This is a genomic window from Ectothiorhodospira shaposhnikovii, from assembly GCF_047222355.1.
GTDB lineage: Bacteria > Pseudomonadota > Gammaproteobacteria > Ectothiorhodospirales > Ectothiorhodospiraceae > Ectothiorhodospira.
On sequence record NZ_CP178333.1, the window covers coordinates 983,871 to 1,096,484 of the forward strand.

Genomic DNA, 112,614 nt, shown 5'->3' on the forward strand with positions numbered 1-112,614 from the left:
GGGCAGCATCTGACCATGCCCGGCCAGGCGCGTCCGGATCTCGTCAAGGGGGGTACCGGCTCGGGCGGTGAGGACCAGTTCCCCCGGTTCATGGTCGATGATGCCGCGATGGCCGCCGATCTCCAGCGGCGCGGCATTGACCGGGCGACCGTAGAAGCCTTTGCTGCCGCCGCCGCGGATGTCCACCGGACTGCCGTCGGCATGGGCCTGGCGTAGTCGCGTCTGTAGTGCTTCAGTCTGATCCTGATCGGTCGTCATCCCCGTTTTTATCCTTTCTGCGGGCGGTGTTCAGGGTGGTCAGGTTTCGCCGCGGGTGGATCTGCAGGATGCTGAGCTTGGCGTCCCGAGATTGATGGCCGTAGGTGGCCCCCGTATCCAGATAATAGATGTTGCCGCAAAGACGTGCCTCCGGGACGGGGGTATGGCCGAAGATCACCAGGTCGATGCCCGGCACCGACGGGATCGTCTCGCCCTTGAGGAGTCGATTGATGCGTTTTCTGGACCACAGGGCGTAGTCCCGCAGCTTCTGTTCGTCTTCCAGGCGTTGGCTGAAGCGTTGCCAGGGCATGTCCGGCGGGATGTCGGCATGCACGATGCCGACCAAGCCCTGATCGGTGTCCACTTCGATGGCGAAGGGGAGTTGTTGCAGGGTCTGCTGGAAGCGCTCCTGCTGTTCCCGAGAGATGGAGACCCACCATTCGCCGCCATTGAGGCTCAGCCAACTGCAGGCCAGGTCCTTGTCGACGGCGGAATCCAGCAGCAGTTGTTCATGATTGCCCTGAACCGCGTGGAACCAGGGGGCGGCGAGGAATTCCAGGGCCCGGTGGGACTCGGGTCCGCGATCGATCAGGTCGCCCACGGAGATCATGCGGTCCCGGTCCGGCTCGAAGCGGAGATTGTCCAGGGCCTGTTCCAGGGCCGAGAACATGCCATGCAGGTCGCCCACCACGAAATCCCGGCCGCGGGTATTTTTTTCCAGTCGCAAAAAGGCGTTGCTCATGTCCTTGAAAACCCGTTCCAGTGGCCGGGCAGGCCCAACGCGGGGTTGGTGCCTCCGGGTACGCAGGTTATGATGATCAACCCTGTCCTGGCTCTCGCCAAGTTTCTTTATGCCAGATCCTTTCTCTCATAGCACGCTTCCCTGTTTTCTGGATTTCGAGGCGTCATCGCTCAGCGAACAGAGCTACCCGATCCAGGTGGCCTGGTCCGATGGCGTGGGACAGGTGGAGTGCTGGCTGATCCGTCCCGCCGAGGAGTGGAGTGACTGGTGCGAGAGGGCGGAGGAGATGCACGGCATCACCCGTGAATCCATCGAGGACGAGGGTCGGGACATCGACTGGGTATGCCGGCGCATGAATCAGGCCCTGGCCGGCAAGGTGGTCTTTACCGACGGAGTCCATCTGGACCGTTTCTGGCTGCGACGCCTGTTCGTCAGCGGCAACGCCATGCCCCGTTTTCGGCTGGGGGACCTGTTCAAGCTGCTGGAGCCCCGGTTGCCGCCCCCGGAATACCGACCGCCGGATCTGCTGCGCAACCTGATGGACAAAGCCTGGAAGCTGACACCGGGCTTTGCCCATCAGGCGGATAGCGACGTCAAATACATGCTGAATCTGTGGCGGCTGGTGCGCCATGGATCAAAATTGCCGGGAGAACCAGATGCCGGCGCCGCGACGTCCGCCGGACTCCGCCTGGAGGGTCACCCGTCCGGTGGCATCCACGAACACGTCCAGGGCGGCGGTGGCGGTTACTGACTCCTCCTCGCGCAGAGTGGCGCTGCGCCGGATGTCGCCCCGGGCGGTTTCATCGCCATCCACCCGGGCGTAGTCCACGCCCAGGCGCAGCTGCAGCGGATCGAACCGGAACGCGGATTCCAGGCCCGCTCCCCACTCATTCCAGACCAGACGGGTGCTTTGCCCGGCATCGTTCGCGTCCGCCTCGTGGTAGGTGAAACGGCCCAGGGCGCTGAGGGTGGCCGGGCCGGCCTGCAGCATTCGCCAGCGTCCCGAAGTGCCCAGATACCAGCCGGTGAGATCCATGCCGCGGGTGCTGGGGCTGCCGCTCTGGGTCAGGCTCAGATAACCGCCGTGGAGCCCCATCCAGAACCCATCCAGAAATTGTTCGTGCAGGCGCAGACCCAGCCGGTTCATGCGGGTTTCCACCGTGTCGCCCTCTATTTTCCAGTCACTGATCTGCCGCTGCAGATAGACTTCCAGTTCCGGTCCGCCGGTCTGCGCCGGTAGGCTCAGGGGCAGGGCCAGCAGGGCAATGAACAGGATCGGACGCATCGGATCACCTCGGGGTGGACATTGGGGCGGCAGGATCCCGACGGCGATGCTGCCGCCAGGCGATCAGGCCCAGCAGGGCCAGGGCGGGCAGGTAGAACCATTCGGGAGCCGGCCGGCTGGCGGGTACCATCACTTCGGTGATCTGCCAGCCGGGTTCCAGTCCCAGGCGTTCCGCCGGGCTGCCGAAGGAGACGAAACTGATACTCACTTGATCACCGAAGGCCATGATGCCCAGGCCGGCCTGGCGCAGGCGCTGGGTTGCCGGGGCCGGTTCGCCCAGCGGCAGCATCACGGCCCGGGTCACTTCCCGACCGTCCAGATCCATGCCTTCCACCCGTAGCCGCAGTTGTCCCCCGCCCGCGGTGGCCTCGGCCACCGCCTGGATCTCGGCGGCGGGCAGGTGGTCATAGCGGGGGTGGATGCGATCCATGAGCAGGTTGGGGGCGAACATCACCAGGGCCGCCGCCAGCAGGAGTACGGATTCGTGCAAGCGGCTGCGGGTCAGGAACCAGCCCTGGGTGGCGGCGGCAAACATCAGGATGCCGATGAGCGCGCCCATGAAGGTGATCAGAAGCTGCCAGAGACTGTCCACGCCGATGAGCAGGAGTTGGGTGTTGAACACGAACAAAAAGGGCAGGGTCACGGTCCGCAGGCTGTAGATGAAGGCCTGCACCCCGGTACGGATCGGGTCGGCGCGGGAGACCGCGGCGGCGGCGAAGGAGGCCAGGCCCACCGGCGGGGTGACGTCGGCCATGATGCCGAAATAGAACACGAACAGGTGGGCGGCGATCAGCGGGATCAGCAGGCCGTGCATGGAGCCCAGTTCCACGATCACCGGGGCCATCAGGGTGGCGACGATGATGTAATTGGCGGTGGTGGGCAGACCCAGGCCCAGCACCAGGCAGATGACGGCGGTGAGCAGCAGCATGAGCATCAGGTTGCCGCCGGAAAGGAATTCCACCAGGTCGGTCATGGCCAGGCCGATGCCGGTCATGGCCACGGTGCCGACGATGATCCCGGCGGCGGCGGTGGCCACACCGATGCCCACCATGTTGCGGGCGCCCTGCACCATGCCGTCGGCCAGGTCCTTGAAACCCCGCAGGAAGGCATTGTCCTGTCGGCGCCCGAACAGCACCATCAGCGGCCGCTGGGTCACCATGATGAAGATCATGAATACCACCGCCCAGAACGCCGACAGGCCGGGGGAGAGCCGTTCCACCACCAGACACCACACCAGCACCACCACCGGCAGCAGGTAGTGCAGTCCCGCCTGCAGGGTGGGTCCGGGATCCGGCAGTTCCAGATGTCCCTCGTCCACCATGGGGGGCTCCGGTACCCGGCAGGCGATCCAGAGCAGACCCAGGTAGGCGGCCATCACCAGCGTGCCGATCACCCATGTGGAAGCGTCGCCGGTCACGGTCTTGATCCAGCCCAGGCCGTAGTAGGTGACGCCGGCCAGGATGAACAGCCCCGAGACGGTCAGGCCGAAACCGAGCAGGCGGCGCTGCCAGGTGCTTTCATGGCGCCTGGGCAGTCCTTCCATGCCGGCCTTCATGGCTTCCAGGTGAACGATGTAGAACAGGGCGATGTAAGCGATCACCGCCGGCAGGAAGGCGTGCTTGACCACCTCCACGTAGGGGATGCCCACGTATTCCACCATGAGAAAGGCGGCGGCCCCCATGACCGGCGGCATGAGCTGTCCGTTGACCGAACTGCTCACTTCCACCGCCCCGGCCTTGTGGGCGGGGAAGCCCACCCGTTTCATGAGGGGCACGGTGAAGGTGCCGGTGGTGACCACGTTGGCGATGGAAGAACCGGACACCACGCCGGTCATGCCGGAGGCCACCACGGCGGCCTTGGCCGGGCCACCCCGCAGGTGGCCCAGCAGGGCGAAGGCCACGCGAATGAAATAGCCGCCGGCACCGGCTTTTTCCAGCAGGGCACCGAACAGCACAAACAGGAAGACGAAGCTGGTGGAGACCCCCAGGGCAATGCCGAAGACCCCTTCGTTGGAAAGCCATTGCTGGGACATGGCGCGGGCGAAGGACGCCCCCCGGTGGGCGATCATGTCGGGCATCCAGGGGCCGGCGAAGGTGTAGAGCAGGAATACCAGGGCAATGATCATCAGGGCCGGCCCCAGCACCCGGCGGGTGGCTTCCAGCAGCAAAGCCATGCCGCAGCCGGCGATGGCCAGGTCCAGGGGAGTGGGTGCGCCGGGGCGCTGTGCCAGTTCCTGGTGGAACAGGAACAGGTAGGCGGCGCAGAAGGCGGCGATGCCCCCCAGTAGCCAGTCGGCCACCGGCACGCGCTCGGCCGGGGCGGGGCGCAGGGACGGCCAGGCGGCCAGCAGGACGGCGCCGCCGGTGGCGGCGAAGACCCAGGCCCTGGGGATGTCCTGGATGAACTGGTACAGGGCCAGGCCGAACAGGCCGGCGGCCAGCAGCAGGAAGAAGATGCCCGCCAGGGGGCGATGCCTGGCCATGGGGCTGACGGCGGGGAAGGCGATGAAGGCGAGGAAGACGGCGAAGGCCAGGTGGATGGACCGGGCCTGGGTTTCGGAGACGACGAAAATGTCGAACCAGAAGGGCAGGGGTGAGGCGATCCAGATCTGGAACAGCGACCAGGCCAGGGCGGTGACATAGAGCAGCGCCCGGACCGGTGGTCCGGGTTTGCGACCGCCGGTTTCCACCTGACCGGCCAGGTCGATGCTGGAAGTGTCCGGGTTGTTCACGGGTATTTTGTCCGGTCAGCGCCTGAAATAGCCCCTCTCCCCTTGCGGGAGAGGGGTTGGGGTGAGGGGAGCGTCTTGGCGGGGAGAAGGGGGGATAGGGAAGGTCTCAGTCCATCAGCCCCGCTTCCCGGTAATACCGCCTGGCCCCCTCATGCAGCGGCGCCGACAGGCCTTGACTCACCATGGCCTCTTTCTCCAGTACGCCGAAGGCCGGGTGCATGCCCTTGAAGGTGTCGAAGTTTTCAAACACCGCCCGGGTCACATGATAGATGGCAGACTCCGAACTGCGGGTGGAGGAGACCAGGGTGGCGCCCACGCCGAAGGTCTCCACGTCCTCGTCCTGCCCCGGATACATCCCCGCCGGGATGGTGGCGCTGAAGTAGTAGGGGGTGTCCTCCACCAGACGATCAATCACCTCGCCACTGACCGGCACCAGGCGGGCGTTGCAGGTGACGATGGGCTCCTGGATGGCCGCCGACGGGTGACCCACCGTGAACAGCACCACGTCGATCCGGTTGTCGCACAAGGCCTGTCCCTGCTCCCGGGACGGCAGTTCCGAGGCGAGGGCGAAATCCTGCATCGTCCAGCCGTAATGCTGCATCAGCATTTCCACCGTGCCCCGCTGCCCGGACCCCGGATTACCCACATTGACCCGCTTGCCCTTGATGTCTTCGAAATGCCGGATATCGCTGTCCGCCCGCACCAGCACCGTGAATGGCTCCGGGTGCAGGGACATGACGGCCCGCAGGCTCTCGTCCGGCCCGGCTTCCTCGAAACGCTCGGAACCATGATAGGCATGGTACTGCCAGTCCGACTGCACCACCCCAAGGTCCATCTCGCCGGCACGGATGGAGTTGAGGTTGAACACCGAACCACCAGTGCTCTGGGCTCGGCAGCGCAGGCCATGGCTGTCCTGGTCCCGGTTGACCAGCCGGCAGATGTGCTGGCCGGTGGGATAATAGACACCGGTGACGCCGCCGGTGCCGATGGTGATGAAACGCTGGTCGGCCGCGGCGGGCAGGGCCGCGAGGCCGGCCAGTACCGCGGTCAAGGCCATTCCTGTCATGTGCTTGCGCATGGGTTTTTCTCCTGAAGGCAGCTGTGAACCTGACTCCTGTTCATGGGTTTTTTGCGTGCGTGGAAAGGCAAAATCCAGTAACATTCAAGCCTTTTTCGAACGCCTGATCAATCGCTTTGCGGGGAGTAACCCGAAATGTTTTCCAGCAACATGAGTATCGCCGGCTATGACGATGAGCTTTGGCAGGCCATCGAGTCCGAGTCCCGTCGTCAGGAAGAGCATATCGAGCTGATCGCCTCGGAGAACTATGCCAGCCCCCGGGTGATGCAGGCCCAGGGCTCGGTACTCACCAACAAGTATGCCGAAGGATACCCCGGCAAGCGCTACTATGGTGGCTGTGAATACGTGGATACGGCCGAACAGCTGGCCATCGACCGCGCCAAGACCCTGTTCGGTGCCGACTACGTCAACGTCCAGCCCCATTCCGGCTCCCAGGCCAATGCCGCCGTCTACATGGCCCTGCTCAACCCCGGTGATACGGTGCTGGGCATGAGCCTGGCCCATGGCGGCCATCTTACCCACGGCGCCAAGGTCAACTTCTCCGGCAAGATCTACCATTCGGTGCTCTACGGCATCGACGATCAGGGCTACATCGACTACGACCAGGTGGAAGCCCTGGCGGTGGAACACAAGCCGAAGATGATCGTGGCCGGTTTCTCCGCCTATTCCCGGGTGGTGGACTGGCAACGCTTCCGTGACATCGCCGACACCGTGGGTGCCTACCTGATGGTGGACATGGCCCACGTGGCCGGTCTGGTGGCCGGCGGGGTCTATCCCAATCCGGTGCAGATCGCCGATGTGACCACTTCCACCACCCACAAGACCCTGCGCGGTCCCCGCGGCGGCATCATCCTGGCCCGGAGCAATCCGGAGCTGGAAAAGAAATTCAATTCCCTGGTCTTCCCCGGCACTCAGGGTGGTCCGCTGATGCACGCCATCGCCGGCAAGGCCGTGGCCTTCAAGGAAGCCCTGGAGCCCGGCTTCAAGGCCTATCAGCAGCAGGTGGTGGCCAATGCCCGCGTGATGGCGGCCGAGCTCATGGCCCGGGGCTACAAGGTGGTTTCCGGCGGTACCGACAACCACCTGTTCCTGGTGGACCTGATCGACAAGGGCATGACCGGCAAGGACGCGGACGCGGCACTGGGTCGGGCCAACATCACCGTGAACAAGAACTCGGTGCCCAACGATCCCCAGTCCCCCTTCGTCACCAGCGGTCTGCGCATCGGCACCCCGGCCATCACCACCCGCGGCTTCAAGGAGGCCGAGTGCAAGGCGCTGGCCCAGTGGATCTGCGACGTGCTGGACGATCTGGACAACCAGGCCGTGATCGACCAGGTCAAGGCCCGGGTGCTGGATGTCTGCGCCCGTTTCCCGGTGTATGGTCGCTGAGGCCGCATCGGGGCAGCCCGGGATGATGTCACCATGAAATGCCCTTTCTGCGGCGCCCCCGATACCCGCGTGGTGGATTCCCGCCTCGCGGGCGAGGGGGATCAGGTCCGGCGGCGCCGGGAGTGCGTCTCCTGCGGCGAACGCTTCACCACCTTCGAAGGGGCGGAGCTGAATTTGCCGCGGGTGATCAAGCGCGACGGTAGCCGAGAGCCCTTTGCCGAAGCCAAGTTGCGGGCGGGCATGATGCATGCGCTGGAAAAGCGCCCGGTGGCCACGGACCAGATCGAGGCCGCGGTGGCACGGATCAAGCATCAGGCCCTGAGTCAGGGGGAGCGGGAGATTCCGGCCAAGCGTATCGGCGACTGGGTGATGGAAGCCCTCAAGGAACTGGACCAGGTGGCCTACATCCGTTTTGCCTCGGTCTATCTGAGTTTTGCCGATGTCCAGGCGTTCCGCGAGATGGTGGAGCGCCTGGAGCGGGAACCGCCACCGGACGGCGGTGGTTCGACCGCCTGACCGATGGTCATGGCGCCGTTTACCAGCCGGGATCATCGGCTCATGGGGCGGGCCCTGCAACTGGCTCGCCGCGGGCTTTACACCACCGATCCCAATCCCCGGGTGGGGTGTGTGGTGGCCCGGGATGGTCATGTGCTGGGGGAGGGCTTTCATGTGCGGGCCGGCGAACCCCATGCGGAGGTCCTGGCCCTGGCCCATGCCGGCGAGGCGGCCCGGGGCGCCACGGCCTATGTGACCCTGGAACCTTGCAGCCATCATGGCCGAACCCCGCCGTGTGTGGATGCTTTGCTCCGGGCCGGCGTGGGGCGGGTGGTGGCGGCTATGACCGACCCCAACCCCCTGGTGGCCGGTCGGGGACTGGAACGGCTGCGGGAGGCGGGCGTGGCGGTGGCCGTGGGCCTGATGGAATCGGAGGCACGCGCCCTCAACCCCGGCTTCGTCAGCCGGATGGAGCGGGGGCGACCCTGGGTCCGGGTCAAGCTGGCGGCCAGTCTGGACGGTCGTACCGCCATGGCCTCCGGCGAGAGCCGCTGGATCACCGGCGAGGCGGCGCGGCGGGATGTACAGTTTCTGCGGGCCCGTGCCTCCGCCATCCTGACCGGGATGGGTACGGTACGGGCCGATGATCCCCGCCTGGATGTCCGCCTGTCGGCCGAGGCCCTGGACGTGGACGGACCGGTGCGCCAGCCCTTGCGGGTGGTGCTGGACCGGGAGGGCCGGCTGACCGCCGCCGCCCGCCTGTTTCAGACCGAGGGTCCGGTGCTGGTCTTGACCGACCCCGAGGCGCTGGCCCGTCAAACCCGGGATCTGGCCGATGTCAACGCCCGGGTCGAGGCCGTGACCGTCTCCCGGGGGCACCTGGATCTGCCCGCCGTGATGAACGTGCTGGCCCGGCATCAGGTCAATGAACTGCATGTGGAGGCCGGGCCGGTCTTGTGCGGTGCCCTGCTCGGGGCCGGTCTGGTGGATGAACTGGTGATCTACCTGGCACCCCATCTGATGGGCGCCACGGCACGGGGGCTGTTCGACCTGCCCCTGGGGCGAATGGCGGATCGCGTGGCACTGGACGTCAGCGACATGCGGGCCGTGGGCAGGGACTGGCGAATCACGGCCCGTGTCGTCGGTCCGGGCGCGGGGGACGAGGGTCGCTGATCGACCCACCCCGGCGCAATCGACAATCATCAACCCGAGATCCCGACATGTTCACAGGTATCATTCAGGCCGTCGGCACCCTGTCCGCTGTTGAGGCCCGGGGCGGAGACAGCCGCCTGACCCTGGGTACCGGCAAGTTGGACCTGTCCGATGTGAGACTGGGCGACAGCATTGCCGTCAACGGTGTGTGTCTGACCGCCGTGGCCCTGCCCGGCGACGGCTTCGTCGCCGACGTCTCCCGCGAGACCCTGTCCAGAACCTCTCTGGGGAATCTCTCGCACGGTGACCCGGTGAACCTGGAGAAGGCGCTGACTCTGTCCACGCCCCTGGGCGGCCATCTGGTCAGCGGCCATGTGGATGGCCTGGGCCGGATTACCGCCATCGAGCCCGATGGCCGCTCCTGGCGCTATCATGTGCAGGTGCCGGACGAACTGGCCCGTTACATCGCGCCCAAGGGATCGGTGTGCATCGACGGCACCAGCCTGACCGTGAATACGGTGGATGGGGCACGGTTCAGCGTCAATATCGTCCCCCACACCCAGCAGGAGACCATCATCCGGACCTATCGGGTGGGTACCGGGGTGAACATCGAGGTGGACGTGATTGCCCGTTACCTGGAGCGTCTGCTGCTGGGAGACGGGGCCGCCCGCTCCGGCAGTGCCATCAGCGAGGCCTTTCTGGCCGAGCACGGCTTTCTGAAATAAGCTCGGTGCCTGTGCACGATGTGATCTCGAATCAGGGGGGGATGACCCATGATGGAATGGCTGGATGATACCCTGCTGCAGGCGGGGAACTGGGTGCGTGGCCATGTGGGCCAGATTGCACTGGCCTTCGTGGCCACGGTGCTGGTGATCTACGGCAACGATATCAATCGCGTGGTGAAGATGATCCTGCGCGCCTATCATCGTCTGGTCCGTCTGCTGGGCTTCGTCCTCATGTGTGCCTTCGGCTACGGCGCCCTGACCGTCTTCCTCACCCCCATGCTGGCCGATGCCATGCTCATGGTGGACACCCGATGGCTGGCCCCCATGGTGGTGGGTGCCTTCCTATTGCTGGGCTTTCTGGCCGAGCGCAAGCATCAGATGTGATCCGACCCGGTCGGATTTCCACTCCAAACCCCAGCCGGCGATTGCCCATGTCATTCAATACCACGGAAGAAATCATCGAAGACCTGCGTCAGGGTCGGATGGTGATCATCGTCGATGACGAGGACCGGGAAAACGAGGGCGATCTGCTCATGATCGCCTCCCTGACCCGGCCCGAAGACATCAATTTCATGGCCCGCTTCGGGCGTGGCCTTATCTGCTTGACCCTGACCCGGGAACGCTGTCGTCAGCTCAAGCTGCCGCTGATGGTGGGGGATACCAACGACAAGCATGCCACCAACTTCACCGTCTCCATCGAGGCGGCGGAAGGGGTGACCACCGGGATTTCCGCCTACGATCGCGCCCATACGGTGCGTACCGCGGTGGCGCCCAATGCGCGCCCCGAGGACCTGGTCCAGCCCGGACACATCTTTCCCCTCATGGCGCAGCCGGGTGGGGTGCTGGTGCGGGCCGGACATACCGAGGCCGGCTGTGACTATGCCCGCCTGGCGGGGTTCGAGCCGGCGGCGGTGATCGTCGAGATCCTCAACGAGGACGGCTCCATGGCCCGGCGCCCGGACCTGGAGCGCTTTGCCGCCGAGCATGACCTGAAGATGGGGACCATCGAGGACCTGATCCGTTACCGCATCGAGAACGAGCGCAGCGTGGAGCGGGTGGCGGAAAGCCCGTTTCCCACCGAGTTCGGCGAGTTTCGCCTCATCGCCTATGAGGATACGGTGGACAAGGCCCTGCACTTTGCCCTGGTCAAGGGCGAGGTGGACGGTGAGACACCCACCCTGGTGCGTGTCCATCTGGGAGGTGGCCTGTGCGATACCCTGGCCTATCGCGGCCCCAACTGCGGCTGGCCGTTGCGGGCGGCGCTGGCTCGCATCGAGGCGGAAGGGGCCGGGGTGGCGGTGGTCATTCACAAGCCGGAAAGTCCCCGGGAAATGGTCCGTCGCCTGCGGGAGATGGCCCTGCGCAGCCGCCAGCCCAGCCCGCCGGTCCAGGATGAGCAGGAACCGGCCGAGCTGCGCACCCACGGCATCGGCGCCCAGATTCTCAAGGACCTGGGCATCAGCAAGATGCGCCTGCTGTCCTCCCCCAAACGCTTCCATGGGCTCGGTGGTTTCGGGCTCGAAGTGGTCGAATACGTCAACGACTAAGTCAAGAGTGATCCCATGCATTCAGCCATCCAGACCCATGAAGGGACCTTCACCGACCTCTCCGACGTGCGCGTCGGCCTGGTCTTGTCCCGCTTCAACGCCTTCATCGTCGAGCGCCTGCTGGAAGGGGCCGAGGACGCCCTGCTGCGTCACGGCGTGCCGGCCGCGAACCTGACCGTGGCCCGGGTGCCCGGTGCCTACGAACTGCCCCTGGCGGTCAAGGTGATGGCCGATTCCGGCAAGTACGACGCCATCATCGCCCTGGGCTGCGTGATCCGCGGTTCCACCCCCCATTTCGACTATGTGGCGGGCGAGGCCACCAAGGGCCTGGCTCAGATTCAGCTTGAATACAGTCTGCCCATCTCCTTCGGCGTGCTGACCACGGACACCATCGAGCAGGCCATCGAGCGCGCCGGCACCAAGGCCGGCAACAAGGGCGCCGATGCCGCCCTGGGCGCCTTGGAAATGGTCAGCCTGATCAGGTCGCTTCGAGCATGAACCAGCCCCATTCCATGGACCATCGCCGCCTGACCCACGCCCGGCGCCATGCCCGGCGTCTGGTCATGCAGGCCCTGTATCAGTGGCAGTTGACCGGCTACCACCCCAAGGACATCCTGGCCCAGTTCAAGGAAGATCCCGAGATGGAAAAGGCGGACTGGGAATACTTCCGCATGATCCTGTTGGGGGTGACCGAACAGGTGAAGGCCGTCGACGCTCTGGTGGAACCCCATCTGGACCGCCCCATGGAACAGGTGGACCCGGTGGAGCGGGCCATCCTGCGTCTGTCCGCCTATGAACTGCAGCATTGCCCCGAGGTGCCCTACAAGGTGGCCATCAGCGAGGCGGTGGCCCTGGCCAAGAAGTTCGGCGCGGAGCAGGGACACCGCTTCGTCAACGGGGTCATCGACAAGGTGGCGGCCCAGGTGTCGATCCGCTAGTGCCTGCCCGTGAAGGAATTTGACCTGATCCGTCGTCATTTCACCCAGGCTCCCGGGGATCCGGACGTGATCCTGGGGGTGGGGGATGACGCGGCCCTGTTGCGGGTGCCGCCGGGTCATGAGCTGGTGGTATCGGTGGATACCCTGATTCGGGGCGTTCACTTTCCCGCGCAGACGCCCCCGTCCGCCGTGGGCCACAAGGCCCTGGCGGTGAACCTGAGCGATCTGGCCGCCATGGGCGCCATGCCCCGCTGGATCACCTTGGCCCTGACCCTGCCGGATCAGGACCCGGACTGGCTCGGAGCCTTTGCCCGGGGCCTGCTGGACCTGGCCCGGCAGCACGGGGTGGAACTGGTGGGCGGGGATACCACCCGTGGTCCCTTGTCCATCACGGTGCAGATCATGGGGGTGGCGCCGGTGGGGGCCGCCCTGCGACGTCGGGGTGCCCGCCCGGGAGATCGCATCATGGTCACGGGCACGCCGGGGGATGCGGCGCTGGCGTTGCAGCGGATGCTGGCCGGGCAGGCCCTGGATCCCGACGATCCGCTGCGCCGGCGCCTGGATCGGCCCACGCCCCGGGTGGCGGCCGGATTGGCCCTGCGCGGTCTGGCCTCGGCCTGCATCGACATCTCCGACGGGCTGTGTCAGGACCTGGGTCATGTCCTGACGGCCTCCGGGGTCGGGGCGACCCTGCGCACATCCGACCTGCCCCTGTCGGCCGCCTTTCTGGCCCACATGCCCGCCGAGGGGATTGACTGGTCCCTGCCCCTGGCGGGAGGCGATGACTACGAACTCCTGTTCACGGTACCTCCCGAGAGGGTGCCCCGGGTCCATGAGCGTCTGGCGGGCACGGGCTGCCCGGTGACCGAGATCGGTGAGATCGAGGCCGAATCGGGGCTACGGGTGCTGGATCCGGCCGGTGACCGGCTGTCGCTGGATCGGGGCGGCTATGACCATTTTCAGATCGCGGAGTCCTCATGAGCCCATCCAAGCCCGCCCCCATCCCCCCGCGCCGGGTTCTCACGGACCCGGTGCATTTTCTGGCCTTCGGCTTCGGCAGCGGCCTGTCGCCCAAGGCCCCGGGCACGGCGGGCACGGTGGCCGCCATACCCCTGTATCTACTGTTGTCCGGCCTGCCGCTGTGGGGCTACCTGCTGGCCACCCTGATCGTGATCGGCGTCGGTGTCTGGCTCTGCGGCGAGAGCTCACGGCGTCTTGGGGTCCATGACCATCCCGGCATCGTCTGGGATGAGTTCGCCGGTTTTTTGGTCACCATGATCGCCGCGCCGGCGGGCTGGATCTGGGTGCTGGTGGGTTTCGTACTGTTCCGGATCTTCGACGTGCTCAAGCCCTGGCCCATCGGGTGGCTTGACCGGCGGGTGGAAGGCGGTTTTGGCATCATGGTGGATGACCTGTTGGCGGGGGTCTATGCTCTGGTGGTGCTGCAGCTACTGGCCTTTGCCTTCACCGCCCCATGAGAACCCGCCATCTCCCCCGGCTGACCCTGCTTTCGGTGCTCCTGGCCGCTCCCGCCGCCGCCGTGGACATTCATTTGATGGGGGTCTTTTCCGATCGCGCCGTGATGGCCCTGGACGGGCAGCGTCAGGTGTTGCGGGTGGGGGAGACGTCCGAAGCCGGGGTGCGCCTGATCAGCACCGACAGTCGCAGCGGGACCGTGCTCATCGAACTGGAGGGGCGTCAGCGTCAGATCGGCATCGACGGCCGCGTCGGCGGGGAATTCCAACCTCGGGCCATCAGCCAGGCGCGGATCTATCGGGGCAGTTCGGGCGGCTTCACCACGCCCGGCGCCATCAACGGCCATGCCGTCACCTTTCTGGTGGACACCGGCGCCTCGGCCATTGCCCTGAGTGCCGTGGAAGCCCGTCGTCTGGGGCTCGACTACACCCGGGGGGCTCAGGTTCGGGTGCAGACGGCCTCGGGCACCGAATGGGCGCACCGCATTCATCTGGACCGGGTGCGGGTGGGCGGGATCGAACAGCGCAATGTCCCGGCCTTCGTGCTGCCGGGAAATCAGCCCGGCATGGCCCTGCTGGGCATGAGTTTTCTGGACCAGGTGGACATGCGTAACGAAGGTGGGGCGCTGATACTGGAACAACGCTTCTGACCCAGTGCTTGTTCAGCGGTTCACCCATCGCTCATGCACCGCCAGCAAGGCGGGGATCACCACCAGGACCAGCACCGTGGCCACCGCCAGACCGAAGACGATGGATACCGCCATGGGGATCAGGAACTGGGCCTGCACCGAACGCTCGAACAACAGCGGCACCAGTCCCGCGATGGTGGTGAACGAGGTCAGAAGCACCGCACGCAGGCGCTGGCAGGAGGCCTCCACGATGGCCGCGTCCTGGGCCAGGCCTTCCTCGCGCAGGGACTGATAGAAACTCACCAGGATGATGGAGTTGTTCACCACGATACCGGTCAGGCCGAACAGCCCGAACAGGGACAGGATGGTCATTTCCATGCCCAGGAGCCAGTGCCCGGCCAGGGCGCCCAGCAGGCCGAAGGGGATGATGGCCATGACCACCAGCGGCCAGCCGTAGGATCCGAACACCCAGGCCAGGGTGAGATAGATCAGCGCCAGGGCAAAGATCAGACCCATGCGCATGTCCGCCAGGGTTTCCGCCTGGTCCGCTGCCCGGCCTTCGAAGGACCACGTCACCCCATGACGTTCGGCCAGCGCGGGAAGTACGTCGGCCGCCAGCTGTTCGCGGACCCGGCCGGCATTGTTCACCGCCCGGTCCACTTCGGCGGATACGGAAATGGCCAGCCGGCCATCGGCCCGGCGCAGGGTTTCGAAGCCCTGGCGCGGCTGGAACTCGGCCACCGTGTCCAGGGGGGCCATGCCCCCGCCCGGCAGGATCACCGTGAAGCGCTCCAGGGTGACGCCGTGGTGACGCTCGTCGTCGGGCAGGATCACGCGCACCTCCACTTCTTCCAGACCCTCTTGAAAGATCTGTGCCAACGCCCCGTCGAAGGCGTGACGCAGCTGACGACCGAGGGATTCCGTGGTCAGTCCCAGGGCCAGGCCCTCGGGTCGGAGCCGGTAGATGAGCTGCTCCCGGCCATAGGGCATGTTGTCTTCCACCGCAAACACGCCGGGAAAGTCGTTGAGTGTCTCGGCCAGTTCCAGCCCGGCCGCCTTGAGCCGTTCCGGGTCCGCCCCGGTCAGGCGGATATCCACGTCCCTTCCCGGCGGGCCGGCCTGGCGTTCCGTGATGCTGAACAGCTCGATCCCCGGTGGCATCTGGATGCGTGACTGCCATTCCCGGATGAATCGGGTATTGCGCACGTCCCGCTGGTCCGGGGAGACCAGTTCCACCAGGATGGCGCCGAACTGGTCTCCCCGGGGCGCCTGTACCGGCCCGCCGGTGTCCAGGCCCCGGCCCAGGGAGACCACCACGTTGCGGATCAGGTTGCCGCCCAACTCGGATTCGGTGTCATGGAGGGTGGACTCCACATGTTCCAGGAACCGTTCCACCCGTTCCGGCGGGGTCCCGGCGACGAAGTGGGCGGCGGCCGTGACCACGGTGCCTTCGGGAGCGGGAAAGAAGGTGAAACCGATGCGACCACCCACCAGCAGGCCCATGGCCAGGATCAGGACCGCCACCGCGCCCGCCAGGGTGATGCCGGCATGTTCCACCGAATGGGTGACCAGTCGCCGGAAGGGGCCTTCCCGGAAGGCATCGAAGCGCTTGTCGAAGCGGTCGCGGAACGAGCCGGGGCGGGGTGGCCTGACCTTTTCCAGGCTGTTCTTGAGGTGAAAGGGCAGCACCAGGAAGCTGATCAGCAGGGTGGCCAGGATGACACAGATCACCACCAGGGGGATGTCGAAGAGGATGTTGCCGATGATGCCGCCGATGAGCATCAGCGGCAGGAAGGCGGCCACGGTGGTGAGCGAGGCGGAGATCACCGGGGCAATCATGCGCTGGGCACCGCGCTGGGCCGCCTGGGCCGCGTTCATGCCCCGTTGGTACTGGGTGTAGGCATGTTCACTGACCACGATGGCATTGTCGACGATGATGCCCAGGGACATGATGAAGCCGAACAGGGACATCATGTTGATGCTGCCGCCCAGGGCCCAGAGGGCGAGGAAGGCGGCGGTGAACGAGACGGGGATGCTCAGGGCCACCCGCAGGGCCAGGCGGCCGTTGAGGAACAGGAACAGGATCGCCAGTACCAGGATCAGACCGCCGGCCCCGTTCTTGAGCAGCAGGCCGATGCGTTCCACCAGGGGTTCGTAGAACTGGTCATAGACATGGATCTGTACTCCCGGCGGTAGCGTCTCTTTTGCCTCGTCCAGCCAGCCCAGCAGGATGCCGGAGGCGTCCAGGGCATCATCCCGTTCCGCCCGTTGCAGGGACATTTCCACCGCGGGTTCGCCCTGATAGCGCACCAGCACCTGATTGTCCCGGATCCTGCGCTCGATCCGGGCCACATCCCCCAGCAGGATCAGGCCCCCTTCGGCGTCGCTGCGCAGGGGCAGGCGGGCAAAGGCTATTTCCTCCCGACCCTGTTCCAGGCTGCGCAGCTGCCGGGCGCTGTCGTCCCGGCCCACCATCCCCGCGGGCAGATCAAGGGAGAGACCGGCGATCCGCTCGCCCACCTGACCCAGGGTCATGCCCAGATCCAGCAGTCGGGCGGTGGGAATCTGGATCGCCATCTCCTCTTCCGGCAGGCCGGAAAAGTCGATGCGGGCAATCCCCTGGTCCAGCAACTGACGCTCGAACTCCCGTACCAGGGGGCGCAGTTCACGCAGATCGGGCCCGCTGACGAGTAGCCGGGCGATGGGCTCGTAGCGGATGATGCGGTTGACAATGGGTGTCTCGGCGGCCTCCGGCAGGTTGCGTTGCTGGGCCACCACGTCCTTGACCTGGTCCGTGGCCAGGGTCATGTCGGTGCCGGCCTGGAACTCCAGAGTGATGGAGGCGATGCCCAGGGCCGAGGTGGAGGTGAGGCTGCGCAGACCGTCCACGGTGCGCAGTTCCTGTTCCAGGGGAATGGTGATGCCGGTTTCCACGTCTTCCGCGCTGGCGCCGGTCCAGGCCACCTGCACGGTGACGAAATCCAGGGCGAAGTTGGGGAAGAACTGGGTGTTGAGCTTGAGCAGCGCCCAGGAGCCGGACAGCAGCATCAGGGCCACCAGCAGGTTGGCCGCCACCGGATGCCGCAGGAAGAAGGGGATCACACCACGGGAACGGGCCATGGATCAGTCTGCCTCCGCGCTGACCCGCAGGCCGTCGATGGCATTGGGCAGCCGGGTGGTGATGATCCGGTCACCCGCTCGCAGGGCCTCGCCGGATACCAGGATGCGTTCGCGACCGTCCTCGTCCACCCATTCGCCCACCCGTCTCACTGCAAGGCCCTGCATGCGTCCGTCTTCCAGGCGGTAGATGCGATCCAGCCCGTACAGGGCCTCGAAGGGCAGGGCCACCACGTGCTCTCTTGGTGGCAGGGAGAGGCGCAGGCTGACGAAGCGTCCCAGGGGGACGTCCCGGGTATCCGAGACGATCCGGAACAGCCCTTCCACGCCGGCACTGCCGGCCCCGGTTTCACCGGCCAGACGGCTCAGTTCAAGGGTCAGGGGCAGGCCATCCACCCGGGCCTGGGCAACGGGCGGGGATGCCATGTCGAGGGCCTGGCGCACCGCCGGCAGATGGACGGCGGGGATGGGGGCGCGCACCTCCAGGGCCTGGGTATCGAACAGGGTCACCAGGGCGTCGCCCACCCGCACCCGGTCCCCGGGGGCGACATTGACGCGGGCGATGCGGCCGTCGAAGGGGGCGCGGACATGGCTGCGCTCCAGATCCAGAGCGGCCTGGGCCAGCTGGGCCTCGGCCCGACGGATGCGTGCCCGCAGCTGTTCCCGGCGAGCGTCGTAATCATCCAGGGCCAGCTGCCGGTTGGCCACGGCCAGGGCCTGCTGCTCCCGGTTTCGCTGGGCCTCTTCCAGGGTGGCGGGGGAACCCAGGTTGCGATTGAGCAGATCCTGGGCCCGGTTCACGGCCCGTTCCGCCAGCGCCAGCAGGGTGCGTTCCCGGTCCAATGCCTCCCGATCCCGGGCGTGGCTTCGTTCCAGGGCCCGCAGCTGTGCCCGCAGGTCATCCAGATCCGCCTGCCGTTGCCGGACCAGCAGTTCCAGTTCCCGGTCGTCCAGGATCACCAGGGTGTCTCCGGCTTGGACCTGGCGACCTTCCTCCACCGGCACCCGGGCCACGTCCGCTTCCACCGCGGCGCGCAGGCCGGCCGCCCGGGGCGAGGTGACATGGCCGTGGAGCGTGACCTGGGGAGGAAGGGTCCGGGGCGTGATCTCTTCGGCCGTCACCCGCCACACCCGCTCCGCCACCTGCCGGGGCGGTTCGGAAGGCCGGGTGATCAGCAGCAGGACGAACCCGCCGATACCGATGGCCAGCAGGATCAGGGGCAGCAAGCGCTTGATGCGGGGAGGCAGGGGCATGGGCGGTCGAGGGCTGAGGTGAACCGGCATTGTAGCCGGGTTGAGGAGGTAATTCAGTGTTTGCTTATTTTTGGGTCTTTGGGCCGGACGTTACCGGGTTCGGGGAAAGAACACCGGCATGCCTTCCACCTCGCCGGTGACCAGGGCCTGTCCGTAGAGGCGTTCCAGGGCGTTGGGCACCAGCATCTCCCGGGTGGTTCCCCAGCAGGCCTCGCCGCCGGGGTACATGAGCAGCAGGTGATCGCAGTAGCGGGCGGCCAGGTTGACGTCGTGCAGGGTGAGGACGGCGCTGCGTCCCTCGGCCACGGCACGGCGGACGATGTCCAGTACCGCCACCTGATGGTGCAGATCCAGATGGTTGGTGGGCTCGTCCAGCAGGAAGATGCGCGGGTCCTGGGTGAGGGCGGTGGCAATGGCCAGGCGCTGGCGCTCGCCGCCGGAGAGGGTGGCGATGAGACGGGTTTCCATACCGGCCAGATCCACCTGCCGCAGGGCCTTGAGGGCCGCCTGATGGTCTTCGGCCGACTCCATCTCCCAGGGACGCAGGTAGGGATGACGGCCGATCAGGGCCGTTTCCAGCACCGTGGCCGGAAACCCGTCCTGATGATCCTGGAAGACCATGCCCAGCAGGCGGGCGACGCGGCGGCGGGGCAGTTGCCCCAGGGGCTGGCCCTGGAGCCGGATGGTGCCCCGGCGGGGCGGTCGCAGACCGGCCAGGGTATGCAACAGGGTGCTCTTGCCGGCCCCGTTGGGGCCCAGGATGCCCCAGCACTGACCGGCCCGGATGTCCAGGTTCAGGGGGGCGCCGTCGCCCCGGCCGGGGATGTCCACCACCAGGTCCATGAGGGTCAGCAGGGGCGCGGGGGCTGGCTGAAGAAGTCGGGAGTCGCTCATCTCAACGGCTGCGGTAGAGCAGGTACAGGAACACCGGGACGCCCAGCATGGCGGTGATCACGCCCACCGGCAACTGCTGGGGGGCGATCAGGGTCCGCGCCAGGGTGTCCGCCAGGGTGAGCAGGATGCCGCCGGCCAGGGCCGAGGCCGGCAGGATCAGGCGCTGGTCATTGCCCAGCACCAGACGCAGCATGTGCGGCACGATCAGACCCACGAAACCCACGCTGCCCGCCATGGTGACCGCCGTTGCCGTGACCAGGGCCGCCACCCCGTAGAGGGTCCATTCCAGGGGGCGCACGGCAACACCCAGGGCTGCCGCCTGCAGCGGTCCCCGGGCCAGTACGTTGAGACTGCGCCCCAGGGGCATGGCCACCAGCACGACGACCACCAGCACGATCCAGGCCGGCCAGGGGCTGTGGGCATGGGACAGATCCCCCATCAGCCAGTAGAGCATCCCCGGTAGTTCGGTGGTGGGGCTGATCGCCAGCAGGAAGCTGATGAAGGCACCCCAGCCCGCCGCCACCACCACCCCGGTCAGCAGCAGACGGGTGGGTGTCCAGCTCCCGGTGCCGTGGGCCAGGCCGAAGACGATGAGGGTGGACAACAGGGCGCCGGCAAAGGCCGCCCCCGATACCATGGCCATGCCCAGGCCCGCCAGCATGGACAGCAACGCCCCCACCGCCGCGCCGCCGGACAGCCCCAGCACATAGGGGTCCGCCAGGGGGTTGCGCAGCAGTACCTGCATCAGCGCCCCGGCCACCGCCAGCAGGCCGCCGGTGGCAAAGGCCGCCAGGGCGCGGGGCAGGCGCAGTTCCAGGATCAGGGTCCGGTGCAGCGGCTCGCCGCCGCCGGTGAGCACGGCCAGGGTCTCGGTGGGCGTCAGCGGCACGCTGCCCAGGGCCACGGCGATGCCCAGGGACAGGCCGGCGGCCCCCAGCAGGATCGGCAGCACCAGGGCCGGTCGGCTCACTCGGAGGTCTCCGGGCGCCGGTCGCGGGCGGTTTCCAGGGCCTCGCAGACCCATCGGGTGCCTTCCAGAATGCGCGGCGTGGCCCGTTGCAGCAGGGACGGGGGGATGAAGAACAGATTGTCCCGGGCGGTGGCGGTCAGGGTCGGCCAGCGGCGCCACTCCTCGATCCAGTGCGGGCTGTCCTCGCCCATGCCGCCCCCCAGGATCGCTTCCGGATCGGCGGCCAGCACCACTTCCCGATCCAGTCGCGGGACCAGGGCTTCCAGGTCACCGAACAGATTGTGGCCGCCGCAGATTTCGATGGCGCGGGAGACCAGGTGCCGGTCGTTGAGGGTCATGAGGGGGCGGTCCCAGATCTGGTAGAACACCGTCACCCTGGGCCGGTCGCCGTATTGTGCTTCCAACGCCCGCAGATCCCGGCGAAAGTCCTCGGCCGCTGCCCGTCCCTGGGGTGCCCGCCCGGCCAGGGTGCCCAGGCGTTCCAGGGCCAGGGCCAGCTGTTCGAAATCCTGGGGGTCGTTGTAGTAGATGGGAATCCCCAGCCGGGCCAGGCGCTCCACCTGGGCCTGGACGTTGCCGCTGCTCCAGGCCACCACCAGATCCGGTTTCAGGGCCAGGATGGATTCCATGTCCAGTTGCTTGTAGCTGCCGATCCTGGGGATGTCCGCTGCCGCCGCCGGGTAGTCGCTGAAACTCACCGTGCCCACGATCCGGTTGCCGGCATCCACGGCAAACAAAAGCTCGGTGATGTGGGGGGCCAGGCTGATGATGCGCTCGGCCGGCGCGGCGAGGGACACCGTCTGCTGTCGGTCATCGATGACCTGGACCGGCGTCGTCGCGGCGGGGTCGGCCGTGGCCGTGGTCAGCCAGGCGGTGAGGCATAAAATGCCGGATATCATCGGTAAACGGGCTTTTTTTGCGCGCATCGTCGCCTTTCTTGCTGATTGCCGATAGTGGGTGATCAAGTCTTGAAGGCAGGCATCATAGCAGTTGCCGGCGGTCAATCCTGCCGGAAAAAAACCCATTGGCGGTAGCCAATCATGATCCTGTTGCGTATTATCCTGCCTCGCTTCAGGTGCCGGATGCGTGACACACATCCGGTGAAACGGGAAGCCGGTGCGACCATGGCCCAAGGCCATGGACAATGCCGGCGCTGCCCCCGCAACGGTAGGCGAGGTGGGGGGTCCATGGTGTTTCCAGGATCCCCGGCAGGGCGATACAACCACTGCGCGCAAGCGTGGGAAGGTGCCCTGACCAGGTCGTACATGACCCGCCCGCGAGCCCGGAGACCGGCCTGATGCGCTTACGCGGCATTGCGGAGGGCTTTGCGCGGCTCGATATCTTCGGGTTCCCCGGTAGGGAAGTGCCGTTCGTGGTCGTGTGCCAGGACGGGTTTCCCGCGCCCCTGGCTCTCCAGCATGCCGTCCTGATTCAAGACCGCATGGCGCGCGGGCGGCGCGCCGGAGAGTATCCCCATGCACAAGAAGTCCCTGCTGTCGGCAGCGATCCTGCTGGCCCTTCCCCATGCCCTGTCTGCCCAGGAAATGATCGCCCGGCTCGATCCCATCCTGGTGACCCCTACCCGCACGGCCCAGACCGTGGATCAGACCCTGGCGTCGGTGACCGTGATCGAGCGTGAAGAGATCGAGCGGTTGCAGCCGAAGGCGTTCGCGGATCTGTTGGCGGCCCGGGCCGGCATTGCCCTGTCTCAAAATGGTCCCTTCGGCAAGACCACCGGCCTGTTCCTGCGCGGCGCCGCTTCGGATCACACCCTGTTGCTGATCGACGGCGTGCGCATGGGCTCCGCCACCCTGGGCAGTGCCTCCTGGCAGTTTCTGCCCCCGGCGGAGATCGAGCGGGTGGAGATCGTTCGCGGACCCAGAACCAGTCTCTATGGTTCCGATGCCATCGGCGGCGTGATCCAGATCTTTACCCGCGAAGGTGACGGCCCGGCCCGGGTGCGGGCGCACATGGGGGCCGGTTCCTTCAATACCCGGGAATACGGACTTGGGGTTTCCGGCAGCCAGGACCGGACCCGCTACAGCCTCTCCGGCAGTCACTTCGGCACCGATGGCATCGATGTTCAGCGGGGGGTGGGGGATTCCGGTCGGGACGGATTCCACAACAGCAGTGTCTCCGGACGTTTGTCCCACCAGGCTACCGAGGGTCTGGAGCTGTTCGGTTCTTTTCATCACGCCCTTGGGGAGACCGATTATGACTTCGGTGACCCGGCTCGGGACTGGATTGATTTCGTCCATCATGCCTCCCGGATCGGCGTCCGGGGGCAGCTCCACGAGGTTTGGTTCAGTGAACTGAGCGTCAGCCACAGCCGGGATGAGAACGAAACCTTCCAGAATGGGGTGGCCTCGTCACGGATCGATACGACGCGATATCTGTTCGCCTGGCAGAACGACCTCCTGCTGGGGGATCACCTGTTCACGGCAGGGGTGGACTACCAGGACGACAAAGTGAGTGGTTCCACCAATTATGACGAGACCCGGCGGGACAACTGGGGTGTATACGCCCAGCTCCAGCTGGACCTGGGGCGTCATGCCCTGACCGGCAGTCTGCGGCAGGATGACAACGAGGCCTTCGGCAAGGAAACTACCGGGCAGCTGGCCTGGGGCTACCGGATCACCGATGCCTGGCGGGTCCGTGCCAGCGGCGGCACGGCCTTCAAGGCGCCCACCTTCAACGACCTGTACTGGCCCGGTAGTGGCAATCCGGACCTGGCACCGGAATCCTCCGAAACCTATGAACTGGGGCTGCGTCATCAATCCGGTGGTTTTCATGCGGATCTGGCGGTGTTCCAGTCTGACATCGACGATCTGATCGAGTGGGCGCCGGTGCCCGGCAGCTTTTTCTGGCAGCCGCAGAACGTGGAAAAGGCGCGTATCCGTGGCCTGGAACTGGAGACGGGGATGCGTCATGCCCACTGGTCGGCCACCCTGTCCCTGACCTTGCTGGATCATGAGAACCGCCATACCGGTCATGAGCTGCGGCGTCGCCCCAACGAGATCGCGCGTCTGGATCTGGACCGGCAATGGCAGGACTGGTCTTTCGGGACCACCCTCATTGCCGAGGGACGGCGCTACAATGATGCCGCCAACACCGACCGCATCGCCGGTCACGAGTTGGTGCATCTGCGGGCCGCTTATCAGGTGAATCCGGCCTGGACGGTGCGGGCGACCCTGAACAACGTGTTCGACCGTGACTATGCCACAGCCCGTGATAACGCCATTGATTATGAACAGCCGGGTCGGGCATTTTATCTGACCCTCAACTACCAGCAATGAGGGGCCTGCCCGCCCCGCAACGACCATGAACACCCGCCACTGCCCAGCCCTGTTGATCACGGCCCCGTCGTCCGGGCAGGGCAAGACCACGGTCACCGCCGCCCTGGCCCGGTATCACCGCAACCAGGGGCGGCGGGTGCGGGTGTTCAAAGGCGGACCGGATTTTCTCGACCCCATGATTCACCACCAGGCCTGCGGTCACGAGGTCCATTCCATCGACATGTGGATGACCGGCGAGGCCGACGCCCGCCAGCGTCTTTTTGAGGCGGCGGGGGACGCGGACCTGATCCTGGTGGAAGGGGTGATGGGCCTGTTCGATGGTCGCCCTTCCACGGCGGATATTGCCCGAACCCTGGGAATTCCCGTGCTGGCCTCCATCAGCGGTGCCGCCATGGCCCAGACCTTCGGGGCCATCGCCCACGGGTTGTCCACATTCCGGCCCGACGTGCCGTTTGCCGGGGTCTTTGCCAATCGGGTGAGCAGTGAGGGCCACTATCGGATGCTGCTGGAAGACCTGCCGCCGGGGCTGACGGCCCTGGGCTATCTGCCCAAGGCGCCGGACGCGGCCCTGCCCAGCCGGCATCTGGGGCTGGTCCAGGCCGAGGAAATCCAGGATCTGGATCAGCGCCTGGAGGCTGCCGCCGGCCGTCTGGTGTGGACGGTGGGTGGATTGCCGCCCCCGGTGTCCTTCGCGCCGGTGGACCGAAGCCCGTCCCCCAGGCTGCTGGCGGGACGGCGCATCGCGGTGGCCCGGGATGCGGCCTTTGCCTTCATTTATCCGGCCAATCTGGAGGTGCTTGCCAAACTGGGCGCGGAGCTGTGCTTTTTCTCGCCGGTGGCGGGGGAAAGATTGCCCGAGGCCGACGGGGTCTATCTGCCGGGCGGCTATCCGGAGTTGCATCTGCCCGCACTGGCGGCCAATGAGCGGCTGAAACAGGACCTGCTTTCCCACGTCAGCGCCGGGCGCCCGATACTGGCCGAGTGCGGCGGCATGCTGTATCTGCTGGAGCGATTGTCGGATGTGGCGGGGCAGGGGGCGGACATGGCCGGTCTGCTGCCGGGGGAGGCACGGATGCAGGGTCGGCTGGCCGGACTGGGACCCCAGGAAGTCGTGTTGCCGGAAGGCACGTTGCGGGGACATACCTTCCATCATTCCGCCATGACGGCGAGGATCGAGCCGCTGACCCATGCCCGCAGCCCCAACGGGCGAGCCACGGCGGAGCCGGTGTATCGCCTCGGTCCCGTCACGGCCAGCTATGTCCATCTGTATTTCCCCTCCAACCCGGAGGCGATCGGCCACCTGCTGGGCGGACACCGGCCATGCTGACCCTGGTCCTGCTGCTGTCCGCGCTGCTGCTGGACCGGCTCCTGGGTGAGCCTCCCCGCTGGCATCCCCTGGTGGGTTTCGGTGCCCTGGTGGATGCCGCCGAACGCCGTTTCCATCGGGATGACCGGCGCCGGGGTGCCTGGCTGGTGGCGATGCTGGTGATCCCGTTCGTATTGCTGGCCCTGCTGGTGTCCCTGCCGCCCTGGGGCTGGGTGGCCGAACTGGTCCTGCTCTATCTGGCCATCGGCTGGCGCAGCCTGGGCGAACACGGCAAGGGTATCGCCGACGCCCTGACCCAGGGGCATCTTGACCAGGCCCGCGAGCGGGTCGCCTTTCTGGTCAGCCGGGATACCCGAACCCTGGATGCGCAGGACATCAGCAAGGCCACCCTGGAATCCGTGCTGGAAAACGGTAACGATGCCCTGTTTGCGCCGGTGTTCTGGTTTCTGGTGGCCGGAGCGCCCGGGGTGGTGGCCTACCGGCTGGTGAACACCCTGGATGCCATGTGGGGGTATCGCACCGATCGCTATGGTCGCTTTGGCTGGGCGGCGGCCCGGCTGGACGATGTGATGAATTGGATCCCGGCGCGCCTGACCGCTCTGGCCTATGCCCTGGCGGGCCATACCCGGGTCGCCCTTGACTGCTGGCGACGGCAGGGACGGGTTTGGAAAAGCCCCAATGCCGGCCCGGTGATGGCTGCCGGCGCCGGGGCGCTGGGCATCCGTCTGGGCGGGGCGGCGGTCTACCACGGCCGGCTGGAGCCGCGTCCGGATCTGGGGGCGGGGCAGGCGGCCCGGCCCGAGGACATCCAGCGGGCACTGGATCTCATCCGACGGGGGATGGGGATCTGGCTGGCGTGCTTCATGTTATTGATACTGATCGGCCATCTTCTCCCTATCACGGGCTTTTTGTCATGAACATGAGTACTCCGGTGACCTTGCCCCACGGCGGCCGCCTGCGTCAGGCGGCGCGGGAAGAGGGTATCCCCCTGAGCCGCTGGCTGGATCTGTCCACCGGCATCAATCCGGTGGGCTGGCCGGTGCCCGATGGGATGCCGGCGTCGGTCTGGTCCCGTCTGCCGGAGGAGGCCGATGGGCTGGAACAGGCCGCGGCCGCCTATTACGGTACGGATGCCCTGTTGCCGGTGGCCGGTTCCCAGGCGGCGATCCAGGCCCTGCCAGGCCTGCTGCCGCCGGGGCGACGGGTGGGGATGCTGCATCCCAGCTATGCCGAGCATGCCCATGCCTGGCGCCTGGCGGGACACCAGGTGATCCCGCTGGCCGTGGAGGAGATCGAATCCCGTCTGGACGGACTGGATGTGCTGCTGCTGGTCCATCCCAACAACCCCACCGGCGACACCTTCGCACCGTCCCGGCTGCAGGCCTGGCTGGCTGATCTGGCGGTCCGGAGTGGCTGGCTGGTGGTGGATGAGGCCTTCATGGACGCCACCCCGGACCTGGGTCTGGCCCCGCTTTGTCCCCGGCCCGGCCTGGTGGTCCTGCGCTCACTGGGCAAGTTCTTTGGTCTGGCCGGGGCGCGGGTGGGGTTCGTCCTGGCGGAGGCGCCCCTGCTGGCCCGTCTGTCCGCCCGCCTGGGACCCTGGTGCCTGAGCGGTCCCTCGCGCTGGGTGGCCACCCGGGCGCTGGAAGACCGGGACTGGCAGATCCGGACCCGGGCCTTACTGGCCGCCTCCGGGCTGCGTCTGCAAGCTTGCCTGAGCGCGCACGGGCTGGTGCCTGACGGCGGGACCGATGTGTTCCAGTGGGTGCGTACCCCCCACGCCAGGCAGATCCATCAGGGGCTGCGCCGGGAAGCCATTCTTACCCGGTTGTTCACCGATCCCTTGAGTCTACGCTTTGGTCTGCCGGCCGATGAGGCCCAATGGCAGCGTCTGGAGGTTGCGCTGGCCTGGGTGGTGGGCAGGGTGGATGCCGGGCATGAGCGAGGTATTGACCTATGAAAGAACTGATCCTGGGCGGTGTCCGTTCCGGCAAAAGCGCCCTGGCCGAGCGTCTGGCCCTGGAGAGCGGTCTGCCGGTGACCTATGTGGCCACCGCTCGACCCGGTGACGACGAGGAAATGCATGCGCGCATCCGCCACCACCGTGAGCGCCGTCCGTCGGACTGGACGCTGGTGGAGAGCGGGGCCGATCTGGCGGCGACACTGGTCCGCCATGCCCGTCCCGGGCATTGTTTGCTGGTGGACTGCCTCACCCTCTGGCTGACCCATTTGTTATGGGATGAGGAGTCACAGACCTGCGCCCGTGAACAGGAGGACTTTCTGGTGGTGCTGCCCCGTCTGCCCGGCCGTGTGATCATGGTCAGCAATGAGACCAGCATGGGCATCGTGCCCCTGGGAGAACTGACCCGACGTTTCTGCGATGATGCCGGACGCCTGCATCAGGCGGTGGCCGCCCGTGCGGATCGCGTCGTCCTGACCGTGGCCGGCTTGCCACATATCCTGAAAGGAGAACCCCTTTGAATCACGAAACCCCCTGGTTGCAGGTCCCCGCCGCACCGATCGATGAAACCGCCCGCCGCGCCGCGGAAGATCGACAGACTCAGCTCACCAAACCCCTGGGTTCCCTGGGCCGCCTGGAAACCCTGGCCACCCGACTGGCCGGGATGCAGGGTACCGACAAGCCGCGGGTGGATCAGGTGCGGATCAGCATCTTCGCCGGTGATCACGGCGTGGCGGCCGAAGGGATTTCCCGCTTTCCCCAGTCCGTCACCGCCGAGATGGTCAGGAATTTTGCCCGCGGCGGGGCCGGGATCAGTGTCCTGGCGCGCTCCATCGGTGCGACACTGGAAGTGATCAATCTGGGAACCGTGGTGGAACTGGAGCCCATGTCCGAGGTGCTGGATGTGCGTCTGGGACCGGGGACCGCCAATTTTGTCGAAGGCCCCGCCATGGATGCCCATCAGTTGGCCAAAGCCATGAATGCCGGCCGTCACAGTGCCGAACGGGCACGCCTGGCCGGTGCCCAGCTCTATCTGGCCGGAGAGATGGGCATCGGCAACACCACGGCGGCGGCGGCCGTGTCCTGCGGGCTTTTGGAGCGTGACCCGGAGGTGCTGGCGGGACCCGGCACCGGGCTCAATCAGGAAGGTGTCCGGCACAAGGTCGAGGTGTTGCGTCGCGCCCTGCATTTGCATGGCGCGGAGAACCTGTCGGACCCGGTGGAATGCCTGCGTCGGGTCGGGGGGTTCGAGATTGCCGCCATGAGTGGCGCGTATCTGGCCTGCGCGCAGATGGGCATGCCCATCCTGGTGGATGGTTTCATCAGTTCCGCCGCGGCCCTGGCCACGGTGCGTATCTGTCCCGGTGCCCGGGACTGGATGCTGTTTGCCCATGCTTCCGCCGAGCCGGGTCATCGCCTGCTGGTGGGGGCGCTGGCGGCGGATCCCGTCCTGGATCTGGGCATGCGCCTGGGTGAGGCCAGCGGTGCCGCTACGGCGGTGCCCCTGCTGCGTCTGGCCTGCGACATCCATTGTCACATGGCCACCTTCGCCGAGGCCCAGGTGACGGAGGCGCACTGAAGGTGCCCTTGCCATCCATGCAGATTGATCTGATGCGCCACGGCCAGACCACGGGGGGCTTTGCCTTCCGTGGCAGCCTGGATGATGAGCTCACCGACCAGGGGCGCGCCCACATGCAGGCGGGGTACGAGCGCCATGGTCCCTGGGATCGGATCATCACTTCGCCCCTGCGCCGCTGTGCGGCCCCGGCCCGGGACTGGGCCGGGGCCGATGCCCTGCCCCTGGCCCTGGAGCCGGATCTGCGGGAGATGCATTTCGGTACCTGGGAGGGGCGCACGGCGGCGGAACTGATGGAAACGGAACCGGATGCCCTGGGCCGATTCTGGGAAGACCCGCTCAACCACATCCCTCCCGGTGCCGAACCCCTGGTGGATTTCCGGGATCGGGTACTGGCGGCCTGGCGACAGGTGTGTGAAAGCGCGATGGGCGAGCGGGTGTTGGTGGTGACCCATGGCGGCGTGATCCGTCTGATCCTGCTGCATGTGCAGCAGCGCCCCCTGTCGGATCTGCTGCGTCTGGAGGTGCCCCACGCTTGTCTCTATCGCATCACTTCGCCCGGCAGGGCAGGGCGGGGCGCCCGGGTCATGGCCCTGGGTAACGAACATGGCCCAATCCGGGAGGGGGCGGCATGAAACCCTTTCTCGTGGCCCTGCGTTTTCTGACCCGATTTCCCGTGAGCTGGAACTCGCCCACCGATGAGGAGGTGGGCCGCTCCATGCTGTACTACCCCCTGGTGGGCCTGCTCATGGGGCTACCCCTGGCCGCGCTGGCGTGGGCGCTGGGGGAGGGCGTGCTGGCGGCGGCGCTGATCGTCACCGCCTGGGTGCTGTTGACCGGGCTCTTGCACATGGATGGTTTGGCGGATACCGCCGATGCCTGGATCGGTGGTCTGGGGGACCGGGAGCGGACCCTGGAGATCATGAAGGATCCCCGCTGCGGTCCCGCCGGTGTCACGGCCCTGATCCTGCTGGTGCTGGTGAAGTTTGCCGCCGTGTTCGAACTGCTGGCCCTGACGGGGGGCTGGATGGCCCTGATCCTGGCGCCCCTGCTGGGACGAGCCGCTATCCTGCCGCTGTTCCTGCTGACCGAGTATGTCCGTTCCGCCGGCATGGCCACGTTGCTGGCCCGGCATCTGCCGCGTCGGGGGGCGTGGCTGGTCACTGCGGGGGTGGCGCTGGCCGTCGTCATCCTGGGCGGCATGGCCGGCGTCTGGGCCCTGGCGGGCGCGGCACTGGTCTTCCTGCTCGGTCGGGCCTGGATGGTGCATCGCCTCGGCGGTACCACCGGGGATACGGCCGGGGGACTGATCGAGCTGGTGGAGGCCGGGGTACTGCTCGCCGTCGTGCTGGCCTTGCAATGAGAGGCGCCCTGATTGCAGGCAGCGGGTGAAGCCCCGCAAGTCGTCTGCTACTCTATGCCGCTTCCAATACATCCAAGCCAGAGTGACTCCATGAAAGTTCGCACCCGATTCGCTCCCAGTCCGACCGGTTATCTCCACATCGGCGGTGCCCGCACGGCGTTGTTTTCCTGGCTCTATGCCCGCAAGCACGGTGGCGATTTCGTCCTGCGCATCGAGGATACGGATCTGGCGCGTTCCAATGCGGAATCGGTGAATGCAATCCTGGAAGGCATGAACTGGCTGGGCCTGGAATACGATGAAGGCCCGTTCTACCAGACCCAGCGTTTTGACCGCTACAAAGAGGTGATCCAGCAATTGCTGGATACCGGTCACGCGTATTACTGCTACTGCACCAAGGAAGAGCTGGATGCCATGCGCGATCAGCAGATGGCGATGAAGGTCAAGCCGCGCTACGACGGCCGCTGCCGCCTGCGGGGCGAGCCCCGGGAAGGTGTCAGTCCTGTCATCCGCTTCCGTAACCCCGCCGAAGGCATTACCGTGGTGGACGACATGGTGCGTGGCCGCGTCACCTTCCAGAATACCGAACTGGATGATCTGATCATCGCCCGTTCCGACGGCACCCCCACCTACAATCTCACCGTGGTGGTGGACGACTGGGACATGCAGATCACCCACGTGATCCGTGGCGATGATCACCTGAACAACACCCCTCGCCAGATCAACATCCTCAAGGCCCTGGGCGTGGAACCGCCCCGCTATGCCCATCTGCCCATGATCCTCGGTCCCGACGGCACCAAGCTGTCCAAGCGCCATGGGGCGGTGAGCGTGATGCAGTACCGGGATGACGGCTATCTGCCCCAGGCGCTGCTCAACTATCTGGTGCGACTGGGTTGGTCCCATGGCGATCAGGAAATCTTCAGCCTGGACGAACTGATCGAGTTGTTCGACATCGCCGACGTGAATCATTCCGCCTCGGCCATCAATCCGGAAAAGCTCCTGTGGCTGAACCAGCACTACATCAAGACCCAGACCTCCGACTACGTGGCCCGGCAGTTGTCCTGGCACATGGGCCAGCGGGACGTGGATCCTTCCACGCCGCCGCCCCTGCGTGACGTGGTGGAGATCCTGCGTGACCGCGCCAAGACCCTGGTGGAGATGGCCGACCAGAGCGTGTACTTCTTCAAGGAGTTCGATGAGTACGATGAAAAGGCAGCGCAGAAGAACCTGACGCCTGATGCCCTGCCGGTGCTGCAGGCCCTGCATGCCGCGCTGGATGCCTTGGGGGAGTGGAGCGCGGAGCAGATCCACGAATCCGTGACTGGTGTTTCAGAAAGGTTACAAGTAAAATTGGGCAAGGTCGCTCAGCCGCTGCGTGTGGCGGTGACCGGCGGCTCGGTTTCGCCGTCCATTGATCAGACCCTGATGCTGATCGGACGGGAGCGAACCCTGTCGAGGATTCAGAAAGCTGCTGAATGGATCGCGTCGAAAAAAGTTTAAAAAAACTGTTGACAGCATCCTGAAGGATCCGTATAGTACGCAGCTTCTGAGGGACATGACCAACACGGCAACAGCGAAACGGTCATGAAGCTTTCGGGGCCATAGCTCAGCTGGGAGAGCGCTTGCATGGCATGCAAGAGGTCGGCGGTTCGATCCCGCCTGGCTCCACCAAATTTCCGCTTCGGCGGGCCGGGTAGTGATTCGGCATGCATCGAATAGGTCAATACTCGATGGTTGTTGGGGCACTGCTTACGTTGGCAGGCATGGTCGTCGGTTTCGGTGCGTTGTTTTACGGAACCGATGAGCTTGCAAAGTATTTTCTGTCTCTGGTGCCTTTGGGTGTTCTGATGGTATTCACCGGGTTGGTCACGGTGGTTCTGACAGAGCAGAGACACGAAAAGCGCCAATAAGAAGTTTAGCTGTAAGGCAGGCAGAGTAAAATAAAAGCTTTTTATTTTCCGCTGATCTGCTATAATGCTGTTTTCCTAGTCCCCATCGTCTAGAGGCCTAGGACACCGCCCTTTCACGGCGGCGACCGGGGTTCGAATCCCCGTGGGGACGCCATACAAAGGCAAGGTTTCATCCTGATGGATGTTGATCCTGCCAAGGCAGTCAAACAAAAAGACCCCTTTAAAGGGGTCTTTTTGCGTCTGCGTGTCTGAAAAATCCTACCGTCCTTCTTTGATTCTCTTCAGCGGGATCCGTGGACTGCGGGGTTTCTGCTACAGTCTTGGTAAGCAATGATGCTTTTCCTGCGTGGCCGTGGTGCCAAGGACCCTTGCATGGCCTTGCCGACAGACAGGCATACCCTGCCTCTGACATCTGCCGTGTCCGCGGTATCTTCCTCCGTTGGCAACGCAGCCGAAGGGTTGCGGTTTGAGTCTCCCGTTGCCGAACTGCTGGTGGACGGTAATGGATTGATCCTGCAGGGCAATGCAGTGGCCCTGGATTTGTTGTGGGGGGATGATGCCAAGGAACGGTTGGTCCCGGCACTGAATCTGGCGGATTTCCAGTTACCCCGGGAAGGCTGCCCTTCGATCACGGATCTCGTTGTCCGGGCCGGCAACATCGGCAGTGTGCTGGAAGAGGGTCTGCTGTTCAGAAGCGGGCAGGGGCGTGTGTTCCATGCTGATGTCCATGTGGCCAAAAATGGCCGTAAGCCCTCCGGCATGTCCCCATGCTTTGCCGTCACCCTGGCAGAACGGCCCGTGCGGCACGTCCATGCATTGATCGACAGTCCTTTGATGGACTATTTCTACAGTCTGCACTTTGTTGCCTTGGGCATGCTCTCCCCCAAGGATTATCGCTGGACCGCCGTCAACCAGCGCCTGGTCGAAATGTTGGGCCATTCCCGGGATCAGCTGTTGGGAATGACCTGGCAGTCCGTTTCCCTCAGTGAGGGCCTTGAAGACGAGGCCCGCGAGTTTTCCCGTCTGGTATCGGGGAGCATTGATCAATTTGAATGCAACAAGGCCTTCGTGCGCGCCGACGGCAAGGTCATTGCGGCCTCCGTGTGTGTGCGCGCCGTGCGTCATGCCGACGGTGGCCCCAGCGCCTATTTCGTTGTTCTGCGGGGTGTCGGGCAAGACGAAGGTGATCGGTTTGCCCGGCAACAGCATGTGCAATTACAGGACATGATGATTCGTGTGAATCAGGCCATTGTCCGCCACCATGATCGCAAGGCGCTGATTCATGCGGTGTGCGAAATCCTGGTGAGCCGGGGTGGTTTCAGTGCGGCGTGGATCGGGCTGTGGGAAGCCGGGGATGCCCGTAAATTGCGCCTGTTTGCCCGTGCCGGTGATGACGTGGGTGATATCGAGCCTCAGCAATGTTCAATGCGATGGCTAACGGCGAATGCAAGCGATGATGTGTCGGGTCATGCGCCACATATCGTGATCGATACCTTAAGCGCCGAAAATGCCGGGTTGCATGATGCCGGGGAAGCCCTGGCCGCGGGGATGCGGTCATTGGCCAGGTTTGCCGTGACCCCATCGGGAAAAATGAGTGGAACACTGAATCTTTTCAGCGCCCAGTCACGAGCCTTTTCCGGTAGGACGGTGTCCCTGTTGCGGGAGATGGTGCGGGACCTCTCGGTGGCATTGGAACGCCTGCAGGCCATGGAGTTGCTCAAGTCGGTCAACCGGGTGGTGGAGTCCGGTGTGGTGATACTCTGCCGCTGGCTGGCCGATCCGGGATGGCCGGTGGATTACATTTCCGCCAATGTGTCACGCTGGGGGTATTCGGCGGCGGAGATGATGTCGGGTGAAAAGCGGTTCATCGATCTGGTTCATCCGGATGATCGTGAGCGCCTGATCGCCGAGCTGGGACGATATATACGACACAATCGCAAGCAGTTTCGTCAGCAGTATCGGATTGTCACCAGCACGGGCAAGACCCTCTGGATCGAGGATCATACGGTTGTTGAATATGATGCGCACGGCAATATGCTGCACTTTGAGGGTGCGCTGGCGGATATTTCGGATCGCAAGCGACACGAGCAGCGCGAGGCGGGAAGGAATCGGGTACTTTCCCTGCTGGCCGGTGGCGCCGAACTGCCCGTGATACTGGACTCCCTGGCCCGGAGTGTGGAGCTTGAGGATCCCGAGATCCTGTGCCTCATTTCCTTGATGGACGAGACGCAACAGCGCATGGTGCCGGCCGCGGCACCCAGCCTGGATGCGGATTTTCAGCGGGCGGTTTCAGATCATTTCGGTAACGGGATTGTCGGGCCGCCGGCCTGCGGGTCGGCAGGTCGGCGACAGATCCTCATCTCGACCGACATTCACTCGGACCCCCGGTGGGCCGATCTCAAGGCGCCGGCCATGGAGCGCGGGCTCGCCTCCTGCTGGTCGGTTCCGATCCCGTCATCACAAGGGGGGCTGCTGGGTCATGTCAGCCTGTTTCGGCGCCGGATTCATAGCCCGTCTGAAAGTGAAATCCGTTCGATCCGAGAATTTGCCAATCTTGCCGCCATTGCCATCGAACGCACAGGAAACCTGCAAACTCTGGAGGAAAATGCCGAGCGCTGGCGTTTTGCCCTGGAGGCGGCCGGTGATGCTGTGTTTGACTGGAACGTGCAGGCCGATACCCTGATCCAGTCCCGGCGCTGTGGAGAGATTCTGGGGTACAGTGAGGATGAGTTTGTGTGTTCCCGGGCTGAGGAGTGGTTCCGGCATGTGCATCCGGATGACCGTCATCATGTGCGGGAGCATCTGCGGCGACATCTGGATGGCAGCTCGGCTCACTACGAGACCGAGCATCGCGTGCATGGCAAGGAAGGTGGTTGGCGTTGGATCCTGGCCCGCGGACTGGTGGTGAGACGTGATCCCAAGGGGAACCCCCTGCGCATGGTGGGGACCATTTCCGACATCACCGACCGCAAGCGCATGGAGCAGGAACTCAGGGAGATGGCGACCACCGATCACCTCACCGGGCTTTCCAATCGGCGTCATTTTCTCGAACGGATGCGGGAGGAGATCCTGCGAATGGACCGCAATCCCGATCACCGGGCCGCCGTCATGATGCTGGACCTGGATCATTTCAAACATGTGAACGATACCCATGGCCACTCCACCGGCGACACGGTGCTCAGGCATTTTGCGTCACTGGTTCGCTATTGTCTGCGCAAGAGCGATTTTGCCGGGCGCATGGGGGGAGAGGAGTTCGCGGTCCTGTTGCCGGATACCGATCTGCAGGCCGCGAGGGCCCTGGCTGAACGCCTCAGAAAGCGCATTGCCCGCATCCCCGTGCGCACGGATGAGCTGGAAATCCCGATCACGGTGAGCATCGGCATTACCAGTCTGGCAGGGTGTGACATCCTACCGGACCATGTCCTGCAACGGGCCGACGAGGCCTTGTACCGGGCCAAGAATGCCGGTCGCAACCGTGTGGAAGTGAAGCCTCCATCCCCCTTGCCCAAGGGGGCCTGAGCCTGGGGGGGCGAAAAATACGAGATTTCGGGATAGAATGCCCCGTCCTCTAATTTAAGGATGTTCAGAGTTCATCAGCGTGAATAGCAAACCCAATATCGTCCTATCTTCGCAGGATTACGACAGGCTGGACAGCCTGCTGGCGTCGATTTCGGAAACTGCCTTTCCGGGTAAGGCGGCCTTGCAGGCCGAACTGGACCGTGCCGAGGTGGTCGATCCAGAGCAGATTCCGCCGACGGTGGTGACCATGAATTCCACCGTGCGTTTCGTCATGGACAGTACCGGCGAGAGCTTCTGCATGACGCTGGTCTACCCCAAGGACAGCACCGGGCAGGCGGACAAGGTGTCCATCCTGGCCCCGGTGGGTAGCGCGTTGCTGGGACTGTCCGTCGGCGATCAGATCGAATGGCCCCGGCCGGGAGGTGGGGTCATCAGGGTCCGTATCGATGAAATCCTCTATCAGCCTGAAAGCGCCGGAGATTTCCATCGCTGAAGCTCTGATTTTCTAGTTCCGTGCCGCGCTTGCCCCGTGCGGGCGCAAACGGCTCTCTTCAAACACCAACTGCACGCCGTGCTCCGTCCCCTGGTCGAGCCCGGCTGTGCTGGAGAAATAAAATATGGCGGCAGGTCTCGACGAAAAGCTGGAACCCATTTATCAGGAAGTCTTGCGCAGAAACCCGGGGGAAACGGAGTTCCATCAGGCGGTTCGTGAAGTGCTGGAATCCCTCGGTCCGGTCCTGGTGAAGTATCCGGAATTTGCCGATCGCAAGATCATCCAGCTGATCTGTGAGCCCGAGCGGCAGATCATCTTCCGGGTACCGTGGCAGGATGACAAGGGTGTTACCCAGATCAACCGTGCCTTCCGGGTACAGTTCAACAGCGCCCTGGGACCCTACAAGGGCGGTATTCGCTTCCACCCTTCCGTCTACCTGGGCATCATCAAGTTCCTGGGCTTTGAGCAGATCTTCAAGAATGCCCTCACCGGCATGCCCATCGGCGGCGGCAAGGGCGGCAGCGACTTCGATCCCAAGGGACGTTCCGACGGCGAGATCATGCGTTTTTGCCAGAGCATGATGACCGAGCTGTACCGCCATCTGGGTGAGTACACCGACGTGCCGGCCGGCGACATCGGTGTGGGCCAGCGCGAAATCGGCTACTTGTTCGGTCAGTACAAGCGCATCACCAACCGCTATGAATCCGGCGTGTTTACCGGCAAGGGCCTGAACTGGGGCGGCAGCCGTGCCCGCAAGGAAGCCACCGGCTACGGCACCGTCTTCTTCACCGAGGAAATGCTCAAGGTTCGTTCCGATTCCTTCGACGGCAAGACCTGCGTGGTGTCCGGTTCCGGTAACGTGGCCATCTACGCCATGGAGAAGGCCATGTCCCTGGGTGCCAAGGTCATCGCCTGTTCCGATTCCAACGGCGTGATCGTGGACAAGGACGGTATCGATCTGGATCTGGTCAAGCAGATCAAGGAAGTGGAGCGTCGCCGCATCAGTGCCTACGCTGAAGAGAAGAAGAGCGCCAAATATCTGGAAAACGGCAATATCTGGAGTGTGCCCTGCCAGGTGGCGCTGCCCTGCGCCACCCAGAACGAGCTCAACGGTACCGATGCCAAGACCCTGATCAAGAACGGGGTCATCGCCGTGGCGGAAGGTGCCAACATGCCTTCCACCCCGGAGGCCATCCGCTTCTTCACCGAGGCCGGTGTCGCTTTTGGTCCCGGCAAGGCCGCCAATGCGGGCGGCGTGGCCACCAGCGCCCTGGAAATGCAGCAGAACGCCAGCCGCGATTCCTGGACCTTCGAGCACACCGAAGAGCGTCTGCGTGAAATCATGGTGGACATCCATCGCAACTGCCACCAGACCTCCGAAGAGTTCGGTGCCCCCGGCAACTACGTGGTGGGTGCCAACATCGCCGGCTTCGTGAAGGTGGCCGGTGCCATGGTGGCCATGGGCGTCATCTGATCCGTTCGTCCTGATCGGGCCGCAAGACCCCGGCCCCGGGTTCCCCGCGTGGGAACCCGGGGCTTTTTTTCATCATTTTGCGCGGCGCTTAGATGCGTCTGAATGCACAGCACAGGACCTGCTGGCTGATGACGTCCGCCAGCAGTTTCATGTCCAGGGCACGCACATCGTGGATCTCCACGGTCGCGAGTACGGTCTCGTTCAGGCCTTCCACCAGATCGGGATCAATCGCTTCCCGAACGGCCTGGTGGAGCCGGTCCGGCCGGTAGTCCGTATGGGCCTCCCGGGGACGGAGGGCCACATAGGCAATGCCGGATTCCACCAGATCCTGGAAAAAGTGGGAACCATAGGACAAATCCGGAATCACGCCGCCGCCCAGTTCGGCGACCTCGATCAGGACCGCCATACGACTGATATCGGCAAAACGGATCGGCACGCCCAGTTCCGGCGTGCTGGTGCCCCAGCGTCCCGGGCCGATCAGCAGGGTAGGCTGGTCATCCCGATCCGACATGCGCCGGTTGAGTTGTCCCACCAGACGGGCCACGGTGTATTTTTGTTGCAGAGTCAGGGCGCTGTAGCGTTCACCATCCACGCGGATGATGCGTGCGATGGGTTGATCCAGACTGCCGCCCATGAAGTGCCCCTGGCTGCGGAACAGGATCGCGTCGTCATCGACGGTAGCGGGGATCCGGACCTGGTGGTTGCCGCCCTGGGTCTGCAGGGGGCGGCACTGCACCAGATTGAATGAAGGGCTGCCGTCCGCTCCCAGATGAACGGTGAATTCCACATCCACCGGATAGGCATACACCGACTCCAGTGTTTGTAAAAGCCCCTGAATCATGGGCACGAAGGATGTCTTCTCCAGTAACGGCCGGAAGGTCAGTCGCCACATCGGTGGTCCACCCAGGCTTCGGGATTGCTCGCTGGCTTCCCGGTCCGGTTCCCCGCACCATTGCAGCACATGATCCATGTCCGCCTCGACCAGATCCCGCAAGGGGCGACTGAGTAGTTCATTGTCCAGCACGTCCAGGGTGTCCACCTTGTGCTGGCAGAAACGACCATCGTCGGCATGGGCAAAGGGCCGCTTGAGCGGGTGATCCAGGGCAATGATGCAGGCATGGTCGCTATCGTTGCGATCCACGGCCCGCGTACCCAGCCCCATGACCAGGCGTACCATGCCCGCCGCCGGGTCCATGTCCCGGTCCCAGGCAAAGATGTTGCGGGAAACACCGACGCCGGCGGCATCCGGCAGGTAATGACGGCCATGGTAACGGCCGTTGACCCGCTGCAGCAGCAGGGCCATGGGCTCCTCCAGGTCGGCAAGGCCCCGCTGGCTGCGGTAGACCAGGGCGTCTTCGCTCATGGCGCTGGCAAAGACCCGGCAGATGGCCTGTTCCAGGGCTTCGAGCCGTTCCTCCGGGGTGCCCTGGTTGACGCAGAAGACGCTGTCGTATTTGCCGGCGAAGGCATTGCCGAAGCCATCCTCCAGCAGGCTGCTGGAACGCACCAGGATGGGATACTGGCCGAAGTAGTCCAGCATCCTGGCCAGCTCCTCGCGGATTTCATCGGGCAGGCGACCATGGAGCATGCGCTCGTGCAGGGCCTGGCCCTCGCTGTAATAGCCGTCCGGCGTGCGCTGACGCATGATCCTGGGCCACCAGCCGTTGTGTACCAGAAAGGAGTAGTAGACATCGGTACCCAGAAAGAAGGAATCATGGGGCTCCAGGCTCCGTTCCCAGGTATCCGGGTCTTCCCGCCGCAGGATTTGCCGTGCCAGGAGCATCCCCACTGCCTTGCCGCCGATATGACCGCTGCCGATCATGCGGGCACGGATGGCCATGAGATCCTCCAGGTGGAAATACCGGTGGGCCATGTCGAGGATGCGTTCGTCCCGACCCAGCATCACGCGGCACAGTCGTTCCACCTGGGCGGCCCGTCCGGCCTCGTCACCGGAGGTTTGCAGTTGTGCCGCGGCTTCCAGAAACAGGGCATTCCAGTAGTCCAGATGACGTTGCGGTTCCTGTACATGATCCCGCTCCAGGGCGGTCTGTACCCGGGTGGCATCGCTGCTGTCGATCACGGGGGAAAATCGGTCGTCCCGCCAGCGATGGGGCAGGAACATGGTGGGCGAGTGGCGCTTCCAGACCTTGACCGGCTGGACATGACATTCCTCGCGGGTGCGGCGCACATCGATCAGGACCTGGGTCGTCCGCCGGATGCGGGCCACGGTGTGATGGGAATGGCGATGGCGCAGAAGACCGAAGTAGGCCACCGTGTCCAACTCATACAGATAGGGGCAGACCACCTGGAAGAAGTTGCCCACCATCAGGTCCGTGGCCCAGGCGGAGAGCAGGTCGGAGAGACAGTCAAAGACATAGAATGCCCCCCTGCCATGGTCGGTGATCAACTGGTAGACGTGACAGGTAAAAGCCTCGAAGCCGCACAGGGCATCCAGCTGCACGATATGGACATCGGGCCCGGCCTCCACCAGGGGGGCATGGCGACCGAAGCGCAGGTAGATGATGGCACGCCGGCGTTCCCGGGCCGCGGCAAGAAAGGGATCGATGAAGCGCCGGTAGTCATCCATGTGGTCCACGCGCCAGACCACGTTGTCGCCGATGCGAAGGCTGTCGATCACGGCGTCCAGACCGTCCAGTCCGGTGGAAACCCTGTTGTCCCGATTCATCATGTCCTCTCCTGTTGATTGCCCTGCCAATGACCTGTGTCACACCGGTAAAGCCACTTGCCGCCCTGTGCCTATTCACCCGTTGCAGATCGCCTAGTATCATGGCTGGCTACGCCATCTGGCTCGGGTCGGATACACCGTTGTGTTTACCCGGCTGCCGGAATGCATGGCAATCAATTCTACAGGGGATCAGAAATGGCATTGATAGACTGTCCTGAATGCGGACGTCAGGTCTCGGACAAGGCGCCCACCTGCCCGGGTTGCGGTGCGCCCATTGCCCTGGAATCCGCCGAATCCACATCCTGGCAGGATACCGTCCAGGAGTCGGTCCAGCCCACCCCGGCACAGCAAGAGCCGGAGGTGGACGAGGAATGGCTGCGTGGCGAGCAGGAATACCTGGCCTTTACCGACCGGGTTCAGCGCCATCGCATCATGTCGGTGCTGCTTTTCTTCGGTGGCCTGAGTCTGGGTATGGGCATGAAGAGCTTCATGGGGACCAGTGGTGATGAAGGTCGCGCACTGGTCTTCTATATCGCTGATATCATGGTCTATGCGGGTATCATCTGGCTGTTCTACAACGAAGCCAGAAACCTCTGGTACCACCGCAAGCTGGGCGGTTGAAGAAAACCGCCCGGGGCAGCGTTTCTGCCGCACTGGTCCCGGCCCGGGATGGCCGGCAGGCCTTTTTCCCCGTTTTCCACGTCTCGTTTTCTCGGCGGGATTCTTGATGATCGCGTCGAAGGCATTTCCGAGGAGGCCACTGCGTGAATTCCACTTGCAATAACGACTGCCCCATGCCGCCCGATGGCGAAGGCAGTGTCCAGGTCGCCATGGACCCGAACCTGGACATCGGTTCGGCGCGCGTGTTTGCCATCTACGGCAAGGGCGGCATCGGCAAGAGCACCACGTCTTCCAATCTGTCGGCCGCCTTTTCCCGGCTGGGCAAGCGGGTGCTGCAGATTGGTTGTGATCCCAAGCACGACTCCACCTTCACGCTCACCAAGCGCATGGTGCCCACGGTCATCGACGTACTGGAGTCGGTGAACTTCCACGAGGAAGAGCTGCGTCCCGAGGACTTCGTCTTTGAAGGCTATAACGGCGTCATGTGCGTGGAGGCGGGCGGTCCCCCCGCGGGTACCGGCTGTGGTGGTTACGTGGTGGGACAGACGGTGAAACTGCTCAAGCAGCATCATCTGCTGGAGGACACCGACGTGGTGGTGTTCGACGTGCTGGGCGACGTGGTCTGCGGCGGCTTTGCCGCACCGCTCCAGCATGCCCACCAGGCATTGATCGTGACGGCCAACGACTTTGATTCCATCTTTGCCCTGAACCGCATCGCCGCCGCCATCGAGGCCAAGGCCAAGAACTATCAGGTGCGCATCGGTGGCGTCATCGCCAACCGCAGCGTGAACACCGACGAGATCGATCGTTTCAACGAAGCGGTGGGTCTCAAGCGTCTGGCCCATTTTCCGTTGCTGGACGTGATCCGGCGCAGTCGCCTGAAGAAGTCCACCGTGTTCGAAATGCCTCCCGAGGATGAACTCAAGATTGCCCAGGATGAATACATGCGCCTGGCGCAGTCCCTGCTGGACGGTGTGGAATCACAGCGGGCCAAGCCGATGAAGGATCGTGAAATCTTCGATTTCCTGGGATTTGACTGATGAGTGCTAACGTATCCGTTCAATCCACCTACGGGGAGTCCTGGTGATGAGCAAGGGTGTATCCGGTGCTTTCATGGGGCTGCTCGGTCGGTTCGGCACCAAGATCCTGCCGTTTGCCGATGCGGCCACCAAGGAGTTGCCGCTGCCGCGGCTGTTACGTCTGGCCCTGTTCCAGGTGGCCGTGGCCATGTCCATGGTGCTGCTCACCGGGACCCTGAACCGGGTCATGGTGGTGGAGCAGGGGGTCTCTGCCTGGATCGTGGCCTTGATGGTGTCGTTGCCCCTGTTGTTCGCGCCCTTGCGGGCGCTGATGGGGCATCGATCAGACAATCACCGCTCCGCTTTCGGCTGGCGGCGGGTGCCCTATCTGTGGATGGGGACACTGTTGCAGTTCAGCGGCCTGGCCATCATGCCCTTTGCCCTGCTGGTACTGGCGGACGGCAGCGGACCGGCCTTCCTGGGGCCGCTGTCGGCCGCCATCGCCTTCCTGCTGGTGGGGGCGGGCATGCATATGACCCAGACCGCCGGTCTGGCCCTGGCCACGGACCTGGCGGCTCCCGAGCAGCGTCCCCGTGTCGTGGCATTGCTGTACGTGGTGCTGCTGCTGGGCATGGTGCTGGCGTCCTCCGTCTTCGGTTTCCTGTTGACCGATTACACGCCGGGGCGTCTGATCGAAGTGCTGCAGGGCGTGGCCGTGCTGACCATCCTGCTGAACCTGGCGGCCCTGTGGAAGCAGGAGGCCATCAATCAGCAGCGGGCCAAGGCCAGGCATGAGCCCGGTGTTCCCTTCATGGAGGCTTGGCGATCCTTCAGCGGCATCGGGCATATTCGCCGCCTGCTGGTGGTGATCGCCCTGGGAACCGCCGGGTTCAACATGCAGGACATCCTGCTGGAACCCTACGGCGGCGAGATCCTGGGCATGTCGGTGGCGGCCACCACCACCCTGACTGCCACATGGGCCACCGGCATGCTGATCGCGTTTGCACTGGCGGCAAGGTTGCTGACCCGCGGCGCCAATTGCTACAGGATTGCCACCGTGGGGGCCGCAGTCGGCGTTCTGGCCTTCATCGTGGTCGTGATCGCCGTACCGATGGACTCCACCATTGTGTTCCGTGTCGGTGCCTTCCTGATCGGCTTTGGCGGCGGGTTGTTTGCAGTCTCCACCCTGCTGGCCATGATGGGGTTTGCCCGCAATGAGCAAAGCGGCATGGCGGTGGGTGCCTGGGGGGCGGTGCAGGCCACCGCCGCCGGTGGCGCCATCTTCCTGGGAGGGGCCATCCGCGATCTGGTCGGCTGGATCACGGGCAACGGCTGGCTGGGAGAGACCCTGGCGGCGCCGGCCACCGGATACCTGGCGGTCTACTATCTGGAGATCGCCTTGCTGCTGGCCGTGCTGGTGGTGATGATTCCTCTGCTGCGTGCCAAGGAAGAGCCGCCTGCCACCGGTCCACAGGGTAAGTTCGGTATGACTGATTTCCCGACTGTCTGAGGCCGGTTTGAAACCTTTATCCTCCTCTTCCCGTTCCGGTTTATGAACGGGGAGAGGAGGGGAGGCGAAAAACTTGACCCCGGTCAACGGCAGCGTCGCATTTGCTCCGAAACTCTGTTCTCCCCCGTTGACATGGAAATGTGTCAGCGTAGACTTACAACCAGACTCAAGGCAGGGGATTGAAGCCCGAATTCAGGGCTACGAAGCGAATACCGCTGCTGGAGTCGATGAATTCGAGTAGTCACAGCAAACCCTATGGAGGGTCTTTGAATGTCCGACGAATACGTGCAGAGCATTTCCGGTCTTACCGAAGAGCAGGCCAAGGAATTCCACGAGCAGTTCAAGACCACCTTCACCGTGTTCATGGCGCTTGCCGCTGCTGCCCACTTCCTCGTCTACGTGTGGAGACCGTTCTACTAAGAACGGTAACACCGCACGGTGATTCCGTGTGGCTTTGACTGAGTTTCAGTTCGAAAAAATTGACAGGGTGATTTCAATGAGCGAATACAGAGCAAAGCGGCCGAGCAACCCCTCCGACGATTGGAAGCTGTGGCTGGTGGTTAACCCCGGCACCTGGCTGATGCCGATCCTGATGGCTGTTCTGGTGGTTGCCCTGGCTGTGCACGCCTTCGTGTATGCCAATGACAACTACAACCCGCTGCGCAGCGACGTGACCACTGTGCAGGCTGAGGAAGTTGCCTGATAAGCCGACCACGGCTTTTCAGTGTGATTGTAGAAACGGCCGGCGAGTATTCGCCGGCCGTTTTTTTTCTGTCATATCGCTTTTAAAAGCTAAAGCAACCAGGCTCCGTGGGATGCATCTCATGATTGACCTGGTATAGCCCCCTTTATCAATGCTCAGCAGGCCTGGCAGAGGTTTTCAGGGGCTTGTAAGGGCATTTTCTTGCGCCTTTTGATGTGTGGGATTCGTGAGCTTGAAACTGTTCTGACGCCCTTTAAGACGCCTTTTTGAGAAACTGATCTGCGTCAGTAAAAGGTCCGTCGATCGCATTGTCGGTGCATGCCGGCGTTTGAGTGCGGATTTTTTAACTTCATGTTTTTAAAAGGGTAATGGTGGTTTTTTTAGGGCTTTTCGAAGGCTGTCGGGGTGTGGTGGGTCGCCTTGACATTTATGTCTGTCAACGTAGACTTACAACCATGCCGCAGCGGTATCCGAAGGTGCTTACTCTTCTTCGGTCAGCAAGGCAGAATATAAAACCCGATCAGGGAGACTTCAGTCGAAGTGTCTTGAGAAAAGTAAAGTAAAGAAAAGGACATGGAGACTGGGTGATTCAAGAGCACTTTGAGACAACCTTAACCGTTAGAATAAGCGGTGGTTGCAAACATCCTGGTCATCCATGATGGCCAAGGTTATAAACCAAGAGGGCAATATCAATGAGTGAATACAGACCGAGCAAGCCGAGCAATCCCAAAGACGATTGGAAGCTGTGGCTGGTGGTCAATCCCGGCACCTGGCTGATGCCGATCCTGATGGCTGTTCTCGTCGTGGCTCTGGCTGTGCACGCTTTCGTGTATGCCAATGACAACTACAACCCGCTGACCTTCGACGCCAGCGCTGTTGAAGCTTCTGAGTAACGAAAGGGGAATAGACCATGAATGACAGCATCTCCGGCCTGAGCGAAGAGCAAGCCAAGGAATTCCACGAGCAGTTCAAGACCACCTTCACCGTGTTCATGGTGATTGCTGCTGCTGCTCACTTCCTGGTGTTCCTGTGGAGACCCTTCTACTAAGAAGGTCTTGGCAGTTGCAGTATCAGCAGTGCAGGTAGAGGTGGCTTGAAAATACCCAAAAAGTATGTCGCATCGTGACTTTGCAGAGGCCGATGCCATACGGGCTTTCAGGCCCCTCTACCTTCCTTGTTTTCAGTACACATCCTTCTTCGTCTCTCTTTATCGCCTGTTGGCTTCTTGCCGCCCGCCTTTTGACCTTGACTTCCCCTATTGCCCGGGCGGATAAAAGGTCCTGTGTTCAGGTTCGCACTGCTGAACCCTTTCACGCTCCATGAATAGCAGGGTTCGCAGCAGTGCCTGCTCATCCGACTGGGAAAGATCATAAAATCTTCCGCCAACCAGCCTTGTGCCGGTTTCCTTGTCGTCGGAAGCAAAGCGGATCTGAATGCCACACTGGACAAGCTCGATGTCCGAAAAAGCGAGTTTGCTGAGGGTTAACAGATCCCTGGCGTGAATAGGGGTCTTGAGCGGGAACATGGCGCGCAGTCCTCCCAGCGATATATCCACCAGGTTGCCGGTGAACTGGCGTCCGTCCCTGTCCACCAGGGTGACGGGCGTGCCGGGTGAGTCATCAACGGGGGCACGGAAGTGGGCGCGTTTCTGCTCGCTGTCCAGTTCGGTGGGCATGGAGACCACATGGAAGGCTTCGCCATCGTGCTCTCCGGAGTGAAGCGCTTCGGCGCGAAAGTGCAGGCAGGACGCGTTGAGTACTGCATACATATGGATTTGCTGCCCTGCAGCCATGCGCAGATTGCCCTGATAAGGGGTCAGCTCGCTCAGGAAAAGCCATCCCCGTGACGGATCCATCCGGTTCAGGGTGCCATGGAAAAACTCCTGATCCTGGCCGAAGCGTATGCTGATGGAGGCGCGACGCGCTTCCAGGTCCCTGAGTAGAGCATTGATGCGCTCCTGCCGAGGGATATGTTCTCGCCGTGAGCCCGGCGGGGGACTGTGGGTGGTCGCCGATGTCTGATTGATGGGCTGATTCATGGGCCGGACCCTCCGCGCTCTATGACACCTCCAGGTATATGCTTTTTCTGGAGCCTATACTGAGGCTAGCACAGTCTGGGAAAGAATCAGCCCTTTCGTGCGCACGCAAGGGGGGCGGATGCCTGAGAGAGGTCAGGCCTTGGTGATGGTGCGGGACTTTCCCCCGGCGGAGGTGGGTTGCCCGCGGGGGCCGTACAACTCGGTGCGGGGGTCCTCGCCTCGCAGGATGTGCAGCGCCTGTTCCACATGGCGCCGCTTGGTTTCCACTACGCCGCCGTTGGCAAGATTCAGCTGACGGCAACGGGCCATGAGGTCCACCAGTCGATCCCATATCGGCGCCAGGACGCCCTCGGCATCCCAGTCGCGCAGGCAGCGGGCCATGCCCTGGGCATTGTTCTCATACCCCTCCCGCTTGAGCAGGGCACCCTGATCACGGGTCAGTTGCTCCAGTCGCTCAACCTGTTGCTGCTTTTGAGCGATGGCCAGGTTAAGGGTTTCCAGGTCCCGGGTGCTCAGGGCCTGTCCTTCCAGTTGCAGGGCATGTTCCAGGGCAGAGGCTTCCCGCACCGAATGGGTCAGGATCTGATCCAGTTGCTCCGGAAACGAGCGCATGTTCATGGCTAGAACAGGTCTTCAGTCTTCAGGATTTTGCTGGCCACGGACTCTGCGTTGATCTCATAGCGCCCTTCCTGGATGGCCTGACGGATAGCCGTCACCTTTTCCTGATCGACGGAGGGTTGTGCCCTGGCGTTCTGCTCCAGCGTGCTCAGGCGCCGGGCGGTTTCGGTCAGGGTGACCTTGTCGCCCACCGGACCGGAAAATCCCGTGCCACCGCCCGAGCGCGCGCCTTTGGCCACGTCGGAGGCACCACGGCTCTCCCCGGCGCTGCGCGGCTGAGTCTGGGTTAAATTCTTGATGTCGATGGACATATTGCGTTCCTCGCGTGCACTGAACGGCCACTTCTTAGAAATCGTATCGGCCGATTCGCGGGTTTCTTTAGGGGCAGTAGGGGCAGTCAGTGCAATTTGACTCACATATTAACACCCACCACCCCGGCTGACAGCACTCGACCTTCCACAATGCGCCGGGAGGACAGATTGCGAACCTGAACCCGGTCGCCATAGGCGCCGTCCGCGAGCGCCTGTCCCTCCATGCGCACGGAGATGGCGGTGTTTTGTGCCACCAGCATGACTTTCTGTCCTCGCTGCACCAGCCGCTGAGGTTCCACCATCTGGGGACTCAGGGCCGTACCGGCGGGCAGGGCCCGTCTGAGGACCATGTTGGTGACCGCCGTGGGTTCCGTGAGATACCCGCCGTGCATGCTGCCCAGGTCACGCAGTTCGAGCCGGATGTCACCCTCGGAGATCAGGGTGCCCCGGGGCAGGGCTCTTTCCAGAACCACGACCTCGCCACGGACGACAATCTGCATGGGTACGAAAAGGCTCCAGGGCGATGGAGTGGTGCAGCGAACGCCCACGGTGGTATGACCGGTCATCCTGGTGCCCGGCGGCAGAAAGGTTTCCAGTGGTCCATCGCAGGCCCTGAGTCGCAGACGCGGGTCCAGTGAACCCCGGTTGATACGTACGTCCACATACTCGCCGTGGTGGGCGCGTGCCTGTTGACCGAGAAATGTGCCGGCGGCCGTCAAAATGCTGTCGTGCGACTGCGTTTCGACCGCCATGAGATTGATGGGGGCGCAGATCAGCAAACTCGTGAAAAGACTCAGGCTGATCCCGTGGCGGCGCTTCCGGAAGTTGAAAAACATCGTGCTGCTACCTCGCTGGATGGTTCATCACCCATACCCGGGGGTATTTCAAGAAGCGCCGGATCTGTGGCGCATGATGTCCCTGGGGAGATAGTGTGCAAGATGAGGGCCAGAAAATTTTCAAGAAATCTTCGCCGTGGCCGATCATACTTCTGGATGAGAGGGTATGATCTGCAAACACCCGCGGGAGAGCCTGATGAGCAGCTTGCTGGATGACGTCGATCGTCGGACCCAGATGGTGGGGCAGAATCGTCTGGAACTGCTCCTCTTCACCCTGGGTAGCCGTCAGTTATTTGCCATCAATGTCTTCAAGGTGCGCGAGGTCATCACCTGTCCCGCCTTGAACCGGCTTCCCAGTGCCCACTCCATCATCCGCGGCGTGGCCACGTTGCGAGGCAAGACCGTGTCCGTGGTCGATCTGGCGCAAGCACTGGGCATGCCCCCCATTCCCTCCAGAGAGGGCGGTTCATTTGTCATTCTTACCGAGTTCAACCGTTCCGTACAGGGGCTTCTGGTGGCGTCGGTGGATCGCATCATCAATCTCAACTGGGATCAGATTCATCCACCTCCCCGGGGCACGCACAAGGACAGTTTCCTGACGGCCGTGACCCAGGTCGATAATCGTCTGGTGGAGATCATCGACGTGGAAAAGGTGCTGGAGATGATCACCGGTCCGGCAAGGGACGTCAGTGACTCGCTGCTGTCCAACATTCAGGAAGGGGGGAGGGTGCGTCGAGCCTTGGTCGCCGACGATTCGGCAGTGGCGCGCAGGCAGATCGTGCGTGCCCTGACCCAGATGGGCGTGGAATCCGTGGTGGTGAACGACGGCAGGCAGGCGCTGGACAAGTTACTGGAACTGGCTGCCCAAGGTCCCATCGAGCAGCAGATCGGGTTGGTAATCTCGGATATCGAGATGCCTGAGATGGATGGTTACACGCTGTCCTCCACCATCCGCAAGGAGCCGGCCCTGTCCCGTCTGCATGTGGTGCTGCATTCCTCCCTGAGTGGAACCTTCAACGAAACCCTGGTCCGCAGGGCGGGAGCAGACCGTTTTCTGCCCAAGTTCAGTCCGGATGAGCTGGCGGAGGTCGTGCTGGGATACCTTCAGGGGGATGATGCCGCTCAATGAGAACGTCACGGTCGGCAGGATCATGCCGCCCGGCGGTCATTGCGTGCCCCTTGAACGGTGGTTCGGCATACCCCCTTCGGGGGATCCCGAAGGTATACTGTGTACCATCCATATGCCGTTCGATGGTTTGTGTTCTATAACGAAAGATTGATCCATAACAGGAAACCACCTTGTCAGGCCCTATCGAATCTCAGGATTACGAGGATTTCAGGCTGTTTCTGGAGAAGTCCTGTGGACTGGTCCTGGGGGAAAACAAGCACTACCTGGTGAACAGCCGCCTGTCGCGGCTCATGGGCGAGTTCTCGGTTTCTTCCGTGAGCGAGCTGCTCAGGCAGCTCAAGCTGGGGCGGAATCCCGGGCTGCGAGAGCGGGTGATCGAGGCCATGACCACCAACGAAACCTACTGGTTTCGGGACGTGTTTCCCTTTGAGATCCTCAAGAACCAGATCTATCCGGAACTGGCAAAGCAGAAGGGGGCGGGATACGCCCCGCGCATCTGGTCTGCCGCCTGCTCATCCGGACAGGAAGCCTATTCCATCAGCATGGGGTTCAGTGAATACCAGCAATCCCGCCCCGGCAGCCTGCGGGATGTGCAGATCCTGGGCACGGACATCTCCGGCGCGGTGCTCAAGGAAGCGCGAGAGGCCAGCTACGATTCCCTGGCCGTCGCCCGCGGCCTGTCCCTTGAGCGACGCCAACGTTTCTTCGTGCAGAATGGCGATCGCTGGTCTCTCCGGCCCGACATCAAGGCCCGCGCCACCTTCCGTGAATTCAATCTCATGGACAGCTACACCCTGCTGGGGCGTTTTGATGTGGTGTTCTGTCGCAATGTCTTGATCTACTTCTCCATTGACTCCAAGAAGCTGATTCTCAAGCGTATCTCCCAGATTCTCAATCCGGGTGGTTATCTTTTCCTGGGGGCCTCCGAGTCCATGGCCAATTATTCCGACGCCTTTGAAATGGTGCGTTGCAATCCGGGCGTTGTATATCGCCTGCGCTGAAAGCACAGGCGTCAATAACCCGACCCGCTCCATGGGCCGGGACCTTGCGAACGGCGGTATCTTGCCGTGGCAGCCTCTCCGATTCCGGGTGCCTTTCCCTTAAGTCTCTAAAATAACGAGACTTTCTTTTATGGCACGTTGATTGCATTTTCGACCTTCAGGAACATTTCTTGAGGTCGAGTCCATGCCACTTTCCATAGACAGGGCCATTGGTATCCACGGCGATGCGCTGCAGGTGCGCTCAAAGCGCCTGGAGTTGCTCGCCTCCAACATCGCCAATTCCGACACCCCCAACTACAAGGCACGGGACCTGGATTTTCGTCAGGTGCTCAGTCGTGCGCATCAGCCCGATGCCCTGGGCCTGCGCCTTACCCACGCCGCCCATATTGCCACTGATGCCTCGGGTCAGGCTCTGGGTGAGCCGCTCTATCGGGTGCCCACCCAGCCATCCCTGGATGGCAACACGGTGGATCCTCAGTTGGAGCAGGCGGCCTTTGCCGAAAATACCGTGCAGTATCAGGCCAGCCTGGATTTTCTCAGCAAGAAATTCAGCGGCCTGCGCACGGCCCTCAAAGGCGAATAGGCCGGGAGATTAAGTCATGAGCAACATGTTCAAGATCTTCGACGTCTCCGGTTCGGCGCTGAGCGCCCAGTCGGTACGTTTGAATACCATCGCCAGCAACATGGCCAATGCCCAGGTGGCCAGCACCACCCCCGAGCAGGCCTACCGCTCCAAGCAGCCGGTGTTCCAGACCGTGATGGACCAGTTCGGCGGCAGTGCGTCCACTTCTCCGGTACGGGTGGCCGGCATCGTCGAGAGCCAGGCCGAGCCCTTCGTGAAATATGAGCCTCATCATCCGCTGGCCAATGAACAAGGGTATGTCTACATGCCCAACGTCAATCTGGTGGACGAGATGGCCAACATGATTTCCGCGTCCCGTAGCTACGAGAACAACGTGGAAGTGATGAATACCACCAAGCAATTGCTATTGCGAACTCTGCAACTGGGCCAGTCATAGGAGGGATGAACCATGAGCGTCATTGATGCCAACACCCTGGCCAGTCTGGGCCTGACCTCGGCCGCCGGACAGAAAAAGGAATCCAGCCGGGACGAATTGGGACAGGCGGATTTCTTCAAGCTGATGATCACCCAGTTGCAGAACCAGGACCCCTTCGAACCCATGGAAAGTGGTGATTTTCTGGGCCAGATCGCCCAGTTCGGCACGGTCAACGGAATTGGTGAGCTGCAGAAATCCTTTGACGGCATTGCCCAGGCCATGCAGGCCAATCAGACCCTGCAGGCCGCCGCCCTGGTGGATCGCGAGGTGCTGATTCCGGTGGATCTGGCGGTGCTGGGTGAGGAGGGCGGTATCCGCGGCGGGGTGGATCTGAAAGCCTCCGCCAATGATTTGACGGTGAACGTCTACAACGAGGCGGGTGTACTGGTGCGTCGCATCCCCATGGGTGGGCAGGGGAGTGGCATGAAATCCTTTGTCTGGGACGGCATCACCACGGACGGCGAGCGGGCACCACCGGGGGTGTATGAGTTTCGTGCCGAGGCCCAACTCGACGGCCAGACCAGCCAGCCCCAGACCCTGCTCAATGCACGGGTGGACAGTGTGCGTACCGGGCAGGCCGGCGGGGGAGTCACGCTGATCGTGGAAGGTTTCGGTGAGATCGACCTGGCCACGGTCCGGCAGATCGGTTGAGACGCGTCTTTTAGAAACAAGCCAATAAACTGAGGGTTACACCATGCCATCATTCAATATCGGTCTGACCGGTCTGAACGCGGCCTCATCGGATCTGCAGGTGACGGGGCATAACATCGCCAACTCCTCCACGGCGGGTTTCAAGCGCTCCCGTGCCGAGTTCGCGGATGTGTTTGCGCTGTCCTATACCGGGGTCTCGAAGACCGCCACCGGGAGCGGCGTGAATCTGGCGTCCGTGACCCAGCAGTTCACCCAGGGTGACCTGAACTTTACGGACAATAACCTGGATCTGGCCATCAATGGTCAGGGCTTTTTCATCCTGGACCGCGGCGGCATCACTGAATACACCCGCGCCGGACAGTTCCAGGTGGATCGGGAAGGCTTCATGGTCAATGCCGCCGGGCAGCGCCTGATGGGGTATCCGCCCGACGGCGGAAACCTGCTGCAGCCGATCCGGCTCACGACGGGTGACGCCGCACCGCGTCCGACCACGACCATTGATGCCTTGATGAACCTCAGCTCCGAGGCCGATCCCCTCGGTGGTGTTCAACATGTCAACCTGAGAGGGGAGGTGACGCCACAGGAACTGTTGAATGTCCTGACCGTGCCGGGCGGACTCAACGATATTGACGACATCACGATTGCATTGAATGCCGCGGGCGAAGTGGAAATTCAGAACAATACGGGCCAGGAACTGAGATTTGGTTCACCCAGCAATGTCGTGGTACCGGGTGACGGCACTGCCACGCAGCTGGATGCTTCGGTTTTGCAGCCGGGACAGCGTCTGACGTGGAATTTCGATGGGGATCTCGGTACGGGTCGCACCAGCGAGCTGCCGGCGACAGTGACGGCAAATTATCTTGAGGCGGCGATCAGCGGCCTTATTCCCGGTGTGACGGCGGTGGCGCAAGCGGACGGATCCATCAACGTCACCAACAACACCAGCAATCCCGTGACGATCAACTTCCCCGGCGGGGAATTCAGTCTTGGCACTTCGGATTCGGGGTCCATCACGGCCGCCGACATTGACGACATGGAGCCCGGTCAATTCATTACCCTGACATCGGCCGGTGAAGTCCAGGCGATAGACCCCCAGGATCCGGATACCTTCAACTATTCAACTTCACTGACCGTCTATGATTCGCTGGGGTCTGCCCGGACGGTGTCCCTGTTCGTGCAGCGCCAGCCTCCACCCGAGGAAAAGACCTGGGACGTGGCCGCCTACATGGATATCGGCGGAGAGCAGGTCAAGGTGGGCGAGAGCAAGCTGGCATTCAAGAACGACGGCACACTGGACAAAACCGCCACCCAGCCGTTGGTTCTCAGTGCTTCCGGATTGCCCAACGGTGCAGCGGACCTGAACATCGAAGTGGACTTCGGCCAGACCACCCAGTATGGCAACAAATTCAGCGTCGCCGCGTTGAGGCAGGACGGTTATGCCGCCGGCCAGCTGGTGAGCGTGGACGTGGACACGGACGGTACCGTGTTTGCCCGCTATTCCAACGGCGCGAATCGTCCGCTGGGGCAGGTGGCGCTGGCCAACTTCGACAACCCCCAGGGGCTGCAGCCTGTGGGCGGGACCAACTGGGTGGTGTCGTCCAGCTCCGGCGAGCCCCTGCTGGGGCGTGGTGGCGAGTCCAATTTCGGACTGATCCAGGGCGGCGCCTATGAGGCGGCCAACGTCAACATCGCCGATCAGCTGGTCAAGCTCATCACCGCCCAGCGCAACTTCCAGGCCAATGCCCAGGTGATCAGCACCGCCGACACCCTGACGCAGACCATCATCAACATCCGTTAACGGAGGTAACGACTGATGGACCGCATGCTCTACATCGCCATGACCGGCGCTCGGGAGGCCGCGCACTCCCAGCAGGTCAACACCCACAACCTGGCCAATGCCAACACCACCGGGTTTCGCAAGAGCCTGGAGGTGTTCACCAACCATCCCCTGCGGGGGCCGGTGTTCGACAGCCGGGACTATGCCCAGCTTCAGGCCGTGGAGGCGGACTTCACCCACGGTCCGCAGGTTGCCACCGGCCGGGATCTGGACGTGGCGGTGCAGGGTGACGGCTGGATTGCGGTCCAGGCCCTGGACGGTACCGAGGCCTACACCCGGGCAGGCAATTTCAAGGTGAACAACGTGGGCCTGCTCACCACCGGTGATGACCTGCCGGTACTGGGCGAGGACGGTCCCATCGCCATCCCGCCCTTCGAGACCATTCTCGTCGGCGGTGACGGCACCATCAGCATCCGCCCCCTCGGCCAGGAGGCCAACGTCCTGGCCGAAGTGGGACGAGTGAAGTTGGTCAATCCGCCCCTGGAGGCACTGGCGCGGGGCGAGGACGGCCTGTTTCGTCGGGGAGACGGCCAGGTGGAGCCGGCCGATGCCGCCGTTTCACTGACCTCCGGGATGCTCGAAGGCAGCAACGTCAACACCGTGGAAGCCATGGTCAACATGATCGAGCTGGCACGGAATTACGAAACCTACGTGAAGCTCATGAAGACCGCCGAAGATCTGGATCGCAGCAGCGCCCAGCTGTTGCGCATGTCCTGATCGGCCGGCCATGCCTAGCAGGAGGACAAGATCATGAATCAAGCACTCTGGATTGCCAAGACCGGGCTGGATGCCCAGCAGACCCGCATGTCGGTGGTCTCCAACAACCTGGCCAACGTGAATACCACGGGCTTCAAGAAGGGGCGCGCCTCGTTCGAGGATCTGATCTACCAGACCGTGCGCCAGCCGGGTGCCCAGGCGGCGCAGAACAATCAGCTGCCCACCGGTCTGATGACCGGGGTAGGGGTGCGCACCGTGGCCACCGACAAGATCTTCACCCAGGGCAACCATATCCAGACCGACAATGCCCTGGACATCTCCGTTCAGGGGCGGGGGTTCTTCGAGATCCTGACTCCCGAGGGCAACATCGCCTATACCCGGGACGGCAGCTTCCAGCTCAATGCCGATGGTCAGGTGGTCATGTCCAACGGCTTTGAGCTGCAGCCGGGCATCTTCATTCCGGAAGGCGCCACCAGCATCACCGTCAGCCAGGACGGTATCGTCAGCGTCACCCTGGCCGGTCAGGAAAATGCCCCGGTGGAAGTGGGCAACATCCAGCTGGCCGACTTCATCAATCCCGCCGGCCTGCAGCCCATCGGCCAGAACCTGTTCATCGAAACCGCCGCCAGCGGCGCGCCCCAGCAGGGCAATCCCGGCCAGGACGGTCTGGGCCGTCTGATGCAAGGCTCCCTGGAGAGTTCCAACGTGAACATCGCCGAGGAGCTGGTGAACATGATCGAGACCCAGCGGGCCTACGAGATCAATTCCAAGGCCATTTCCACCTCCGACCAGATGATGCAGTACATCAACAACAATCTGTGATCCCGGCCCGATTCATGACCGAAGGTAGCCCATCATGAACACCCGAAACCTGAAAACTCCAATGCGGCCGCCGCTTGCCCTTGCGGGCCTGCCCCTGGCATGTCTTCTGGTGGTCATGAGCGGCTGCGCCACGGTGAAGCCGGTGGAGCGGGGCGACAATCCCAACTTCGCCACCGTCATGCCGCCCATGCCCATACCGCCGGAACACAACAACGGCGCCATCTTCCAGCCCACGGCGGTGCAGGGCCTGTTTGCCGACTACAAGGCTCGCCAGGTGGGGGATGTCCTCACGGTGCTGTTGGCGGAAAGGACCCAGGCCAGCAAGTCGGCCAGTACCTCCACCAGCAAGGAGTCCAGTGTGAGCATGGCCAACCCCACCATCCTGGGGCGGCCGGTCACCCACAACGGGCGTCCCCTGCTCAACACCGAGATCAGTGGCAACCGGGATTTCGACGGCCAGGGCAATGCTTCCCAGAGCAACCGGCTGGACGGCTCCATCACCGTGATGGTGTCGGAGGTGCTGCCCAACGGCAACCTGGTGGTACAGGGAGAGAAGTGGCTGAAGATCAACCAGGGCGAGGAGTACATCCGGCTAAGGGGAATCGTCCGACCCGTGGACATCCGCGCCGACAACACCATCCTTTCCACCCAGGTGGCCTCTGCCCAGGTGGCCTATGGGGGGCGGGGTGCCCTGGCCGACAGCAACCGCCAGGGCTGGTTGAGCCGATTCTTCAACAGCCCCGTGTGGCCTTTCTAGGAGTGCCGCGCCATGTCTAACAACATACGTACAGTACTGATCGTCTGGGCCGTGACACTGCTGGTGCTGTCCCTGATCCTCCCCTCCGGCGCGGGCGCGGCGGAGCGTGTCAAGGACATGGCCTCGGTGGCCGGCGTCCGAAGCAACCAACTGGTGGGTTACGGCCTTGTCGTGGGTCTGGACGGCACCGGCGACCAGACCACCCAGGCACCGTTCACGGTGCAAAGCCTCAAGAACATGCTGGGTCAGCTGGGTGTCACCGTGCCACCCAACGTCAATCCCCAGTTGCGCAACGTGGCGGCGGTGATGATCCATGCCGACCTGCCGCCCTTTGCCAAGCAGGGCCAGACCATCGACGTCACGGTATCTTCCATCGGCAACGCCGGCAGCCTGCGGGGCGGCACCCTGCTCATGACCCCGCTCAAGGGGGCGGACGGCCAGACCTATGCCATTGCCCAGGGCAATCTGATCGTGGGCGGCTTCGGCGTGGCCGGCGCCGATGGCTCCCGGGTCAGCGTGAATGTCCCCAGCGTGGGCCGCATTCCCAATGGTGCCACGGTGGAGCGCGAGGTGCCCTCGGCCTTTGCCCAGGGTGATCACGTCACCCTGAATCTGCACCGCCACGACTTCACCACCGCCAATCGCCTGAGTGATGCCATCAATGATGCCATGGGACCCGGAACCGCCCGGCCGATGGACGGTTCCTCGGTACGGGTCAGCGCGCCGCGGGATCCGGGGCAGCGAGTGTCCTTCATCTCGGTGCTGGAAAACCTGCGGGTCCAGCCCGGTGAGCCGCCGGCCAAGGTGATCGTCAACTCCCGCACCGGCACGGTGGTGATCGGCAGCAATGTACGGGTGATGCCGGCGGCGGTGTCGCACGGCAGCATGACGGTGACCATCACCGAGCGCGCCCAGGTCTCCCAGCCCGCCCCCTTCGGGCAGGGCGAGACGGTGGTGACGCCGCAAACGGATATCGAGGTGACGGAAGAAGACGGCCGCATGTTCCTGTTCAATCCCGGCGTGACCCTGGACGAAATCGTCCGGGCCGTGAATCAGGTAGGCGCGGCTCCCGGTGATCTGGTCTCCATCCTGGAAGCCCTGCGCGAGGCCGGCGCCCTGCGCGCCGAGCTGATCGTCATCTGACGGGGGGAGCGCACATGACCAGCCACATCGCCGACAGTTACCACTACACCGACATGCACGGTCTGGCGGAACTGCGTGCCCGTACCCAGTCCGGGTCCGCGGAGGCGTCGGACGAGGTGGCGCGTCAGTTCGAGGCCCTGTTCATCCAGCAGATGCTCAAGAGCATGCGGGCCGCCATGCCCACGGATGGTGGGCTCACCGGCGAGCACACCCGTTTCTTCCAGGGCATGTTCGATCAGCAGATCGCCCTGGACATGGCCCGGGGCAACGGCATCGGTCTGCGGGAGCAGGTCATGCGTGAGCTGACGGGCATCGGCGCCGATGCCGGGTCGATGTCGACGGGAGCACTGAACATGCCCGTGCACCGGATCCCGGTGGTGCGCTCGGCAATCGAAGCAGCCGCGATGACGGGTGCCTCGAAGGCATCCGAGGCAGCGACGGTGAAGGATGCCGCGAGGGCCTCGAAGGTGACGAGGGCCGCCCGGGCGGGTGATGGCACGGCGGCCGAAGGTCCCTGGTCTCCGGGGTCTCCACGGGAGTTCATCCGGGATCTCTGGCCCCATGCCCAGCAGGCCGCCAGGGCTCTGGGAGTGGCCCCGGAGGTGCTGGTGGCCCAGTCCGCCCTGGAGACCGGCTGGGGGCGCCACGTCATCCGGCATGGTGATGGCCGCAGCAGTCACAATCTGTTCGGCATCAAGGCCGATCGCCGCTGGGAGGGAGAGCGGGCCCATGTGCAGACCCTGGAGTATGTGAATGATGTCCCCGAATTGCAGCGGGCGGCCTTTCGCTCCTACGGCAGCCTGGCGGAAAGCTTTGCCGATTACGTGAACTTCCTGCAGACCAATCCCCGCTATCGCCAGGCCCTGGAAGTGGCGGGGGATGCGGAGGCCTATGTCAGGGGCCTGCAGGCGGCCGGTTATGCCACCGACCCGGCCTATGCCGACAAGATTCTCAATATCCTGGAACGCGGCACCTTGAGTGACACCCTGGCGGCACTCAAGTCCGGCACCTTGCCGCCGACAATCTGACGGAGGGAAGCACCATGTCCATGTATTACATCGAGTATCAGGCGGAGCGGTTCGCCGGGAGGCTGTCATGACCAGCGGACTGTTCAACATTGCGACCTCGGCACTCAACACGGCCCAGCGGGCGCTGGACACCACGGGGCATAACATCGCCAACGTCAACACGGAGGGTTACAGTCGCCAGCGCGCGGAAGTGGCCACCCGGCCGGCTCAGTTTTCGGGGGGGGGATACATCGGCAAGGGCGTGCAGGGTACGACCATCCGCCGCATGTATGACGAATTCATCCAGACTCAGCTACGCAACACCACTTCCACCAGTCGCTACTACGACACGCTTTATGACTCCCTGAGCCGGGTGGACAATCTGGTGGCGGATCCCTCCGCGGGTTTGGCCCCTGCCTTGCAGGGTTTCTTTTCCGCGGTGCAGGGGGTGGCGAACGACCCCACTTCCAGCGCCAACCGCACCGTGCTGCTCGCGGAAGCGGAATCGCTGGTGGATCGGTTCAATTTTCTGCATCAGCGATTCCAGGATCAGCAGTTCATCGTCGATGGCCAGATCGGCGATTCGGTCCAGGAAATCAACAGTATCACCGACGCCCTTGCCCGCTTGAACGCCCAGATCGTCAGTGCCCAGGGCCGGGGACAGCCGCCCAACGATCTCCTGGACAAGCGGGATCAGCTGATCCTGGAGCTGTCGGGTTATGTGGATGTGACCACGGTCGAGCAGGACGATGGGGCGATGAATGTCTTCATCGGGCGTGGGCAGGGAGTGGTCCTGGGAAACCGGGCAACGCCCCTGAACGCGGTGCCTTCCACTCCCGGCATGCCCCTGGAAATCCGGCTCGGCACGGGAGACAAGGCCGTCGACATCACCCGTCAGATGACGGGTGGGCAGCTGGGAGGACTGCTGGAAGTCCGCAATAACGTGCTGGATGTGGCCCACAACGAGTTGGGTCGGGTGGCGGTGGGGCTTGCCCTGGCGTTCAATGACCAGCATCGGCAAGGTTATGATCTGCTGGGGGAGACGGACAAGGCGTTTTTCAAGGTGCCAACCCCGGAAGTGTTGCCGGGCAAGGGGGTCTCGGGCCCCAATCCCACGGTGACTTTCGATACCGACCCGAGTCAGTGGGGGCAGCTCAAGGCCAGCGACTACCGGTTGACGCATGAAGGTGGCGAATGGCATCTGACCCGTGTGTCGGACGGTCGGAAATTGGGGAGTTACGGCGCGGGGGATGAGATCAAGGTGGACGGTCTGGTCATCACCATGCCTGCCTCGGGGTCCGCTGGAGACAGTTTCCTCATCCGTCCCACCCGCAATGCCTCGGCGGACATTGCCGTGACCATCAAGAACCCCGAGGAGATCGCGGCGGCCGGCCAGCCGGGCGGCGTCGGCGACAACCGCAATGCCCTGGCATTGGCGAAGGTTCAGACCACCAACTTCCTCAATGGCGGTACTACCTCCCTGGAAGGGGCCTATGATGGACTGGTGGGCAGGATCGGTACGAGAACCCGCCAGGCCGAGGTGGCTTCCCTGGCCCAGGAGCGGCTGCTGGCGGATGCCAAGGCCCAGCGGGAAAGCGTGTCCGGCGTGAACCTGGATGAAGAAGCCGCCAACCTGCTGCGCTATCAGCAGGCTTACCAGGCGTCGGCCCAGATCATTGCCATCACCAACACCCTGTTCGATACCCTCATCGGGGCAGTGAGGCGCTAGTCATGCGTATATCCACCAGTCAGATGTTCCAGAATGGCATTGATGTCATTCAGCGCCGGCAGCAGGAACTGGCCAAGACCCAGAACCAGCTCAGTACCGGTCGACGTATCCTGCGGCCGTCCGATGATCCCAGCGGCAGCGTGCAGACCCTCAAGTTCGAGAGCAGCATCGAGCGCACCGAGCAGTACCAGCGCAACGCCACCCTGGCCGAGCAGCGTCTGCGACTGACGGAAAGTACCCTGGGAGGGGTTACCGACGGTCTGCAGCGTATCCGGGAACTGACCGTGCGGGCCAACAACGGCACCGAGACCGACGAAACCCGGCGTTACATCGCCGCCGAGATGCGCCAGGTGCTGGCGGGTCTGGTGGATCTGGCCAATGCCCGGGATGCCAACGGGGAATATATCTTCTCGGGATATGCCTCGGATGCCAGGCCGTTTGATGTCGACATTGATGCCGGTAACTACGCCTATTCCGGCGCGGACATGAGCCGGGAGGTGGACATCAGTCCCGTGCGCCGGGTCAATCTGGGCAATCCCGGCGGCGAGGTGTTCGGTGACGGTGCATCCGACACGGCGTTGTTCGAGAAGATCGGCGAGCTGATCCTGACTCTGGAAGATCCCGCCGCATTTCAGGCCGCCGGGGGCGTGGGTGACAAGCTGACCGAACTGGATCAGAGCCTGGGCCGGATCCTGGACATCCAGGCCACCCTGGGCGCCCGGCTCAACGGCGTGGAAACCCAGGAGAATCTCAACGCCGAGCAGATCCTGCAGCTGGAGACCACCCTGTCCCAGATCCGCGACCTGGACTATGCCGAGGCCATCAGCCGATTCAGCCTGCAACAGGTGAGTCTGCAGGCGGCCCAGCAGACCTATGTGCAGGTCCAGCGCCTGTCCCTGTTCGACTACCTGCGTTGACGTGAGGGCAGCCAGGTTCAGCCACGGATACTCCCTTCTCCCCTTGGAGGAGAAGGGGCGGGGATGAGGGCGACTGCATCTCCACCTGTCCCCCGGCAGCTCTGCTACAATGTTCGGCTTTTCCCCATTCACATCCGCGTTGAAAGGCCGAGCGATGCTGGAACTCAACCCGCTGTTTTCCCAAATCAAGGATCTGCAAGGGCGTGTGGAAGCCCTGAGGGGGTATCTTTGACTTCGATGCCAAGCGCGAGCGCCTGGAAGAAGTCAGTCGGGAACTGGAAGACCCCAACATCTGGAACGACCCCGAAAAGGCCCAGTCCCTGGGGCGCGAACGTGCCCAGCTGGACCATGTGGTCGGCAACCTGGCCACCCTCACCGATAGCCTGAGCGAGACCCGCGAGCTGCTGGAACTGGCCCAGGAAGAGAACGACGAGGACACCGTCCAGGCCGTCGAGGCCGATTTGGAACGGTTCGAACAGCAGGTGGGCGAACTGGAGTTTCAGCGCATGTTCGCCGGCGAGATGGACGGCTGCGCCGCCTTCCTCGACATCCAGGCAGGCTCCGGCGGCACCGAGGCCCAGGACTGGGCGGAGATGCTGCTGCGCATGTACCTGCGCTGGGGTGAGCGTCGCGGCTTCAAGACCGAACTGATGGAAGTCTCCGAAGGGGACGTGGCGGGCATCAAGAGTGCCACCATCCGCTTTGACGGCCCCTATGCCTTCGGCTGGCTGCGCACCGAAACCGGCGTCCACCGTCTGGTGCGAAAGTCCCCCTTTGACTCCGGCAACCGCCGTCATACCTCCTTTACCTCGGTGTTCGTGTCCCCGGAAGTGGATGACGACATCGACATCGAGATCAATCCGGCGGACCTGCGTATCGACGTCTACCGCGCCAGCGGCGCCGGCGGTCAGCACGTGAACCGGACCGAGTCCGCCGTGCGTATCACCCATGTGCCCACCGGCGTGGTGGCGGCCTGCCAGAACGACCGTTCCCAGCACAAGAACAAGGACACGGCCATGAAGCAGCTCAAGGCCAAGCTCTATGAGCTGGAGCTGCAAAAGCGCAACGCCGAGAAGCAGGCCATGGAAGACAACAAGGCCGACATCGGCTGGGGTAGCCAGATCCGTTCCTATGTGCTGGACCAGTCCCGCATCAAGGATCTGCGCACCGGCGTGGAAGTGGGCAACACCCAGGCCGTGCTGGACGGTGATCTGGACCCCTTCATCGAAGCCAGCCTTAAGAGCGGGCTTTGAGCCGCCGTTTCACGCACAGCATTCCCATCAGGACCCGATCAAGCCAATGAACGACCAGACCCAGGACGAAAACAAGCTGATTGCCCAGCGCCGGGAGAAGCTGGGCCGTCTGCGTGAAGGCGGCATCGCCTTCCCCAACGACTTCCGTCGCAACGTCATGGCCGGTGAACTCCACGCCGAATACGACGCGCGGGACGATGCCTTCTTCGAGGAAGCCCCGGTGCGGGTATCCGTGGCCGGTCGCATGATGGCCAAACGGGTCATGGGCAAGGCCAGCTTTGCCCAGGTGCAGGACATGTCCGGGCGTATCCAGCTCTTCGTGCAGCGGGATGCCCTGCCGGAAGGGGTGTACCAGGACTTCAAGTCCTGGGATCTGGGAGACATCCTGGGCGCGGAGGGGACCCTCTTCAAGACCAAGACCGGCGAGCTGTCGGTGCAGGTGGATAGCCTGCGTCTGCTGACCAAGTCCCTGCGGCCCCTGCCGGAGAAGTTCCACGGCCTGTCGGACATGGAAACCCGCTACCGCCAGCGTTACGTGGATCTGATCATGAACGAACCGGTGCGGGAGACCTTCCGGGTCCGCACCCGCATCATCCAGGCGATCCGTGATTACCTGAACCGTCGTGGGTTCCTGGAAGTGGAAACCCCCATGATGCAGGCCATCCCCGGCGGTGCCACCGCCCGGCCCTTTGCCACCCATCACAATGCTCTGGACATGCAGTTGTTCCTGCGCATTGCCCCGGAGCTGTACCTCAAGCGCCTGGTGGTGGGCGGTTTCGAAAAGGTCTACGAGATCAACCGCAACTTCCGCAACGAGGGGCTCTCCACCCGGCACAACCCCGAATTCACCATGCTGGAGTTCTACGAGGCCTACGTGACCTACCATGAGCTCATGGATCTGACGGAAGACCTGCTGCGCACCCTGGCCCGGGACGTGCTGGGCACCACGTTGGTGAACTACCAGGGCGATACCTATGACTTCGGCCAACCCTTTGCCCGCATGACCGTCAAGGACGCCATCCTGCATTTCAATCCGGCGCTCTCGGCCGCCGACCTGGACGACGAGGCCCGTGCCCGCGAGGTGGCCCGGCAACTGGGCATCCCCCTCAAGGACAGTTACGGTCTGGGCAAGGTGTGGATCGAGATCTTCGAGAAGACGGTGGAACCCCGGCTCAAGGACCCCACCTTCATCACCGCCTATCCCACCGAGGTGTCACCCCTGGCGCGGCGCAACGACGACGACCCCTTCGTCACCGACCGTTTCGAATTCTTCGTCGGTGGCCGGGAGATCGCCAACGGCTTCTCCGAGCTTAACGACTACGAGGACCAGGCGGAGCGCTTCCGGCGCCAGGTGGCGGAGAAAGAGGCCGGTGACGACGAGGCCATGCACTTTGATGCCGATTACCTGCGGGCCCTGGAACACGGCCTGCCGCCGACGGCGGGGGAGGGGATCGGCATCGACCGGCTGGTGATGCTGTTCACCGATTCACCCTCCATCCGTGATGTGCTGTTGTTCCCCCACATGCGGCCCGAGGTGTCCTGACGTCGCCATGTCTCCCGCACGCCCCATCGCCCGGCGGATGGCCCACATCCAGCCCTTTCATGTCATGGACCTGCTGGCCCGCGCCCGGCGTCTGGAAGCCCAGGGACGGGATATCGTCCATCTGGAGATCGGCGAACCGGATTTTCAGACCCCGGCCCCCATCGTGGAGGCCGGTATCCGCGCCCTGCGGGCGGGACACACCCATTACACCCCGGCCACCGGCTTGCCCGCCCTGCGGGAGGCCATCGCCCGCTACTACCAGGATGTCCTGGGCGCGGACGTGGCCCCCGAGCGCATCGTGATCACCCCGGGGGCGTCGGGTGCCTTGCTGCTGGTGATGGGGATCCTGCTCAATCCCGGTGACCAGGTGGTGATGACCGATCCGGGTTACCCCTGCAATCGTCATTTTGTCCGCACCTTTGAAGGCGAGGCGGTATCGGTGCCGGTGGGGCCGGAGACGGATTACCAGCTCACGGCGGCCCACCTGGCCCGGCACTGGTCGGAGCGGACCGTGGCGGCCATGGTGGCCACCCCGTCCAATCCCACCGGTACCCTGGCGGACCGGGCCTTGCTGTCCGAACTGCTGGACTTCACCCAGGGTCGGGGGGGCGCCCTGATCGTGGACGAGATCTATCAGGGGCTGGTGTATGAAGGGGAGAACGGCACCGCGGCGGCCCTGTCCGAAGACCTGTTCGTCATCAACAGCTTCTCCAAGTTTTTCGGCATGACCGGCTGGCGCCTGGGTTGGGTGGTGGCGCCCCGGGACTGCGTGCGGGAGTTGGACAAGCTGGCCCAGAACCTGTTCCTGGCGGCTTCCACGCCGGCCCAGCACGCGGCCCTGGCCGCCTTCACCCCGGCCTGCATGGAGATTCTGGAGGCCCGCCGGGAGGCCTTTCGCGCCCGGCGGGATTTCCTGTTGCCGGCCCTGCGGGAGCTGGGCCTGAAGGTGCCAGTGACGCCTCGTGGCGCCTTCTACCTCTACGGGGACAGCACCGCCTTCAGCGAGGACAGCTTTGCCCTGGCGGAGCGTTGTCTGGAAGTGGCGGGGGTGGCCATCACCCCCGGACTGGATTTTGGCGACCACCTGGCCCGCTCCCATGTGCGGTTTGCCTACACCCGGGATCTGCCGGTGCTGGAGCAGGCGGTGGCGCGGTTGCGGACTTTCCTGCGGTAGCCCCTCTCCCCTTGTGGGAGAGGGGTTGGGGTGAGGGGAGGAAAAAGACTCACTCCACCCGCGGTGCCGCCGCCAGCAGTTCCGGGCTGGCCTGATCCGCGTAGGTCTTGAAATTCTCGTGGAACAGACGGGCCAGCTTGCGGGCCGTTTCCTGATAGGCCTGCGGGTCCTGCCAGGTGTTGGAAGGCACCAGCACCTCGTCCGGCACGTTGGGGCAGGACACCGGGATGTGCACCCCGAAGATGGGATCCTGCACCGTCTCCACCTGGTCCAGCGAACCGTCATGGATGGCATCGATGATGGCCCGGGTGTGGGCGATGCTCATGCGCTTGCCGACGCCGTAGGGGCCGCCGCTCCAGCCGGTGTTCACCATCCACACGCGCACGTCATGCTGGCGGATGCGTTCCGCCAGCAGTGCCGCGTAGCGGGTCGGGTGCCAGACCAGGAAGGGCGCGCCGAAGCAGGCGGAGAAGGTGGCCTCCGGTTCGGTCACGCCCATTTCGGTGCCCGCCACCTTGGCGGTGTAACCGCTGATGAAGTGGTACATGGCCTGGGCCGGGGTCAGCCGGCTGACCGGCGGCAGCACGCTGAAGGCGTCGCAGGTGAGGAAGATCACGTTGCTCGGGTGCCCACCGGTGCAGGGGATCTTGGCATTGGGAATGAATTCCACCGGGTAGGAGCAGCGGGTGTTTTCGGTGATGGTGCTGTCTTCGTAGTTCACTTCCCGGGTGTCCCGGTCATAGACCACGTTTTCCAGCACGGCACCGAAACGGATGGCATTGAAGATTTCCGGCTCTGCCTTCGGGTCCAGGTTGATGGCCTTGGCATAGCAGCCGCCCTCGATGTTGAAGACCCCCTCGTCGCTCCAGCAGTGCTCGTCGTCACCGATCAGGGCACGGTCAGGATCGGCCGAGAGGGTGGTCTTGCCGGTGCCGGACAGGCCGAAGAAGATGGAGACGTCGCCGTCCTTGCCCTCGTTGGCGGAGCAGTGCATGGAGAGCACGTTCTGCTTGGGCATGATGTAGTTCATGATGGTGAACACGCCCTTCTTCATCTCGCCAGCGTATTCGGTACCCAGGATCACGAACTCGCGCCGATCAAAGCACAGGCTCACGCTGGTGCTGTTCTTCACACCGGGGATGCCGGTGTCGGCGGCGGCACGGCCGGCGTTGTAGATCACGTAGTCCGGCTCGCCGTAGCTGTCCAGTTCCTCCGCGGTGGGGCGGATCAGCATGTTCTGCATGAACAGGGCGTGGTAGGCCCGCTCGCAGATCACCCGGATGCGGATGCGATAGCGGGGATCCCAGCCGGCAAAGCCGTCGATGACATACAGGCGGCTGCAGGTATTGAGATGGTCCACCGCCTGGGTGCGCAGGCTGTCGAAACTGCCGGCTTCCAGGCCGACGTTGACGGACCCCCACCAGACGTCGTCGTTGATGTGGTCATGCTGGACCACGCGCTTGTCCTTGGGGCTGCGTCCGGTCTTGGCGCCGGACTTGGCGATGAGGGCGCCGGTGGCGGAGATGGCGGAGCCGTGTTCGTGGGCCAGGGCCTCTTCATAAAGGACTGCCGGGGAGGGGTTGCGCAGCACCTTTGCCACGCTGATGCCATGTTGCTGAAGGCTGAAAGTCATGTTGCGGGTGTTCCTGTGGGGAGGAGAGGGCTGATCCATAAGAGATTATTCAGTTGCACTGCGCAAAACAACAGCAAACCGGGCATTTTGGAATATTTCCTTGATCGATCTCATTGGGTATAACGGAGGCTTTGCCCTCTTGCCGGAAATCATGTGAGACATCGCTCCGACTACGCCTACTCCGATCAACCCATCAACTGGCGCATCCTGCGCAGTCTGCTGCCCTACCTGATGGAATTCCGGGGGCGGGTGGCCCTGGCCGTGGTCTTTCTTACCCTGGCCAAGCTGGCCAACGTGGCGGTGCCGGTGGCCCTCAAGTACATCGTGGACCACTTCGATCCCTCGGTGGAGGCGGCCCTGGTGGCCATTCCCCTGGGGCTGTTGCTGGCCTACGGCCTGTTGCGGTTCGGCTCGGTGTTCTTCGGCGAGTTGCGGGACGCGGTCTTTGCCCGAGTGGCGGAGCGGGCCATGCGGCGGGTTTCCCTGCGGGTGTTCGAGCATCTGCACCGGATGGACCTGGGATTTCACCTGTCCCGGCGGACCGGCGGCCTGACCCGCGACATCGAGCGGGGCACCACCGGCATCAGCTTCCTGCTGCGCTTCACCGTCTTCAACATCATCCCCACCCTGTTGGAGATCGCCATGGTGGCGGTGATCCTGATGCTCATCCTGAGTCCGGGTTTTGCCGTGACCATGGTGCTGTCGGTGGGCATCTACGTGATCTTTTCCATCTTCGTGACCGAGTGGCGCAACCGCTTCGTGCGTGAGGCCAACCAGATGGACAACCGATCCAACACCCGCGCCGTGGACAGCCTGCTCAACTACGAAACGGTGAAATACTTCGGCAACGAGGCCTTCGAGGCCCGTCGCTATGACGCGGATCTGGAGGCCTGGGAGTCGGCGCGGATGAAGAATCGCCTGTCCCTGGCGGCGCTCAACTCCGGCCAGGCCCTGATCATTGCCGGCGGCATCACGGTCATGATGATCATGGCGTCCTCACGGGTGGCCGCCGGGGAGATGACGGTGGGGGATCTGGTGATGGTCAACGCCTACATGATCCAGCTGTTCATCCCGCTGAACTTCCTGGGCTTTGTGTACCGTGAGATCCGCGAATCCCTGATCAACATCGAGCGTCTGTTCGGTCTCATGGACAAGCCGCCCAAGGTGGTGGATCGCCCCGGGGCGGGCGCGCTGGTGGCCGATGGCGGAGAGATCCGGTTCACGGACGTCTGTTTCGGCTATGGCCCGGATCGGCGGATCCTGGACCGGGTGAGCTTTCATGTACCCGCCGGGCACAAGGTGGCCATCGTCGGCGCCAGCGGTGCCGGCAAGTCCACCCTGGCCCGGCTGCTGTTCCGGTTTTACGATGTGGATCAGGGCAGTATCTGCATCCATGGGCAGGATATCCGGGACGTGACCCAGGACAGCTTGCGGGCGGCCATCGGCGTGGTGCCCCAGGATACGGTGCTGTTCAACGACAGCATCCGTTACAACATCGCCTACGGCTGCCCCGGCGCCACGGAAGCCGCCGTGCGGCGGGCCGCCCGTCTGGCCCATCTGGAAGACTTCATTGCCCGCCTGCCCCAGGGATATGACACCGTGGTGGGGGAGCGGGGACTCAAGCTCTCCGGTGGCGAGAAACAGCGCATCGCCATTGCCCGGGTGATCCTCAAGGACCCGCCCATCCTGATCCTTGACGAGGCCACTTCATCCCTGGATTCCCATTCGGAGCAGGCCATCATGGGGGCCTTGAAGGAGATTGCCCGGGCGCGCACCACCCTGGCCATCGCCCATCGGCTCTCCACCATCCAGGATGCGGATCACATCATTGTGCTGGATCAAGGGCAGGTGGTGGAGCAGGGCACCCATGATGCCCTCCTGGCCCGGCAGGGGGTTTATGCCGGACTCTGGCAGAGCCAGCTGCAGCAGTCTGTGAAATAGGCCCGGATCGGCCGCCCTGCCTATGGTCTAGACTCATGGGACGGTGAAGCAACGCTTGTGCCGTCGATCAATGAATCAAGGAGGTCACCATGAGTCAACGCGAAGCTCACATCGAAAAGCTCAAGGCCAGACTGGATGAGTGGAATGCCGAGATCCACAAGCTGGAGGCCAAGGCCCAGGCTGCCCAGGCGGACATGAAGATCCAGTACGAGGAACAGCTCTCGGCCATGCGGGAGCAGCGGGACAAGGCCCGCGAAAGGATGCACGAGTTGCAGGATGCCAGCGAGGATGCCTGGGAACACATGCGCGAAGGCATGGAGTCGGCCTGGGAGCACATGTCGAAGGCCTTCAAGGACGCCATGAATCGCTTCCGGTAGGGAAGTGCCGATGCCCCCTCTGCCGTCACTCCCGCGAAAGCGGGAGTCCAGAGGGTTCTACACTGAGGGCGTTCCCGCTTGCGCGGGAATGCCGGACTCAGGTCAACCGGGGCACCCGGCTGTCAGGGCAGCTTCACTTCCAGCGGCGGCTGCCAGTCGGGGGCACGGTGCTCAGCGGTCACGGTGGTATACACACCACCGCGTACGTTGAATTCCGCCGTCAGACGCATGAAGCGGGGCGCCGTGGCCGCCACCAGGTCGCCGAGGATGCGGTTGGTCACCGCCTCGTGAAAGGCACCTTCATCCCGGAACGACCACACGTACATCTTCAGGGACTTGAGTTCCACGCACCGCTCGTCGGGCACGTATTCCAGTCGCAGTTCGGCAAAGTCCGGCTGGCCGGTCTTGGGGCAGAGGCAGGTGAACTCCGGCACCCGGATGCGAATGGTATAATCCCGGTCCTTCTGGGGGTTTTCAAAGGTTTCCAGGTTCTTGCTAGGCTGGCTCGACATGCTGTTCGATATCCGGTCATCAGTGGTGGGTACAGCCTGATATTCTACGCCTTTGCACCAATGTGCCGGAACCCGTCTACCGTACTGGGAATAATCGCCTCTCGATGCGACTGAGCAAGATCAAACTGGCCGGCTTTAAATCCTTTGTCGATCCCACCACCATCCTGCTGCCCAGCAACCGGGTGGGCATCGTGGGGCCGAACGGCTGCGGCAAGTCCAATACCATCGATGCCGTGCGCTGGGTGATGGGGGAGTCCTCCGCCCGCTATCTGCGCGGCGACTCCATGGAAGACGTCATTTTCAACGGCTCCTCCACCCGTCAGCCCGTCGGTCAGGCCTCCATCGAACTGGTGTTCGACAACAGTCAGGGGGTGCTGGGGGGGCAGTACGCCCAGTACGCCGAGATCTCCATCAGGCGCCGCGTCTCACGGGACGGCCAGTCCCAGTATTTTCTCAACGGCACCCGTTGCCGGCGGCGGGATATCACCGACATCTTCCTGGGCACCGGACTGGGACCCCGCAGCTACGCCATCATCGAGCAGGGGATGATCTCCCGCATCATCGAGGCCAGACCGGAAGAATTGCGGGTCTACCTGGAAGAGGCCGCGGGCATCTCGAAGTACAAGGAACGGCGACGAGAGACCGAAACCCGCATCCGCCATACCCGCGAGAATCTCGAACGCCTGCAGGATCTGCGCGACGAGGTGGACAAGCAGCTGCGCCACCTGCAGCGCCAGGCGGACGTGGCCGAGCGCTACAAGGCCTGGCGGGACGAAGAACGCCGTCTCAAGGCGGAACTGATGGCCCTGCGACTCAGGGATCTGGAAACGGAGTCCGGGCATCGGGAGCAGGAACTGCGGGCGCAGGAAACCCGCCTGGAGGCCACGGTGGCCCGGCAGCGGCAGCTGGAAGCCGGGCTGGAGCAGGACCGGGAGGCCCTGGTGGATGCCAACGAGACCTTCAATGAAGTCCAGGGCCGCTATTACCGCCTGGGCAGCGAAATCTCCCGAACCGAGCAGTCCATCCAGCATCACCGGGAACTGCGGGAACGGCAGTCCCGGGAGCTTGAGCAGGTGCGGGACGGCCTGGCCCAGACCCGGAGCCTCATCCAGGATGACGAAGCCCGCCTGGTGGAGGTGCTGACCGAGCTGGAATCCCTGGAGCCGGAGCATGCCGTGGGCAGCGAGGCCCTGGAAGAGATTGGTGAACGGCTGTTGCAGGCGGAGCAGGCCATGGGGGCTTGGCAGGGCCGCTGGGAAGCCTTCAACCGACGGGCGGCCGAGCCCAGCCAGGCGGCCCAGGTGGAGCGGACCCGCATGGAACAACTGGAACGCCAGATCCGCGCGCTGGATGAGCGCCTGTCCCGCCTCACCCAGGAGCGGGAAACCCTGTCCACGGATGCCCTCCGCGCCGAGATCCTGACACTGGAAGACCAGTCCGTGCTGGCCCATGCCCGGGTGGAAACCCTGGACGAGGCGCTGCAGTCGGCCCGCGACCGGATTCATGACAACCGGGAACAGACCCGTCTGCATCAAGGCCAGGTGGATGAACTGCGCCGTCGCATCCAGTCTCTGGGCGGTCGTCTGGCCTCCCTGGAAGCCCTGCAGCAGGCGGCCCTGGGCAAGCAGACCGCCTCGGTGATGGGCTGGCTCAAGCGGCAGGGACTGGCGGATGCCCCCCGTCTGGGAGAAGGGCTGGACGTGACGCCCGGCTGGGAAAAGGCGGTGGAGACGGTGCTGGGCCAGTTCCTGGAAGCGATCTGCGTGCCGGCCCTGGACCCGGTGGCCCAGGTCTGCGCCTCCCTGGAACAGGGGGATCTGCTGGCCTGGGAAACCGGCGATATCACCGGCGCCGACGATGCCCCGGCCCCGGACCGGCTGGCGGACCGGGTGCGCGGCCCCGTTCCGCTGCTCGACCTGCTGGCGGATGTCCATGTCGCCGCGGACCTTGCGACCGCCCTGGCCCTGCGCCCTCGCCTGGGCCCCGGGGAATCCGTGATCACCCCGGAGGGGATCTGGCTGGGACGGCGCTGGCTCAGAGTGGCCCGGGACCGGGACGAACATGCGGGTCTGATCGGTAGGGACCGGGAACTGCGCCAGCTCAGGGAAGAGATGCAGGCCCTGCAGGAGACGCTGGAGAGCCGGCAGCAGGATCTGGAAGAGGGACGTGAAGGCCTGCGCGAGCTGGAGGCCGGGCGTGACCAGGCCCAGGTGGAACTGAACCAGGCCCACCGGACCGCCAGTGAGCTGGATGCCCAGCTCAGCAACCGCCGCACCCGCCTGGAGCAGGTGGAGACCCGCATGCAGCGGGTGGAAGGCGAGATCACCGAGGTGCGTGCCCAGCGCCTGCAGGAACAGGAAGCCCTGCAGCAGGCCACCCGTCGCCGCAATGAGGCCGTTACCCGGATGGAGGTGCTGGCTCGGGAACGGGAGTCCCTGGAGCAGGACCGGGATGGCCTGCGCCGTGACCTGGACATGATCCGGACCGAGGCCCAGGCCCGCCGGGAGGCGGTGCATCGCATGGCCCTGACCCTGCAGACCCTGCGGGCCGCCCGGGATGCCACCCGTCAGGCCCTGGAGCGCCTGCGGGGCCAGTCCGGTCAGCTGCAGGCTCGTCTGGAAGACCTGCAGACCGCCCTGGACGATGCCGAGGCTCCCATCGGTGAGCTGGAAGACACCCTGGCCACCCTGGTGGAGGACCGCATGGACGTGGAACATGCCCTGAGCCAGGCCCGTGCCGGGGTCCAGGCCCTAGAGGCCGGGATGCGGGACAAGGACCAGCAACGCCTGGGGACCGAGCGGGAGGCGGAAACCCTGCGCGGCCATCTGGATGAATTGCGCATGGCTTGGCAGGAGATTAAGGTGCGCAGACAGACGGTTCTGGAGCAGTTGCAAGACACCGGTTTCACCCTTGCCCCGTTGCTTGAGGACCTGGACCCGGCGGCCACGGTGGCGGATCGGCAACGTCAGGTGGACGATCTGGGGCAGCGGATTGCGCGCCTTGGCCCCATCAACCTGGCGGCCATTGATGAGTACAAGGCCCAGAGCGAGCGCAAGACCTACCTGGATGCCCAGTACAATGACCTGATGCAGGCCCTGGAGACCCTGGAAAATGCCATTCAGCGCATCGACCGGGAGACCCGGAGCCGTTTTCGCGATACCTTTGAGCGGGTGAACGGACGGCTGCAGGAGATGTTCCCCCGCCTGTTCGGCGGCGGGCAGGCCCATCTGGAGATGACCGGGGATGATCTGCTGTCCACCGGGATCGCGGTGATGGCCCGTCCGCCGGGCAAGCGTCTGTCCACCATTCACCTCATGTCCGGTGGCGAAAAAGCGCTCACGGCCGTGGCCCTGGTGTTCGCCATCTTCGAGCTGAACCCGGCGCCGTTCTGTATGCTGGACGAGGTGGACGCCCCTCTGGATGAAGCCAACGTGGGGCGTTTTTGCGCATTGGTACGGGAGATGTCGGAACGGGTACAGTTCATCTTCATCACCCACAACAAGACAACCATGGAGCTGGCCGATCAACTGGTGGGCGTGACCATGCGGGAACCGGGGGTTTCCCGTCTGGTGACCGTGGACGTGGAAGAAGCCGCCCAGATGGCCACTGCCTGAAGACACAACCAAGAAGGACCCGGGAGATGGATACGTTGCGCTGGATTCTGTTGATACTGGGGATCATGATTCTTGTCGGCATCTACCTGGCCGGCCGCATGCGGGCGCCCAGGCGACGGCGTGAGTTGCCCCGGGAAAAGCTGGAGCCGGATGAACTGGAGCATGTGCACATCCGGGCCGATGACGGCTTCCAGGAACCGCCTCGCGCGGGAGATGAACTGGACGGCCTGGGGGATCTGGTGGCGGACGAGGTCCGGGACCGACCCGTGGCCATGACCGTGAAGAAGGCCGCGTCCACCGCGCAGACCCGACAGGAAAAGACCGCCCGGTCCGCCGGCAAGGCATCCGGCTCCGGTCTGCTGGGGCGGTTGCCGAAGATCCCCGGCCTGGGCGGGGCGCCGGAGGCGCGTCGACCGGTCCGGGAGACCTCGAAGGCCGGATCGGCAGGCTCGGCGACGTCTTCGGTCGAGCCCGTGGAACCCATCGAGGCCATGGAGCCGCCGCCGGCGTCCGCCCCGGCGGCGCCGGCCGAGCGCCCCGTGAAACCGGAGGTGCCCCGGGAAAAGCTGGTGGTGCTGCATGTGGTCGCCGGCGAGGACGACCGTTTCCTCGGCGTGGACCTGGCCACGGCCCTGACCGCGGAGGGGATGGAATTCGGCGATATGAACATTTATCACTACCTGGTGACGGATGGCCGACGCCAGTTGCCTGTCTTCAGCCTGGCCAACATGCTCAACCCGGGCACGTTCGATCCCCGGTTCATGGATGAATTCACCACCCCGGGGGTGACCCTGTTCCTGCAGTTGCCGGGACCCTGCGACGCGGTGGAGAGTTTCGATGCCATGTACCACTGCGCCGAGGGCCTGGCGGAGCGTCTCAAGGGGCAGGTGCTGGACGCCTCCCGCAGCGTCCTGACCCGTCAGGGCAGCGAACATATCCGCGAGGACATCCGCCGCTGGCAGTTGCGCGCGGGCCTGGGATCGGCGGGGCGATAACGGACCTCACTGCCCATGTCTGCCTCCATTCCCGACACCGTCCGCGACAGGGCGCAAGCTCTGCGCGCCCTGATTGCCCGTCACGATCACCGCTACTACGTCCTGGATGACCCCGAGATACCGGACGCGGCCTATGATGCGCTGCTGCGGGAGCTGCGCGACCTGGAAGCCGGGTATCCGGCGCTGGTCACCCCCGACTCCCCCACCCAACGGGTGGGCGGGACCCGCCTGGAAGCCTTTCCCGAAGCGGTCCACCTGCTGCCCATGCTGTCCCTGGACAACGCCTTCGAGGAGGCCGACGTGCTGGCCTTCGACCGCCGGGTGCGGGAACGGCTGGAGCTGGAAGGGGAGGCCCCGGTGGAATATGCCGTCGAACCCAAGCTGGACGGTCTGGCGGTCAGCCTCATCTATGAGGACGGTCTGCTGGTGCGGGGCGCGACCCGGGGAGACGGCACCACCGGCGAGGATGTCACCGTCAATATCCGTACCCTGCGCGCCATTCCCTTGCGCCTGCGGGGGAGCGGTCATCCCCGGCGCCTGGAAGTCCGTGGCGAGGTCTACATGGAGAAGGCCCGCTTCGAGGCCCTCAATGCCCAGGCCCGGGAACGGGGGGAAAAGGTCTTCGTCAACCCCCGCAACGCCGCCGCCGGCAGCCTGCGCCAGCTGGACCCGGAGATCACCGCCCGGCGTCCCCTGAGCTTTTTCGCCTACGGCGTCGGGCATGTGGAAGGCGCCGAGATGCCCGACAACCACGGGGATACCTTGGATCGCCTGGCGGACTGGGGGCTGCGGGTCTGTCCCGAGCGGGATGTGGTCGCGGGCGGGGAGGGTTGTCTGGCCTATTACCGGCGCATCGGCGAGTTGCGGGACACGCTGCCCTACGAGATCGACGGCGTGGTGTACAAGGTGAACCGGTTTTATCTGCAGCGGGCCCTTGGGTTTGTCTCCCGCGCTCCGCGCTGGGCCATCGCTCACAAGTATCCCGCCCAGGAACAGATGACCTGGCTGAGGGAGGTGGAATTCCAGGTGGGGCGCACCGGCGCCATCACGCCGGTGGCCCGCCTGGAGCCGGTGTTCGTGGGCGGCGTTACCGTCAGCAATGCCACCTTGCACAACATGGACGAGATCCGGCGCAAGGATGTACACATCGGCGACCGGGTCATCGTCCGCCGGGCCGGTGACGTGATCCCCGAGGTGGTGGCCGTGGTGGCGGCGGATCGGCCGATGGATGCCCGCCCCATCGTCATGCCCGAGCAATGTCCGGTCTGCGGTTCGACCATCGAGCGTCCCGAAGGGGAGGCGGTGTCCCGCTGCTCCGGGGGGCTGTACTGCGCCGCCCAGCGACGGGAGGCCATCCGCCATTTCGCCTCCCGCCGGGCCATGGATATCGAGGGCCTGGGTGAGCGGCTCATCGAACAGCTGGTGGAACGGGGACTGGTGGAGCATGTGGATGATCTCTACCGCCTGCAGACACCCGCCCTGGCGGCCCTGGAGCGTATGGGAGAGAAGTCCGCGGCCAATCTTGTTCAGGCCCTGGAACGCAGTCGGCACACCCGTCTGGATCGCTTCATCTTCGCCCTGGGTATCCGCGAGGTCGGCGAATCCACGGCACGGGCCCTGGCTGCCCACTTCGGTGGTCTGGATGCCCTGATGCAGGCAGACGAGGCGGCCCTGATGGTGGTCCCGGACGTGGGTCCCAAGGTGGCGGCCCACGTGGCCACCTTCTTTCGTCAGCCCCATAACCGGGAAGTGATCCGGCAACTGCGGGAGGCGGGAGTGCACTGGGAGGAACAGGCGCCCCGCAATGCCGATGACCTGCCCCTGGCCGGTTGCACCTATGTGCTGACCGGCACCCTGAGCAGCCTGACCCGGGAGGAGGCGGCCGATCGCCTGCGAGCGCTGGGCGCCAGGGTGTCCGGCAGTGTCTCCCGCAAGACCACCGCCGTGATTGCGGGCGAGGCCGCCGGGTCCAAGCTGGAAAAGGCGCGCGGACTCGGGGTTGACGTCCTGGACGAGGCCGGACTCATGGCGCTGCTGGAGGGCGGCGGGTGATCCTTCTGGTGTTTCACCGTTGCTCCGCATTACACTCGATCCCATGAACCCTTCCACCTTGCTGGGCATGATCGGCGGCGTAGTGCTGCTGGCCAGTGTGATCGCCTTCACCTCCCAGGATCTGGGGGTGTTCCTCAATCTGCCCGGTCTGGGCATCGTGGTGGGCGGCACCATCGCCGCCACCCTGCTCAGTTATCCCCTGCATGAAGTGGTGCGGGTGTTCCGGGTCTTCCTGCTGGTGCTGCGCAATGAGCGCTATTTCTTCCGCGAGGACATGGAAGAGATCGTCGAGGTGTCCAGGCTCTGGTTCAGCGGCAAGCTGGCGGCGGTGGACAACCGGCTCGACGGGATTCGCAACCCGTTCCTGCGCACCGGGGTGCAGTTGGTCATCGACGGCACTCCCATGGAAGACATCAACGACCTGCTGCAATGGCGCATGAACCAGTTGCGACGGCGCGAGCATGCCGAGGCCCAGATCTTCCGCACCATGGCCATGTATGCCCCCGCCTTCGGCATGCTGGGTACCCTGATCGGCCTGATCAACATGCTGCTGGCCACCGATACCAATGACTTTGCGGTGATTGCGGTGAATCTGGGGGTGGCCCTCATCACCACCTTCTATGGCCTGATCCTGGCCAATCTGGTCTTCAAGCCCATTGCCATCAAACTGGAGCGACGCACGGAAGAGCGCATCATCCTGATGAACATGGTGCTCGAAGGGGTCACCCTGATGCGCAAGGGGCGTTCACCGGCCTATATCCGGGAGACCCTCAAGTCCTTCATGGCCCATCATCAGGACGATCTGAGGATGAAGGAGGAACGTCGTGACCCTGCCTCCCCGAAGGCCGACGCCCCCCGCTCCCGCTGATCCGGTCGGGGCCGGGGGCGGCAGCGAAGATCAGGATCTGCAGCGGCAGCTGCTCAAGGATGAGCTGGAGGCCGCCCCGCATTTCCCGCCGCCCTGGTCGCGGGATTCCCTTGCGGAACCGCCGGGGGAGCGGGACGATGATCACGCCTGGCTGCTGATCTATGTGGATCTGCTGACCCTGGTGCTGGTGCTGTTCGTGATCCTGCTGGCCTATACCACCGTGGATGCGGAAAGCCACCTCAAGCTGGTGGACTCCCTGGCGGTGGAGTTGGGTTATCCCCGTCAGGAAACCATCGTGCCTCCCATTGTGGAGGCCATCCCTCCGGCCCCTTCCCCGGGCAAGGCGGAGCGCCTGGCCCGGGATCTGACCGAGTCCCTGGCCGAGAGCGGCGGTCTGGAAGACGTGGAAGTGCTGACCACGCCGGGTCAGGTGGAGCTGCGGATGCGCGAAGGCATCCTGTTTGCCAGTGGCCGGGCGGAGCTGCTGGGGGAGGGGGTGGCGCTGCTCGGCCGTCTGGCCCCCATCTTCGGGCCCGAGGTGGCGCGGGTGACCGTGGAGGGCCATACGGACAATGTGCCCATCGCCACCGACCGCTTCCCTTCCAACTGGGAGCTGTCCGTGGCCCGGGCCACGGTGGTGGTGCGTCAGCTGATCAGTGAAGGCGTGGCGCCCGAGCGCCTGCAGGCAACGGGGTTCGCCGACACGCAGCCGGTGGCGGATAACGACACCCCTCAGGGCAGGGCACAGAATCGCCGCGTGTCCCTGGTCCTGCAGATGGCGCCGGACGGGCTTCCCGAGCCTTGATCAATTTGCAAACTACTTACCAGTCCAGGTCTTGCAGACCCGAACCATTCTCGTCGAAGGTATCTTCCAGCTGACGCTTCAGGGCCCTGCGCTCCAGAAGCAGCTCCAGGGAGCGGCGCGCCGAAAGGCGTGCGGAGCTATCGGATTCCTTCCAGTCAACGCTATCGTCCTCATCATCCGCCAGAAGGGAATCGGGGGCCCTTGCCATGCTGTCGTATCTCCACGGTTGTTGTGATTTACGACGCCTTATAAACCTTGTGCAGAAAACTGCAACAAGATTTTTTTTATCAGACAGGCATGCTTCATTGATGATGGCGGGCAATAAAAAAGCCCGGTCCGCTGATCGGGCGGAACCGGGCTTTGGTCGGTCCGGCCGGGGCCGGATCCGGTGCTTACATGCCGCGACGGCGGGGCTTGCCGGGGCGGTCCATGCCGGGCTTGCCGGGACGTCCGCCGGGCTTTCTCGGACCTGCGCCGCGGGGCGGCTTGCCGCCGGGACCACCGGGGCCGCGACGGTCACGGAAGCCGCCGCCGAAGCCGCCGACCTCTTCCCGGCCGTCGGCGGGCGCCAGGTTCAGCCGCTGTCCGCACACCCAGACCTGCTTCAGATGTTGCAGCAACTCCCGGGGCAGGTCGGCCGGCAGGTCCACGGTGGAAGACTCAGGGCCGATGTTGATGCGGCCGATGTTCTGGTTGTCCAGTCCCGCCTCGTTGGCGATGGCGCCCACCAGGTTGCCGGGCTTGAGGCCATGGACATGCCCCACATTGACCCGGTAGCTCTGCATGCCGGTATCTTCCCCGCCGCGTCCGGCACCCCTGGGGGCACGACGCGGGCCGGCATCCCGTTCTCTGGGGCCGCGTTCCCGGGCCATGGGGGCACGTTCACGTTCACGCTCCGGCTCCATGGCGCGAGTTGAGCGCTCATCCAGCAGGAAGGGGGAGTCACCCTGGGCCATGTGGGCCAGGGCGGCGGCCACTTCCCGGGGATCGGCATCATGTTCCTGAACGTATTCGGCCACCAGATTCTGGAAGAAGGACAGGTCCTCGCCCACCAGGGTGTCGGTGATGGTCTGCTTGAAGCGCTCGATGCGACGCTCGTTCACGTCCCGGGCGGAGGGCATGTGCATGGGTTCGATGGGCTGGCGGGTGGCCCGTTCGATGGCCTGCAGCATGCGCTGCTCCCGGGGTGCCACGAACAGGATGGCCTCGCCCTTGCGACCGGCGCGGCCGGTTCGACCGATGCGATGGACATAGGACTCGGTATCGTGGGGGATGTCGTAATTGACCACGTGACTGATGCGTTCCACATCCAGGCCGCGGGCGGCCACGTCCGTGGCCACCACGATATCCAGCTGGGCACGCTTGAGCCGGTCCACGGTGCGCTCCCGCAGCTTCTGGGGGATGTCCCCGTTCAGGGCCTCGGCGGCGTAACCCCGGGCGGTGAGCTTTTCAGCGATCTCCACCGTCTCGGTCTTGGTCCGCACGAACACCATCATGGCCTCGAAGTCCTCGTGCTCCAGCAGGCGGGTGAGGGCATCCAGCTTGTGCAGACCGCTGACCCGCCAGTAACGCTGGCGAATGGTATTGGCGGTGGTGGTGGTGGCGGCGATGCGCACTTCGTGGGGCGATTTCAGGTGCTTGCGCGCCACGCGGCGGATCACGTCGGGCATGGTGGCGGAGAACAGGGCCAGCTGGCAGCTCTGGGGGGTCTGTTCCAGCACCCATTCCACATCGTCGATGAAGCCCATGCGCAGCATCTCGTCGGCTTCGTCCAGCACCAGGGCGGTCAGGCCCTCCAGATTCAGGGTGCCCCGGCGCATGTGGTCCATGACCCGGCCGGGGGTGCCTACCACCACCTGGGCGCCCCGACGCAACTGACGCAGCTGCACGCTGTAGGACTGACCACCGTAAATGGGCATGACATGGAAGTCGGGCAGATGCCGGGCGTAGGTCTGGAAGGCCTCGGCCACCTGGATGGCCAACTCGCGGGTGGGGGCCAGCACCAGGATCTGCGTGTCCTTGCGGCTCAGGTCCAGGCGCGAGAGCAGGGGCAGGGCAAATGCCGCGGTCTTGCCGGTACCGGTCTGGGCCTGGCCCAGCAGGTCCTGCCCGGCCAGCAGCGGCGGGATGCTCTGGGCCTGGATGGGGGTGGGGACTTCATAACCGGCCTCGTTCAGGGCGGTCAGAACGGGCTCAATGAGGCCCAGGGCACGGAAATCGGCCGAATTGGTCTGTACTTGATTCAAGGGAATACCTGCGAAACGCGAAAAGCGGATGGGGATGGATGTCGTGATGAAGCGGACATCCGCGCTCCTCGTGGCGGTGGCCGCTTGAAAGGCCGGAGGTGGCATGGGTGTCCTGTTGTCAGGCACCGTGCTGCCACGCAGACCTTTTGGGTTTCTCATGGTGCCGGGAGCGAGAATCGAACTCGCACTCTGTTTCCAGAACCGGATTTTGAGTCCGGCGCGTCTACCAGTTCCGCCATCCCGGCAAGGTGGGGATTGAGCATTATAACGATCGGGCATGGTCTTCGCCAATAGTATTTTGGTACCGACCGATCGAGTCCCTCTCATGTCGATGGCCCCCCTCCACGGTTCCTGATACCATCGCGCGCCATGCAAGTCAGTGACTTTACCTTTGATCTCCCCCCCGAGCTGATCGCCCAGGCGCCATTGCCGGAGCGCAGCGCCTCCCGGTTGCTGCACCTGGACGGCGCCTCCGGCGCGCTGGCCGACCGACATGTCCGCGACCTGCCGGATCTGCTGCGGCCCGGCGATCTGCTGGTATTCAATGACACCCGCGTGATCCCCGCGCGCCTGCACGGCCGCAAGCGTGACTCCGGCGGACGGGTGGAGGTGCTGGTGGAGCGGCTGGAGGACCGGCATCAGGTGCTGGCCCATCTGCGCGCCAGCAAATCCCCCGGTGCCGGCGTCTGGCTGTGGCTGGAAGAGGCGGCCGAGGCCCAGGTACTGGGCCGGGAGGGCGACCTGTTCCGGCTGCGCTTCATCGATCCCGTGCTGGAGGTGCTGGAGCGGCATGGCCACATGCCCTTGCCACCTTATATTGATCGTCCCGATACCCAGGACGACCGCCGGCGCTACCAGACCGTGTTTGCCCGCGCCCCCGGGGCCGTGGCCGCGCCCACGGCCGGTCTGCATTTCGATGAAGCCTTGTTGGAACGGATTCGCGCCCGCGGGGTCGAAACGGCTTCCGTGACCCTGCATGTGGGGGCGGGCACCTTCCAGCCGGTACGGGTGCAGGACATCCGGGAACATGTGATGCACGCCGAATGGGTACAGGTATCGGCACGGACCTGTGACCAGGTGGCGGCCTGCAAGGCCCGGGGCGGCAGGGTGGTGGCGGTGGGCACCACCAGCGTGCGCAGCCTGGAAAGCGCCGCCCGGGGTGGCGCGCTGGCGCCGTTCGAGGGCGACACCCGTTTGTTCATCGTGCCCGGTTACGATTATCGGGTGGTGGACGCCCTGGTGACCAATTTCCATCTGCCCGAATCCACCCTGCTGATGCTGGTGAGCGCCTTTGCCGGCCGGGATCAGGTGCTCGCGGCCTACCGGCACGCGGTGCGCGAGCGTTACCGGTTTTTCAGTTACGGCGACGCCATGTTCATGACCCGCCGGCCCCTTGAACCAACGGAACTTTGATACATGCAGTTTGAATTGATGGCCCGGGACGGGGCCGCGCGCCGCGGGCGCCTGATCTTCGACCGTGGCGTGGTGGATACACCGGCCTTCATGCCCGTGGGCACCTACGGCACGGTCAAGGCCATGACCCCCGAGGAACTGGAGGGTCTGGGTGCCCAGATCATTCTGGGCAACACCTTCCATCTCATGCTCCGGCCCGGTACCGAAGTGATCCGGGCCCATGGGGATCTGCACGACTTCATGCACTGGGAGCGGCCGATCCTGACGGATTCCGGCGGCTTTCAGGTGTTTTCCCTGGCCAAGCTGCGCAAGATCACGGAGGAGGGGGTACGTTTTGCCTCGCCGGTGGACGGCTCGAAGATCCTGCTCACCCCCGAGCGCTCTATGGAAGTCCAGCGGGCGCTGGGTTCGGACATCGTCATGATCTTCGACGAGTGCACGCCCTATCCCGCCACCGAGGATCAGGCCCGTCACTCCATGGAGCTGTCCCTGCGCTGGGCGGCCCGTTCCCGGGTGGCCCACGGCGACAATCCATCGGCCCTGTTCGGCATCGTCCAGGGTGGTATGTATGCCCATCTGCGGCACCGATCCCTGGAGGGATTGATGCAGATCGGCTTTGACGGCTACGCCATTGGCGGGCTGTCGGTGGGTGAGCCGGAGGCGGAGCGCAACCGGGTGCTGGACGGGCTCACCCCGCTGATGCCGGTGGATCGGCCCCGCTATCTGATGGGGGTGGGCAAGCCGGAGGATATCGTCGAGGCGGTGCGCCGGGGGGTGGACATGTTCGACTGCGTCATCCCCACCCGCAATGCCCGCAACGGTTTTCTCTATACCCATGACGGGGTGATGCGGATTCGCAATGCCCGGTTCCGGGATGATACCCTGCCCATCGATCCGGAATGCGACTGCTATACCTGTCGCCACTATTCCCGGGCCTATCTGAAGCATCTGGACAAGTGCAACGAGATCCTGGCCAGTCGTCTGGCCACCCTCCACAACCTGCACTACTACCAGACCCTGATGCGGGAGATGCGCCAGGCCATCGCCGCCGGCACCCTGGAGACGTGGGCCCGTGCCTTCCATGAGCGGCGCGCGCAAACCCCACGGTCTGTGACATAATGGCGCCCTTCAAGAATCCTGAACCGTACTGATTATCCATTCAATTCAAGGAGTCCCGGCCATGAACTTCTTCATTTCCGATGCCTACGCCCAGACCGGGCAGCCCGCCGGCGGTGGTTTCATCGAATTCCTGATCATGATCGTGATCTTCTTCGCGATCATGTACTTCCTCATCATCCGTCCCCAGAGCAAGCGCGCCAAGGAACACAAGGCCATGGTGGACGGCCTGAACAAGGGCGACGAGATCGTCACCAACGGCGGCCTGGTGGGCAAGATCACCCAGGTGACCGAAAACTTCATCAAGGTGGAAGTCTCCGAAGGCGTCGTGGTCAACGTCCAGCGCCAGGCCGTGGCCACCGTAATGCCCAAGGGTTCGATCAAGGACATCTGATCCGGCCTTTCACTTTTAGTCCACATCTGGTCCCGTCATGAACCAATACCCCTACTGGAAGTATCTCCTGATCGTGGTCGTCATGCTGGTGGGCGTGATCTACTCGCTCCCCAACCTGTATCCGGAGGATCCGGTGGTGCAGGTGGCCAACTCCGCCACGGACGTGGTGGATGCAGACACCCGCCTGCAGATCCAGGCCGTACTGGAAGGACGGGGCGTGGAGGTGAAGTCCGCGGAGTTCGACGGGGCCCAGTTCATGCTGCGCTTCAACAGCGCCGATGACCAGTTGCTGGCGGCGGACATCCTGCGCACGGCCCTGCCGGGAAACCATGTGGTGGGGCTGAATCTGGCCCCCGCCACCCCCGGCTGGCTGCGTGCCATCAATGCCCGGCCCATGTCCCTGGGCCTGGACCTGCGGGGTGGGGTCCATTTCCTGATGGAAGTGGACATGGATGCCGTGGCCGACAACATCTATGAGCGCTATACCAGTGAATTCCGTACCCAGTTGCGGGATGCAAGCATTCGTTATCTGAGCGTGGAGCGTGACGCCGACGGCGTGCATGCGCGTTTTGCCGATGCCGGCAGCCGTGACGAGGCCCTGCGGGTGCTGCGTCGGGAATACCGGGGGGACCTGGATTTCCGTACCACCCAGTCCGGCGAAGTGTTCCGTCTCAGCGGCACGGTGACCTCCGACTATCTGTCGGCCCAGCGGCGCCTGGCGCTGCAACAGAACATCACCACCCTGCGCAACCGGGTGGACGAACTGGGCGTGGCGGAACCGGTGATCCAGCAGCAGGGCGAGGACCGCATCGTGGTCCAGTTGCCCGGCGTTCAGGACACCGCCCGGGCCAAGGAAATCCTGGGTGCCACCGCCACCCTGGAATTCCGTCTGGTGGACGAAAGCAACGACCCCTTCACCGCGGCTGAAACCGGACGCTCCCCGGCCAATTCCCGACTCTACTTCGAACGTGACGGCACCCCGGTGCTGTTGCAGCGCCAGGTGATGCTCACCGGCGACTTTATCAATGACGCCTCCTCCGGTATCGCCCAGGACAGCGGCAGCCCGGCGGTGTTCATCAACCTGGACGCCCAGGGTGCCCGCATCTTCAGCCGGGTCACCGGTGAGAACGTGGGCCGCCTGATGGGCGTGGTCTTCATCGAGACCAGCACCGAGACGGTGGAAGAGGACGGTGAACTGGTCCGGCGCACCGTCCGCACGGAAGAGGTCATCAACGTGGCCCGCATTCAGGAACAGCTGGGCCGCCGTTTCCAGATCACCGGGCTTGAAAGCACCCGCGAGGCCCGCAACCTCGCCCTGTTGCTGCGTGCCGGTGCCCTGGCCGCGCCCATGAGCATCGTCGAGGAACGCACCGTCGGCCCGAGCCTGGGTCGCGACAACATCGAGCGGGGGTTCAACTCGGTGGCCATCGGCTTTGTCCTGGTGCTGATTTTCATGGCCCTGTACTACCGGGTGTTCGGCCTGGTGGCCAACGTGGCCCTGACCCTGAACCTGATCCTGATCGTGGCCATCCTGTCCATGCTCCAGGCCACCCTCACCCTGCCGGGGATTGCCGGCATCGTGCTCACGGTGGGCATGGCGGTGGATGCCAACGTACTCATCTTCGAACGCATACGGGAGGAGTTGCGCAACGGCAATTCACCTCAGGCGGCGATCAAGGCCGGCTATGACCGGGCCTTCTCGACCATTGCCGATGCCAACATCACCACCCTGATCGCGGCCCTGGTGCTGTTCATGTTCGGCACCGGTCCCATCAAGGGCTTCGCGGTCACCCTGTCCATCGGCATCCTGGTGTCCATGTTCACGGCCATCGTGGTGACGCGCGCCATCATCAACCTGACCTACGGACGTCAGCGTCGCCTCAAGACGCTGGCCATCTGACCCGGGGACGACCATGAAGCTCAACTTTGCCAAGGCCAATATCGATTTTCTGGGGCAGCGCCGTATCGCCCTGGCGGTCTCGCTGGTGCTCATCGTCGCTTCCCTGCTGCTGCTGGGGTTCCGCGGCCTGAACTTCGGCATCGACTTCACTGGCGGTACCCTCATCGAGGTGGGGTACCCGGAGGCGGTGGAACTGGAGGAAGTCCGCAATCAACTGGAGGCGGGCGGTTTCGGCCGGGCCACGGTGCAGTATTTCGGCACCTCCCGTGACGTGCTGATCCGGCTCGCGCCCCGCGAGGGCGAGAACACCGCGGAACTGTCCGAGGAAGTGCTTGACGTGCTGCGCAGCGGCGGTCCGGCGGGCGTGGAACTGCGCCGGGTGGAGTTCGTTGGGCCCCAGGTGGGCGAGGGACTGCGGGAGCAGGGCGGTCTGGCGATGATCTACGCCCTCATCGGGATCCTCATCTACGTGGCCCTGCGCTTTGAATGGCGCTTCTCGGTGGGGGCGGTGGCCGCCCTGGTCCACGACGTCATCATCACCCTGGGGATTTTCTCCCTGTTCTGGCTGGAATTCGATCTCTCGGTGCTGGCGGCGGTGCTGGCGGTGATCGGATATTCACTCAACGACACCATCGTGGTCTATGACCGCATCCGCGAGAACTTCCGCAAACTGCGCAAGCAGGGGGCGGAGCAGGTGATGACCCTCTCCGTGAACGAGACTCTGGCCCGCACCATCATCACCAGCGTGACCACCCTGCTGGTGCTGCTGGCGCTGTACCTGCTGGGCGGCGCCGTGATCCAGAACTTTGCCCTGGCCCTGATCATCGGCATCGTGGTGGGCACCTACTCATCCATTTATGTGGCGGCGGCCGTGGCCCTGGTGATGGGCGTGGATCGCAGCGTCATGCTGCCGGTGAAGAAGGAAGGGGCGGAACTGGACGAACGGCCGTGAGGTGAACCCTCATCCTCGGCAAGCCTGTCCCGGTCCCGCCCGTGCCTACCCTAAGCGGAATGCTCAGGTGGGCGTGGCAAACCTGACCTGAAGCAGGAAATGGGTCACAAAATTCGCTAATCTCGACCCCAGGATCAAGCAGCGGAAAGGGACATGGAGTACAGGGAACCCGTGCGACCCGAATGGGGTGGCAGGGCAGGAGAGGGCGGTTATCCAAGGAAGCCCCCGCTGGACAGGCAGCGAGGGGCGCGAGGTGTTTCAGGCATCCAGGGGGCTTCTGACGGCGAGACCGCCGCGACGGCCCCTGTTCCCTTTGCCGGATCTCACCATGATCAAGCTTCGTTCAAATTCCACGTCCTGTACGCGAAGCCGCAGGCATTCCATCAGTCTCATGCCGGTCCCGTAGAGCAAAGAGGCGACCAGCCAGGGAACCCCCGTCAGTTCGCCAAGCATGCGCCGCACTTCTTCCCGGGAGAGCACCGTGGGCAATCGCCTGGGGCGTTTCGCCCTGCAAAAGGGACCAATATCGCCAAGGGGTTGTTCAAGCACTTTATTGAACAGAAAGACCAGCGCGTTCAAGGCTTGGTTCTGAGTGCTGACGGCGACATTGCGCGTGACTGCAAGATACTGGAGGAAATCAGCCACCTGTGCAGCCCCCAGACTGGTGGGGGCCTGGCCATCGCAATGGTGGATGAATCTGCAGATCCAGCCCATATAGGATTTTTCCGTCCTGATGGACATGTTGCGGGTTCGCATCACAGCAATCAGTTTTTCAAAAACAGGCTGATGGGAAAGGATCAAGGGCGCAAAGCGTTTGTCACCCACATGCCGGACAAACTCCGCAGATGTGAGAGGCACATATTCTCGGGCCAGCGTCGCGTGCTGTGGTTCCAGCGCCTTGGCCGAAGCGCGCCAGTAGTCCCAGTCGAACGTTTCACTCCATTCCGTGCGTGCCAACTTATACAGAATCTGTATAGCATCGACGACCTGGAGGTACTGCCAGGGCTTCAGGTTGGGCGATTCGCCCAACCTGAGCAGATAGGCCGAGACATCGTCAGGGGTGAGGGAAGCCAGTCTCTGGTGGGGAAAAGCACGGATGAACTGCTCCGCCCGAATCCGATACCAGCGCACCGATTCAGGCTTGATTCCTTCTTGAATCAGGTGTTTGCTGAAGCGGGACCAGAAAATACGCTCTTTGTCCGTAAGAGGGGAGTTAGCCATGTCCTTGGCTCCAATCCTGGGTGAGGCGAAACTGTTGCCCGATGATGCAATACTTTGGGGATGGGTGGCAAGATCTCAAGATCTGAAGCCATGCTATGCGGAATCTGTCTTTCCTGGGAAGGGCCGATTCTGTCTAATCTACTGTTAGCTTTATTTAAAAAACAGAGTGCAAATGGAGGCTTGTAAAATATGAATTTTATTCTCGTGAGTTTTGTTGCTCTTGTATTCGGCTTTTTCTTCTATTTTATGCATCCCATATTGGGTTTGGTCGTGGGTGGGGGAATATTTTTCTTATTTTTTATAAAACCCGTAATGCAAGAGCAAAATGCCATCCTTTCTTGGGAATCTCATCTCACTTTGGATGAATATTTAGAAAATAATCCCGATTGTAAAACAATGAAAGGTATAAAGTGTTTTAAGTGCAATAGTTCAAGCATTAGAAGCTGGGGGTTGTTCTCAGCTGTCGATAGTAGGCGATTACATGTTTGCAATCATTGCAACACTAGATTGTATAGAACATGGTGATAGAATTTAAATTCTTACCTATTCTGATTCAGTTGTTAGCTAACAATACGCATCTCTCGCTCCCGTTGGTCGCTGGGATGCCAACCGCTGCGCGGTCGTCACCCGTGTGCTTTGCATTATGCACATCTGCGACGCAGTCTGTCGCTCAGGTCGCGTAAGCTGAAAGAGCAATGAGCAAAAAGGAAAAGGTATGTCAAATTTCGATCAAAATTTTGAAGCTGCACGTCTTGCCTCGTTGGCCGAACAACATTCAGACATTGTAAAAGTTACAGGAGAGGTGGTTTTCCGTGCGGTAGCTGTTCAGGCTGTCGCAGCCAGCCGGAGGACTTCGAAGGGGTTCTGTCCGCGTAGCTTGCTGGTTTCCCATACCGAGCGAATGATGCAGAAAGCCCGAGTGCCCCCCATGGCCCGGAAGCCGCCGATGACTTTCAGCTTCACCTTGATGGGGCGCACCATCCGCTCGGCGAGGTTGTTGGTGAAGGGGATTCGCCAATCAGTCAGGAAGCGCCAGATGGACTCGCGAAAGTCACGCAGCCTCACGAGCAGGTTGGTGGCGGGATGCTGCTTGATACGGCGCTGGCTGCCATCATCAGGCACTTTGACCGGCTTGGCCGCCAATCCCTCGGCCACCTGCTCGTCGTAGGCCTTGAGAAAGGCCTCGACCTGGTCGCTTGGCAAGCGGGTCAGGCCTTTTGCCTTGGCCTGTGTCACGGCGTCGTTGGCCTGGATCAGCGACTCTCGGAGCCGTCGCGGCCAAAGATGGCCGGTGAGTTCATCGCTGTAGTTCAATTCTCGAAGATGATGGGCATTGCACAGAACATGCGCGCAGTCCTTGTAGCGCCAGTAGGGAGCCCAGTGATCATGCACCGCCACCCCTTTGAAATGGGGAAGGATACCGGCCTCATTCATGGCCTCATGCCCCCGCTTGGTGTGGGCCGTGTAGTACACCGCATCGGTCGTAGCCGCGACGTGGAGCCAGTGCAGCCGACCCTGCACCCGCAACCCACTCTCATCGAAATGGGCCACGGCGGCCCGACGAATCTGCTCACCGGCCGCCTGATAGGTCGCCTCCAGTCCATCGGCCATCCCCAGAATCCAGTTCTGCAACGTCCCTGCAGACGGCGCCACGCCATACTGGTCTCCCAGAATCTGACGGGTACGCTGCAAGGCGACAAAATGCCCCTGGTTCAGGCCAATCGCATAGGCCTTCAGGCGCGGACCATAGCTCACGTTGGGCGTTACCCCCGCCGGAAACTCACCCAGATGACGGCGGCCACAGCCGCACACCACCTGCATCCGGCGGAATTCGGTACAAATGGACCGGGGTTCGGGAATTTCAATCTGCTGGCGACGTTCCTTCATCGTGGCCGGCAAGACTCCCAGTTCGCAACCACACGCGCAGCGACCCCGGGGCAGCAGCTCCTCCACCGCATCGGGGTTATCCACCATCTGCCGGGTAGCGCCTTTGTGGCCTTTTTGGCCGCCACTGGCTCTTTGGCCCTTTTGCCGCGGCTGCGCCGGACCTTTGCGCAGGCCATCCGAGGATTAAAGTGGACCCCATCGTCAAGACAGAAAGAGTACGAGTTTAAGCAATAGCTTGGGGTTCGCTCGCAGCGGAACAGCGCTGCCCTGGTACTGCGGTTTCACTGGGTGGCGTCACAGCCGACGGGCCGTACTTATCCACGATCAGTGCGCCTCCGCCCTGCCGGTTCCGATAGACCGTATCCGGTGTCTCGTTCGCCAGAGCCGCGTGGGGGCGTTCGCCGTTGTAGAACGCGAAGTAGTCCATCAGTCCCAGCGTGACTTCCTTGAGATTGGCGTAGCCCTTGAGGTAGACGTCTTCATATTTCACCGTCCGCCAGAGTCGCTCGACGAAGATGTTGTCAAAGGCCCTTCCGCGGCCATCCATGCTGATAGTGACTCCCTCTCGCTTGAGCACGCCAGTGAACGAGTCAGCCGTGAACTGCGAGCCCTGGTCACTGTTGAAGATCTCCGGTGGCCCGTACAGCTGCAGGGCCTCTTCGAGGCAGTCAACGCAGAAGGTCGTATCCATGGTGTTGCTGAGCCGCCAACTCAAGACCTTGCGGCTGTACCAGTCCAGGATCGCGACCAAGTAGGCGAAGCCCTGAGCCAGACGGATGTAGGTGATGTCGGTACTCCAAACCTGGTTGGGCCGGTTGACCACAACGCCACGCAGCCGATACGGATAAACCTTGTGCTGCGGGTGCGGACGACTGGTATGCGGACCCGGCGCGATCGCCGCCAACCCCATCCGACGCATCAGGCGCTGGACACACTTACGGTTGACCTTATGGCCCTGGGTCCGCAGCTCGACCACCATGCGCCGACTCCCGTAGAACGGCCGTCGTGTGTAGATCTCGTCGATGAGTCCACACAGCAGCAGGTCGCCGGCCTCATCCGGTGACAAACGCCAGCGCGCATACACGGTCGCCCGGGAAACCCCGGCCAGCGCACACTGGCGAACGATGGAGATCTCGCCACCCGCGTCAATCCAGTCTTGACGGTTCACGGCAGGTTGATCCCGGACTTTTTTTTGAGCCAATCGAGTTCCATCTTCAGGCGCCCAATCTCACCGTAGAGACGGTCCGGGGCATCCTTTTCCGACACTGGCTTGGGGCCCCGCTTGCCTTCGAAGAGCGTGCCAGCCTGCTCGAGGATCGCCTTCTTCCACTGGGTCACTTGGGCGGGATGGACCCCGTAGGCTTGACCGATCTCGTTGACGGTCTTGACCCCCTGAATCGCCTCAAGACCAACTTTCGCCTTGAATTCAGCGTTGTACGTGTTTCTCTTCCGTTTTTCAGTCATCTTGTTAGTATCCCGATTCAGCCCCCCACTCAGAGCTTAAACTGCTGTCTAGATATCGGGGTCCACTATAGATGGCGGCTTGCTGGAGTTGCGGCTGTTCCTCTCGACCTTCGCCTCCAGGGCCGCCAACCGGGCACTCAGCATCTCCAAGGCATCGAACAACTGCATGATCAGCGCATCCTTCTGCGCATGGGTCATGCCGTCGAGTTCCGCTTGTGTAGGACGCTGGAGCTTCATACAGGACAAGATAGCCTATCGTGGGAAAAATGGGCAGACTGCGGGCAGGGAGCCTGAACAGTTACTCCGTGCGGAAGATGATGAAGACCGCTTGAGTGGTACTTCTTGGACACTTGAAGAAGATATTTTCGATCAGGTTACGGAGTCTGGTTTTAAGCTGCATCTTATTGAGCTTCTCGATGATTTTATTGCACACCGAGGCCAATGTAATGAGTTGCCCAAAAAAGAAGGGATAGTTCGTTTTGGTGATGGTGTTTTGAGCATTGAGTGGCTGCCTGATGGGTCTACCCATTTATCAGATCATCTGAGTACGGAGTAGTAGGTTTGATTACAAAGCATGACTTGCCATCTTTGGTGACCAAATTTGAGCGCCTACCGGGTCAAATCAATGAGCTTTCAAGGTCCGCTTTTGAAAATGTTTATGGCTCGGAAGTGGCTGCTCAGGCAAAAAACATAGTCTATTTTTTCTTGTCCTCAAAGCCAGTGCCTCGCCTCAATGGAGAGAGTTGCATCCTTTACATAGGCCAAACAAAAACCAGCTTTAAATCCAGATATTTCCGCCATGCAAACCTGCATGCCACATCGAAAGCCAACTCGTTGAAATTTGACATGGTAATAAAAAATTACGGGGCAATAGAAATCGCCTTTTGTGATTACCGCAAGTTTGGAGACACTCTGCTTGGTGCTGAAGGGCAGTTTTTGTGGTGGTACTTTCAAAATCACGGTGAGTATCCGCCAATAAACTACACCAAAACTAAAGTCAGAATAGATGCTGTCAGTGCATAATCGGGTAAGGGCGGGTGTTTAGCCCGCCCTCCCCACACCACCTAGCATGCGGGTCCGCACTAGGCGGTTCATAAGAAGGGAGCACACGACGATTTCAGGTATAACCATGCGCTTTCATCCATTGATCGCGGATGCTGATCAAGCCTTGGCATTGCAGCCAGTCATTGGTCATCCCGGTCTGGGTGCCGAGAGATCGGGACAGGTGCCAGTAGCTTTTGGAGCTCATGCCTGTCCAGATGGCGGCGCGTTTTGGCGTTCCCAGGGCCAGCAGGTGGCGGATACGGTTTCGCACCCCGCGCCACTGTTTCCAGTAGCACATGCGGATACGTCGTCGCAGCCAGTGGTCCAGCTCGGGGATAGGCCGATAGTAGTCCGAGATGCCGAAGTAGCCCATCCAACCACGGACATATTCCGTCAGCGTCTTGAGCCGGTAGTCCATGGACACGCCCCAGCTCCGGCCGGTGAGCTTTCTCAGCCGGTAACGGAAGTCCTGGTAGGCGCGCTCGGACCATCGCAGCTTTGCTCCCCGGAAGGTGAATCCCAGGAATTGGCAGTCGTTGGTCCTGACCACGCGGCTCTTGTGCGGATTGACCACCAGCTTGAGGGTGCCGGTCAGGAAGCGAGACACGCTCGCCATGACCCGTTCCCCGGCGCGGTGGCTCCGCACGAGGATCAGCAGGTCGTCCGCATACCGGACGAACCGATGCCCTCGCGCTTCCAGTTCCTTGTCCAGGTCATCCAGAAGGATATTGGCCAGCAAGGGCGACAGGGGGCCACCCTGGGGTGTCCCGATCGCCGTTGCCTCAAGGGTATCCCCGACCCGCACACCCGCCCGCAGATACTCGCCGATCAACGCCAGCAGCCGCTTATCGCGCACCTTGCGGCCCACTCGGGCCATCAGGATGTCGTGCTGGACCGTGTCGAAGAACTTCGCCAGGTCCAGGTCGACGGCGATGCGGTAGCCATCAGCGATATGGGTTTGTATCCGCCTCAGTGCTCCATGGGCGGAGCGTCCGGGTCGGAAGCCGAAACTCGAATCCGAGAATCCTGGATCGAAGATCGGCCCCAGAGCTTGCGCCATGGCCTGTTGAATGACCCGATCCGTCACCGTCGGGATGCCAAGCAGTCGCTCGCCCCCATCGGGTTTGGGAAGGGTCACTCGTCGCACCGGTTGTGGCCGGTACGTGCCATCACGCAAGGCTTGGCGGATGACCGGCAGGTTCGAACGTGCGAACTCAGGGAAGTCCTCGATGTGCATCCCATCGACACCGGGGGCGCCCCTGTTGGCTTTCACCCGCTTCCATGCCCGTCGCATGTTCTCGCTTGCCAGCACCCGCTCCATCAGGTCGTCGTGCAAGGCTGGCTGCGTGGCATCACGCCGCGACGCGTCTCCCCCGGACGGGTTCGACGACGCGTGCGAGCAATCCACGGCTCCGCCTTGTCTTCTCATGTTCGGCCCTTCACCGCGAGGCCCGTCCACGGGCGTGCGATGACTATGGCCTCGGCTGACCTCTGCTCCGTCACGTCGAACGTTGCCGTTGGACGCGCTGCCCGGGTCGCGGTAGGGTCCGGTGGGATGCCCAGTCCTTTCGGGCTGGCCCTCAGTCCGGCTCCCATGGCGACCACAGCCATGGTAGGGTTCGATGGCGTATCCAGTCCTTTCGGACTGGGCCTCAGTTCGACTCCCATGGCGGCACGGGCCGCATGCGGAACAGATCTCCCCGGATAAGGACATGAACTTTCAGTGCACAACCGCCGCATTTACCCTATCCCCTGCACCTGATGGGCTTTGTCACCTTGTGCTGACTCGCCCGGGGACTGAGCCTTCTATGCGGTTTCTGTCCGTCGGCTCGCACTTTTGCGCTCGGGCTTCCTCCAGACAGACCCTCACGGGGCCGCCCTTGCCGTCGGCTAGTAGTTACGTTGGTCCACAGTGTGGACATCACAGGTACTCCTACAGGGGACTTTCACCCCATCAGTTCATGCCCATGCCGGGCGTACACAAGTCGTAGCAGTTCGTGCCTGCGGCACCGGACACTCACTTCGTTCGTGCCGCTGTGCTCGGGCGTTCGGCAAGTAGAAGGGCGGTCAGGTGCAAAGCCAGAAAAGCAGTAAACTTATTAGAGTTCTCTGTGGAGTAGGTGCCATGAAAACAGAAGACTTGTTGCGAGAAATCGAATCACTACCTGTGGAGGAGCGTGCGCGGGTAGCCGACTCGGTGCTCAAGAGCCTGAATCCACCGGAGTCGGAAATCGACAAGAAGTGGGCGGAAGTAGCCAAGCGACGGTTGGATGAGATCCGTTCAGGTACGATCAAGCCGGTACCTGGAGAGGAGGTCTTTGAAGAGATCTGGAAGCGGTTCTCGTGATGAGGTTCTCGTTCCATCCAGAAGCTCGGGAGGAGTTTCGACTCGCAATTGATTATTACGAGGAGCGAGAAACGACACTTGGGTACCAATTCGCGGCCGAGGTATATGCGGCGATAGAGCGAACCTCAGAACATCCCAATATGTGGCCTTTTATTGAAGAAGGCATTCGCCGGTGTCTTGTCCGCCGATTCCCGTATGGAGTCATTTACCATCACGACGTAAGCGGCAACGAATTGGTGATCCTGGCGGTAATGCACCTCCATCGCGAGCCGTACTACTGGGCCCATCGAAAGTAATGCCGAACGGCGGCTGTCAATGAAGTTGTCGCCTGAGAGCACATCAGTTATGCAGCCATTTTCAGTGGCTGATCTTGAGCAACGCGCTCAGGATTCATGGTGACGGTATCGACATGTGACCAGTTACGAGTCTTTCCACTCCAGCGCTCCGGGCGAAGCTGTCGGGCTCTTTGGAATTGTTGATGACGGCGTACCAGGATCGCCTTGTCCTCCGCGACAGGTTATCCCTCGGCGGAGGACCGGCCAAGCCGGGGCTATGGCACACTACGGACTGATCTCCACCCAGGACGCCGCATGGTCAACCACCACGACACGGGCTACAAGGAACTGTTCAGCTACCCGGAGCTGGTTCGCCAGCTGATCGAGGGGTTTGCCCCGCCGGAAGTGTCGGGGATGATGGATTTCTCCACCCTGACGGACCACAGTGGCAACTACATCACGCCGCTGTTCAATGAAAAATTCGAAGACAAGGTCTGGTCGGTGGAAGTGAACTGGGAGGGCATCAGGCAGCGGGTATTCGTGTACCTGCTGCTGGAATTCCAGTCCACGGTGGATCATCGCCTGCCGATCCGGATGTTGCATTACGTGGCCTGCTTCTACGACCACCTGATCAAGACGAAGGTCACGACGGCCCGCAAGGGGATGCCGCCGATCTTTCCGGTGGTACTGTACAACGGCTCGAAGCGCTGGACGGCGAAGGCGGACATTTACCGGATGATCCGGCCGGAACCGCCGGTTTTCCTGCGGGTCTATCAGCCTCACCTGCGCTACTATCTGGTGAACGAATCGGCCTTCACCGAGGACGAGCTGGCGGAGCGGGATACGCCGCTGAGCGGGATTTTCGAGGTGGAGAAGGCGTCGAAGGACGTGGAGGCCCTGCAGGGCGCGGTGAAACGGCTGGCGGCGCGCATCCGGGCACACCCGGAGAAGGCCCGGCTGGACGAGGTGATCACCCGTTGGCTCAAGCGTCACCTCAGGCGGCTGGGTGCCGAGGCGGAGCAGGCGCTGGAACAGATCAACAGTTTGGTGGAGGACAATGCGATGCTGGCGGAAAATCTTCAGACGTGGGCGGAGAAGGAGCGACAGAAGGGGCGTCAGGAAGGCCAGCGTCTGGCGGCCATCAACCTGCTCAAGCTGGATCTGCTCACAGACGAGCAGATCGCCCAGACCACGGGCCTGCCCCTGGACGAGGTGAAAGTGCTGAGGTCAGACCCTGAAGTATCCCCACGTTTTGCGGGCGAATTTCCTTGTGAAACAGTGGGATAAGGAAAGGCGGGTGGACATGCACCGGCAAGATCGTGTTTCTTTAAGGTTGCGAAGCCGAAAAAGAGCCACGAAACAAACCGATGCACGCCACGGACCTGATTCACGCAAACCTGGGGGTTGCTTGTCAATCCATTCACCGCACCCGCTTCAACGCGCTGCTGACCGCCACGGCGGCGGCCCTGGATGGGCAGACCACCTCGGTCACCGGTCTTGGCCGGGCATCGCGGCGACCGATCACCGAGAAGGCGAGCATCAAACAGATGGATCGGCTCGTGGGTAACCTCAGGATGCATCGAGACGCGGTGACCGTTTATCAGGCCATGGCCCACTGGCTGATTGGACAGGAAGAACGCCCGGTGATTTTGGTGGATTGGTCGCCGGTCGCCGTGGATGAGAGCATTCACGTGTTGCGAGCGTCGGTGCCCGTGGGCGGCCAGGGAAGAACCGTGTACCAGGAGTGCCATCCTCAAGCCAAGTACGCTAACCGACAGATCCAGGAGAACTTTTTGAAAAACCTCTCGGAGATCCTGCCTGCCGGAGTTTGCCCGGTGATCGTCACGGACGCCGGTTTCAAGAAACCCTGGTTTCGCGCCGTGGAGGCCTTGGGCTGGGACTGGGTGGGCCGAGCGCGAGGCCTGGTCCAGATGACCCGGCCGGAGGAAAGCACTTGGCTCAATACCCGCCAACTGGGGTACTTGCTGGATGAGAATCAGCCGACTTACATGGGCGCCTTTGCCATGACCCGAGACGACTCCCTGGTGTGTGAGGTGTATGGCCTGCGTAAGACTCTCCAAGGTCGCATTCATGCGACCCGGTCTGGCCAGCGCGCCCAGAGTGGCAAGAGTCGCGCGCATGCAGCAGGCGAACGGGAACCTTGGGTGATTGCCACCTCCCTGACTGGAGGGTCGAAGATCACCGAACGGGTGATCGCCCTCTATTCGCTGAGGATGCAGATTGAAGAGGATTTTCGAGCCAGCAAGAATGAGCATTATGGGTTAGGCGTGAATCGTTCCCGTTCCCGCTCCGCGCAACGATTTGACGTGCTGTTGCTGATTGCCGCCCTGGCCAGCTTCGCGGCCTGGTTGGTGGGCCTGGCGGCCGAGCATGAGGGGCGCCATCGCCATTACCAGCCAAACACGGCCAAGCGACGGGTATTGTCCCACTTCTTCCTGGGTTTGAGAGTCTTGTGGCGAGAATCCGCCAACATCCTCGACGACACATTACAGCGCATCAGATCGACCATACGAACCGTGTTTGCCGCCGGGATCCCTGCATGAATTCGTGGGGATATCCCAGGCTCAGGCCAGAGGCTTTAAGGGCATCCATCATTAGCTTGTCATCTATAACAATGTTGGTTCTCATAAATCACCTATGTGTATTAATCTCTGCTATATACACACCCTATCATAGGCAAAGAAACATAACAATCGGATCCACAGCGAGTTCGAACGCCGCTATCCTGCGCAGCATCAATCCTTCCTGCACTGGATCGGTTTTTCGGGTGATGAAAGCCGGGCGCGAGAGTGACAGCGATAGCACGCCGCGCAAAGCGCGGCGTATCGAGCCATTTGGAAGTCCTGGTATGGCATTGGCCGAGGATCAGGAAGATCGGGGGGTATTCGAGGAACGGGCTTCTCGGCCGATAAACCCGTGCAATTTCACGCCCGGTTCACTACCGGATTGAGCCGCTGCAGCATGCCCTTGAACACCTTGGGGCCGGCGGCCACCACGTTGCCGGTGGCCAGATAGTCGGGGCCGCCCTTGAGGTCGCTCACCAGGCCGCCGGCCTCCTGTACCATCAGTACGCCGGCCGCCATGTCCCACTCGTGCAGGCCGATTTCCCAGAAACCATCCAGTCGACCGGCGGCCACATAGGCCAGATCCAGTGAAGCCGCCCCGGCGCGACGCACGCCGGCGGTGCCCGGCAGCAGGACGCTCAGGGTGCGCAGGTAGTAGTCCAGGTTCTGGTCTTCCCGGAAGGGGATGCCGGTGCCCAGCAGGACGCCGGTCATGTCCCGGGGCTGGGTCACGCGAATGCGTCGATTGTTGAGGGTGGCACCGGCGCCGCGGCTGGCGGCGAACAGTTCTTCCTTGACCGGATCGTATACCACCCCGTGTTCCAGGCGTCCCTTTTGTTTGAGGGCGATGGAGACCGCGTACTGGGGGATGCCGTGGAGGTAGTTGGTGGTGCCGTCCAGGGGGTCGATCACCCACTGGAATTCCTCGTGGCTGCCCTGGGTGCCGCTTTCTTCCGCCAGGATGGCGTGACCGGGGTAGGCCCGGTGGATCACGCGTATAATCTCCCGTTCCGCCATGCGATCCACTTCGGTCACGAAGTCGTTGGGTTGCTTGTCCTGGATGGTGACGGTATCGAGCCGATCCGCATGGCGTACGATGACCTGTCCCGCGGCGCGGGCCGCCTTGACGGCGATATTGAGCAAGGGATGCATGGAAGACTTCCGGGATGGGCTGGGAAACAGGACCGCGACCGTGCAGGCCGCGGGGAGATCAAAGAAGATACGTAGCCATAGATGATAACTGAACCCATGGAATTACTGAATCCGGTCCGGATCGTGCTCGTCAATACCTCCCATCCGGGCAATGTGGGCGGGGTGGCCCGGGCCATGAAGAACATGGGCCTGTCGGACCTTCGGCTGGTGGCCCCCCAGGATTATCCCAGCGCCGAGGCCACGGCCCGGGCTTCCGGGGCCGATGACCTGCTGGCCGGTGCCCAGGTGGTGGATGATCTGGACGAGGCGCTGGCGGGTTGTCGCCTGGTGCTGGGTACCAGTGCCCGCCAGCGCACCCTTCGCTGGCCCGAACTGGACCCCAGACAGGCGGCGGCCAGACTGCTCGAAGCCGTCCCGACGGGGCCGGTGGCCGTGCTGTTCGGGCGAGAGCGGACCGGGCTGACCAATGAGGAACTGGATCGCTGCCAGGCCCTGATCCATATCCCTTCCAATCCCGAATACAGCTCTCTGAATCTGGCGGCTGCCGTGCAGGTGCTCAGCTATGAGTTGCGCATGGCCGCCCTGGCCCATGCGCCCGCATCGGCACCGGCGCCCACCGGTGGGGAACTGCCCGCCAGTCACGAAGAGCTGGAGCGGCTTTATGCCCATCTGGAGGAGACGCTGTTGTTGCTGGAGTTTCTGGATCCGGACAACCCCAGGCACCTGATGCGGCGGTTGCGGCGCCTGTTTGCCAAGGCCGATCCCACCATCAACGAGGTGAACATCCTGCGGGGCATCCTGACCCAGGCGGCCAAAGGCCCACCGAAACACTCTGGCAAGCCCTGAAGATCGGGGTACAATGGCCCCAAAAAGACCCATGCCGGCCGTGTTTCCGCGGGCCGGCCATCAGGACCCTTCATGTTCCAACGCCTGCGCGACGATATTCGCTGTGTCTTCGACCGGGACCCGGCCGCCCGGCATACCTTCGAAGTGCTCACCACCTATCCGGGGCTGCATGCCCTGCTGCTGCACCGCCTGAGCCATGGGCTGTGGCGCCTGCGCCTGTGCTGGCTGGCCCGCTATCTGGCCTTTTTGGGGCGCTGGCTGACCGGAATCGAGATTCACCCGGGGGCCACCATCGGCCGACGTTTCTTCATTGACCACGGCATGGGGGTGGTGATCGGCGAGACCGCCGAGATCGGTGACGACTGCACCCTCTACCACGGCGTGACCCTCGGCGGCACCTCGTGGGGCAAGGGCAAGCGTCATCCCACCCTGGAGAACAACGTGGTGGTGGGGGCGGGGGCCAAGATCCTCGGCCCCATCCGCATCGGCGAGGGGGCCCGGGTCGGTTCCAACGCGGTGGTGCTGCGGGACGTGCCTCCCGGGGCCACGGTGGTCGGTATTCCCGGGCGCATCATCACGCCCAGAAGTGACGAGGACCGACGCCGGGAGGACATGGCCCTGAAGATGGGGTTCGATGCCTACGGCACCACCCAGGACATGCCGGACCCGGTGGCCACGGCCATTACCCGCATCCTGGATCATCTGCATACCCTGGATCAGCGCATGGACGAGAACTGCCATGCCCTCAAGGCCCTGGGGGCGCAGGTGGATGACTCCCACATTCAGGAGATCCAGGCGGATGAACTGGGGGATTTGGCTGGCCCGTCCGCTCAGGGGCAGGACAGTGCCGAGTCACGGCGGGGCGTTAATACTTGACCAAAAAGATAAGGTATTGTTAGCATACCCGGACGGATCATACGGGAGAGAGGCAATGAGACTGACAACGAAGGGGCGCTATGCCGTGACGGCAATGCTGGATCTGGCGATCCACAACGACCAGGGACCGATCTCCCTGGCGGATATCTCGGGCCGACAGGGTATCTCACTATCCTATCTGGAACAACTTTTTGCGCGCCTGAGAAAGCGCGGTCTCGTGGTCAGTACCCGCGGTCCCGGCGGGGGCTATACCCTGAGCAGACCGGCGAATGAACTGGCCATTGCCGATGTCATTTCGGCGGTGGACGAGAAAGTGGATACCACCCGCTGCGGCGGCACCGTGGACTGCCAGGACAGCCATCGCTGTCTCACCCATGATCTGTGGTCCGATCTGAGCGCCCAGATCCACAATTTCCTGGCCAACATCACCCTGGCCGATGTCATGCGCCGCAACGGCGTTCAGGAAGTGGCCGCCCGTCAGGACAGCATCATGTCACGCCAGCCTTCCGGTAGCCGCAGTGGCGCCGGCGCCGGGCTTGCGTCCCAGTCCGTGGAATGAACAGGCCCAGGAGTGAAGCCGTGAGCGAGAACAACCGACCCATCTACCTGGACTATGCCGCCACCACCCCGGTGGATGAACGGGTGGCGGAAAAGATGGCCCGCCATCTCACCATCGACGGCCTGTTCGGCAACCCTGCCTCCCGTTCCCATCCCTTCGGCTGGGAGGCGGAAAAGGCGGTGGAGGAAGCCCGCGAGCAGGTGGCTGCCCTGGTGGGCGCCGACCCCCGGGAGATCGTCTGGACCAGCGGCGCCACCGAGGCGGACAACCTGGCCATCAAGGGCGCGGCCCATTTCTACCAGAAGAAGGGACGCCATATCGTCACCATGAAGACGGAGCACAAGGCCGTCCTGGACACCTGTCGCCAGTTGGAGCGGGAAGGCTTTGAGGTGACCTACCTGGACCCGGAGCCCAATGGCCTGCTCGACCTGGGCCGGCTGGAGGCCGCCCTGCGTGACGACACCGTGCTGGTGTCCGTGATGCACGTGAACAACGAGATCGGCGTGATCCAGGACATCGAGGCCATCGGCAATCTCACCCGTGCCCGCGGCATCCTCTATCACGTGGATGCGGCCCAGTCCACCGGCAAGGTGGACATCGATCTGGCCAGGCTCCCCGTCGACCTCATGAGCTTCTCCGCCCACAAGAGCTACGGCCCCAAGGGCGTGGGCGCCCTTTATGTGCGTCGCAAGCCCCGGGTGCGGATCGAGGCCCAGATGCACGGCGGCGGCCATGAGCGGGGCATGCGCTCCGGTACCCTTGCGCCCCACCAGATCGTCGGCATGGGCGAGGCTTTTCGTATCGCTCGGGAGGAGATGGCCCAGGAAAACCAGCGTCTGCGCCTGTTGCGCGACCGTCTCTGGGCCGGCCTGTCGGACATGGAGGAAGTCTATCTCAACGGCGATGCCGAGCGCCGGGTGGCGGGCAGCCTCAATGTCTCCTTCAATTTCGTCGAGGGCGAGAGCCTGATCATGGCGCTCAAGGATATCGCCGTGTCCTCCGGTTCCGCCTGCACCAGTGCCAGCCTGGAACCTTCCTATGTGTTGCGCGCCCTGGGCCGCGACGACGAACTGGCCCACAGTTCCATTCGTTTCTCCGTCGGGCGCTATACCACCCAGGAAGACATTGATCGCACCATTGCCCTGGTCCGCGGGGCGGTACAGAAGTTGCGCGAACTCTCGCCGCTCTGGGAGATGTATCAGGAAGGCGTGGATCTGAAATCGGTGGCGTGGGTCGCCCATTGATCCCGCGCAGTGCCTGCCCCGCGGGGCGTGAAGACATTTTATTTGGAGAGGTAACCGGAAATGGCCTACAGCGATAAAGTCATTGACCACTATGAAAATCCCCGCAACGTGGGTTCCCTGGACAAGGCGGACCCCCAGGTGGGGACCGGCATGGTGGGCGCCCCGGCCTGCGGGGATGTGATGAAGCTGCAGATCCGCGTCAACGACGCCGGGGTCATCGAGGAGGCCATGTTCAAGACCTATGGCTGCGGTTCCGCCATTGCCAGTTCCAGCCTGTTGACCGAGTGGGTCAAGGGCAAGACCCTGGAGGAGGCCGCGGCCATCAAGAACACCGAGATCGCCGAGGAACTGGCCCTGCCGCCGGTGAAGATCCATTGCTCGGTGCTGGCCGAGGATGCCATCAAGGCCGCCATTGCCGACTATCGCAAGAAATCCGGCGGCGCGATCGACGCTGAAACCGCCTGATAAGGAGAGCAAGAGTCATGGCCATCACATTGACCGATACCGCCGCCGACCGGGTGCGCAACTTCATGGAAAAGCGGGGCAAGGGCATCGGCCTGCGCCTGGGCGTGAAGACCACCGGGTGCTCCGGCATGGCTTACATCATGGAGTTCGTGGACGAACTGGACGAGGGTGATACCGTCTTCGAAGACAAGGGCGTGAAGGTGGTGATCAACCCCCGCAGCCTGGTCTATCTGGACGGCACCGAGCTGGATTACACCCGTGAAGGCCTTAACGAAGGGTTCCGGTTCAAGAACCCCAACGAGAACTCCCGCTGCGGTTGCGGAGAGAGCTTCAATGTCTGAGCCGGGGGCGTCCAGCGGTCCGTTGCTGGATTTCGGGCGGGATTACTTTGCCCTGCTGGGCCTGCCGAGGCAGTTTCGCATCGATCGGGAGGCCTTGTCCCGGGCCTATCGCACCTTGCAGACCGAACTGCACCCTGACCGCTTTGCCAAGGCGCCGGAGGCACAGCGCCGTCTGGCGGTGCAGGGGGCGTCCCATGTGAACGAGGCTTATGCCACCCTTCGGGACGACACCCGGCGGGCACGCTACCTGCTCGGTCTGCGGGGCGTGGCGGTGGATGACGACCGGGCCACCGCCACCGATCCCGACTTTCTCATGGACCAGATGGCGCTCCGCGAGACCCTGGAAGCGGTGCCGGATGCCGCCGATCCCTTTGCCGCCCTGGATCGGGCGGCGGCGGACATCGATGATCGTCACGATGCCCTGATCAGGGCCTTCGAGGCCGCCTGGGCCGCCGATGACCTGGAACAGGCCCGGGAGCAGGTCCTCAAGCTGCGGTTCTTCAATCGTCTGCGTGAGGAGTTGGAGCGCATCCGCGAGCGTCTGGAAGACGACCTGCCCTGAACCGGGGTATCCCCCAGAAACCATCAAGACGGATTCAACTTGCCATGGCGCTATTGCAGATCTCCGAACCCGGCATGTCGCCGGACCCCCATCAGCGACGTCTCGCGGTGGGGATCGACCTGGGGACCACCAATTCCCTGGTGGCGACCGTGCGCAACGGGGTGGCCGAAACCCTGCCCGACGAGGCCGGCCTTCACCTGCTGCCTTCGGTGGTGCATTACGGGACCGAGGGCCGGGTGCTGGTGGGGCATGAGGCCCGGCGCCTGGCTGCCCTGGATCCCCTCAACACCCTGTCTTCGGTCAAGCGCCTGATGGGGCGCGGCGTGGGCGATCTCAAGACCCTGGCCGGGCATGTTCCCTACGATTTCGCGCCGGGCGAGGGCGGCGTGCCCCGCATCCGTACCCAGGCCGGGGAGGTGACCCCGGTGGAGGTCTCCGCCGAGATCCTCAAGGCCCTGCGCGGGCGGGCAGAAGCCTCCCTGGGCGGGGATCTGGACGGGGCCGTGATCACCGTGCCCGCCTATTTCGACGATGCCCAGCGCCAGGCCACCAAGGATGCCGCCCGTCTGGCCGGTCTGAACGTGTATCGTCTGTTGAACGAGCCCACCGCCGCCGCCATCGCCTACGGTCTGGACCAGGGCCATGAAGGCCTGATCGCCGTGTTCGATCTGGGTGGGGGGACGTTCGATATCTCCATCCTGCGCCTGCACAAGGGGGTGTTCGAGGTCCTGGCCACCGGCGGCGACAGCGCCCTGGGGGGGGACGATTTTGACCGCGCCATCGCCGCCTGGATGATGCAGGAGGCGGGCATCGAGGGCGACGCGGGGCATCACCGCATGCGCCAGCTCATCCTGGACGCCTGCGCCGTCAAGGAAGCCCTCACCGATCGTGACGAGGCCCAGTTGCGGGTGGCCCGCTCGGACTCCGAATACTGGACCGGCTGCATGACCTGCCACCAGATGAACTGTCTCATCGACCCCCTGATCAGCAAGGCCCTGTCCGCCTGTCGGCGGGCGATGCGGGATGCCGGGGTGAGCCGCGAGGAGATCACCGACGTGGTCATGGTGGGCGGTTCCACCCGGGTGCCGAGGGTGCGGGAGCGGGTCGGGGAGTTCTTCGGCCGCGAACCCCGGGTGGACATCGATCCGGACAAGGTGGTGGCCGTGGGGGCCGCCCTGCAGGCGGACATCCTGGCCGGTAACAAGCCCGGCGACGAGATGCTGCTGCTGGACGTGATTCCCCTGTCCCTGGGCATCGAGACCATGGGCGGCCTGGTGGAGCATCTGATCCCCCGCAATACCACCATCCCCGTGGCCCGCGCCCAGGAATTCACCACCTTCAAGGATGGTCAGACGGCCATGGCCCTGCATGTGGTTCAGGGCGAGCGGGATCTGGTGGACCACAACCGTTCCCTGGCCCGTTTCACCCTGTCCGGGATTCCGCCCATGGTGGCGGGGGCCGCCCGGGTGCGAGTGACCTACCAGGTGGATGCGGATGGCCTGCTCAATGTGACGGCCCGGGAAATGGTCAGCGGGGTACAGGCCGGCATCGAGGTGAAGCCGTCCTACGGTCTCACCGACGGCGAGATCGAGTCCATGCTCACCGATTCCCGCAGCCATGCCGCCGAGGACATGCAGGCCCGTCGCCTGCGGGAACAACAGGTGGAGGCGGACCGGGTCCTGGAAGCCCTGGAATCGGCCCTGGCCGCCGATGGGCATCTGCTGGATCCGGACGAGCTGGAGGGCATCCGCGCGGCCAGTCGCACATTGCTGGAGGCGCGCCGGGGAGAGGATCACGAGGCCATCCGCCGGGCCATTGCCGAGGTGGAGAAGGCCGGCGAATCCTTCGTCGCCCGGCGCATGAACGAGAGCGTCCGCAAGGCCATGTCCGGCCATCGTGTCGAGGAATTCGAATAAACCCAGCTGGGAGTGAACGACCACATGCCGCAAATCATCTTTCTTCCCCACGAGGAGATCTGTCCCGAGGGGGCTGCCGTCGAGGTGGAGTCCGGGACCTCCATCTGCGATGCCGCCCTGGCCAACGGCATCGAGATCGAGCATGCCTGCGAGAAGTCCTGTGCCTGCACCACCTGCCATGTCTATGTGCGGGAGGGACTGGACAGCCTCGATGAGGCCACCGAGGACGAGGAAGACCTGCTGGACCGGGCCTGGGGCCTGGAGCCGGATTCGCGCCTCTCCTGTCAGGCCCGCGTGGGGGATCGGGATCTGGTGGTGGAGATTCCCCGTTACACCATCAATCAGGTGTCCGAGCATCACTAGGAGGCTGCCCCATGAGCTTGAAATGGACCGATAGTCTGGACATCGCCCTGGCCCTGCAGGAGGCCCATCCGGACGTGAATCCGACCCAGGTGAATTTCGTCGACCTGCGCAACTGGATCATGGCCCTGCCGGATTTCGAGGATGATCCGGAGCGTTGCGGCGAGCGCATCCTGGAGGCCGTGCAACTGGCCTGGATGGAGGAGTACGACGGCTAGGGTCGCCGTTCTCCCGCGATCGGTTTTTCCTTCCGGAGCCGGGCTTGTCCGTGCCGCCTTCGGTGCCGGGTCATTGTCTGTCACCCGCCCCGCAAGGTAACATTCCCCCTCTGCATCACGATGCAATCTTCTTCCCTTGACGCAGGTCATGACGGCCTGCGTTGCAATCTTGCACTTCCATATCCCATATCGGAGTTCCATTCCATGGCTGTTGAACGCACCATTTCCATCATCAAGCCCGATGCCGTCGCCAAGAACGTGATCGGCGAGATCTACAGCCGCTTCGAGAAGGCCGGCCTGCGCATCGTTGCCGCCCGCATGATCCAGCTCAGCCGCGAACAGGCGGAAGGCTTCTATGCCGTGCACAAGGAGCGCCCCTTCTTCAATGATCTGGTGAGCTTCATGATCAGCGGTCCGGTGATGGTGCAGGTTCTGGAAGGCGAAGACGCCGTTGCCAAGAACCGTGAACTGATGGGTGCCACCAATCCCAAGGATGCCGCCCCCGGCACCATCCGCGCCGATTTCGCCGACAGCATCGACGAGAACGCCGTGCACGGTTCCGATGGCGCCGACACCGCCGCCCAGGAAATCGCTTTCTTCTTCAAGCCCGAAGAACTCTGCCAGCGCACCCGCTGACGGACGGCGTCACGCCGAACCGGGGGCGGGTTTGCCCGCCCCCGGCAGGGGCTTGCCCCATATGCTTTTCCGGCCACCGCCGGTGGATAGATCCATGAATGAAAGTACCAAGACCAATCTGATGGGCATGACGCGGGAGGAACTGGCCGGGTTCTTCGTCGCTCACGGCGAAAAGCCCTTCCGTGCCGTGCAGGTGCTCAAGTGGATCCACCAGCGGGGCATCACTGATTTCGCCGCCATGACGGACCTGACCAAGGGTCTGCGGGCCTGGCTGTCCGAACATGCCGAGGTCCGTGCCCCCGAAATCGTCATGACCCAGGCCGCCCGCGACGGCACCCACAAGTGGTTGCTGCGGCTGGACGACGGCAATTGCATCGAGACCGTGTTCATTCCCGAGGAAGGTCGCGGCACCCTGTGCGTGTCCTCCCAGGTGGGCTGCGCTCTGGACTGCAGCTTCTGTTCCACCGCCCGTCAGGGTTTCAACCGCAACCTGACCGCCGCCGAGATCATCGGCCAGCTCCATGCCGCCCGTGGCCATCTGCAACCGGAAGAGGGGCAGAGCCGGGTGGTGAGCAACGTGGTGCTCATGGGCATGGGCGAACCCCTGCTCAATTTCGAACCCGTGGTGGCGGCCATGTCCCTGATGCTGGAGGACAACGCCTACGGCCTGAGCAAGCGCCGTGTCACCCTCAGCACCGCCGGCGTGGTGCCGGCCCTGGACCGGCTGCGCGAGACCGGTCTGCAGGTGGCCCTGGCCCTGAGCCTGCATGCGCCCAATGACGCCCTGCGCGATCAATTGGTGCCCCTGAACCGCAAGTACCCCATCGCCGACGTGCTGGCGGCCTGCCGTCGTTATGTGGGCAACGGGGGTCATCACAGCCGGGTCACGGTGGAATATGTCCTGCTCGACGGGATCAACGACAGCCAGGCCCAGGCCCGGGAACTGGCGGCCCTGTTGCGGGACGTGCCCTGCAAGGTCAATCTGATCCCTTTCAATCCCTTTCCGGAAAGCCGTTACCGCCGCTCCAGCGGTGCCGCCATCGACCGGTTCCGGGACATCCTGGTGCAGGCCGGTTACACCACCATCACGCGCCGTCCCCGTGGCGACGACATCGACGCCGCCTGCGGTCAGCTGGTGGGACGGGTGGAAGACCGGAGTCGCCGTGTGATGCGCTTTGCCGCGTTGGAGAACCCGCCGGGAGCCGCGCCACCATGAAGCCGACCCTTGTTCTGCCCGGTCTGATGCTCTGTACCGGCCTGTTGCTGGTCGGTTGCGCCGTCACGCCCCAGGTCCAGGAGCGTGAACAGCGTGCCGCCCAGGTGAACATGGAACTGGGTCTGCACTACATGCGCAACAATCAGCTGGAGCAGGCCAAGGGCAATCTGGATCGTGCCCTGTCCCAGGATCCCGGGTCCGCCCAGGTTCACGCCGCCTACGCCCTGCTGCAGGAGCGGCTGCGTGATCCCCGGCTGGCGGATCGTCACTTCCGGCGCGCCCTGGATCTTGAACCGGGGAATGCCCTGGTACAGAACAACTACGGGACCTTCCTGTGCCGGCAGGATCGCCTGGACGAGGCCGATCGGGCGTTTCGCGCCGCGGCGGACAATCCTCTTTACGCCACGCCCGAGGTGGCCTGGACCAACGCGGGCATCTGCATCCTGAAAAAGCCGGACGAGGAGCAGGCGGAGCGCTATTTCCGGCGGGCGCTGGAAAGCAATCCGCGCCATGTCCCCGCCTTGTATGAGATGATGCGCCTGACTTTCGAGCGCGGACGCTATCTTCAGACCCGTGCCTATCTGCAGCGCCTGACGGAACAGATGCCCCACACCCCGGAGACCCTCTGGATCTGCTATCGGGCCGAACTGGAATTGGGCAACCGGGATGCCTCCGGGGTCTGCGCCCTGCGCTTGAAGAACGATTTCCCGGACTCAGAACAGACCACACGATTGCTGGAAACCGAATCCCGTGGCAGAAGATAGAATGCAACAAGAAGACTGGGGTACGCACTCGCCCGCGGCGGCTTCGCCGGGTGCGTTGCTGCGGGCCGCCCGCGAGCAGGCCCGCATGGCTCGGGAGGATCTGGCGGCGCGCCTGCATCTGCCGCTGCGAACCCTGGAAGCCCTGGAAGAGGATCGTTTCGAACAACTGCCCGAGCCGCCCTATGTGCGGGGTTATCTGCGCGGCTGCGCCAAGATCCTGGAAGTGGATGCGGAGCCCATGATCAGCGCCCTGGAGCAGGCTACCGGCGCCCTTCGGGAGCGACTGGAGATCGCGCCCTCGCTCGCTTCCGGCGACGACAGGAGCACGGCGCGCACCACGGCGACCGCCGCTCCCGCCGCTTCGGGCGGCGCGGGTCCCTGGGTCATCATCATCGGCGTGGTGCTGCTGGCGGCATTGATCCTCGGCCTGTTCCTGTTCTCCGGCGACCTGTTCCGTGATCCGGCGCAACCGGAGGCTGGTGGCGAGGAGACCGCGCCGGTAAGCGCCGAACCCTCGGTTCCGTCGCTTCCCGCCCGGATCGTACCGACCCTGGAAGCGCCGGAGTCGGAGTCCCCGGCCGTCGAGTCCGCCGCTCCCGCCCCGGCAACCCCGGAACCGCCCCTGGCGCCGCCCGCCGCAACCCAGGCGACGCCGGCAGCGCCTTCGCCCGAGGCCATTGCGGCGCCCGTCGCCACCGAGCCGCCGCCACCGGCGGGGCAGGGGCGCCTGGTATTGCGCTTCGAGGAAGACTCCTGGGTGGAGATCACCGATGCGGGAGGGAATCGGCTTCTGGTGGGTCTGATGCGCAAGGGGTCCGAGCGTCGCATCGAGGGGGCCGTGCCCATCCGGGTATTCCTGGGTAACGCCCCGGGGGTTCGTCTGACCTTCAATGGTCAGTCCATGGACATGTCCGGAGATACCCGGGCCGACAACACCGCCCGTTTCACCGTGGGGCGGCGCTGATAGCGTCGTCCGCCGTCGGCGTCATCCGCGCCGCCGTTCCGACCGTTTGACACAGATCCGAGATTGATGAGCAGGCAGATTAGATCCATCCGGGGGATGCACGACATCCTGCCCGAGTACACAGGCGCCTGGCAGTGGCTGGAATCCCGCATTCGGGATACCTTGAGCAGTTACGGCTATCAGGAGATCCGCCTTCCCATCGTGGAGAGCACGGACCTGTTCGCCCGTTCCATCGGCGAGGTGACGGATATCGTCTCCAAGGAGATGTACACCTTCGAGGATCGCAACGGCGACAGCCTGACCCTGCGTCCCGAGGGTACGGCGGGTTGTGTCCGGGCCGGAGTGGAGCATGGGCTGTTGCACAATCAGCAGCAGCGACTCTGGTACATGGGTCCCATGTTCCGTCACGAGCGGCCCCAGAAGGGCCGCTACCGCCAGTTTCATCAGATCGGTGTTGAAGCCTTCGGCATGGAAGGCCCCGACATCGATGCCGAACTGATCCTTATGACCGCGCGCATGTGGCAATCCCTCGGGCTTCGGCAGGTGCGCCTGGAGCTGAACAGCCTGGGGTCCGCGGAGGCCCGCGCCGCCTATCGCGAGCACTTGGTGGCCTATTTCCAGGCCTATCAGGACCAGCTGGACGAGGAATCCCGCCAGCGGCTGCACACCAACCCCCTGCGCATTCTGGACAGCAAGAATCCGGACCTGCGGCCGCTGATCCAGGCGGCCCCGAGCCTGCTGGACCATCTGGACGCGGCTTCAAGAACCCACTTCGAGACCCTGCAGGCCATCCTGACCCGGGCCGGCGTCGAATTCACCATCAATCCCCGTCTGGTTCGCGGTCTGGACTACTACGGCCGGACCGTGTTCGAGTGGATCACCGATGCCCTGGGCGCCCAGGGTACGGTCTGCGCCGGTGGCCGCTATGATGGTTTGGTGTCCCAGCTCGGCGGTCGGGCCACGCCGGCGGCCGGTTTTGCCATGGGCGTGGAACGTCTGCTCAGCCTGCTGGAAGACGATGGCGGCCTGCCTCGGTCCGCGCCGCCCCAGGCGTATCTGGTCCTGGCGGGGGAGGAGACCGTGACGGCGGGCATGGCCCTGGCCGAGGCCTTGCGCTCGGCCGTTCCGGAGCTTCGGTTGTTGGTCAATTGCGGCGGCGGCAGTATCAAGGCCCAGCTCAAGCGTGCCGATCGCAGCGGCGCGGCGGTGGCGCTGATCCTGGGTGAGGCGGAACTGGCGGCCGGACAGGTGTCCGTCAAACCGTTGCGCGACCCGGAGCGTCCCCAGGTCACGGTCTCCATGACCGACCTGAGTGAACGTCTCCCCGAACTGCTGGGGCTGTCGGGCCACATCGATTTCTGAATCCGCACAATCTTAAGGAGAATGATCCATGTCCTACGCGACCGACGAGGAACGCGTCGAGGCCATCAAGCGATGGTGGAAGGAGAACGGTACCGCCGTGATCCTGGGTCTGGTGGTGGGCCTCGGCGGTGTCGTGGGCTGGCGTCTGTGGACGGGCCATGTGGAGTCTCGCGCCGTGGATGCCTCGGAAATCTACATGGCCATGGTGTCCGCCGCCCGGCAGGGCAGCGAGATCGCCCACGACCATGGCACGACCCTGATGGAAGGCTATCGCAAGACACCCTATGCGGCCCTGGCGGCCCTGGAGCTGGCACGGCTGGCGGTGGAGCGGGATGACCTGGTGCTGGCGGAAGGGCGTCTGCGCTGGGCCATGGCCCAGGCCCGCACTCCGGAAATGGTTCAGGTGGCCCGGACCCGTCTGGCTCGGGTCCTGATTGCCGACGGCCGTGCCCAGGATGCCCTGAAACTGCTGGAGGATCCGGTGCCCGAAGGTTTCCTGGCCCTGGTGGAAGAGCTGCGGGGGGATGCCCATCGCGCCCTTGGGGATCATGCCCGGGCCCGGGCCGCCTATGACCGCGCCATGCTGATTTCGGGTGGACTTTCCGACTATCTGCAGATGAAGCGGGATGCGCTCAACACCCCGGTCGAGGTGACTGGTTCATGATGCCGCGACTGCTGGCCGTACTGCTCGTCACCACCTTGGTCAGCGGCTGCGGGCTGTGGAGCCGGGATACCGCGGAACCGCCCGCGCCATTGCCCCGGATCGAAGCGGAGGTGACGCCCCGGGTGTTGTGGAGCCGCAATACCGGCTCCGGCGCGGGCAAGTCCTATCTCCAGCTTTCCCCCTACCTGGGCCGGGATCGCATTATCGTCGCCGATGCCGACGGGCGGGTTTCCGCCTGGAATCTGGAAGACGGTGCCAGCCTGTGGCGGACGAACCTGCGGGTACCCGTCACCGGCGGGGTCAACGGCGGCAGCCAGGTGGTGGTGGTGGGCACCGGGCGCGGGGAGGCCATCGCCCTGAGCCCGGAGGATGGCCAGGAACTGTGGCGCCGGATGCTTTCCAGCGAGGTCATGGCCGTGTCCGAGGTGGAACAGGGGCTGGTGGTCGTGCGGACCAACGACGGCCGCCTCCATGCCCTGGATATCCTGACCGGCGAACCGCGCTGGCTGGCGGGACGCAGTACCCCGGCCTTGAGCCTGCGGGGAGCCGGTACCCCCTTGATGCTGTCCGGGCGTGTCCTGGCGGGATTCGACAATGGTCGGCTCGCCATGTTCGGTCTGGCCCGCGGTAACGTGATCTGGGAAACGGCCCTGGCCATCCCCAGCGGTCGTTCCGAACTGGAACGCATGGTGGATGTGGACGGCGAGCTGGACCTGGCCGGCGGGGTGGTTTACGGCGCGGCCTATCAGGGCCGGGTGGCCGCCTTCAGCGTGGCCGATGGACGTACCCTTTGGCAGCGGGATCTGTCCTCCTATCGCGGTGTCACGGTGGCGGGCGACCTGTTGCTGCTCACCGATGCCTTTGGCCATGTCTGGGCCCTGGACCGCCGCAACGGCGCCACCCTCTGGCAGCAGGATCTTCTGCGGCTGCGGGGGGTGACCCTGCCGGTGCCGGTGGACAGCCATGTGGTGGTGGGTGATTACGAGGGCTACCTGCACTGGCTGGCCCCCGAGGACGGTACCCTGGAGGGCCGCATCCGTACCGACCGTAACGGCATCATGGGGGTACCCCAGGTGCGTGCCGGTGTCGTCTACGTCCTGGGGCGGGGGGGCAACCTGAGTGCCGTCACCCTGCGTTCCCGGGATGATTCTTAATTTTTCATAACATCGGTATGTCCCAATGAAGCCCGTCATTGCCCTGGTAGGGCGCCCCAATGTGGGAAAATCCACCCTTTTCAATCAGCTCACCCGTTCCCGCGACGCCCTGGTGGCGGACCTGCCCGGACTCACCCGGGACCGTCAGTACGGCACCGGGCGCGTCGGTGGGTACGGCTACATGGTGGTGGATACCGGCGGGCTCAGCGGCGAGAGCGATACCCTGGATACACTGATGGCTCAGCAGACCCGTCAGGCCATCCGTGAAGCGGACCTGGTGATGTTTCTGGTGGACGGCCGTGCCGGCCTGTGCGGTGCCGACGAGACCATTGCCCAGGAGCTGAGAGGCTTCAACAAGCCGATCGTGCTGGTGGTCAACAAGACCGACGGCGTGGACCCGCAGGCGGTCACCGTCGAATTTCACCGCCTGGGTTTGGGCGAACCTCGTTCCATTGCCGCTTCTCATGGTCGTGGTATCCAGGCTCTGATGGCTTCGGTCCGATCCCTGCTGCCCGAAGCCATGGATGACGAGGACGAGGGTGAGCGCTGGCCGGGCATTCGCATTGCCTTTGTCGGGCGTCCCAACGCGGGCAAGTCCACCCTCATCAACCGCATCCTCGGCGAGGAGCGGATGGTGGCCACGGACATCCCCGGCACCACCCGTGACAGCGTTTTCGTGCCCTTTGAACGGGATGGCCAGGTCTATACCCTGATCGATACCGCCGGTGTGCGGCGTCGTTCCAGGGTCAAGGAGACGGTGGAAAAGTTCAGCGTGGTGAAGACCATCCAGGCCATCGACGCCGCCCATGTGGTGATCTTCCTGCTGGATGCCCGGGAGGGCATTGCCGAACAGGATGCCCATCTGCTGGGAATGGTGATGGACGCCGGTCGGGCGCTGGTGGTGGCCATCAACAAGTGGGACGGCCTGACCCCGGATCAGCGGGATCGGGTGAAGACCGACCTGCTGCTCAAGCTGCCCTTCCTGGACTTTGCCGAACGG

General features: G+C 63.6%; 107 protein-coding genes, 3 tRNA genes, 2 pseudogenes and 1 riboswitch (2 of these 113 running past the window's edge). Of the genes and pseudogenes, 86 read left to right on the forward strand and 26 right to left on the reverse strand.

Going from position 1 to position 112,614, the window contains the following annotated elements:
• Window positions 1-258: the start of a glycolate oxidase subunit GlcE gene (gene glcE / locus ACLF6L_RS04465; RefSeq protein WP_412852457.1), read on the reverse strand. 813 nt of this gene lie to the left of the window's left edge; only the first 258 of its 1,071 coding nucleotides appear in the window; its start codon is at window positions 256-258; its stop codon lies off the left edge, out of view.
• Entirely contained in the window at window positions 233-1,000 is a 768-nt protein-coding gene (locus ACLF6L_RS04470; RefSeq protein WP_238617552.1) for a metallophosphoesterase, read from the reverse strand. Before ACLF6L_RS04470 ends, glcE begins: the two co-directional genes overlap by 26 nt.
• 109 nt (window positions 1,001-1,109) lie before the next feature.
• Between ACLF6L_RS04470 and ACLF6L_RS04475 the strand changes: the two genes are divergently transcribed.
• Complete coding sequence (locus tag ACLF6L_RS04475) at window positions 1,110-1,751, forward strand: hypothetical protein (protein WP_210386893.1); 642 nt, start codon at window positions 1,110-1,112, stop codon at window positions 1,749-1,751.
• Here ACLF6L_RS04475 and ACLF6L_RS04480 read toward each other — a convergent pair.
• From ACLF6L_RS04480 to ACLF6L_RS04490, 3 genes are all read right to left on the reverse strand, one after another.
• A complete protein-coding gene (locus ACLF6L_RS04480; RefSeq protein WP_412852458.1) occupies window positions 1,635-2,285 on the reverse strand; it encodes a hypothetical protein in 651 nt (216 codons plus the stop codon). The genes ACLF6L_RS04475 and ACLF6L_RS04480 overlap by 117 nt on opposite strands.
• A gap of 4 nt (window positions 2,286-2,289) precedes the next feature.
• Window positions 2,290-5,016: a TRAP transporter permease gene (locus ACLF6L_RS04485; protein ID WP_412852459.1), complete on the reverse strand. Its 2,727-nt coding sequence runs from the start codon at window positions 5,014-5,016 to the stop codon at window positions 2,290-2,292.
• A gap of 106 nt (window positions 5,017-5,122) precedes the next feature.
• Window positions 5,123-6,094 carry a TAXI family TRAP transporter solute-binding subunit gene (locus ACLF6L_RS04490; protein WP_238617549.1) on the reverse strand — a complete coding sequence of 324 codons (972 nt, stop codon included), beginning with the start codon at window positions 6,092-6,094 and terminating at the stop codon, window positions 5,123-5,125.
• Between the two features lie 135 nt (window positions 6,095-6,229).
• Here ACLF6L_RS04490 and glyA point away from each other — a divergent pair, with 135 nt between their 5' ends.
• From glyA to ACLF6L_RS04545, 11 genes are read left to right on the forward strand one after another with little or no spacing between them, the layout of a single operon-like run.
• Window positions 6,230-7,483: a serine hydroxymethyltransferase gene (glyA, locus tag ACLF6L_RS04495; RefSeq protein WP_412852460.1), complete on the forward strand. Its 1,254-nt coding sequence runs from the start codon at window positions 6,230-6,232 to the stop codon at window positions 7,481-7,483.
• A gap of 33 nt (window positions 7,484-7,516) precedes the next feature.
• Window positions 7,517-7,999, forward strand: coding sequence for a transcriptional regulator NrdR (gene nrdR, locus ACLF6L_RS04500; protein ID WP_238617547.1), 483 nt, complete (start codon window positions 7,517-7,519; stop codon window positions 7,997-7,999).
• 9 nt (window positions 8,000-8,008) lie between these two features.
• Window positions 8,009-9,151 (forward strand): bifunctional diaminohydroxyphosphoribosylaminopyrimidine deaminase/5-amino-6-(5-phosphoribosylamino)uracil reductase RibD, encoded by a 1,143-nt coding sequence (gene ribD, locus ACLF6L_RS04505; protein WP_412852461.1) that lies wholly within the window; start codon window positions 8,009-8,011, stop codon window positions 9,149-9,151.
• A 47-nt stretch (window positions 9,152-9,198) separates the two neighbouring features.
• Window positions 9,199-9,855: a riboflavin synthase gene (locus ACLF6L_RS04510; protein WP_412852462.1), complete on the forward strand. Its 657-nt coding sequence runs from the start codon at window positions 9,199-9,201 to the stop codon at window positions 9,853-9,855.
• Between the two features lie 48 nt (window positions 9,856-9,903).
• On the forward strand, window positions 9,904-10,239 hold the full coding sequence (locus ACLF6L_RS04515) for a DUF3392 domain-containing protein (protein WP_238617544.1): 336 nt from the start codon (window positions 9,904-9,906) through the stop codon (window positions 10,237-10,239).
• Window positions 10,240-10,286: 47 nt separating this feature from the next.
• Entirely contained in the window at window positions 10,287-11,402 is a 1,116-nt protein-coding gene (ribBA, locus tag ACLF6L_RS04520) for a bifunctional 3,4-dihydroxy-2-butanone-4-phosphate synthase/GTP cyclohydrolase II (protein WP_238617543.1), read from the forward strand.
• A gap of 15 nt (window positions 11,403-11,417) precedes the next feature.
• Window positions 11,418-11,900: a 6,7-dimethyl-8-ribityllumazine synthase gene (gene ribE, locus ACLF6L_RS04525; protein WP_238617542.1), complete on the forward strand. Its 483-nt coding sequence runs from the start codon at window positions 11,418-11,420 to the stop codon at window positions 11,898-11,900.
• Window positions 11,897-12,340 (forward strand): transcription antitermination factor NusB, encoded by a 444-nt coding sequence (gene nusB / locus ACLF6L_RS04530; protein ID WP_412852463.1) that lies wholly within the window; start codon window positions 11,897-11,899, stop codon window positions 12,338-12,340. The genes ribE and nusB overlap by 4 nt, the downstream gene beginning before the upstream one ends.
• A 9-nt stretch (window positions 12,341-12,349) precedes the next feature.
• Window positions 12,350-13,321 carry a thiamine-phosphate kinase gene (gene thiL, locus ACLF6L_RS04535; protein WP_412852464.1) on the forward strand — a complete coding sequence of 324 codons (972 nt, stop codon included), beginning with the start codon at window positions 12,350-12,352 and terminating at the stop codon, window positions 13,319-13,321.
• Entirely contained in the window at window positions 13,318-13,818 is a 501-nt protein-coding gene (locus ACLF6L_RS04540; RefSeq protein WP_238617539.1) for a phosphatidylglycerophosphatase A, read from the forward strand. Before thiL ends, ACLF6L_RS04540 begins: the two co-directional genes overlap by 4 nt.
• A complete protein-coding gene (locus tag ACLF6L_RS04545) occupies window positions 13,815-14,465 on the forward strand; it encodes a TIGR02281 family clan AA aspartic protease (protein WP_412852465.1) in 651 nt (216 codons plus the stop codon). Before ACLF6L_RS04540 ends, ACLF6L_RS04545 begins: the two co-directional genes overlap by 4 nt.
• Window positions 14,466-14,477: 12 nt before the next feature.
• Here ACLF6L_RS04545 and ACLF6L_RS04550 read toward each other — a convergent pair whose 3' ends face one another.
• The 5 genes from ACLF6L_RS04550 to ACLF6L_RS04570 all read right to left on the reverse strand — a co-directional run bounded on the left by ACLF6L_RS04550 (window position 14,478) and on the right by ACLF6L_RS04570 (window position 21,605).
• Entirely contained in the window at window positions 14,478-17,564 is a 3,087-nt protein-coding gene (locus ACLF6L_RS04550; protein WP_412852466.1) for an efflux RND transporter permease subunit, read from the reverse strand.
• Between the two features lie 3 nt (window positions 17,565-17,567).
• The gene (locus ACLF6L_RS04555; protein ID WP_238617536.1) at window positions 17,568-18,815 is read right to left on the reverse strand and encodes an efflux RND transporter periplasmic adaptor subunit; all 1,248 of its coding nucleotides are present in this window, start codon (window positions 18,813-18,815) and stop codon (window positions 17,568-17,570) included.
• 90 nt (window positions 18,816-18,905) lie between these two features.
• Window positions 18,906-19,709: an ABC transporter ATP-binding protein gene (locus ACLF6L_RS04560; RefSeq protein WP_238617535.1), complete on the reverse strand. Its 804-nt coding sequence runs from the start codon at window positions 19,707-19,709 to the stop codon at window positions 18,906-18,908.
• Between the two features lies 1 nt (window position 19,710).
• Complete coding sequence (locus ACLF6L_RS04565) at window positions 19,711-20,679, reverse strand: FecCD family ABC transporter permease (RefSeq protein ID WP_238617534.1); 969 nt, start codon at window positions 20,677-20,679, stop codon at window positions 19,711-19,713.
• The gene (locus ACLF6L_RS04570) at window positions 20,676-21,605 is read right to left on the reverse strand and encodes a cobalamin-binding protein (protein WP_238617533.1); all 930 of its coding nucleotides are present in this window, start codon (window positions 21,603-21,605) and stop codon (window positions 20,676-20,678) included. Before ACLF6L_RS04570 ends, ACLF6L_RS04565 begins: the two co-directional genes overlap by 4 nt.
• A 130-nt stretch (window positions 21,606-21,735) precedes the next feature.
• Window positions 21,736-21,992, forward strand: a riboswitch (cobalamin riboswitch).
• Window positions 21,993-22,154: 162 nt separating this feature from the next.
• Here ACLF6L_RS04570 and ACLF6L_RS04575 point away from each other — a divergent pair.
• From ACLF6L_RS04575 to gdhA, 14 genes are all read left to right on the forward strand, one after another.
• Complete coding sequence (locus tag ACLF6L_RS04575; RefSeq protein ID WP_412852467.1) at window positions 22,155-23,975, forward strand: TonB-dependent receptor domain-containing protein; 1,821 nt, start codon at window positions 22,155-22,157, stop codon at window positions 23,973-23,975.
• 25 nt (window positions 23,976-24,000) lie between these two features.
• On the forward strand, window positions 24,001-25,302 hold the full coding sequence (locus tag ACLF6L_RS04580) for a cobyrinate a,c-diamide synthase (RefSeq protein ID WP_412852468.1): 1,302 nt from the start codon (window positions 24,001-24,003) through the stop codon (window positions 25,300-25,302).
• On the forward strand, window positions 25,296-26,219 hold the full coding sequence (gene cbiB, locus ACLF6L_RS04585; protein ID WP_412852469.1) for an adenosylcobinamide-phosphate synthase CbiB: 924 nt from the start codon (window positions 25,296-25,298) through the stop codon (window positions 26,217-26,219). Before ACLF6L_RS04580 ends, cbiB begins: the two co-directional genes overlap by 7 nt.
• Window positions 26,220-26,221: 2 nt before the next feature.
• Window positions 26,222-27,262, forward strand: coding sequence for a threonine-phosphate decarboxylase CobD (gene cobD, locus ACLF6L_RS04590; RefSeq protein ID WP_238617705.1), 1,041 nt, complete (start codon window positions 26,222-26,224; stop codon window positions 27,260-27,262).
• Window positions 27,259-27,783: a bifunctional adenosylcobinamide kinase/adenosylcobinamide-phosphate guanylyltransferase gene (cobU, locus tag ACLF6L_RS04595; RefSeq protein WP_412852470.1), complete on the forward strand. Its 525-nt coding sequence runs from the start codon at window positions 27,259-27,261 to the stop codon at window positions 27,781-27,783. Before cobD ends, cobU begins: the two co-directional genes overlap by 4 nt.
• Window positions 27,780-28,841, forward strand: a complete 1,062-nt coding sequence (cobT, locus tag ACLF6L_RS04600) for a nicotinate-nucleotide--dimethylbenzimidazole phosphoribosyltransferase (protein ID WP_238617528.1) — start codon at window positions 27,780-27,782, stop codon at window positions 28,839-28,841. Before cobU ends, cobT begins: the two co-directional genes overlap by 4 nt.
• A 17-nt stretch (window positions 28,842-28,858) precedes the next feature.
• A complete protein-coding gene (locus tag ACLF6L_RS04605; RefSeq protein WP_238617527.1) occupies window positions 28,859-29,473 on the forward strand; it encodes a histidine phosphatase family protein in 615 nt (204 codons plus the stop codon).
• Window positions 29,470-30,201: an adenosylcobinamide-GDP ribazoletransferase gene (locus tag ACLF6L_RS04610; protein ID WP_008931742.1), complete on the forward strand. Its 732-nt coding sequence runs from the start codon at window positions 29,470-29,472 to the stop codon at window positions 30,199-30,201. The genes ACLF6L_RS04605 and ACLF6L_RS04610 overlap by 4 nt, the downstream gene beginning before the upstream one ends.
• A 90-nt stretch (window positions 30,202-30,291) precedes the next feature.
• Window positions 30,292-31,698 carry a glutamate--tRNA ligase gene (gene gltX / locus ACLF6L_RS04615; protein WP_008931741.1) on the forward strand — a complete coding sequence of 469 codons (1,407 nt, stop codon included), beginning with the start codon at window positions 30,292-30,294 and terminating at the stop codon, window positions 31,696-31,698.
• Window positions 31,699-31,793: 95 nt separating this feature from the next.
• A tRNA-Ala gene (locus ACLF6L_RS04620) sits at window positions 31,794-31,869 on the forward strand.
• 317 nt (window positions 31,870-32,186) lie between these two features.
• Window positions 32,187-32,262, forward strand: a tRNA-Glu gene (locus ACLF6L_RS04625).
• A 218-nt stretch (window positions 32,263-32,480) separates the two neighbouring features.
• Window positions 32,481-35,627: a diguanylate cyclase gene (locus ACLF6L_RS04630; protein ID WP_412852471.1), complete on the forward strand. Its 3,147-nt coding sequence runs from the start codon at window positions 32,481-32,483 to the stop codon at window positions 35,625-35,627.
• A 79-nt stretch (window positions 35,628-35,706) separates the two neighbouring features.
• Window positions 35,707-36,120: a nucleoside diphosphate kinase regulator gene (gene rnk, locus ACLF6L_RS04635; RefSeq protein ID WP_238617525.1), complete on the forward strand. Its 414-nt coding sequence runs from the start codon at window positions 35,707-35,709 to the stop codon at window positions 36,118-36,120.
• A 124-nt stretch (window positions 36,121-36,244) separates the two neighbouring features.
• Window positions 36,245-37,594 carry an NADP-specific glutamate dehydrogenase gene (gene gdhA, locus ACLF6L_RS04640; protein ID WP_008931737.1) on the forward strand — a complete coding sequence of 450 codons (1,350 nt, stop codon included), beginning with the start codon at window positions 36,245-36,247 and terminating at the stop codon, window positions 37,592-37,594.
• Window positions 37,595-37,682: 88 nt separating this feature from the next.
• Here the strand turns inward: gdhA and ACLF6L_RS04645 are convergent, their stop codons facing one another.
• Window positions 37,683-40,280 carry a PEP/pyruvate-binding domain-containing protein gene (locus ACLF6L_RS04645; protein WP_238617524.1) on the reverse strand — a complete coding sequence of 866 codons (2,598 nt, stop codon included), beginning with the start codon at window positions 40,278-40,280 and terminating at the stop codon, window positions 37,683-37,685.
• Window positions 40,281-40,475: 195 nt separating this feature from the next.
• Here ACLF6L_RS04645 and ACLF6L_RS04650 point away from each other — a divergent pair, with 195 nt between their 5' ends.
• The 7 genes from ACLF6L_RS04650 to pufB (ACLF6L_RS04680) all read left to right on the forward strand — a co-directional run bounded on the left by ACLF6L_RS04650 (window position 40,476) and on the right by pufB (ACLF6L_RS04680) (window position 45,181).
• Window positions 40,476-40,901: a zinc-ribbon domain-containing protein gene (locus ACLF6L_RS04650; protein WP_008931735.1), complete on the forward strand. Its 426-nt coding sequence runs from the start codon at window positions 40,476-40,478 to the stop codon at window positions 40,899-40,901.
• Window positions 40,902-41,074: 173 nt separating this feature from the next.
• Window positions 41,075-41,941 (forward strand): ferredoxin:protochlorophyllide reductase (ATP-dependent) iron-sulfur ATP-binding protein, encoded by an 867-nt coding sequence (gene bchL / locus ACLF6L_RS04655; RefSeq protein ID WP_008931734.1) that lies wholly within the window; start codon window positions 41,075-41,077, stop codon window positions 41,939-41,941.
• A gap of 46 nt (window positions 41,942-41,987) precedes the next feature.
• Window positions 41,988-43,430, forward strand: coding sequence for a BCD family MFS transporter (locus ACLF6L_RS04660; RefSeq protein ID WP_238617523.1), 1,443 nt, complete (start codon window positions 41,988-41,990; stop codon window positions 43,428-43,430).
• A 270-nt stretch (window positions 43,431-43,700) separates the two neighbouring features.
• On the forward strand, window positions 43,701-43,850 hold the full coding sequence (gene pufB / locus ACLF6L_RS04665) for a light-harvesting antenna LH1, beta subunit (RefSeq protein WP_008931732.1): 150 nt from the start codon (window positions 43,701-43,703) through the stop codon (window positions 43,848-43,850).
• 76 nt (window positions 43,851-43,926) lie between these two features.
• Complete coding sequence (gene pufA / locus ACLF6L_RS04670; RefSeq protein ID WP_238617522.1) at window positions 43,927-44,133, forward strand: light-harvesting antenna LH1, alpha subunit; 207 nt, start codon at window positions 43,927-43,929, stop codon at window positions 44,131-44,133.
• A 692-nt stretch (window positions 44,134-44,825) separates the two neighbouring features.
• Window positions 44,826-45,026 (forward strand): light-harvesting antenna LH1, alpha subunit, encoded by a 201-nt coding sequence (pufA, locus tag ACLF6L_RS04675; protein WP_238617521.1) that lies wholly within the window; start codon window positions 44,826-44,828, stop codon window positions 45,024-45,026.
• 17 nt (window positions 45,027-45,043) lie between these two features.
• Window positions 45,044-45,181 carry a light-harvesting antenna LH1, beta subunit gene (gene pufB / locus ACLF6L_RS04680; protein ID WP_008931729.1) on the forward strand — a complete coding sequence of 46 codons (138 nt, stop codon included), beginning with the start codon at window positions 45,044-45,046 and terminating at the stop codon, window positions 45,179-45,181.
• Window positions 45,182-45,388: 207 nt separating this feature from the next.
• On the opposite strand, the gene ACLF6L_RS04685 is transcribed toward pufB (ACLF6L_RS04680), so the two are convergent.
• From ACLF6L_RS04685 to flgA, 4 genes are all read right to left on the reverse strand, one after another.
• Window positions 45,389-46,171 carry a flagellar brake protein gene (locus ACLF6L_RS04685; protein ID WP_238617520.1) on the reverse strand — a complete coding sequence of 261 codons (783 nt, stop codon included), beginning with the start codon at window positions 46,169-46,171 and terminating at the stop codon, window positions 45,389-45,391.
• Window positions 46,172-46,303: 132 nt separating this feature from the next.
• Window positions 46,304-46,789 carry a flagella synthesis protein FlgN gene (locus tag ACLF6L_RS04690; protein ID WP_412852472.1) on the reverse strand — a complete coding sequence of 162 codons (486 nt, stop codon included), beginning with the start codon at window positions 46,787-46,789 and terminating at the stop codon, window positions 46,304-46,306.
• Between the two features lie 2 nt (window positions 46,790-46,791).
• A complete protein-coding gene (gene flgM / locus ACLF6L_RS04695) occupies window positions 46,792-47,100 on the reverse strand; it encodes a flagellar biosynthesis anti-sigma factor FlgM (RefSeq protein ID WP_238617518.1) in 309 nt (102 codons plus the stop codon).
• Window positions 47,101-47,201: 101 nt separating this feature from the next.
• Window positions 47,202-47,936 carry a flagellar basal body P-ring formation chaperone FlgA gene (gene flgA / locus ACLF6L_RS04700; protein WP_412852473.1) on the reverse strand — a complete coding sequence of 245 codons (735 nt, stop codon included), beginning with the start codon at window positions 47,934-47,936 and terminating at the stop codon, window positions 47,202-47,204.
• A gap of 196 nt (window positions 47,937-48,132) precedes the next feature.
• Here flgA and ACLF6L_RS04705 point away from each other — a divergent pair, with 196 nt between their 5' ends.
• From ACLF6L_RS04705 to ACLF6L_RS04785, 17 genes and pseudogenes are all read left to right on the forward strand, one after another.
• Entirely contained in the window at window positions 48,133-49,065 is a 933-nt protein-coding gene (locus ACLF6L_RS04705) for a chemotaxis protein (RefSeq protein WP_412852474.1), read from the forward strand.
• A gap of 170 nt (window positions 49,066-49,235) precedes the next feature.
• The gene (locus ACLF6L_RS04710; RefSeq protein WP_238617515.1) at window positions 49,236-50,066 is read left to right on the forward strand and encodes a CheR family methyltransferase; all 831 of its coding nucleotides are present in this window, start codon (window positions 49,236-49,238) and stop codon (window positions 50,064-50,066) included.
• Between the two features lie 184 nt (window positions 50,067-50,250).
• Window positions 50,251-50,649, forward strand: a complete 399-nt coding sequence (flgB, locus tag ACLF6L_RS04715; protein WP_238617514.1) for a flagellar basal body rod protein FlgB — start codon at window positions 50,251-50,253, stop codon at window positions 50,647-50,649.
• Window positions 50,650-50,665: 16 nt separating this feature from the next.
• The gene (gene flgC, locus ACLF6L_RS04720; protein ID WP_008931721.1) at window positions 50,666-51,085 is read left to right on the forward strand and encodes a flagellar basal body rod protein FlgC; all 420 of its coding nucleotides are present in this window, start codon (window positions 50,666-50,668) and stop codon (window positions 51,083-51,085) included.
• A gap of 12 nt (window positions 51,086-51,097) precedes the next feature.
• Complete coding sequence (locus ACLF6L_RS04725; RefSeq protein WP_238617513.1) at window positions 51,098-51,775, forward strand: flagellar hook assembly protein FlgD; 678 nt, start codon at window positions 51,098-51,100, stop codon at window positions 51,773-51,775.
• 43 nt (window positions 51,776-51,818) lie between these two features.
• Window positions 51,819-52,307, forward strand: a pseudogene (locus ACLF6L_RS04730) (flagellar hook-basal body complex protein); the annotation flags it as partial.
• Complete coding sequence (locus ACLF6L_RS04735) at window positions 52,284-53,573, forward strand: flagellar hook protein FlgE (protein ID WP_412852750.1); 1,290 nt, start codon at window positions 52,284-52,286, stop codon at window positions 53,571-53,573. The pseudogene ACLF6L_RS04730 and the gene ACLF6L_RS04735, both read left to right, overlap by 24 nt.
• Window positions 53,574-53,588: 15 nt before the next feature.
• Complete coding sequence (locus ACLF6L_RS04740; protein ID WP_238617512.1) at window positions 53,589-54,329, forward strand: flagellar basal body rod protein FlgF; 741 nt, start codon at window positions 53,589-53,591, stop codon at window positions 54,327-54,329.
• A 33-nt stretch (window positions 54,330-54,362) separates the two neighbouring features.
• A complete protein-coding gene (flgG, locus tag ACLF6L_RS04745; protein WP_008931717.1) occupies window positions 54,363-55,151 on the forward strand; it encodes a flagellar basal-body rod protein FlgG in 789 nt (262 codons plus the stop codon).
• Between the two features lie 61 nt (window positions 55,152-55,212).
• Window positions 55,213-55,908 carry a flagellar basal body L-ring protein FlgH gene (gene flgH, locus ACLF6L_RS04750; RefSeq protein WP_008931716.1) on the forward strand — a complete coding sequence of 232 codons (696 nt, stop codon included), beginning with the start codon at window positions 55,213-55,215 and terminating at the stop codon, window positions 55,906-55,908.
• A 12-nt stretch (window positions 55,909-55,920) separates the two neighbouring features.
• On the forward strand, window positions 55,921-57,051 hold the full coding sequence (locus ACLF6L_RS04755; protein ID WP_238617511.1) for a flagellar basal body P-ring protein FlgI: 1,131 nt from the start codon (window positions 55,921-55,923) through the stop codon (window positions 57,049-57,051).
• A gap of 14 nt (window positions 57,052-57,065) precedes the next feature.
• A complete protein-coding gene (gene flgJ / locus ACLF6L_RS04760) occupies window positions 57,066-58,079 on the forward strand; it encodes a flagellar assembly peptidoglycan hydrolase FlgJ (RefSeq protein ID WP_412852475.1) in 1,014 nt (337 codons plus the stop codon).
• A gap of 67 nt (window positions 58,080-58,146) precedes the next feature.
• Complete coding sequence (gene flgK, locus ACLF6L_RS04765; protein ID WP_238617509.1) at window positions 58,147-59,787, forward strand: flagellar hook-associated protein FlgK; 1,641 nt, start codon at window positions 58,147-58,149, stop codon at window positions 59,785-59,787.
• 2 nt (window positions 59,788-59,789) lie between these two features.
• Window positions 59,790-60,704, forward strand: a complete 915-nt coding sequence (flgL, locus tag ACLF6L_RS04770; RefSeq protein WP_238617508.1) for a flagellar hook-associated protein FlgL — start codon at window positions 59,790-59,792, stop codon at window positions 60,702-60,704.
• 154 nt (window positions 60,705-60,858) lie between these two features.
• Window positions 60,859-61,957, forward strand: a protein-coding gene (gene prfB, locus ACLF6L_RS04775; protein WP_238617507.1) for a peptide chain release factor 2 whose coding sequence is annotated in 2 segments (ribosomal slippage) — window positions 60,859-60,933 and window positions 60,935-61,957 — 1,098 coding nt in all. Because the reading frame shifts where the segments join, the coding sequence is not laid out codon by codon here.
• 46 nt (window positions 61,958-62,003) lie between these two features.
• Window positions 62,004-63,500, forward strand: a complete 1,497-nt coding sequence (gene lysS / locus ACLF6L_RS04780) for a lysine--tRNA ligase (protein WP_008931709.1) — start codon at window positions 62,004-62,006, stop codon at window positions 63,498-63,500.
• A gap of 7 nt (window positions 63,501-63,507) precedes the next feature.
• Window positions 63,508-64,674: a pyridoxal phosphate-dependent aminotransferase gene (locus ACLF6L_RS04785; protein ID WP_238617506.1), complete on the forward strand. Its 1,167-nt coding sequence runs from the start codon at window positions 63,508-63,510 to the stop codon at window positions 64,672-64,674.
• A 49-nt stretch (window positions 64,675-64,723) separates the two neighbouring features.
• On the opposite strand, the gene pckA is transcribed toward ACLF6L_RS04785, so the two are convergent.
• A complete protein-coding gene (gene pckA / locus ACLF6L_RS04790) occupies window positions 64,724-66,307 on the reverse strand; it encodes a phosphoenolpyruvate carboxykinase (ATP) (RefSeq protein WP_412852476.1) in 1,584 nt (527 codons plus the stop codon).
• A 153-nt stretch (window positions 66,308-66,460) separates the two neighbouring features.
• Between pckA and ACLF6L_RS04795 the strand changes: the two genes are divergently transcribed.
• Together ACLF6L_RS04795 and ACLF6L_RS04800 are read left to right on the forward strand one after the other, a co-directional pair.
• Window positions 66,461-68,248 (forward strand): ABCB family ABC transporter ATP-binding protein/permease, encoded by a 1,788-nt coding sequence (locus ACLF6L_RS04795; protein ID WP_238617504.1) that lies wholly within the window; start codon window positions 66,461-66,463, stop codon window positions 68,246-68,248.
• Window positions 68,249-68,337: 89 nt separating this feature from the next.
• Window positions 68,338-68,625 (forward strand): hypothetical protein, encoded by a 288-nt coding sequence (locus ACLF6L_RS04800; protein ID WP_238617503.1) that lies wholly within the window; start codon window positions 68,338-68,340, stop codon window positions 68,623-68,625.
• Between the two features lie 122 nt (window positions 68,626-68,747).
• On the opposite strand, the gene queF is transcribed toward ACLF6L_RS04800, so the two are convergent.
• Window positions 68,748-69,137 carry a preQ(1) synthase gene (gene queF, locus ACLF6L_RS04805; RefSeq protein ID WP_238617502.1) on the reverse strand — a complete coding sequence of 130 codons (390 nt, stop codon included), beginning with the start codon at window positions 69,135-69,137 and terminating at the stop codon, window positions 68,748-68,750.
• Between the two features lie 104 nt (window positions 69,138-69,241).
• On the opposite strand from queF, the gene smc reads away from it, so the two are divergent.
• The 5 genes from smc to ACLF6L_RS04830 are packed head-to-tail and all read left to right on the forward strand — an operon-like array spanning window position 69,242 to window position 77,471.
• Entirely contained in the window at window positions 69,242-72,751 is a 3,510-nt protein-coding gene (gene smc, locus ACLF6L_RS04810; protein WP_412852477.1) for a chromosome segregation protein SMC, read from the forward strand.
• A 26-nt stretch (window positions 72,752-72,777) separates the two neighbouring features.
• On the forward strand, window positions 72,778-73,746 hold the full coding sequence (gene zipA, locus ACLF6L_RS04815) for a cell division protein ZipA (protein WP_412852478.1): 969 nt from the start codon (window positions 72,778-72,780) through the stop codon (window positions 73,744-73,746).
• 15 nt (window positions 73,747-73,761) lie between these two features.
• Window positions 73,762-75,798: an NAD-dependent DNA ligase LigA gene (gene ligA / locus ACLF6L_RS04820; RefSeq protein ID WP_238617499.1), complete on the forward strand. Its 2,037-nt coding sequence runs from the start codon at window positions 73,762-73,764 to the stop codon at window positions 75,796-75,798.
• Window positions 75,799-75,841: 43 nt separating this feature from the next.
• Entirely contained in the window at window positions 75,842-76,666 is an 825-nt protein-coding gene (locus ACLF6L_RS04825) for a motility protein A (RefSeq protein ID WP_238617498.1), read from the forward strand.
• Window positions 76,623-77,471 (forward strand): OmpA family protein, encoded by an 849-nt coding sequence (locus ACLF6L_RS04830; protein WP_238617497.1) that lies wholly within the window; start codon window positions 76,623-76,625, stop codon window positions 77,469-77,471. The genes ACLF6L_RS04825 and ACLF6L_RS04830 overlap by 44 nt, the downstream gene beginning before the upstream one ends.
• Before the next feature lie 16 nt (window positions 77,472-77,487).
• Here ACLF6L_RS04830 and ACLF6L_RS04835 read toward each other — a convergent pair whose 3' ends face one another.
• From ACLF6L_RS04835 to ACLF6L_RS04845, 3 genes are all read right to left on the reverse strand, one after another.
• Complete coding sequence (locus tag ACLF6L_RS04835; protein WP_238617496.1) at window positions 77,488-77,679, reverse strand: PA3496 family putative envelope integrity protein; 192 nt, start codon at window positions 77,677-77,679, stop codon at window positions 77,488-77,490.
• A 184-nt stretch (window positions 77,680-77,863) separates the two neighbouring features.
• Window positions 77,864-79,717 carry a DEAD/DEAH box helicase gene (locus ACLF6L_RS04840; RefSeq protein ID WP_412852479.1) on the reverse strand — a complete coding sequence of 618 codons (1,854 nt, stop codon included), beginning with the start codon at window positions 79,715-79,717 and terminating at the stop codon, window positions 77,864-77,866.
• Window positions 79,718-79,875: 158 nt separating this feature from the next.
• Window positions 79,876-79,962, reverse strand: a tRNA-Leu gene (locus ACLF6L_RS04845).
• A gap of 124 nt (window positions 79,963-80,086) precedes the next feature.
• On the opposite strand from ACLF6L_RS04845, the gene queA reads away from it, so the two are divergent.
• The 5 genes from queA to secF all read left to right on the forward strand — a co-directional run bounded on the left by queA (window position 80,087) and on the right by secF (window position 85,492).
• Window positions 80,087-81,130 (forward strand): tRNA preQ1(34) S-adenosylmethionine ribosyltransferase-isomerase QueA, encoded by a 1,044-nt coding sequence (queA, locus tag ACLF6L_RS04850; RefSeq protein WP_412852480.1) that lies wholly within the window; start codon window positions 80,087-80,089, stop codon window positions 81,128-81,130.
• Between the two features lie 3 nt (window positions 81,131-81,133).
• Entirely contained in the window at window positions 81,134-82,249 is a 1,116-nt protein-coding gene (tgt, locus tag ACLF6L_RS04855; RefSeq protein WP_412852481.1) for a tRNA guanosine(34) transglycosylase Tgt, read from the forward strand.
• Window positions 82,250-82,310: 61 nt separating this feature from the next.
• Window positions 82,311-82,640 carry a preprotein translocase subunit YajC gene (gene yajC, locus ACLF6L_RS04860; RefSeq protein WP_008931694.1) on the forward strand — a complete coding sequence of 110 codons (330 nt, stop codon included), beginning with the start codon at window positions 82,311-82,313 and terminating at the stop codon, window positions 82,638-82,640.
• Between the two features lie 37 nt (window positions 82,641-82,677).
• On the forward strand, window positions 82,678-84,540 hold the full coding sequence (gene secD, locus ACLF6L_RS04865) for a protein translocase subunit SecD (protein ID WP_412852482.1): 1,863 nt from the start codon (window positions 82,678-82,680) through the stop codon (window positions 84,538-84,540).
• A gap of 13 nt (window positions 84,541-84,553) precedes the next feature.
• Complete coding sequence (gene secF, locus ACLF6L_RS04870; protein ID WP_412852483.1) at window positions 84,554-85,492, forward strand: protein translocase subunit SecF; 939 nt, start codon at window positions 84,554-84,556, stop codon at window positions 85,490-85,492.
• A gap of 258 nt (window positions 85,493-85,750) precedes the next feature.
• Here secF and ACLF6L_RS04875 read toward each other — a convergent pair whose 3' ends face one another.
• The 4 genes and pseudogenes from ACLF6L_RS04875 to ACLF6L_RS04890 form a co-directional block, all read right to left on the reverse strand.
• Window positions 85,751-86,713: a phage integrase N-terminal SAM-like domain-containing protein gene (locus tag ACLF6L_RS04875; protein WP_412852484.1), complete on the reverse strand. Its 963-nt coding sequence runs from the start codon at window positions 86,711-86,713 to the stop codon at window positions 85,751-85,753.
• An 825-nt stretch (window positions 86,714-87,538) separates the two neighbouring features.
• Window positions 87,539-88,687: an IS66 family transposase gene (gene tnpC, locus ACLF6L_RS04880; protein WP_412852485.1), complete on the reverse strand. Its 1,149-nt coding sequence runs from the start codon at window positions 88,685-88,687 to the stop codon at window positions 87,539-87,541.
• Between the two features lie 136 nt (window positions 88,688-88,823).
• A pseudogene (locus ACLF6L_RS04885) lies at window positions 88,824-90,064 on the reverse strand (IS3 family transposase).
• A gap of 48 nt (window positions 90,065-90,112) precedes the next feature.
• The gene (locus ACLF6L_RS04890) at window positions 90,113-90,262 is read right to left on the reverse strand and encodes a DUF6444 domain-containing protein (RefSeq protein WP_412852486.1); all 150 of its coding nucleotides are present in this window, start codon (window positions 90,260-90,262) and stop codon (window positions 90,113-90,115) included.
• Here ACLF6L_RS04890 and ACLF6L_RS04895 point away from each other — a divergent pair.
• Together ACLF6L_RS04895 and ACLF6L_RS04900 are read left to right on the forward strand one after the other, a co-directional pair.
• Window positions 90,261-90,620 (forward strand): hypothetical protein, encoded by a 360-nt coding sequence (locus ACLF6L_RS04895; RefSeq protein ID WP_412852487.1) that lies wholly within the window; start codon window positions 90,261-90,263, stop codon window positions 90,618-90,620. The two genes, ACLF6L_RS04890 and ACLF6L_RS04895, sit on opposite strands and share 2 nt — an antisense overlap.
• Window positions 90,621-90,625: 5 nt before the next feature.
• The gene (locus ACLF6L_RS04900) at window positions 90,626-91,087 is read left to right on the forward strand and encodes a hypothetical protein (RefSeq protein ID WP_412852488.1); all 462 of its coding nucleotides are present in this window, start codon (window positions 90,626-90,628) and stop codon (window positions 91,085-91,087) included.
• Window positions 91,088-91,181: 94 nt separating this feature from the next.
• On the opposite strand, the gene ltrA is transcribed toward ACLF6L_RS04900, so the two are convergent.
• Window positions 91,182-92,444, reverse strand: a complete 1,263-nt coding sequence (ltrA, locus tag ACLF6L_RS04905) for a group II intron reverse transcriptase/maturase (RefSeq protein ID WP_412852489.1) — start codon at window positions 92,442-92,444, stop codon at window positions 91,182-91,184.
• 789 nt (window positions 92,445-93,233) lie between these two features.
• Between ltrA and ACLF6L_RS04910 the strand changes: the two genes are divergently transcribed.
• The 4 genes from ACLF6L_RS04910 to ACLF6L_RS04925 all read left to right on the forward strand — a co-directional run bounded on the left by ACLF6L_RS04910 (window position 93,234) and on the right by ACLF6L_RS04925 (window position 96,294).
• Window positions 93,234-93,455, forward strand: coding sequence for an addiction module protein (locus ACLF6L_RS04910; RefSeq protein ID WP_238618113.1), 222 nt, complete (start codon window positions 93,234-93,236; stop codon window positions 93,453-93,455).
• A complete protein-coding gene (locus tag ACLF6L_RS04915) occupies window positions 93,455-93,751 on the forward strand; it encodes a type II toxin-antitoxin system RelE/ParE family toxin (RefSeq protein ID WP_238618114.1) in 297 nt (98 codons plus the stop codon). Before ACLF6L_RS04910 ends, ACLF6L_RS04915 begins: the two co-directional genes overlap by 1 nt.
• Before the next feature lie 294 nt (window positions 93,752-94,045).
• A complete protein-coding gene (locus tag ACLF6L_RS04920; protein WP_412852490.1) occupies window positions 94,046-95,017 on the forward strand; it encodes an Rpn family recombination-promoting nuclease/putative transposase in 972 nt (323 codons plus the stop codon).
• Between the two features lie 80 nt (window positions 95,018-95,097).
• The gene (locus ACLF6L_RS04925; protein WP_412852491.1) at window positions 95,098-96,294 is read left to right on the forward strand and encodes an IS4 family transposase; all 1,197 of its coding nucleotides are present in this window, start codon (window positions 95,098-95,100) and stop codon (window positions 96,292-96,294) included.
• A gap of 381 nt (window positions 96,295-96,675) precedes the next feature.
• On the opposite strand, the gene ACLF6L_RS04930 is transcribed toward ACLF6L_RS04925, so the two are convergent.
• Entirely contained in the window at window positions 96,676-97,467 is a 792-nt protein-coding gene (locus ACLF6L_RS04930; protein WP_412852492.1) for an inositol monophosphatase family protein, read from the reverse strand.
• Window positions 97,468-97,563: 96 nt separating this feature from the next.
• Between ACLF6L_RS04930 and trmJ the strand changes: the two genes are divergently transcribed.
• From trmJ to der, 18 genes are all read left to right on the forward strand, one after another.
• On the forward strand, window positions 97,564-98,313 hold the full coding sequence (trmJ, locus tag ACLF6L_RS04935) for a tRNA (cytosine(32)/uridine(32)-2'-O)-methyltransferase TrmJ (protein WP_238618119.1): 750 nt from the start codon (window positions 97,564-97,566) through the stop codon (window positions 98,311-98,313).
• A 72-nt stretch (window positions 98,314-98,385) separates the two neighbouring features.
• On the forward strand, window positions 98,386-99,189 hold the full coding sequence (cysE, locus tag ACLF6L_RS04940; protein ID WP_238618120.1) for a serine O-acetyltransferase: 804 nt from the start codon (window positions 98,386-98,388) through the stop codon (window positions 99,187-99,189).
• 55 nt (window positions 99,190-99,244) lie between these two features.
• Window positions 99,245-99,748: an Rrf2 family transcriptional regulator gene (locus ACLF6L_RS04945; RefSeq protein ID WP_238618121.1), complete on the forward strand. Its 504-nt coding sequence runs from the start codon at window positions 99,245-99,247 to the stop codon at window positions 99,746-99,748.
• Window positions 99,745-100,992 carry an IscS subfamily cysteine desulfurase gene (locus ACLF6L_RS04950; RefSeq protein ID WP_210386930.1) on the forward strand — a complete coding sequence of 416 codons (1,248 nt, stop codon included), beginning with the start codon at window positions 99,745-99,747 and terminating at the stop codon, window positions 100,990-100,992. Before ACLF6L_RS04945 ends, ACLF6L_RS04950 begins: the two co-directional genes overlap by 4 nt.
• 60 nt (window positions 100,993-101,052) lie before the next feature.
• A complete protein-coding gene (gene iscU / locus ACLF6L_RS04955) occupies window positions 101,053-101,457 on the forward strand; it encodes a Fe-S cluster assembly scaffold IscU (protein ID WP_008933111.1) in 405 nt (134 codons plus the stop codon).
• A gap of 17 nt (window positions 101,458-101,474) precedes the next feature.
• Window positions 101,475-101,798 carry an iron-sulfur cluster assembly protein IscA gene (gene iscA / locus ACLF6L_RS04960; RefSeq protein WP_008933112.1) on the forward strand — a complete coding sequence of 108 codons (324 nt, stop codon included), beginning with the start codon at window positions 101,475-101,477 and terminating at the stop codon, window positions 101,796-101,798.
• Complete coding sequence (gene hscB, locus ACLF6L_RS04965) at window positions 101,791-102,360, forward strand: Fe-S protein assembly co-chaperone HscB (protein WP_008933113.1); 570 nt, start codon at window positions 101,791-101,793, stop codon at window positions 102,358-102,360. Before iscA ends, hscB begins: the two co-directional genes overlap by 8 nt.
• A 44-nt stretch (window positions 102,361-102,404) precedes the next feature.
• A complete protein-coding gene (gene hscA, locus ACLF6L_RS04970; protein ID WP_412852493.1) occupies window positions 102,405-104,276 on the forward strand; it encodes a Fe-S protein assembly chaperone HscA in 1,872 nt (623 codons plus the stop codon).
• Between the two features lie 24 nt (window positions 104,277-104,300).
• Window positions 104,301-104,639, forward strand: coding sequence for an ISC system 2Fe-2S type ferredoxin (fdx, locus tag ACLF6L_RS04975; RefSeq protein WP_040405983.1), 339 nt, complete (start codon window positions 104,301-104,303; stop codon window positions 104,637-104,639).
• Between the two features lie 17 nt (window positions 104,640-104,656).
• Window positions 104,657-104,854 carry a Fe-S cluster assembly protein IscX gene (iscX, locus tag ACLF6L_RS04980; RefSeq protein ID WP_238618182.1) on the forward strand — a complete coding sequence of 66 codons (198 nt, stop codon included), beginning with the start codon at window positions 104,657-104,659 and terminating at the stop codon, window positions 104,852-104,854.
• Window positions 104,855-105,058: 204 nt separating this feature from the next.
• Complete coding sequence (gene ndk, locus ACLF6L_RS04985; protein ID WP_008933117.1) at window positions 105,059-105,490, forward strand: nucleoside-diphosphate kinase; 432 nt, start codon at window positions 105,059-105,061, stop codon at window positions 105,488-105,490.
• A 94-nt stretch (window positions 105,491-105,584) separates the two neighbouring features.
• Complete coding sequence (gene rlmN, locus ACLF6L_RS04990) at window positions 105,585-106,706, forward strand: 23S rRNA (adenine(2503)-C(2))-methyltransferase RlmN (RefSeq protein WP_412852494.1); 1,122 nt, start codon at window positions 105,585-105,587, stop codon at window positions 106,704-106,706.
• Window positions 106,703-107,470, forward strand: a complete 768-nt coding sequence (pilW, locus tag ACLF6L_RS04995) for a type IV pilus biogenesis/stability protein PilW (RefSeq protein ID WP_412852495.1) — start codon at window positions 106,703-106,705, stop codon at window positions 107,468-107,470. The genes rlmN and pilW overlap by 4 nt, the downstream gene beginning before the upstream one ends.
• Window position 107,471: 1 nt before the next feature.
• A complete protein-coding gene (locus ACLF6L_RS05000; protein WP_412852496.1) occupies window positions 107,472-108,434 on the forward strand; it encodes a helix-turn-helix domain-containing protein in 963 nt (320 codons plus the stop codon).
• 66 nt (window positions 108,435-108,500) lie between these two features.
• Window positions 108,501-109,796: a histidine--tRNA ligase gene (hisS, locus tag ACLF6L_RS05005; protein ID WP_412852497.1), complete on the forward strand. Its 1,296-nt coding sequence runs from the start codon at window positions 108,501-108,503 to the stop codon at window positions 109,794-109,796.
• A gap of 28 nt (window positions 109,797-109,824) precedes the next feature.
• Complete coding sequence (locus ACLF6L_RS05010; protein WP_412852498.1) at window positions 109,825-110,460, forward strand: YfgM family protein; 636 nt, start codon at window positions 109,825-109,827, stop codon at window positions 110,458-110,460.
• Window positions 110,460-111,614 (forward strand): outer membrane protein assembly factor BamB, encoded by a 1,155-nt coding sequence (gene bamB / locus ACLF6L_RS05015; protein WP_412852751.1) that lies wholly within the window; start codon window positions 110,460-110,462, stop codon window positions 111,612-111,614. Before ACLF6L_RS05010 ends, bamB begins: the two co-directional genes overlap by 1 nt.
• Window positions 111,615-111,639: 25 nt before the next feature.
• A protein-coding gene (der, locus tag ACLF6L_RS05020; RefSeq protein ID WP_238618130.1) for a ribosome biogenesis GTPase Der crosses the window boundary here: on the forward strand, window positions 111,640-112,614 show its 5' portion. Its footprint extends 426 nt past the window's final position; the window shows 975 of its 1,401 coding nt (coding positions 1-975); its start codon is at window positions 111,640-111,642; its stop codon lies off the right edge, out of view.

Excerpts from the sequence above, each read along its gene's own strand:
- ACLF6L_RS04690 (WP_412852472.1), bottom strand. The coding sequence starts at position 46,789 with ATGAACATGCGCTCGTTTCCGGAGCAACTGGATCAGATCCTGACCCAT.
- ACLF6L_RS04645 (WP_238617524.1), bottom strand. The coding sequence starts at position 40,280 with ATGAATCGGGACAACAGGGTTTCCACCGGACTGGACGGTCTGGACGCC.
- nrdR (WP_238617547.1), top strand. The coding sequence starts at position 7,517 with ATGAAATGCCCTTTCTGCGGCGCCCCCGATACCCGCGTGGTGGATTCC.
- ACLF6L_RS04610 (WP_008931742.1), top strand. The coding sequence starts at position 29,470 with ATGAAACCCTTTCTCGTGGCCCTGCGTTTTCTGACCCGATTTCCCGTG.
- secF (WP_412852483.1), top strand. The coding sequence starts at position 84,554 with ATGAAGCTCAACTTTGCCAAGGCCAATATCGATTTTCTGGGGCAGCGC.
- ACLF6L_RS04660 (WP_238617523.1), top strand. The coding sequence starts at position 41,988 with ATGAGCAAGGGTGTATCCGGTGCTTTCATGGGGCTGCTCGGTCGGTTC.
- pufA (WP_238617521.1), top strand. The coding sequence starts at position 44,826 with ATGAGTGAATACAGACCGAGCAAGCCGAGCAATCCCAAAGACGATTGG.
- ACLF6L_RS04735 (WP_412852750.1), top strand. The coding sequence starts at position 52,284 with ATGAACCTCAGCTCCGAGGCCGATCCCCTCGGTGGTGTTCAACATGTC.
- flgH (WP_008931716.1), top strand. The coding sequence starts at position 55,213 with ATGCGGCCGCCGCTTGCCCTTGCGGGCCTGCCCCTGGCATGTCTTCTG.
- tnpC (WP_412852485.1), bottom strand. The coding sequence starts at position 88,687 with ATGGTGGATAACCCCGATGCGGTGGAGGAGCTGCTGCCCCGGGGTCGC.
- lysS (WP_008931709.1), top strand. The coding sequence starts at position 62,004 with ATGAACGACCAGACCCAGGACGAAAACAAGCTGATTGCCCAGCGCCGG.
- bchL (WP_008931734.1), top strand. The coding sequence starts at position 41,075 with ATGCCGCCCGATGGCGAAGGCAGTGTCCAGGTCGCCATGGACCCGAAC.
- ACLF6L_RS04475 (WP_210386893.1), top strand. The coding sequence starts at position 1,110 with ATGCCAGATCCTTTCTCTCATAGCACGCTTCCCTGTTTTCTGGATTTC.
- hisS (WP_412852497.1), top strand. The coding sequence starts at position 108,501 with ATGAGCAGGCAGATTAGATCCATCCGGGGGATGCACGACATCCTGCCC.
- ACLF6L_RS04705 (WP_412852474.1), top strand. The coding sequence starts at position 48,133 with ATGAGCAGCTTGCTGGATGACGTCGATCGTCGGACCCAGATGGTGGGG.
- pilW (WP_412852495.1), top strand. The coding sequence starts at position 106,703 with ATGAAGCCGACCCTTGTTCTGCCCGGTCTGATGCTCTGTACCGGCCTG.
- ACLF6L_RS04510 (WP_412852462.1), top strand. The coding sequence starts at position 9,199 with ATGTTCACAGGTATCATTCAGGCCGTCGGCACCCTGTCCGCTGTTGAG.
- flgA (WP_412852473.1), bottom strand. The coding sequence starts at position 47,936 with ATGTTTTTCAACTTCCGGAAGCGCCGCCACGGGATCAGCCTGAGTCTT.
- ACLF6L_RS04480 (WP_412852458.1), bottom strand. The coding sequence starts at position 2,285 with ATGCGTCCGATCCTGTTCATTGCCCTGCTGGCCCTGCCCCTGAGCCTA.
- ribD (WP_412852461.1), top strand. The coding sequence starts at position 8,009 with ATGGCGCCGTTTACCAGCCGGGATCATCGGCTCATGGGGCGGGCCCTG.
- hscB (WP_008933113.1), top strand. The coding sequence starts at position 101,791 with ATGTCTGAGCCGGGGGCGTCCAGCGGTCCGTTGCTGGATTTCGGGCGG.
- trmJ (WP_238618119.1), top strand. The coding sequence starts at position 97,564 with ATGGAATTACTGAATCCGGTCCGGATCGTGCTCGTCAATACCTCCCAT.
- pufB (WP_008931729.1), top strand. The coding sequence starts at position 45,044 with ATGAATGACAGCATCTCCGGCCTGAGCGAAGAGCAAGCCAAGGAATTC.
- glyA (WP_412852460.1), top strand. The coding sequence starts at position 6,230 with ATGTTTTCCAGCAACATGAGTATCGCCGGCTATGACGATGAGCTTTGG.
- ACLF6L_RS04920 (WP_412852490.1), top strand. The coding sequence starts at position 94,046 with ATGGTCAACCACCACGACACGGGCTACAAGGAACTGTTCAGCTACCCG.
- ACLF6L_RS04650 (WP_008931735.1), top strand. The coding sequence starts at position 40,476 with ATGGCATTGATAGACTGTCCTGAATGCGGACGTCAGGTCTCGGACAAG.
- ACLF6L_RS04490 (WP_238617549.1), bottom strand. The coding sequence starts at position 6,094 with ATGCGCAAGCACATGACAGGAATGGCCTTGACCGCGGTACTGGCCGGC.
- ACLF6L_RS04915 (WP_238618114.1), top strand. The coding sequence starts at position 93,455 with ATGAGGTTCTCGTTCCATCCAGAAGCTCGGGAGGAGTTTCGACTCGCA.
- ACLF6L_RS04755 (WP_238617511.1), top strand. The coding sequence starts at position 55,921 with ATGTCTAACAACATACGTACAGTACTGATCGTCTGGGCCGTGACACTG.
- nusB (WP_412852463.1), top strand. The coding sequence starts at position 11,897 with ATGAACCAGCCCCATTCCATGGACCATCGCCGCCTGACCCACGCCCGG.
- ACLF6L_RS04580 (WP_412852468.1), top strand. The coding sequence starts at position 24,001 with ATGAACACCCGCCACTGCCCAGCCCTGTTGATCACGGCCCCGTCGTCC.
- gdhA (WP_008931737.1), top strand. The coding sequence starts at position 36,245 with ATGGCGGCAGGTCTCGACGAAAAGCTGGAACCCATTTATCAGGAAGTC.
- ACLF6L_RS04545 (WP_412852465.1), top strand. The coding sequence starts at position 13,815 with ATGAGAACCCGCCATCTCCCCCGGCTGACCCTGCTTTCGGTGCTCCTG.
- ACLF6L_RS04950 (WP_210386930.1), top strand. The coding sequence starts at position 99,745 with ATGAACAGGCCCAGGAGTGAAGCCGTGAGCGAGAACAACCGACCCATC.
- bamB (WP_412852751.1), top strand. The coding sequence starts at position 110,460 with ATGCCGCGACTGCTGGCCGTACTGCTCGTCACCACCTTGGTCAGCGGC.
- flgM (WP_238617518.1), bottom strand. The coding sequence starts at position 47,100 with ATGTCCATCGACATCAAGAATTTAACCCAGACTCAGCCGCGCAGCGCC.
- fdx (WP_040405983.1), top strand. The coding sequence starts at position 104,301 with ATGCCGCAAATCATCTTTCTTCCCCACGAGGAGATCTGTCCCGAGGGG.
- ACLF6L_RS04740 (WP_238617512.1), top strand. The coding sequence starts at position 53,589 with ATGGACCGCATGCTCTACATCGCCATGACCGGCGCTCGGGAGGCCGCG.
- zipA (WP_412852478.1), top strand. The coding sequence starts at position 72,778 with ATGGATACGTTGCGCTGGATTCTGTTGATACTGGGGATCATGATTCTT.
- gltX (WP_008931741.1), top strand. The coding sequence starts at position 30,292 with ATGAAAGTTCGCACCCGATTCGCTCCCAGTCCGACCGGTTATCTCCAC.
- queF (WP_238617502.1), bottom strand. The coding sequence starts at position 69,137 with ATGTCGAGCCAGCCTAGCAAGAACCTGGAAACCTTTGAAAACCCCCAG.
- ribE (WP_238617542.1), top strand. The coding sequence starts at position 11,418 with ATGCATTCAGCCATCCAGACCCATGAAGGGACCTTCACCGACCTCTCC.
- ACLF6L_RS04800 (WP_238617503.1), top strand. The coding sequence starts at position 68,338 with ATGAGTCAACGCGAAGCTCACATCGAAAAGCTCAAGGCCAGACTGGAT.
- smc (WP_412852477.1), top strand. The coding sequence starts at position 69,242 with ATGCGACTGAGCAAGATCAAACTGGCCGGCTTTAAATCCTTTGTCGAT.
- yajC (WP_008931694.1), top strand. The coding sequence starts at position 82,311 with ATGAACTTCTTCATTTCCGATGCCTACGCCCAGACCGGGCAGCCCGCC.
- ACLF6L_RS04570 (WP_238617533.1), bottom strand. The coding sequence starts at position 21,605 with ATGCGCGCAAAAAAAGCCCGTTTACCGATGATATCCGGCATTTTATGC.
- ACLF6L_RS04560 (WP_238617535.1), bottom strand. The coding sequence starts at position 19,709 with ATGAGCGACTCCCGACTTCTTCAGCCAGCCCCCGCGCCCCTGCTGACC.
- ACLF6L_RS04685 (WP_238617520.1), bottom strand. The coding sequence starts at position 46,171 with ATGAATCAGCCCATCAATCAGACATCGGCGACCACCCACAGTCCCCCG.
- ACLF6L_RS04725 (WP_238617513.1), top strand. The coding sequence starts at position 51,098 with ATGAGCGTCATTGATGCCAACACCCTGGCCAGTCTGGGCCTGACCTCG.
- flgJ (WP_412852475.1), top strand. The coding sequence starts at position 57,066 with ATGACCAGCCACATCGCCGACAGTTACCACTACACCGACATGCACGGT.
- flgK (WP_238617509.1), top strand. The coding sequence starts at position 58,147 with ATGACCAGCGGACTGTTCAACATTGCGACCTCGGCACTCAACACGGCC.
- ACLF6L_RS04945 (WP_238618121.1), top strand. The coding sequence starts at position 99,245 with ATGAGACTGACAACGAAGGGGCGCTATGCCGTGACGGCAATGCTGGAT.
- ACLF6L_RS04515 (WP_238617544.1), top strand. The coding sequence starts at position 9,904 with ATGATGGAATGGCTGGATGATACCCTGCTGCAGGCGGGGAACTGGGTG.
- ACLF6L_RS04550 (WP_412852466.1), bottom strand. The coding sequence starts at position 17,564 with ATGGCCCGTTCCCGTGGTGTGATCCCCTTCTTCCTGCGGCATCCGGTG.
- ACLF6L_RS05000 (WP_412852496.1), top strand. The coding sequence starts at position 107,472 with ATGCAACAAGAAGACTGGGGTACGCACTCGCCCGCGGCGGCTTCGCCG.
- pufA (WP_238617522.1), top strand. The coding sequence starts at position 43,927 with ATGAGCGAATACAGAGCAAAGCGGCCGAGCAACCCCTCCGACGATTGG.
- flgC (WP_008931721.1), top strand. The coding sequence starts at position 50,666 with ATGAGCAACATGTTCAAGATCTTCGACGTCTCCGGTTCGGCGCTGAGC.
- ACLF6L_RS04605 (WP_238617527.1), top strand. The coding sequence starts at position 28,859 with ATGCAGATTGATCTGATGCGCCACGGCCAGACCACGGGGGGCTTTGCC.
- ACLF6L_RS04785 (WP_238617506.1), top strand. The coding sequence starts at position 63,508 with ATGTCTCCCGCACGCCCCATCGCCCGGCGGATGGCCCACATCCAGCCC.
- ACLF6L_RS04895 (WP_412852487.1), top strand. The coding sequence starts at position 90,261 with ATGCCGTCGAGTTCCGCTTGTGTAGGACGCTGGAGCTTCATACAGGAC.
- ligA (WP_238617499.1), top strand. The coding sequence starts at position 73,762 with ATGTCTGCCTCCATTCCCGACACCGTCCGCGACAGGGCGCAAGCTCTG.
- ACLF6L_RS04575 (WP_412852467.1), top strand. The coding sequence starts at position 22,155 with ATGCACAAGAAGTCCCTGCTGTCGGCAGCGATCCTGCTGGCCCTTCCC.
- iscA (WP_008933112.1), top strand. The coding sequence starts at position 101,475 with ATGGCCATCACATTGACCGATACCGCCGCCGACCGGGTGCGCAACTTC.
- ACLF6L_RS05010 (WP_412852498.1), top strand. The coding sequence starts at position 109,825 with ATGTCCTACGCGACCGACGAGGAACGCGTCGAGGCCATCAAGCGATGG.
- ACLF6L_RS04875 (WP_412852484.1), bottom strand. The coding sequence starts at position 86,713 with ATGGCTAACTCCCCTCTTACGGACAAAGAGCGTATTTTCTGGTCCCGC.
- rlmN (WP_412852494.1), top strand. The coding sequence starts at position 105,585 with ATGAATGAAAGTACCAAGACCAATCTGATGGGCATGACGCGGGAGGAA.
- ACLF6L_RS04910 (WP_238618113.1), top strand. The coding sequence starts at position 93,234 with ATGAAAACAGAAGACTTGTTGCGAGAAATCGAATCACTACCTGTGGAG.
- ndk (WP_008933117.1), top strand. The coding sequence starts at position 105,059 with ATGGCTGTTGAACGCACCATTTCCATCATCAAGCCCGATGCCGTCGCC.
- flgB (WP_238617514.1), top strand. The coding sequence starts at position 50,251 with ATGCCACTTTCCATAGACAGGGCCATTGGTATCCACGGCGATGCGCTG.
- secD (WP_412852482.1), top strand. The coding sequence starts at position 82,678 with ATGAACCAATACCCCTACTGGAAGTATCTCCTGATCGTGGTCGTCATG.
- cysE (WP_238618120.1), top strand. The coding sequence starts at position 98,386 with ATGTTCCAACGCCTGCGCGACGATATTCGCTGTGTCTTCGACCGGGAC.
- ACLF6L_RS04835 (WP_238617496.1), bottom strand. The coding sequence starts at position 77,679 with ATGGCAAGGGCCCCCGATTCCCTTCTGGCGGATGATGAGGACGATAGC.
- pckA (WP_412852476.1), bottom strand. The coding sequence starts at position 66,307 with ATGACTTTCAGCCTTCAGCAACATGGCATCAGCGTGGCAAAGGTGCTG.
- ACLF6L_RS04555 (WP_238617536.1), bottom strand. The coding sequence starts at position 18,815 with ATGCCCCTGCCTCCCCGCATCAAGCGCTTGCTGCCCCTGATCCTGCTG.
- flgG (WP_008931717.1), top strand. The coding sequence starts at position 54,363 with ATGAATCAAGCACTCTGGATTGCCAAGACCGGGCTGGATGCCCAGCAG.
- ACLF6L_RS04925 (WP_412852491.1), top strand. The coding sequence starts at position 95,098 with ATGCACGCCACGGACCTGATTCACGCAAACCTGGGGGTTGCTTGTCAA.
- ACLF6L_RS04930 (WP_412852492.1), bottom strand. The coding sequence starts at position 97,467 with ATGCATCCCTTGCTCAATATCGCCGTCAAGGCGGCCCGCGCCGCGGGA.
- ACLF6L_RS04825 (WP_238617498.1), top strand. The coding sequence starts at position 75,842 with ATGAACCCTTCCACCTTGCTGGGCATGATCGGCGGCGTAGTGCTGCTG.
- queA (WP_412852480.1), top strand. The coding sequence starts at position 80,087 with ATGCAAGTCAGTGACTTTACCTTTGATCTCCCCCCCGAGCTGATCGCC.
- pufB (WP_008931732.1), top strand. The coding sequence starts at position 43,701 with ATGTCCGACGAATACGTGCAGAGCATTTCCGGTCTTACCGAAGAGCAG.
- tgt (WP_412852481.1), top strand. The coding sequence starts at position 81,134 with ATGCAGTTTGAATTGATGGCCCGGGACGGGGCCGCGCGCCGCGGGCGC.
- ACLF6L_RS04890 (WP_412852486.1), bottom strand. The coding sequence starts at position 90,262 with ATGACCCATGCGCAGAAGGATGCGCTGATCATGCAGTTGTTCGATGCC.
- ribBA (WP_238617543.1), top strand. The coding sequence starts at position 10,287 with ATGTCATTCAATACCACGGAAGAAATCATCGAAGACCTGCGTCAGGGT.
- ACLF6L_RS04470 (WP_238617552.1), bottom strand. The coding sequence starts at position 1,000 with ATGAGCAACGCCTTTTTGCGACTGGAAAAAAATACCCGCGGCCGGGAT.
- cobD (WP_238617705.1), top strand. The coding sequence starts at position 26,222 with ATGAGTACTCCGGTGACCTTGCCCCACGGCGGCCGCCTGCGTCAGGCG.
- cbiB (WP_412852469.1), top strand. The coding sequence starts at position 25,296 with ATGCTGACCCTGGTCCTGCTGCTGTCCGCGCTGCTGCTGGACCGGCTC.
- ACLF6L_RS04540 (WP_238617539.1), top strand. The coding sequence starts at position 13,318 with ATGAGCCCATCCAAGCCCGCCCCCATCCCCCCGCGCCGGGTTCTCACG.
- ACLF6L_RS04630 (WP_412852471.1), top strand. The coding sequence starts at position 32,481 with ATGGCCTTGCCGACAGACAGGCATACCCTGCCTCTGACATCTGCCGTG.
- hscA (WP_412852493.1), top strand. The coding sequence starts at position 102,405 with ATGGCGCTATTGCAGATCTCCGAACCCGGCATGTCGCCGGACCCCCAT.
- flgL (WP_238617508.1), top strand. The coding sequence starts at position 59,790 with ATGCGTATATCCACCAGTCAGATGTTCCAGAATGGCATTGATGTCATT.
- iscU (WP_008933111.1), top strand. The coding sequence starts at position 101,053 with ATGGCCTACAGCGATAAAGTCATTGACCACTATGAAAATCCCCGCAAC.
- cobU (WP_412852470.1), top strand. The coding sequence starts at position 27,259 with ATGAAAGAACTGATCCTGGGCGGTGTCCGTTCCGGCAAAAGCGCCCTG.